General features: G+C 59.5%; 110 protein-coding genes and 3 tRNA genes (1 of these 113 only partly in view). 44 read left to right on the forward strand and 69 right to left on the reverse strand.

Annotated elements, in window-relative coordinates; all coding sequences use genetic code 11:
- On the reverse strand, positions 1-1,765 hold the 5' portion of the coding sequence (locus GM608_RS06730; RefSeq protein ID WP_282802942.1) for a hypothetical protein. It extends 989 nt beyond the left edge of the window; the window shows 1,765 of its 2,754 coding nt (coding positions 1-1,765); it begins with the start codon at positions 1,763-1,765; its stop codon lies beyond the left edge, outside the window.
- A gap of 126 nt (positions 1,766-1,891) precedes the next feature.
- Positions 1,892-2,134 carry a hypothetical protein gene (locus tag GM608_RS06735; RefSeq protein WP_081562777.1) on the reverse strand — a complete coding sequence of 81 codons (243 nt, stop codon included), beginning with the start codon at positions 2,132-2,134 and terminating at the stop codon, positions 1,892-1,894.
- Positions 2,135-2,348: 214 nt separating this feature from the next.
- Between GM608_RS06735 and fliE the strand changes: the two genes are divergently transcribed.
- From fliE to GM608_RS06760, 5 genes are all read left to right on the forward strand, one after another.
- Positions 2,349-2,705 carry a flagellar hook-basal body complex protein FliE gene (fliE, locus tag GM608_RS06740; RefSeq protein WP_043558205.1) on the forward strand — a complete coding sequence of 119 codons (357 nt, stop codon included), beginning with the start codon at positions 2,349-2,351 and terminating at the stop codon, positions 2,703-2,705.
- Positions 2,706-2,734: 29 nt separating this feature from the next.
- Positions 2,735-3,010, forward strand: coding sequence for an EscS/YscS/HrcS family type III secretion system export apparatus protein (locus GM608_RS06745; protein WP_043558202.1), 276 nt, complete (start codon positions 2,735-2,737; stop codon positions 3,008-3,010).
- The gene (locus tag GM608_RS06750) at positions 3,011-3,856 is read left to right on the forward strand and encodes a flagellar biosynthetic protein FliR (protein WP_227449682.1); all 846 of its coding nucleotides are present in this window, start codon (positions 3,011-3,013) and stop codon (positions 3,854-3,856) included.
- 6 nt (positions 3,857-3,862) lie between these two features.
- Positions 3,863-4,969, forward strand: coding sequence for a flagellar biosynthesis protein FlhB (locus tag GM608_RS06755; protein WP_081562778.1), 1,107 nt, complete (start codon positions 3,863-3,865; stop codon positions 4,967-4,969).
- A 113-nt stretch (positions 4,970-5,082) separates the two neighbouring features.
- Entirely contained in the window at positions 5,083-6,840 is a 1,758-nt protein-coding gene (locus GM608_RS06760) for a flagellar hook-basal body complex protein (protein WP_043558197.1), read from the forward strand.
- A gap of 82 nt (positions 6,841-6,922) precedes the next feature.
- Here the strand turns inward: GM608_RS06760 and GM608_RS06765 are convergent, their stop codons facing one another.
- Together GM608_RS06765 and GM608_RS06770 are read right to left on the reverse strand one after the other, a co-directional pair.
- On the reverse strand, positions 6,923-7,633 hold the full coding sequence (locus GM608_RS06765; RefSeq protein ID WP_052348907.1) for a MucR family transcriptional regulator: 711 nt from the start codon (positions 7,631-7,633) through the stop codon (positions 6,923-6,925).
- A 335-nt stretch (positions 7,634-7,968) separates the two neighbouring features.
- Positions 7,969-8,229 carry a hypothetical protein gene (locus GM608_RS06770; protein WP_143539915.1) on the reverse strand — a complete coding sequence of 87 codons (261 nt, stop codon included), beginning with the start codon at positions 8,227-8,229 and terminating at the stop codon, positions 7,969-7,971.
- Positions 8,230-8,562: 333 nt separating this feature from the next.
- Here GM608_RS06770 and GM608_RS06775 point away from each other — a divergent pair, with 333 nt between their 5' ends.
- Entirely contained in the window at positions 8,563-8,985 is a 423-nt protein-coding gene (locus tag GM608_RS06775; RefSeq protein ID WP_043558192.1) for a hypothetical protein, read from the forward strand.
- A 12-nt stretch (positions 8,986-8,997) separates the two neighbouring features.
- Entirely contained in the window at positions 8,998-10,152 is a 1,155-nt protein-coding gene (gene glf / locus GM608_RS06780) for a UDP-galactopyranose mutase (RefSeq protein WP_043558188.1), read from the forward strand.
- A gap of 16 nt (positions 10,153-10,168) precedes the next feature.
- Here glf and GM608_RS06785 read toward each other — a convergent pair whose 3' ends face one another.
- The 9 genes from GM608_RS06785 to GM608_RS06825 all read right to left on the reverse strand — a co-directional run bounded on the left by GM608_RS06785 (position 10,169) and on the right by GM608_RS06825 (position 19,279).
- Entirely contained in the window at positions 10,169-10,522 is a 354-nt protein-coding gene (locus GM608_RS06785; RefSeq protein WP_052348933.1) for a flagellar biosynthesis regulator FlaF, read from the reverse strand.
- Positions 10,523-10,624: 102 nt separating this feature from the next.
- On the reverse strand, positions 10,625-11,350 hold the full coding sequence (locus tag GM608_RS06790; RefSeq protein WP_086431291.1) for a flagellar hook assembly protein FlgD: 726 nt from the start codon (positions 11,348-11,350) through the stop codon (positions 10,625-10,627).
- Positions 11,351-11,377: 27 nt separating this feature from the next.
- Positions 11,378-13,315, reverse strand: coding sequence for a hypothetical protein (locus GM608_RS06795; protein ID WP_333645276.1), 1,938 nt, complete (start codon positions 13,313-13,315; stop codon positions 11,378-11,380).
- Positions 13,316-13,351: 36 nt separating this feature from the next.
- Positions 13,352-14,212 (reverse strand): flagellar motor stator protein MotA, encoded by an 861-nt coding sequence (gene motA / locus GM608_RS06800; protein ID WP_043558177.1) that lies wholly within the window; start codon positions 14,210-14,212, stop codon positions 13,352-13,354.
- Between the two features lie 60 nt (positions 14,213-14,272).
- Positions 14,273-15,475 (reverse strand): flagellar motor protein MotB, encoded by a 1,203-nt coding sequence (locus GM608_RS06805; protein ID WP_143539865.1) that lies wholly within the window; start codon positions 15,473-15,475, stop codon positions 14,273-14,275.
- A gap of 63 nt (positions 15,476-15,538) precedes the next feature.
- Complete coding sequence (locus GM608_RS06810; protein ID WP_227449683.1) at positions 15,539-16,321, reverse strand: hypothetical protein; 783 nt, start codon at positions 16,319-16,321, stop codon at positions 15,539-15,541.
- Between the two features lie 180 nt (positions 16,322-16,501).
- Entirely contained in the window at positions 16,502-16,960 is a 459-nt protein-coding gene (locus GM608_RS06815) for a hypothetical protein (protein ID WP_043558171.1), read from the reverse strand.
- A gap of 19 nt (positions 16,961-16,979) precedes the next feature.
- Positions 16,980-18,365, reverse strand: coding sequence for a flagellar protein export ATPase FliI (fliI, locus tag GM608_RS06820; protein ID WP_052348932.1), 1,386 nt, complete (start codon positions 18,363-18,365; stop codon positions 16,980-16,982).
- A 101-nt stretch (positions 18,366-18,466) separates the two neighbouring features.
- Positions 18,467-19,279: a DUF1217 domain-containing protein gene (locus GM608_RS06825; RefSeq protein WP_227449684.1), complete on the reverse strand. Its 813-nt coding sequence runs from the start codon at positions 19,277-19,279 to the stop codon at positions 18,467-18,469.
- A 217-nt stretch (positions 19,280-19,496) separates the two neighbouring features.
- Here GM608_RS06825 and GM608_RS06830 point away from each other — a divergent pair, with 217 nt between their 5' ends.
- Together GM608_RS06830 and GM608_RS06835 are read left to right on the forward strand one after the other, a co-directional pair.
- The gene (locus tag GM608_RS06830; protein WP_043558168.1) at positions 19,497-20,222 is read left to right on the forward strand and encodes a glycosyltransferase family 25 protein; all 726 of its coding nucleotides are present in this window, start codon (positions 19,497-19,499) and stop codon (positions 20,220-20,222) included.
- 5 nt (positions 20,223-20,227) lie between these two features.
- Positions 20,228-20,716 (forward strand): hypothetical protein, encoded by a 489-nt coding sequence (locus tag GM608_RS06835; protein WP_333645277.1) that lies wholly within the window; start codon positions 20,228-20,230, stop codon positions 20,714-20,716.
- A gap of 30 nt (positions 20,717-20,746) precedes the next feature.
- Here the strand turns inward: GM608_RS06835 and GM608_RS06840 are convergent, their stop codons facing one another.
- The 3 genes from GM608_RS06840 to GM608_RS06850 are packed head-to-tail and all read right to left on the reverse strand — an operon-like array spanning position 20,747 to position 22,769.
- On the reverse strand, positions 20,747-21,226 hold the full coding sequence (locus GM608_RS06840) for a hypothetical protein (protein WP_143539866.1): 480 nt from the start codon (positions 21,224-21,226) through the stop codon (positions 20,747-20,749).
- Positions 21,223-21,609, reverse strand: a complete 387-nt coding sequence (locus GM608_RS06845; protein ID WP_333645278.1) for a rod-binding protein — start codon at positions 21,607-21,609, stop codon at positions 21,223-21,225. Before GM608_RS06845 ends, GM608_RS06840 begins: the two co-directional genes overlap by 4 nt.
- Before the next feature lie 56 nt (positions 21,610-21,665).
- Entirely contained in the window at positions 21,666-22,769 is a 1,104-nt protein-coding gene (locus tag GM608_RS06850; protein ID WP_052348903.1) for a flagellar basal body P-ring protein FlgI, read from the reverse strand.
- Positions 22,770-22,955: 186 nt separating this feature from the next.
- Here GM608_RS06850 and GM608_RS06855 point away from each other — a divergent pair, with 186 nt between their 5' ends.
- On the forward strand, positions 22,956-24,008 hold the full coding sequence (locus GM608_RS06855; protein ID WP_333645280.1) for a lytic transglycosylase: 1,053 nt from the start codon (positions 22,956-22,958) through the stop codon (positions 24,006-24,008).
- 21 nt (positions 24,009-24,029) lie between these two features.
- Here GM608_RS06855 and GM608_RS06860 read toward each other — a convergent pair whose 3' ends face one another.
- Both GM608_RS06860 and GM608_RS06865 read right to left on the reverse strand, forming a co-directional pair.
- Positions 24,030-24,947, reverse strand: coding sequence for a glycosyltransferase family 2 protein (locus tag GM608_RS06860; protein ID WP_333645281.1), 918 nt, complete (start codon positions 24,945-24,947; stop codon positions 24,030-24,032).
- A gap of 3 nt (positions 24,948-24,950) precedes the next feature.
- Positions 24,951-26,582: a tetratricopeptide repeat protein gene (locus GM608_RS06865; RefSeq protein WP_249109663.1), complete on the reverse strand. Its 1,632-nt coding sequence runs from the start codon at positions 26,580-26,582 to the stop codon at positions 24,951-24,953.
- 205 nt (positions 26,583-26,787) lie between these two features.
- Here GM608_RS06865 and flhA point away from each other — a divergent pair, with 205 nt between their 5' ends.
- Both flhA and GM608_RS06875 read left to right on the forward strand, forming a co-directional pair.
- Positions 26,788-28,989, forward strand: a complete 2,202-nt coding sequence (flhA, locus tag GM608_RS06870) for a flagellar biosynthesis protein FlhA (protein WP_081847639.1) — start codon at positions 26,788-26,790, stop codon at positions 28,987-28,989.
- A 44-nt stretch (positions 28,990-29,033) separates the two neighbouring features.
- Positions 29,034-29,846, forward strand: a complete 813-nt coding sequence (locus GM608_RS06875; RefSeq protein WP_043558159.1) for a hypothetical protein — start codon at positions 29,034-29,036, stop codon at positions 29,844-29,846.
- Positions 29,847-29,858: 12 nt separating this feature from the next.
- Here GM608_RS06875 and fliP read toward each other — a convergent pair whose 3' ends face one another.
- The 12 genes from fliP to flgG form a co-directional block, all read right to left on the reverse strand.
- Positions 29,859-30,641, reverse strand: a complete 783-nt coding sequence (gene fliP, locus GM608_RS06880; RefSeq protein WP_052348930.1) for a flagellar type III secretion system pore protein FliP — start codon at positions 30,639-30,641, stop codon at positions 29,859-29,861.
- A gap of 83 nt (positions 30,642-30,724) precedes the next feature.
- Complete coding sequence (locus GM608_RS06885) at positions 30,725-31,123, reverse strand: hypothetical protein (RefSeq protein ID WP_333645283.1); 399 nt, start codon at positions 31,121-31,123, stop codon at positions 30,725-30,727.
- Entirely contained in the window at positions 31,120-31,506 is a 387-nt protein-coding gene (fliN, locus tag GM608_RS06890) for a flagellar motor switch protein FliN (RefSeq protein WP_227431519.1), read from the reverse strand. The genes GM608_RS06885 and fliN overlap by 4 nt, the downstream gene beginning before the upstream one ends.
- Before the next feature lie 2 nt (positions 31,507-31,508).
- The gene (locus GM608_RS06895) at positions 31,509-32,270 is read right to left on the reverse strand and encodes a hypothetical protein (RefSeq protein WP_333645284.1); all 762 of its coding nucleotides are present in this window, start codon (positions 32,268-32,270) and stop codon (positions 31,509-31,511) included.
- Between the two features lie 5 nt (positions 32,271-32,275).
- The gene (locus tag GM608_RS06900; protein ID WP_193599725.1) at positions 32,276-33,364 is read right to left on the reverse strand and encodes a flagellar motor switch protein FliG; all 1,089 of its coding nucleotides are present in this window, start codon (positions 33,362-33,364) and stop codon (positions 32,276-32,278) included.
- Between the two features lie 12 nt (positions 33,365-33,376).
- Entirely contained in the window at positions 33,377-35,011 is a 1,635-nt protein-coding gene (fliF, locus tag GM608_RS06905) for a flagellar basal-body MS-ring/collar protein FliF (protein WP_227449685.1), read from the reverse strand.
- A 177-nt stretch (positions 35,012-35,188) separates the two neighbouring features.
- Positions 35,189-35,557 (reverse strand): hypothetical protein, encoded by a 369-nt coding sequence (locus GM608_RS06910; RefSeq protein ID WP_227431521.1) that lies wholly within the window; start codon positions 35,555-35,557, stop codon positions 35,189-35,191.
- Positions 35,558-35,582: 25 nt separating this feature from the next.
- Positions 35,583-36,086 carry a MotE family protein gene (locus tag GM608_RS06915; protein WP_143539869.1) on the reverse strand — a complete coding sequence of 168 codons (504 nt, stop codon included), beginning with the start codon at positions 36,084-36,086 and terminating at the stop codon, positions 35,583-35,585.
- A gap of 113 nt (positions 36,087-36,199) precedes the next feature.
- The gene (locus GM608_RS06920) at positions 36,200-36,730 is read right to left on the reverse strand and encodes a polymer-forming cytoskeletal protein (protein ID WP_043558150.1); all 531 of its coding nucleotides are present in this window, start codon (positions 36,728-36,730) and stop codon (positions 36,200-36,202) included.
- Positions 36,731-36,856: 126 nt separating this feature from the next.
- Positions 36,857-37,573 carry a flagellar basal body L-ring protein FlgH gene (gene flgH, locus GM608_RS06925; RefSeq protein ID WP_227431522.1) on the reverse strand — a complete coding sequence of 239 codons (717 nt, stop codon included), beginning with the start codon at positions 37,571-37,573 and terminating at the stop codon, positions 36,857-36,859.
- A 26-nt stretch (positions 37,574-37,599) separates the two neighbouring features.
- A complete protein-coding gene (flgA, locus tag GM608_RS06930) occupies positions 37,600-38,667 on the reverse strand; it encodes a flagellar basal body P-ring formation chaperone FlgA (RefSeq protein ID WP_333645285.1) in 1,068 nt (355 codons plus the stop codon).
- An 11-nt stretch (positions 38,668-38,678) separates the two neighbouring features.
- The gene (gene flgG / locus GM608_RS06935) at positions 38,679-39,467 is read right to left on the reverse strand and encodes a flagellar basal-body rod protein FlgG (RefSeq protein WP_043558144.1); all 789 of its coding nucleotides are present in this window, start codon (positions 39,465-39,467) and stop codon (positions 38,679-38,681) included.
- Positions 39,468-39,723: 256 nt separating this feature from the next.
- Here flgG and flgF point away from each other — a divergent pair, with 256 nt between their 5' ends.
- The 8 genes from flgF (at position 39,724) to GM608_RS06975 (ending at position 48,171) form a co-directional block, all read left to right on the forward strand.
- Positions 39,724-40,479, forward strand: coding sequence for a flagellar basal-body rod protein FlgF (gene flgF / locus GM608_RS06940; RefSeq protein ID WP_249085828.1), 756 nt, complete (start codon positions 39,724-39,726; stop codon positions 40,477-40,479).
- 162 nt (positions 40,480-40,641) lie between these two features.
- Entirely contained in the window at positions 40,642-42,189 is a 1,548-nt protein-coding gene (gene flgK, locus GM608_RS06945) for a flagellar hook-associated protein FlgK (RefSeq protein WP_333645286.1), read from the forward strand.
- Between the two features lie 100 nt (positions 42,190-42,289).
- Positions 42,290-43,375 (forward strand): hypothetical protein, encoded by a 1,086-nt coding sequence (locus GM608_RS06950; RefSeq protein WP_043558137.1) that lies wholly within the window; start codon positions 42,290-42,292, stop codon positions 43,373-43,375.
- 225 nt (positions 43,376-43,600) lie between these two features.
- Positions 43,601-44,575, forward strand: a complete 975-nt coding sequence (locus GM608_RS06955; protein WP_043558499.1) for a thiamine pyrophosphate-dependent dehydrogenase E1 component subunit alpha — start codon at positions 43,601-43,603, stop codon at positions 44,573-44,575.
- A 26-nt stretch (positions 44,576-44,601) separates the two neighbouring features.
- Positions 44,602-45,606 (forward strand): alpha-ketoacid dehydrogenase subunit beta, encoded by a 1,005-nt coding sequence (locus GM608_RS06960; RefSeq protein WP_276830571.1) that lies wholly within the window; start codon positions 44,602-44,604, stop codon positions 45,604-45,606.
- Positions 45,607-45,645: 39 nt separating this feature from the next.
- Entirely contained in the window at positions 45,646-46,077 is a 432-nt protein-coding gene (locus GM608_RS06965; protein WP_043558496.1) for a heme-binding protein, read from the forward strand.
- A 210-nt stretch (positions 46,078-46,287) separates the two neighbouring features.
- Positions 46,288-47,166, forward strand: coding sequence for a glycosyltransferase (locus tag GM608_RS06970; RefSeq protein WP_333645287.1), 879 nt, complete (start codon positions 46,288-46,290; stop codon positions 47,164-47,166).
- Between the two features lie 51 nt (positions 47,167-47,217).
- Positions 47,218-48,171 carry a glycosyltransferase gene (locus tag GM608_RS06975; protein ID WP_333645288.1) on the forward strand — a complete coding sequence of 318 codons (954 nt, stop codon included), beginning with the start codon at positions 47,218-47,220 and terminating at the stop codon, positions 48,169-48,171.
- Positions 48,172-48,256: 85 nt separating this feature from the next.
- On the opposite strand, the gene GM608_RS06980 is transcribed toward GM608_RS06975, so the two are convergent.
- From GM608_RS06980 to GM608_RS07000, 5 genes are all read right to left on the reverse strand, one after another.
- Positions 48,257-49,219, reverse strand: a complete 963-nt coding sequence (locus GM608_RS06980) for a flagellin (RefSeq protein WP_043558127.1) — start codon at positions 49,217-49,219, stop codon at positions 48,257-48,259.
- A 130-nt stretch (positions 49,220-49,349) separates the two neighbouring features.
- A complete protein-coding gene (locus tag GM608_RS06985; RefSeq protein WP_043558125.1) occupies positions 49,350-49,913 on the reverse strand; it encodes a hypothetical protein in 564 nt (187 codons plus the stop codon).
- Positions 49,897-51,129, reverse strand: coding sequence for a flagellar motor switch protein FliM (gene fliM, locus GM608_RS06990; protein WP_052348898.1), 1,233 nt, complete (start codon positions 51,127-51,129; stop codon positions 49,897-49,899). Before fliM ends, GM608_RS06985 begins: the two co-directional genes overlap by 17 nt.
- Positions 51,130-51,145: 16 nt before the next feature.
- The gene (locus tag GM608_RS06995) at positions 51,146-51,670 is read right to left on the reverse strand and encodes a flagellar basal body-associated FliL family protein (protein ID WP_081562799.1); all 525 of its coding nucleotides are present in this window, start codon (positions 51,668-51,670) and stop codon (positions 51,146-51,148) included.
- A 17-nt stretch (positions 51,671-51,687) separates the two neighbouring features.
- Positions 51,688-52,539 (reverse strand): response regulator transcription factor, encoded by an 852-nt coding sequence (locus tag GM608_RS07000; protein WP_166651581.1) that lies wholly within the window; start codon positions 52,537-52,539, stop codon positions 51,688-51,690.
- 257 nt (positions 52,540-52,796) lie between these two features.
- On the opposite strand from GM608_RS07000, the gene GM608_RS07005 reads away from it, so the two are divergent.
- The 3 genes from GM608_RS07005 (at position 52,797) to GM608_RS07015 (ending at position 55,557) form a co-directional block, all read left to right on the forward strand.
- Entirely contained in the window at positions 52,797-53,384 is a 588-nt protein-coding gene (locus GM608_RS07005; protein WP_333645290.1) for an NAD(P)H-dependent oxidoreductase, read from the forward strand.
- Between the two features lie 46 nt (positions 53,385-53,430).
- The gene (locus GM608_RS07010; RefSeq protein WP_333645291.1) at positions 53,431-54,387 is read left to right on the forward strand and encodes an AraC family transcriptional regulator; all 957 of its coding nucleotides are present in this window, start codon (positions 53,431-53,433) and stop codon (positions 54,385-54,387) included.
- A gap of 102 nt (positions 54,388-54,489) precedes the next feature.
- Complete coding sequence (locus tag GM608_RS07015) at positions 54,490-55,557, forward strand: NAD(P)-dependent alcohol dehydrogenase (protein WP_249080135.1); 1,068 nt, start codon at positions 54,490-54,492, stop codon at positions 55,555-55,557.
- A gap of 43 nt (positions 55,558-55,600) precedes the next feature.
- Here GM608_RS07015 and GM608_RS07020 read toward each other — a convergent pair whose 3' ends face one another.
- Positions 55,601-58,159, reverse strand: a complete 2,559-nt coding sequence (locus GM608_RS07020) for an excinuclease ABC subunit UvrA (protein WP_333645293.1) — start codon at positions 58,157-58,159, stop codon at positions 55,601-55,603.
- A 161-nt stretch (positions 58,160-58,320) separates the two neighbouring features.
- On the opposite strand from GM608_RS07020, the gene GM608_RS07025 reads away from it, so the two are divergent.
- Together GM608_RS07025 and GM608_RS07030 are read left to right on the forward strand one after the other, a co-directional pair.
- Positions 58,321-59,142, forward strand: coding sequence for a P-loop NTPase fold protein (locus GM608_RS07025; RefSeq protein WP_333645295.1), 822 nt, complete (start codon positions 58,321-58,323; stop codon positions 59,140-59,142).
- Positions 59,143-59,258: 116 nt separating this feature from the next.
- On the forward strand, positions 59,259-60,233 hold the full coding sequence (locus GM608_RS07030; RefSeq protein WP_333645296.1) for a hypothetical protein: 975 nt from the start codon (positions 59,259-59,261) through the stop codon (positions 60,231-60,233).
- 68 nt (positions 60,234-60,301) lie between these two features.
- Here GM608_RS07030 and GM608_RS07035 read toward each other — a convergent pair.
- Positions 60,302-60,387 (reverse strand) — tRNA-Tyr (locus GM608_RS07035).
- Positions 60,388-60,462: 75 nt separating this feature from the next.
- Here GM608_RS07035 and rlmB point away from each other — a divergent pair.
- Positions 60,463-61,266: a 23S rRNA (guanosine(2251)-2'-O)-methyltransferase RlmB gene (gene rlmB, locus GM608_RS07040; protein WP_081562805.1), complete on the forward strand. Its 804-nt coding sequence runs from the start codon at positions 60,463-60,465 to the stop codon at positions 61,264-61,266.
- 72 nt (positions 61,267-61,338) lie between these two features.
- On the opposite strand, the gene GM608_RS07045 is transcribed toward rlmB, so the two are convergent.
- Positions 61,339-62,418 carry an alkene reductase gene (locus GM608_RS07045; protein ID WP_192848401.1) on the reverse strand — a complete coding sequence of 360 codons (1,080 nt, stop codon included), beginning with the start codon at positions 62,416-62,418 and terminating at the stop codon, positions 61,339-61,341.
- Between the two features lie 154 nt (positions 62,419-62,572).
- On the opposite strand from GM608_RS07045, the gene GM608_RS07050 reads away from it, so the two are divergent.
- Positions 62,573-62,899: a helix-turn-helix transcriptional regulator gene (locus GM608_RS07050; RefSeq protein WP_248630663.1), complete on the forward strand. Its 327-nt coding sequence runs from the start codon at positions 62,573-62,575 to the stop codon at positions 62,897-62,899.
- Between the two features lie 23 nt (positions 62,900-62,922).
- Here GM608_RS07050 and GM608_RS07055 read toward each other — a convergent pair whose 3' ends face one another.
- Positions 62,923-63,348: a DUF6476 family protein gene (locus GM608_RS07055; RefSeq protein ID WP_248630664.1), complete on the reverse strand. Its 426-nt coding sequence runs from the start codon at positions 63,346-63,348 to the stop codon at positions 62,923-62,925.
- Between GM608_RS07055 and GM608_RS07060 the strand changes: the two genes are divergently transcribed.
- Both GM608_RS07060 and rpoH read left to right on the forward strand, forming a co-directional pair.
- Positions 63,332-64,333 carry an RluA family pseudouridine synthase gene (locus GM608_RS07060; protein ID WP_333645297.1) on the forward strand — a complete coding sequence of 334 codons (1,002 nt, stop codon included), beginning with the start codon at positions 63,332-63,334 and terminating at the stop codon, positions 64,331-64,333. The genes GM608_RS07055 and GM608_RS07060 overlap by 17 nt on opposite strands.
- A gap of 227 nt (positions 64,334-64,560) precedes the next feature.
- Complete coding sequence (rpoH, locus tag GM608_RS07065) at positions 64,561-65,484, forward strand: RNA polymerase sigma factor RpoH (RefSeq protein ID WP_043558106.1); 924 nt, start codon at positions 64,561-64,563, stop codon at positions 65,482-65,484.
- A gap of 152 nt (positions 65,485-65,636) precedes the next feature.
- Here the strand turns inward: rpoH and GM608_RS07070 are convergent, their stop codons facing one another.
- Both GM608_RS07070 and gap read right to left on the reverse strand, forming a co-directional pair.
- The gene (locus tag GM608_RS07070; protein WP_043558103.1) at positions 65,637-66,830 is read right to left on the reverse strand and encodes a phosphoglycerate kinase; all 1,194 of its coding nucleotides are present in this window, start codon (positions 66,828-66,830) and stop codon (positions 65,637-65,639) included.
- Between the two features lie 2 nt (positions 66,831-66,832).
- Complete coding sequence (gene gap / locus GM608_RS07075; protein WP_103765262.1) at positions 66,833-67,855, reverse strand: type I glyceraldehyde-3-phosphate dehydrogenase; 1,023 nt, start codon at positions 67,853-67,855, stop codon at positions 66,833-66,835.
- Between the two features lie 143 nt (positions 67,856-67,998).
- Between gap and GM608_RS07080 the strand changes: the two genes are divergently transcribed.
- Both GM608_RS07080 and GM608_RS07085 read left to right on the forward strand, forming a co-directional pair.
- A complete protein-coding gene (locus GM608_RS07080; RefSeq protein WP_081562809.1) occupies positions 67,999-68,472 on the forward strand; it encodes a hypothetical protein in 474 nt (157 codons plus the stop codon).
- Positions 68,462-70,012, forward strand: coding sequence for a glycosyltransferase family 2 protein (locus tag GM608_RS07085; RefSeq protein ID WP_333645299.1), 1,551 nt, complete (start codon positions 68,462-68,464; stop codon positions 70,010-70,012). The genes GM608_RS07080 and GM608_RS07085 overlap by 11 nt, the downstream gene beginning before the upstream one ends.
- A gap of 21 nt (positions 70,013-70,033) precedes the next feature.
- Here the strand turns inward: GM608_RS07085 and GM608_RS07090 are convergent, their stop codons facing one another.
- From GM608_RS07090 to hpnH, 6 genes are all read right to left on the reverse strand, one after another.
- Positions 70,034-71,014, reverse strand: a complete 981-nt coding sequence (locus tag GM608_RS07090) for a hypothetical protein (protein ID WP_143539921.1) — start codon at positions 71,012-71,014, stop codon at positions 70,034-70,036.
- Between the two features lie 172 nt (positions 71,015-71,186).
- A complete protein-coding gene (locus GM608_RS07095; protein WP_043558089.1) occupies positions 71,187-71,549 on the reverse strand; it encodes an arsenate reductase in 363 nt (120 codons plus the stop codon).
- A 93-nt stretch (positions 71,550-71,642) separates the two neighbouring features.
- Positions 71,643-71,717: transfer RNA gene (locus GM608_RS07100), tRNA-Thr, on the reverse strand.
- A 56-nt stretch (positions 71,718-71,773) separates the two neighbouring features.
- Positions 71,774-72,187: an RNA polymerase-binding protein DksA gene (gene dksA, locus GM608_RS07105; RefSeq protein ID WP_043558086.1), complete on the reverse strand. Its 414-nt coding sequence runs from the start codon at positions 72,185-72,187 to the stop codon at positions 71,774-71,776.
- Between the two features lie 286 nt (positions 72,188-72,473).
- Complete coding sequence (locus GM608_RS07110; protein ID WP_043558084.1) at positions 72,474-73,766, reverse strand: hemolysin family protein; 1,293 nt, start codon at positions 73,764-73,766, stop codon at positions 72,474-72,476.
- A gap of 75 nt (positions 73,767-73,841) precedes the next feature.
- The gene (hpnH, locus tag GM608_RS07115; protein WP_043558082.1) at positions 73,842-75,041 is read right to left on the reverse strand and encodes an adenosyl-hopene transferase HpnH; all 1,200 of its coding nucleotides are present in this window, start codon (positions 75,039-75,041) and stop codon (positions 73,842-73,844) included.
- 357 nt (positions 75,042-75,398) lie between these two features.
- On the opposite strand from hpnH, the gene GM608_RS07120 reads away from it, so the two are divergent.
- The 4 genes from GM608_RS07120 (at position 75,399) to hpnK (ending at position 79,906) form a co-directional block, all read left to right on the forward strand.
- On the forward strand, positions 75,399-76,055 hold the full coding sequence (locus GM608_RS07120; protein WP_181005180.1) for an ABC transporter substrate-binding protein: 657 nt from the start codon (positions 75,399-75,401) through the stop codon (positions 76,053-76,055).
- Between the two features lie 172 nt (positions 76,056-76,227).
- Complete coding sequence (gene hpnI / locus GM608_RS07125; RefSeq protein ID WP_081562812.1) at positions 76,228-77,403, forward strand: bacteriohopanetetrol glucosamine biosynthesis glycosyltransferase HpnI; 1,176 nt, start codon at positions 76,228-76,230, stop codon at positions 77,401-77,403.
- An 83-nt stretch (positions 77,404-77,486) separates the two neighbouring features.
- Complete coding sequence (hpnJ, locus tag GM608_RS07130) at positions 77,487-78,911, forward strand: hopanoid biosynthesis associated radical SAM protein HpnJ (RefSeq protein ID WP_043558074.1); 1,425 nt, start codon at positions 77,487-77,489, stop codon at positions 78,909-78,911.
- A 158-nt stretch (positions 78,912-79,069) separates the two neighbouring features.
- Positions 79,070-79,906, forward strand: coding sequence for a hopanoid biosynthesis-associated protein HpnK (gene hpnK, locus GM608_RS07135; RefSeq protein WP_043558072.1), 837 nt, complete (start codon positions 79,070-79,072; stop codon positions 79,904-79,906).
- An 81-nt stretch (positions 79,907-79,987) separates the two neighbouring features.
- On the opposite strand, the gene GM608_RS07140 is transcribed toward hpnK, so the two are convergent.
- A complete protein-coding gene (locus GM608_RS07140) occupies positions 79,988-80,974 on the reverse strand; it encodes an adenosine kinase (RefSeq protein ID WP_333645304.1) in 987 nt (328 codons plus the stop codon).
- Positions 80,975-81,225: 251 nt separating this feature from the next.
- Between GM608_RS07140 and GM608_RS07145 the strand changes: the two genes are divergently transcribed.
- Positions 81,226-81,726, forward strand: a complete 501-nt coding sequence (locus GM608_RS07145) for a polymer-forming cytoskeletal protein (protein WP_043558067.1) — start codon at positions 81,226-81,228, stop codon at positions 81,724-81,726.
- Positions 81,727-81,820: 94 nt separating this feature from the next.
- On the opposite strand, the gene GM608_RS07150 is transcribed toward GM608_RS07145, so the two are convergent.
- The 6 genes from GM608_RS07150 to tsaE form a co-directional block, all read right to left on the reverse strand.
- Positions 81,821-82,501, reverse strand: coding sequence for a GcrA family cell cycle regulator (locus GM608_RS07150; RefSeq protein WP_333645305.1), 681 nt, complete (start codon positions 82,499-82,501; stop codon positions 81,821-81,823).
- Between the two features lie 152 nt (positions 82,502-82,653).
- Positions 82,654-83,844 (reverse strand): ribonuclease D, encoded by a 1,191-nt coding sequence (gene rnd, locus GM608_RS07155; RefSeq protein WP_081562814.1) that lies wholly within the window; start codon positions 83,842-83,844, stop codon positions 82,654-82,656.
- A gap of 121 nt (positions 83,845-83,965) precedes the next feature.
- The gene (trxA, locus tag GM608_RS07160) at positions 83,966-84,295 is read right to left on the reverse strand and encodes a thioredoxin TrxA (protein WP_043558061.1); all 330 of its coding nucleotides are present in this window, start codon (positions 84,293-84,295) and stop codon (positions 83,966-83,968) included.
- 243 nt (positions 84,296-84,538) lie between these two features.
- Positions 84,539-88,252, reverse strand: coding sequence for a double-strand break repair helicase AddA (addA, locus tag GM608_RS07165; RefSeq protein ID WP_333645306.1), 3,714 nt, complete (start codon positions 88,250-88,252; stop codon positions 84,539-84,541).
- A gap of 2 nt (positions 88,253-88,254) precedes the next feature.
- A complete protein-coding gene (gene addB / locus GM608_RS07170; protein ID WP_333645307.1) occupies positions 88,255-91,326 on the reverse strand; it encodes a double-strand break repair protein AddB in 3,072 nt (1,023 codons plus the stop codon).
- The gene (gene tsaE / locus GM608_RS07175) at positions 91,326-91,796 is read right to left on the reverse strand and encodes a tRNA (adenosine(37)-N6)-threonylcarbamoyltransferase complex ATPase subunit type 1 TsaE (protein ID WP_043558472.1); all 471 of its coding nucleotides are present in this window, start codon (positions 91,794-91,796) and stop codon (positions 91,326-91,328) included. The genes addB and tsaE overlap by 1 nt, the downstream gene beginning before the upstream one ends.
- Positions 91,797-91,986: 190 nt before the next feature.
- Here tsaE and GM608_RS07180 point away from each other — a divergent pair, with 190 nt between their 5' ends.
- Positions 91,987-93,015, forward strand: a complete 1,029-nt coding sequence (locus tag GM608_RS07180; RefSeq protein WP_043558469.1) for an NAD(P)/FAD-dependent oxidoreductase — start codon at positions 91,987-91,989, stop codon at positions 93,013-93,015.
- Positions 93,016-93,102: 87 nt separating this feature from the next.
- On the opposite strand, the gene GM608_RS07185 is transcribed toward GM608_RS07180, so the two are convergent.
- Together GM608_RS07185 and typA are read right to left on the reverse strand one after the other, a co-directional pair.
- Positions 93,103-93,396: a putative quinol monooxygenase gene (locus tag GM608_RS07185; protein WP_043558466.1), complete on the reverse strand. Its 294-nt coding sequence runs from the start codon at positions 93,394-93,396 to the stop codon at positions 93,103-93,105.
- Positions 93,397-93,531: 135 nt separating this feature from the next.
- Positions 93,532-95,352, reverse strand: a complete 1,821-nt coding sequence (gene typA / locus GM608_RS07190; protein WP_043558056.1) for a translational GTPase TypA — start codon at positions 95,350-95,352, stop codon at positions 93,532-93,534.
- A gap of 153 nt (positions 95,353-95,505) precedes the next feature.
- Here typA and queF point away from each other — a divergent pair, with 153 nt between their 5' ends.
- Positions 95,506-95,994: a preQ(1) synthase gene (gene queF / locus GM608_RS07195; protein ID WP_043558053.1), complete on the forward strand. Its 489-nt coding sequence runs from the start codon at positions 95,506-95,508 to the stop codon at positions 95,992-95,994.
- Between the two features lie 9 nt (positions 95,995-96,003).
- On the opposite strand, the gene GM608_RS07200 is transcribed toward queF, so the two are convergent.
- The 6 genes from GM608_RS07200 to GM608_RS07225 all read right to left on the reverse strand — a co-directional run bounded on the left by GM608_RS07200 (position 96,004) and on the right by GM608_RS07225 (position 102,317).
- Positions 96,004-97,353, reverse strand: coding sequence for an outer membrane beta-barrel protein (locus GM608_RS07200; protein WP_081562818.1), 1,350 nt, complete (start codon positions 97,351-97,353; stop codon positions 96,004-96,006).
- Positions 97,354-97,521: 168 nt separating this feature from the next.
- Positions 97,522-99,054, reverse strand: a complete 1,533-nt coding sequence (locus tag GM608_RS07205) for a carbohydrate porin (protein ID WP_333645309.1) — start codon at positions 99,052-99,054, stop codon at positions 97,522-97,524.
- Positions 99,055-99,305: 251 nt separating this feature from the next.
- Positions 99,306-100,871, reverse strand: coding sequence for a peptide MFS transporter (locus GM608_RS07210; RefSeq protein WP_086431322.1), 1,566 nt, complete (start codon positions 100,869-100,871; stop codon positions 99,306-99,308).
- Between the two features lie 58 nt (positions 100,872-100,929).
- Entirely contained in the window at positions 100,930-101,076 is a 147-nt protein-coding gene (locus tag GM608_RS07215) for a hypothetical protein (protein ID WP_156878828.1), read from the reverse strand.
- Between the two features lie 153 nt (positions 101,077-101,229).
- Positions 101,230-102,159: a DnaJ C-terminal domain-containing protein gene (locus GM608_RS07220; RefSeq protein WP_043558046.1), complete on the reverse strand. Its 930-nt coding sequence runs from the start codon at positions 102,157-102,159 to the stop codon at positions 101,230-101,232.
- On the reverse strand, positions 102,159-102,317 hold the full coding sequence (locus GM608_RS07225) for a hypothetical protein (RefSeq protein WP_166651579.1): 159 nt from the start codon (positions 102,315-102,317) through the stop codon (positions 102,159-102,161). Before GM608_RS07225 ends, GM608_RS07220 begins: the two co-directional genes overlap by 1 nt.
- A gap of 119 nt (positions 102,318-102,436) precedes the next feature.
- On the opposite strand from GM608_RS07225, the gene GM608_RS07230 reads away from it, so the two are divergent.
- The gene (locus GM608_RS07230) at positions 102,437-103,399 is read left to right on the forward strand and encodes a glycosyl transferase (RefSeq protein ID WP_333645310.1); all 963 of its coding nucleotides are present in this window, start codon (positions 102,437-102,439) and stop codon (positions 103,397-103,399) included.
- Here GM608_RS07230 and GM608_RS07235 read toward each other — a convergent pair.
- The 4 genes from GM608_RS07235 to GM608_RS07250 form a co-directional block, all read right to left on the reverse strand.
- Entirely contained in the window at positions 103,396-104,904 is a 1,509-nt protein-coding gene (locus GM608_RS07235) for an efflux transporter outer membrane subunit (protein WP_086442175.1), read from the reverse strand. The two genes, GM608_RS07230 and GM608_RS07235, sit on opposite strands and share 4 nt — an antisense overlap.
- Position 104,905: 1 nt before the next feature.
- Positions 104,906-105,817: an HlyD family secretion protein gene (locus GM608_RS07240; protein WP_043558041.1), complete on the reverse strand. Its 912-nt coding sequence runs from the start codon at positions 105,815-105,817 to the stop codon at positions 104,906-104,908.
- A 14-nt stretch (positions 105,818-105,831) separates the two neighbouring features.
- Positions 105,832-106,026, reverse strand: a complete 195-nt coding sequence (locus GM608_RS07245; protein WP_043558458.1) for a DUF1656 domain-containing protein — start codon at positions 106,024-106,026, stop codon at positions 105,832-105,834.
- A gap of 348 nt (positions 106,027-106,374) precedes the next feature.
- On the reverse strand, positions 106,375-106,818 hold the full coding sequence (locus tag GM608_RS07250) for a hypothetical protein (RefSeq protein ID WP_043558039.1): 444 nt from the start codon (positions 106,816-106,818) through the stop codon (positions 106,375-106,377).
- Between the two features lie 354 nt (positions 106,819-107,172).
- Between GM608_RS07250 and GM608_RS07255 the strand changes: the two genes are divergently transcribed.
- The 5 genes from GM608_RS07255 to GM608_RS07275 all read left to right on the forward strand — a co-directional run bounded on the left by GM608_RS07255 (position 107,173) and on the right by GM608_RS07275 (position 110,444).
- A complete protein-coding gene (locus tag GM608_RS07255) occupies positions 107,173-108,291 on the forward strand; it encodes an extracellular solute-binding protein (protein WP_333645312.1) in 1,119 nt (372 codons plus the stop codon).
- Complete coding sequence (locus tag GM608_RS07260; RefSeq protein WP_043558037.1) at positions 108,288-108,782, forward strand: YcgN family cysteine cluster protein; 495 nt, start codon at positions 108,288-108,290, stop codon at positions 108,780-108,782. The genes GM608_RS07255 and GM608_RS07260 overlap by 4 nt, the downstream gene beginning before the upstream one ends.
- A 7-nt stretch (positions 108,783-108,789) precedes the next feature.
- Positions 108,790-109,461 (forward strand): SprT family zinc-dependent metalloprotease, encoded by a 672-nt coding sequence (locus GM608_RS07265; protein WP_333645313.1) that lies wholly within the window; start codon positions 108,790-108,792, stop codon positions 109,459-109,461.
- A gap of 16 nt (positions 109,462-109,477) precedes the next feature.
- A tRNA-Leu gene (locus GM608_RS07270) sits at positions 109,478-109,564 on the forward strand.
- A 124-nt stretch (positions 109,565-109,688) separates the two neighbouring features.
- On the forward strand, positions 109,689-110,444 hold the full coding sequence (locus tag GM608_RS07275) for a tetratricopeptide repeat protein (protein WP_154981130.1): 756 nt from the start codon (positions 109,689-109,691) through the stop codon (positions 110,442-110,444).
- A gap of 24 nt (positions 110,445-110,468) precedes the next feature.
- On the opposite strand, the gene GM608_RS07280 is transcribed toward GM608_RS07275, so the two are convergent.
- The 3 genes from GM608_RS07280 to rplM form a co-directional block, all read right to left on the reverse strand.
- On the reverse strand, positions 110,469-111,554 hold the full coding sequence (locus GM608_RS07280; RefSeq protein WP_249109640.1) for a branched-chain amino acid aminotransferase: 1,086 nt from the start codon (positions 111,552-111,554) through the stop codon (positions 110,469-110,471).
- Positions 111,555-111,770: 216 nt separating this feature from the next.
- Positions 111,771-112,274: a 30S ribosomal protein S9 gene (gene rpsI, locus GM608_RS07285; RefSeq protein WP_043558030.1), complete on the reverse strand. Its 504-nt coding sequence runs from the start codon at positions 112,272-112,274 to the stop codon at positions 111,771-111,773.
- An 11-nt stretch (positions 112,275-112,285) separates the two neighbouring features.
- Positions 112,286-112,756 carry a 50S ribosomal protein L13 gene (gene rplM / locus GM608_RS07290; RefSeq protein ID WP_043558027.1) on the reverse strand — a complete coding sequence of 157 codons (471 nt, stop codon included), beginning with the start codon at positions 112,754-112,756 and terminating at the stop codon, positions 112,286-112,288.
- Positions 112,757-113,023 lie beyond the last annotated feature (267 nt).

A 113,023-nucleotide genomic window follows, 5' to 3' on the forward strand; every position in this document is an offset into this window, starting at 1 on the left:
CCACAGAGAGGGCCTCCAGCAGGCTGGTGGCCTTCTTCTCATCCCCATCCCGCAGAGCACGCACGGCCTGAATGAAACGGAATTCACTGCCCTCTGGCAGGAAATCCAGCGCCTTGCGGTCCGCTGGCGTGCCACGGCGGGCAATGAGTTCCGCCGCCATGGGCAGCAGAGACGCCCGCAACGGCTCCGGATAATTCAGCAGACGTGGCATGTCCCGGGCCAGCAGCCGGGCCGCCTCGGCGTCATTCCCCCCGGCGGCGGCCTCATACAGGCCCTGCCACAGTTTTGTGGCCCGCATGGCCTGCTCCGGCCATTCCTGCATCAGCTGGGCCGCACCTTTCATCCGGCCTGCAAGCAGGTCAGTCGCCGCCAGAAAAAATCTTACATCCGGCCGGAAAGCTTCTTCCGGGTCATCTTCCAGAGCGACATCCATGATGGCCCGTGCATCGGGGAAGGCACCAACACCCAGAGCAGCCCGGGCTGCGTCCAGCCGTTTACCAAAACGTTCACCAGGAGATGAATCCGCTGCCGCCACAAGAGCCTGACGATAACGCTCCTGCGCCTGTGGAGCGGCAAGATGTTTCAGGCCAAGCCAGTTCAGGTCCACATCACTGGCGTAAACGGCCCGGTCCATATCAGCCAGAGGGCGGTCATCAGCCCGCTGGAGCAGGTCTCCCTGCATGATGGCCCGCATGACCACCTGCGGCGGCTCATGCTGGGCAATCACCACGCCTTCCATGGAAGGCCAGACATCATAATCCCTGCCCTTGCGCAGGGAGAGCAGGCCGCCATCATCCAGTGTCGTGGTCCCCACGACCAGAGACGTGCCTGATGCCGGGTCCTTGATGGAAAAGACACGTCCCGGCCGCCGCATGGGGAACAGGAGGCCATCCCCCCGTAACCGGGGCGTGATCTCCGGCCTGTCCGTATAATCCATGCCCGGCGGTGGCTGATCCCCTAGCACCCATCCATCACTCTGCTGGGAAAGGTAAAGCTGGCGCGTATCAGGCACTGGCAGGCTGATCATTGTCAGGTCAGGCAGGGTTGTCACACCCAGGCGGCTGAACATGCCATCCCCACGCAGGGCAGAGACATCCATGGGCTGACGGGCATCCACCAGAATGATGAAGCGGTCTCCACTCTGATAAGCCGCAATGCCCATCTGCCCGGGCACGGGAATCAGAATCCTGTTGCGGGACGGCGCAGATACAGCCGGTTCGTTTCCCGCTGGCTGGGAAGGCACAGCCAGCCCCGGTTTTGCAGCATCTGCCTCACGCCCCTCCGCCTGTAAAAATTGATGAAGGGACTGATCCCTGTGCTCCGCCCTGTGATCAGCTGAAGGCGCCTCTGGAGGTGTTTTCTGCGGGGGCGCCCCACCCTGGGCAGCACCAACACCAAGCACATGCGCCCCCCACCCCGCAGGAACCCCCTGCAAAAGCGGATCGCCTGCTTTCACATGGTCCTGCACCTGCAGGGGCGGCGGCACGGCAGGGCGCCCCCGCACCTGATGATGCGGAGAAACGGGACGGGGATGGCCATGATGGGGATTCGCCTGGGACTGCCTGTGCTCCGATGCTGGCTGAGAGTGTGACGGACCAGCTCCAGCCGAGGCCTCATCCATGAAGGGTGAAGACGTCCTGGCGGGCCCCTGCGCAGCCAGCGCCGTACCCGACAGCCACATCTGGCTGCCCACCACAGGCCCACCCAGCATGATGAGACCGGCAACACCACAGCCGGCCCTGCGCCAGATTCCATCGCCTGCCATGGCTTTAGAGACAGCCTTATGAACAGCGCATAGCATGGTGCTGCACCCCTTCATGCTCCTTGATCCGTTCCCGCATCCCCTATTTTCACGCAGAGCGGAGACCGCCCCGCATGACATGACCGGCCATCAGGCCAGAAGATTGACGAAGCTGGCCGTGGCAGAGTTTTTACGGACTCCTTTGGCACTGGGCACGACCTGACCCGTAGCATCGAACTGCATGGAGGCCTCCGCCCCATTGCTGCGCTGGGAAGAAACCTGCACACGGCCTGCCTTCTCCGACATGGCAGCTTTACGCATCTCATTGGCCTGCTGGGCTGTCTTGACCCGCATGGCTGAAGCGATTTCGGAAGCCACTGATGCGTCTGACATGATTCTTTTCTCCCTGATATTTCATTCTGCAACACTCAGATGGCCATTCTGATACCGAATACAGAAGGAAAAACAAAGCCATTTGCAGACGTATATATGAAAATAACCTTACATAAACCTTCTGTTAAAAGAAAAAACATGGCGTTATGCCGAAATGGCTATTACAAACAGGCCACCATCATACCCATGACGGAAAGGAGGCCATAACCAGCCCATGTCCCTATCCAGCATTGCCAGTTCCGCAGCACAGAGCTTCGATGCCGGGCAGGCCTATGGCCGGGCACAGCAGCTCAGCCAGACCAGCAGCCCCGCCAGCGCAGGCCCTGCCGACGAAACAGAAAGCACCGATGCCGTTTCCAGCTTCAGCCACGTGCTGGACAACGCCATCCGGGGTGCCATCAACACAGGCAAAGTCGCCGAGAGCCAGACCGCCCAGGCACTTTCCGGCAAAGGCAACATGTCCGATGTCGTCGCCTCTGTCGAAGAAGCCAAACTGACACTCCAGACGGTCACCACCCTGCGGGACCGCTTTGTCAGCGCCTATCAGGATGTCATGCGGATGTCCGTCTGACCGGCACGGCAGGAAACAGGAGGACACCCATGGGTCACGCTGTTGATGTTCAGGAGATCCTGCGTCAGACACTGCTGGTTGCTGTCAAGCTGGGAGCTCCTTCTCTTCTGGCGTCCCTCCTGGCCGGGCTCTGTGTTTCACTGTTCCAGGCCATGACACAGGTCAGTGAGGCCACGCTGTCCTTCGTGCCGAAATTCATCGCCGCCATGGCCACGCTGATCCTGACAGCTTCCTTCATGCATGCCACCATCCATGCCTATGCGGAAATGATCTTCGACCAGCTCATCAAGGCCGGGGGAGTGTGAATGCTGTCCCTCTCCGACTTTTTCGGCTCGCCTGACCTCGCTGCCCCTCACGGATCGCTGGCCGTACTGACGGGCATGTTTGCCATCATTCTCTGCCGTGTCAGTGCGGTTGTCATGCTGGCACCAGGGCTGGGTGAAAGCGGAGCACCAGCACGGGTACGGGCCGGCCTCTGCCTGGTAATCACGCTGGCGCTTCTGCCCGTCCTCCAGCAGCGCCTGGTAGCCGTGTCAGGGGAGGCCCTGCGGATGCCCGCCATGGCTCTCCGACTGATTGCCGGGGAGCTCCTCTGTGGCTTCTTCCTCGGGATGCTGGCCCGACTGCTGACCATGTCGCTTGCCATCGCCGGGCAGATCATTGCCGTCTTCACCGGCATGGCCAGTGTCATCCAGACAGACAGCCAGCTTGGGGCCTCCAGCACAGCCGTCAGCCACATGACAAGCGCTCTGGCGCCCATCATTCTCTTTTCCACCGGTCTGTACGCCCTGCCCCTGCTGGCGCTGTCCGGTTCCTACACGCTTTTCCCGGCGGGGCATGTCACAGCCATGATCGTCGGAGACATGGCCACCGACATGACACGGGCTGTCAGCACCAGCTTTCTCATTGCCATGCAGCTGGCAGCCCCCTATCTGCTGTTGGGCACCCTCTGGCCAGCCATGCTGGGCGTGCTGAACCGCCTCATGCCCTCCATACAGGTCTATTCCCTGGCCATTCCGGCCCAGATTCTGGGAGGCATCCTGCTCCTGGCCCTGCTGATCCAGATTCTGACAGGCACATGGGCCGAAAAGATGCAGCTCCACCTCTCCACCCTGCCAGGTCTCATCGCTCCCGCCAGTCCTCCGGTCTGACCTCCCATGGCGGAAGAGAATGGCAGTGGCGGTGGTGAAAAGTCACAAGCCCCAACAGAAAAGCGCCTCCAGAAAGCCCGTGAGGAAGGCAATGTTGCCCAGTCCAAGGAACTGCTGATCCTTGTGGCCCTGGGGACGTTTCTCCTCGTATTCGCCCTGAGCATTCCGGCCTCGGCACGCCAGTTCATGCATGAGATGAACGGCCTTCTTCTCAATTTCGGCCTTGTCCCCAACGACCCGGCTGCCCTGTATGGTTTCACCCTCCACGCCATCATGGCGGGCCTGCACCTCATCGCCCCGCTCATGGGCACAGGGGCCTGCGCCATCCTGATGGGCGGCGTGCTCCAGACAGGGTTCCTCTTCCGCCCCGCCGCCCTGAAGCCGGATATCAGCCGTCTTTCTCCCCTGAAAGGCATCAAGCGGATTGTCGGCCTCAATAATCTGATCGAGCTGCTCAAGACCATTGCCAAGATCACCGTATTCAGCCTGATTCTCTACAAGGTTGCCCTTCAGACCGTGTCTCTGGCCCCACAGACAGAACGATGGACAACCTGGCAGCTCGTCAACGCCATGAAGTCATGGTTCATCTACGCAGGTTTCATGGTGCTGGCCATACAGTGCATCATCACCGGGCTGGATGAGGTCTGGTCCCGCTATCACCGCTTTTCCAAACTGCGGATGAGCCTTCAGGACATCAAGGATGAGATGAAGCAGAGCGAGGGTGACCCGCAGATGAAAGCCCGCCTCCGGCAGCTCCGGCTGAGCCGCTCCCGCCGCCACATGAAAAAAGCCGTGCAGGAAGCCACGGTCATCGTGGTCAACCCGACCCATTATGCAGTTGCCATACGCTATGACCAGCATGACGGGACGGCTCCGCAGATCGTTGCCAAGGGAACGGACGAACTGGCATTCCGCATCCGTGACATCGCCCGGGAGGCGAAGATTCCTGTCATGTCCAACCCGCCACTGGCACGGGCCCTGCATGCCTTGCCGCTGGACAGTGAAATCCCCGAAGAATTCTGGAAACCTGTCGCCACCATCATTGCCTACGTCGTACGGCTCAAAACCCCTGGTGCCCGTGCAGCACGCCCTGCAGAAGCAGGTCCTTCCTGACTTTAACAGCCTGTTCATGAAATAAGCAGGTTATATTTGCTTTTATAAAAAGCGTTTTCTAGGGTTTGCCTACAAATAGCCTTAATCATCAGGTCACAGACAAGGATAGAATCATGTCCGGTGTGTTCAATGCACTTACGACGGCTGTCAGCGGCATCAATGCCCAGTCAGACGCCTTTACCAACCTGAGCAACAACATCGCCAACAGCCAGACCGTCGGCTACAAGGCCGACACGACATCCTTTGCCGACTTCGTGGCCGGCAACATCACCGGCAATTCCGCCTCGCAGGCGGAATCCAACACTGTCCAGGCCATTACTGTCCAGCATGTCGACAATTCCGGCACAGCCACCAGCAGCACCAATGGTCTGGCCATGGACATTTCCGGCAGTGGGATGTTCGTCACCTCCAAGCCGACAGGCGCCGGGACGGCCAATGCCGGTGTCACCAACTTCTCCGAACAGAAATTCTACACGAGGAATGGCGACTTCCAGCAGGACAAGAAAGGCTATCTGGTCAACACATCAGGCTATTACCTTGATGGCTACATGGCAGATTCCACCGGTACGCTGAACAATACCCTCACACCCATCAATGTCAGCAACATCGGCTTCAAGCCCACGGCCACAACAACCATGACACTGAATGCGGCCGTCGGGAAGCTGCCGGCCGATTCCACAAACTACACGCCGCAGAGCTATACCACCGCTCCCACCACGACATACGACTCCAGCTCCAATCCACACAAGATCGCCGTGCAGTGGCAGGAGAGCGACACCAATCCGCTCATCTGGACCGTCTCTGCCTATGATGCTGATGGCAACGGGACCGTCTCTCCGAACAGCTACCAGGTCGCTTTCGACCATTCCGGCTCCCTGGCCTCCATCACCGACATGCAGACAGGCAAGGCCGTTGGCTCCACCACGGCGGGATCCGCTGCGGAAATCCCCGTCACCGCCCATTACGCCAACAATGAAGAGCAGACCATGACGCTCTCTCTCGGCACGATTGGCGGAACCAGCGGTACGACCATGGTGACATCCAACAATTCGGCTGCAACCAACCAGGCCAACCCCCTCACCCTTTCCGGCACGAAACTCACCATGCCGGCCACCACGCTCGGCACCACCACCGACAGCCGACAGAGCTACATGAGCTCCCCCTTGACGGTAAGCAGCACGGACAAGAACGGCACGGCCACCAACACGCCTGTTGCCGTGAAATGGACACAGACAGCCGCCTCCCCGCCCACATGGTCCGTGCAGGCTGTAAATCCCTATGACGGCTCCGCCTCCTCTGCCGTGCAGATGGACAAAGCCCATTCCGTCATCTTCAACAAGGATGGCACGATGCAGAGCTTTGATGGCCAGCCTGTCAGCAAGGGCAGCCCGGTCACGGCAAATCTGACCATCAATGGCAGCAGCTACAGCCTGGACCTTTCCAACGCTTCTCTGACAACCGGCACTTCCACCGGAGCCGATACCAGTGCCCTGAGCAACGACAGCATCACCTCTGGGACCTACAAGGGTGCGGAGATTGAAAGCGATGGTTCTGTCATGGCGCAGTTCGACAACGGTTACAGCCAGCTGATCGGCAAGGTGGCTCTGACGAATTTCAACAACGTCAACGGGCTTCAGGCCGTCGATGGTCAGGCCTATCTGGCCACGGCACGGTCTGGCACACCCAAGACCGGTTTTGTTGGCGAAAATGGAACGGGCTCACTCGCCGTCGGGTATGTGGAATCCTCCACAACAAACCTGACAGGCGATCTTTCTGCCCTCATCGTGGCGCAGGAAGCCTACAGCGCCAATACAAAAACCGTCACGACGGCAGACAATCTGCTCCAGCAGACCATCGCCATGAAGCAGTAACATCTGCAAGACTTCACACAGGAAAAGGGCGCAGAGGGTTCATCCCCCTGCGCCCTTTCTGCATGGCCCTGGCGTGACATCCTCATGCCTTGATGCGGGAGCGGCCTTTCTTCTTGCGGTCATAATGGCCAAGACCGGTCCTGGAGGCCTCCAGCTTCTTCATGGCCGAATAGCTCTCACAGGCCATGGGATAATCCGGGGACAGCCCCCAATAGACACGATAGCCATCCGGACTCTGGCGATGCTGCCGCTCGATATGGCGCTTCAGCATGCTGAAGGCCCCACCACAATGCAGACAGATGATCTCGTCACTGAAAATGGATTCTTCCGGGGCACAGTAAGGTTCATCACGGCTTGCGATCCACTGGCCGGGCTTTTCTTTCACTTCCGGGGACATGCCCTGCACGAAATGACCGCCAAACCCGTTCACGCCGTGGCCTTCATGCTGTGCAGCCAGAGCGGAAAAACCGGCAAAAGAATGGCTGCCTTCCCGCTTCTCCGACGCCAGCCCTGCCTCCATCTTGCGGGCAATGATGGCAATCTCATCTGCGGCACTGGCCATGTCATGGATGATACCGACATCTGCAAGGCCAGAAAGGACATTCAGCACGGCACCCGCCCGGTCCGGATAATGGTGGGACAGTCCCAGCAAGGTTTCTGTCATCCCACGCAGACGCTCTGCCTGCCCAACAATATCGCTTAATGTCTGGGAAGGAGAAAACTCCTGCTGAAACCGTGACAGCAGGCGCCCAATCCCTTTTTCAATAAACGTACTGGCTGGTTGTGATGTCATATCCCACTCCCTTCTCCGGCCTATTCCTTAACGCCACATTAAATGATTGTTGCAGCCTTGCCTACAAGACCTTTCATAAGGCCATCACATTAATAAGATCAATACGATCCTATTTCAAACAGACAATGCCCATCAATCGGACAGTCATGACCATACTGCCGGAAAAAGCCAAAAAAATGGCCATATGAACATTTTCCGAAAATGGCCTTTAAAAAAATAAGACCTGCCGGAACAATCCCCCGGCAGGTCTCCCCGTAACAGATTGAAAAAAGTAGCCTCCCATGACCATTCACCCCCAAACAGGGATGATGCCACTCACAAAGGCAAATACAAGGTCATCCCCCCATGCCATCCACACTGAAGGCCACCATGCCTGCCAGCCCCAGCCCAGCATCCAGAGCCCGCTCATAAAGGCCCCTGTCCTGCTCATACCCTGCAACACACATGGCCGGAGGGCCGCAGCGTCTCAGCCTTCTGCCCTGCCGGTCAGCTGAATCCACCATGCTCCCTTCAGCAAGCGCACGTATATCGGCAAGAAAATCCTTCATACGTCCCTCGGTTTCCGCAGGACAGGAAGAACCAGCTATACGAGGCATCAGGTAATCCTTCTCCAAAGTTTTGTCATGGCAGACCTTGTCCTCATATCACGTTGCCAAGAACACGGTACATAGGTCGATCATGTCACAGAAATCAGCAAAACCAGCCAGAAGTCTTTGCGTGCAAAGCTAACCGGGAGCGCTCATATACATTACTATCGTTAAATATATATTAAACAGCACTCACAGTAAGCATCACATAACCATCACAAAAGGCCAGAACAAAAATAACACCATGATTTCCCAGCATTTAATACTTTCTAAGCTATCATGACATGAGAAGGTCATAGACTGGCTGCCAGCAAAGTGGCCACATGATGCAGGAACCGTGAGATGACCCGTTTGCACTGTCCATCCATTGCCATCATTCTTCTTGCCCTGGCCGGCGGGGGCATCCTGCCTGCCAGAGCCCAAGGATTCTACGGCGGCAGTGAATACCTGCTCAGCCCGCCCCCTCCTCCGCCGCCGCCCACCGGGGAATTCACCCATCTGCCACCGCCCCCACCGCCGCCGCCATCCTTTTCCGGCACATGGCAGCAGGACCAGTACCGCCAGCAGGGCATACCGGCACCGTGGGCAGCGCCGCTCTGGGGAACGTACCAGACACCCCGTTACTCCCGCCAGAATGGCTGGGACGAACCCGGCTTCATGCCATGGAACACCTACATCCAGACCCAGGCCCCCTATCCCGGCCTGCCCTATCCGCCAGCCCCACCAAGCCGGAGCTGCATAGACCAGAACTGTACTGGCCCCTGAGACCAGCCTGCCATGCATTTCTGTATCGTCGGTGCCGGATTCAGCGGGGCGGTCACGGCCCGTCATCTGGCTGAGCGAGGCCACCGCATCACTGTCATTGATGAACGCCCACACAATGGTGGCAACTGCCATACAGCCCGGGACCCGCAGACGGGCATCATGCTTCACCATTATGGGCCCCATATCTTCCATACCGCACAGGAAACGGTCTGGCAGTATGTGCAGCGCTTCGGACGGTTTGCCCCCTACATCAATCGGGTCAAGGCCATCAGCCAGGGGCGGGTTTACACCCTTCCCATCACCCTGCTGACCATCAACCAGTTTTTCGGCAAGACCATGCAGCCCGCAGAAGCCCGGGAATTCATCCGGCAGCAGGCCGTGCAGGACATGGCTTCACCCCGCAATTTCGAGGAGCAGGCCCTGCACATGATCGGCCCTGCCCTCTATGAGGCCTTCTTCAAAGGTTACACGACCAAACAGTGGGGCCTGCCCCCGGCGAACCTTCCCGCCGCCATCCTGAAGAGACTGCCGGTACGCTTCAATTACGATGACAACTATTTCAGTCATCCCTATCAGGGCATTCCGGTGGAAGGCTATACCACCCTGATCGAAACGATTCTCACCCATCCCCGCATCACCGTACGGCTGAACACATCTTTCGAAACATTCCAGTCCTGCAACAGCATGGACCATACACTCTATACTGGCCCGCTGGACCGCTATTTCAGCTTCTGCCATGGCCGTCTTGGCTATCGCACGCTGAATTTTGAACGAATCGATGCGAAAGGTGACTATCAGGGGACGGCGGTCATCAATTACTGCGACGAATCCATCCCCTATACCCGCATCAGCGAGCACAAGCACTTCGCCCCCTGGGAGGCCGCACGCTTCAGCAGGACAGTCTGCTTCCGTGAATATAGCCGCCTGGCCGGGCCGGAAGATGCCCCCTATTACCCCATAAGGCTGGCAGGCGAGACAGCCATGCTGGACCGCTATGTCCGCACGGCCATGACTGCCCGAAACGTCTCTTTCCTCGGGCGGCTGGGGACCTACCGTTATCTGGACATGGATGTCACCATTGGTGAGGCTCTTGCGGCCTGCCAGATCATGGACGACCATCTCGCCGAGGGCAGGCCACTGCCAGTCTTTTTCACCAATCCGCTCTGAAGGGCGGGAAGGCGTTTCAGCCCTCCTGAATGGCCATTTCCAGCCCGTCCAGCACGTTGCGGGCTGTCTCTATGAGGGGAGCAAGGCTGAGCGTGGGGTCCAGCATGGCCCGTATGCCATACTTCTGGGCCTGATCGGCCATCCGGGCAAAAAGAAGCCTGTCTTCCGTCTCGACCATGCCAGCTTCCACCGCATTGGCACGCTGGATGAGCGACCAGAGACGCTGATTCTTCGCGATGACCTGATTCCGCGTGATGACATCCGTCTCATGGGCCACGCTTTCCAGCATGGCAATCAGCCTGCGGAAACATTCCGCATCCGCTTCCCTGTCCGACAGAGACGAACTGGCCGCCATACGATAAGCATTCATGGCGTTGTTCTGATACATGCTCCCTCACAACCTCCCGTTCCATCCGGCAGGCAGCCAATACGTCGTGGCTGCCTGCCCTGTTCATGCATCATCAGGCGTGGTTCAGCTTGTGGCCTGCACGCTGGAGAGCGGAACCTCAGCCCCACCCATCATGACATTCATGCCCGTGCTGGTCTTCTTCATCCCCGTGACCGTGCCACGCACGGTAAAGGGCACGTCAGCCGTATTGCCCCGACTGTCCACACTCTTCACCGCCACGCTATAGGCCCCATCACTGAGGGTCGTGCCATTGTCGTCCTTGCCATCCCAGTTCCAGGATGTCTGGCCGCCATCCGCCCGCACCACGTCGTGATAGACCACCTGCCCGGCACTGTTGGCCACGGAAATGCCAACCATCTGGCCCGCTCCTGCCTGGAAGGACAGACCAGCCGAACCGGACTGCAGGGGCAGCGTGGACCCGGAAGCACTGACCTGCCGCCCGACCAGCCCCTTGTCCTGCGTCAACTGGGCTGTCTCATTCAGAGAAATGAGGGTGTTGAGGTTGCTGTTTGTCTGGACCTGCTGCTCCACACTGGAGAACTGCGCCAGCTGGGCTGCCATGTTCTCCGTATTCATCGGGCTGCTGGGGTCCTGATGCTTCAGCTGGGCTGTCAGAAGGGTCAGGAAGTTGTTTTCATTCTTTGCCATCGAGGCAAAGGCACCTTCCGTGGTCCCTGCGGATGACCCGCTCTGCCCAGCGCCGGAGAGGGACGCTGCCCCACTGCGGGCGGCGCTGTCTGTCGCCTGCTGCAAGGCCAGAAGATTGTTGGAAGACAGTGAATTCACCATGTGGTTCTCCTTCCGAGATGATGCATGTCAGACTGAAATATTGAGATGGCCCATCCGTGCGGGCCTGACCGTGGCGGGGGTGACGGCGCTCTCCTCTGCCTGAAGAGACGGTTCCTGCCGGGCTGGAGCAGGCACATCATCTCCCGAGCGGGAGCGCTGTTCCTGGGAGCTGCCGCCTTCCCCTCCAGAGAAAAAGGCACCGGCCTGCTGCCCTGAAGACTGATGCCCCCCCTGCCACTGATGCTGCGGCATGTTCTGCTCCTGGCCTCCGGCCATATGGCCGGCATCGGCAGGCAGGACATCAATCTTCATCAGGCTGGCATGAAGGCCTGCCTCATCCAGCTCTCTGGCCAGAACATGATGTGTTTTCTGAAGGGCCTCGGTCGTGCCATCATCCTGCCCCTGCAAGGAAAGGGCCGACAGACCTGCTGCGGAGCGGTCCAGCTGCACATGAACCGGCGTTGAATCCGCTGTCATGACGGTCATGGTCAGCGTCCCAGCCTGCCCGGCAGTCGCCCGCCCTGCCAGCACACCAGCTGCGGAACCACCTGTCTGAAGGGCAGAAAGACCTGTTTCTGCAGCGGCCTGCCGTGCTTCATGCGATGTCACGCCCGCTGTCACGCCACGGGTTTCCGGCTGGATGATGTGCCCCTCGGAGGATGTCACAAGGCCAGCGAAGGACGACAGGCTGCCCTGCACCTCCTGCCCGCCATCCCCACCAGAGCCTCCCGTCACCCCGGCACTCTCATGCCCGGGCATGTCCTGCCCCTCACCGGAAGCGCCCTGGTCGCCATGACCAGCAGAAAACGCCTCCGATTCTCCAGACGAAGCCTTCACCATAAGGCTGAACAGACTGTCTGTTGTCTGGCCCTCAGGCCCGCTGCGCAAATCCCCCTGCCGGGAGGCAGTCACCGTGTTTCCTGCCATGGAAGACGGACCGGACAGGACACCCGCCATGCCGGACTGGAAATTCATCGCCTGCACAGCCGACAGTGCCCTGTCTTTCGGGCCCTGTGTGGCGGCATTCACCATTGTGGGAACCTGTGTAGACTGCCGGGCCAGCAGGGCTGCATCCATCATCCGTCCGGCGGCAGCATGACGGGACGACACGTCATCACGCACCCCGGTATCCTGCCCATGAGAAGACGCCGTATCACCGGACCTGCTGACGAGGCGCATCAGATCCGATGTCGAAACCATGGCAGAACTTCCAGCAGTACCCGCCGCAGCAGAAGCCTGGGAAAGATGCTCCATGGATGAGAAAGAGGAAATGGCTGTGGCACTGGCCGTAGCATGAGCTGACGCCATGGAAGCCTCACCACCAGCCGGAACCGTACCCAGCCCCGCAAGCGCTGCCACTCCGGCATCACTCCGCCCGCCGGTCATCTGCCCAAGGCTGGAAGACGGCATGGCCGTGGCCGTCCCACCACCCGCCGGGCCAGACTGGGGCTGTCCCGCTTCCATCGTGACCATAGACACCTGAGGGGACGCCATGAGCGCTGCCAGAGACAGACTCTGCGTGGCCAGCCCCTCTGGCGCTACCCCATCATGGGACGACTGATCCCCTGTCATCTGCCGGTCAGCATGAGGCGCTGCCTTTGCGGATGTATCGGCCTTCTGCGACCCGTCCGCTCCGTCCCCCCTGTCGGCGGGAGAAGAAGCCGTCTGATCCTCGTGAGCCCCGGCGGCCGGAGCAGATGACCTGCCCTGCGACCTGTCTCCACGATCTGTCCCATCCGTCCCGCCTGTATGAGGGGCGGCCGCCTTGGGCTGGTCCTGATCAGAAGACGGCACATCCGCCCCGTCATGATCGGACGGTGTCTGCCCTGCCAGAACTCCGGCAAAGCCTTTCCCGCCCGATGAAGAGCGCACGGCGCCCCTCCCAGCGGACATGGCCGCCGAAGACCGGCTGCCACCAGCAGAAGGCAGGGGAAGGCTGGAGAGTGAAGGACGGGGCATTACCATGGCGTTCTCACATTCATTCAGGCAGCATCATGTCTGTCAGGTCAGCTCACTCAACATGCTGTCGACTTCTGCAAAGCCGGGCATGAATTCTTCCGGGATGTCCTTGCGGCCAATCTCGATGCACACCTGCGGCGGCTGCCCCTGCAGGTACGCCACCAGCACGGTGCGGATCGTTTCATAATAACGATTGTCCATCTTCACGATGGCCTGCATCCGCGAGGCCAGCGGCCCGACCACACCATAGGCCAGCAGCACCCCGAGAAAGGTTCCCACAAGGGCACCGGCAATCATTTCCCCCAGCACGGCAGGCGGCTTGCTGATGGCAGCCATGGTCTTCACCACACCCAGCACGGCCGCCACAATGCCAAGAGCAGGCAGGGCATCGGAAATGCCGGAAAGTGATTCGGCAACGTGAAGATCCTCATGCAGGTTCTTCTTCAGCTCCCTGCCCATGATCTCGTCCAGCTGGTGGCTTTCATCCAGATTCATGCTGATGAGCCGCAGGTAGTCGCAGATCATGTCACGGGTCTTCTCATCCTGCTTGATGCGTGGAGACGTGGCAAAAATGCTGCTTTCCTGCGGCTCTTCAAAATCGTTTTCCAGAGAGGCGATGCCTTTCATGTTGGCCTGCCGCAGCAGGCGGTACATGAGGGCCAGAAGGTCCATGTAGCTCTGCTGACTGTGCCGGGGGCCTTTCACGACCAGCATCAGGTAGCCGAAAACCGACTTCAGCGCTGCCATGCTGTTGCTCATGACAAACACGCCCACGGCAGCGCCCAGGATGGTCAGCAGCTCAAACGGCATGGATGCCAGAAGCGGGGCCAGTGCCCCGCCCGAAGCCGCAAAGGAACCAAACACGCAGAGCAACGCAAAAATCAGCCCACCGATATACAGCATCCTATTGTTCCCCTCTCAAAACGGCTCTGACATCATGATCCATCATCTCTTCCTGCCTGTTCATCGTGCTGCCCCCTGCGGCGGGGCCTGCTGTGTACCGGCCTGAAAGGATGCCGGCAGCGGATGCAGACGATGGATGAGCAGAACAATCCGCCGGTTCTCCGGTGCCTCCGGGTGGGCGGGGTTGGCCAGACTGCGGTCCGCACGCCCTTCCACGCTCCTGATCCGCCGGTCTGGATAACCCGCCCGGACCAGAAGCTCCCTCACACGGTCGGCCCGCATCTCGGAGAGTGTCCAGTTGGACAGGCCATGTGGATTGACCTGCCGCAGATGGTACGGAACACCATCCGTCTCCCCGATGATGGAGATATCTTCCGGCAGGCTGCCAAGCCAGGAACCAATCTGCCCGAGCAGGGCCATGCCTTCCCTGTTGGGCATGGTCTCGCCATTGTCGAACATCGGCCTGTGGGCCGTATCCTGCACCTCGATGCGGATTTCATCCGCCCCCATCCTGAAGCCGAGATTATCCTTCAGCTCATTCAGTCCGGCCTGATGGGCCAGGCTGGCCTTCAGCCCTTCCACGGTCTGACGGAGATGGGCATCCTCCTGGGCGGCCTGATGCAGACCTGCCGCCACGCCTTCCGTACCAGCTTCATGGCTGCTCTCATGGTCGGCAGAAGCCCCGGTGGACTGAGCAGCAGAGGCTGGTCCCCCGGCACTGCCATCAGCAGCGGCATTGCCCTGGCCAACCTGGCCAACATTCTCTGCCGCCCCACTCTTCGGCCCTCCGAGAGGAATGATCTCGGGACGGCCGACACTGGCTTCATCCTCATCCGGACGGTCCGCCATACCGGGCGGAAGGATGCTGACGCCACTGGCGGTCAGGATACCCTCACTTGCCCGGCCGCCTCTTGAGCCCTGATCCTCTGGGTGAGTCTCCGAGGAATCCGGCTTCGGCGGCGGCTCATGATCGGAATTGTGCACCGTACGCAGGGAGGAAGGTGCCGAAAGGGGCGAGGTTTCCAGCAGCGCCTGGTCTGATGTCGCCTTGCCCGTCCTGTCCGCCATCGGATTGAAGAACAGGGCAATGCCACGCTTCTGCTCATCCGTGGTGATGTTCAGCAGCCACATGAGCAGGAAGAATGCCATCATGGCTGTCATGAAGTCGGCATAAGCGACCTTCCAGGCACCGCCATGATGCCCTGCCTCCACAACCTCTTCCCGCTTGATGATGATGGGTCGGGCATTCTTCCGGTCAGCCATGGCAGCACCACCACGCCCCCGGGCCACCCATCACCGGCAGGCCACCAACAGTCCTGGCCATCATCAACGGCCCCTGTTATGGGCGATGCCCACACGTACGGACGGCATGCCGGAGAAAGACGCCGTGCCGGTGTGGGTCAACTCAATGGACGTATCCAGCCAGACCTCTCCACCAATCTCCCGCCAGCGTTTGCAGAACGTGTAATCTTCACTGAGATAGGTACCGCTCTCGGTATCCACGCTGCCCTCGAACAGGGCAAACCGTCGGCCATCCTCACCCTCGGGGGCATCAATGCGCCTGTATTCCAGCTCGGGATAGGCCTTGATCATGCGGCTGACCGCATGACGGCTGATCATCATGAATCCCGTCCCGGCATAGGCGGTCTGCAACAGCGGGCCACGTTCATAGGTCTCATGCATGGCCGCCGTCTCGCCCACATAACGCAAAGAGGCTGTCTGCTGGCGTTCCCCGGCAAGAATGTTGTGTTTTGTTTCTTCGTCCCAGAACCGCTCACGCAGTGGGTACATCCCGGCCACCACATCTTTCCCTGTTTCAAACAGACGTGTCGGGGCATTGGCGGGGAAGCTGATGTCAGCATCGACAAAAAGGATGTGCGAACAGTCTGACCGGAAATAGAAATTGGAAAGCAGTGTATTGCGTGCCCGTGTCACGAGGGCATCATCACCGACATGCATGACCGTCATGGGGATGCTCTGACCGCTGGAGGCATAACCGATGACGGACAGCATGTAGCCTGTCGTCACCATCCCGCCAAAGCAGGGCGTCGCCAGCATGATCTTGCCTGAAGGCGTGGTCCCCATCTGCATCGTTGCGATTCCCTCCATGAAGTATGCCCATGCGAAAAGGACATGAAAAAATAAGTTTAATCATGGAAATACCGCAGCGAATTGTTGAGTCTCAAGGATTTTATAAGGAATAATATTAAATGATTGCCAAAACCACGCCCATGTAATCCTGATGGAACCAGATGGAAGCCTTTTCGTCATGGGAAGGAAATGTTCTGTTTACAGTTCCAACTCTTCCAACATCTTCTGATGCTGCGCCCGTTCATCAAGAGCCACCTGTTCCTGCTGTCGCAGCCTGTCTGCCTGCTCCAGCCTGTCCTGCCGCAGCAGGCCATCCGTCGCCTCCTGTGCACGCACGCAGTCCATCACCCGGCCACGGGCTGCAGTACTTACCGCCCTGGCATTGTCCAGCGCCTGTTCCAGACGGTCCATCTCTTCCTGTGCGATGGGCAGCCAGTACCGGTATCCGTTCCACAGGGTCAGGTCCTGCGCTTCTTCCTCCCGGGCCTGACTGACAAGAATCCGGTTCTCCTGCATCTGGGCCTTCAGCTCGCTTATGCTGTTCTCAAGGCGTTTTTCCTCGGCCAGACAGTGGGCCAGCTCTGTACGGGCCAAAGTCGTGTTACGCTTCTGGAGGGTAAGCAGAGATGTCAGGGCCTTGAGCCGTGCCGGTTTCATGACGTTCCCTCCTCACACGTCAGGCGGGGTGCGCTTCTACACGCTCACCCTGTGAGAGAAGCTCCCGCAGACCGGCAAAAGAGTCCTCAAGGGAGACACGCTCCGTCTTTTTCTGGATGAGGAATTCTTCCAGCTGCGGGCCAAGCTGTACGGCCAGATCGGCTTCCGGATCATTCCCAGCCTTGTAGGCGCCCAGCCGGACAAGGTCCCGCACCTCATCCCACTGGGACAGAAGACGCCGTGCCCGGACTGTCAGCTCATTTTCACTCTCGCTGTTGCAACCCGGTACGGAACGGGACAATGACCGCAGAACATTGATGGCCGGATACCGGCCCGATTCAGCAATGGAGCGTTCCAGCACCACATGACCATCAAGAATCCCCCGTACCGTGTCCGTCACCGGTTCGTTCTGGTCATCCCCTTCCACGAGAACGGAGAAGAAAGCCGTCATCTGGCCTGCCTGGCCCTGTTCATCCAATGCACCGGGGCCAGCACGCTCCAGCAGGCGAGGCAGAGTTGCAAACACGCTGGGCGGATAACCACGGGTAGCAGGCACCTCTCCGGCTGAAAGACCTATCTCCCGCAGGGCCTGACAGAAGCGGGTCACACTGTCCATCAACAGCAGGACGGACTTGCCCTGATTGCGGAAATGCTCCGCCACGGCCATGGCGCTATAGGCAGCCTCCCGCCGCATGAGGGCGGAACTGTCCGAAGTAGCGACAACAAGCACGGACTTGGCCAACCCCTCCGGCCCCAGGTCATCCTCCATGAACTCCCGGACTTCCCGGCCCCGTTCCCCCACAAGAGAAATGACCGTGACATCGCAGGCCGTCTCCCGGGCCAGCATCCCCATGAGCGTGGATTTGCCCACACCGGAGCCCGCAAAAAGCCCCAGGCGCTGCCCCTGCCGACAGGTCGTGAAGAGGTTCAGGGCCTTGATTCCCAGATCAATCCTTGCCCCCAGCCGGGCCCGTCCGGCGGCTTCCGGCGGGCGGGCATGACGCTGCTGCCGGGCTGCCGATGGCAGAAGAGGCCCTCTACCGTCCAGCGGCTGCCCCATCGGGTCCACAACACGGCCAATCCATGATTCATTGACCGCCAACCCGCCAGACAGACCCTGCCGCCCCTGGCCGTGAAGCTCATGAAAGACCGGACAGCCGGCTCCGATTCCTTCTATGGATTCGTAGGTCATCGCCAGCGCCTGACCATGGCGGAAGGCAATGATTTCCGCCAGAATGTCCCGGCCATCCAGCGTCCTGATGCGTATCTGGTCCCCTACGGCCGTAAAGGATGCCAGACCATCCACCGTCACGCACAAGCCAGAGACATCCACCACATGCCCGGTCAGCTCCCCTATGGGGGCATCCTCCGCAGCGGGGCGGATGGTCCCTGTCAGGGTCTCCATGAGATCCTTCTGCCGGGCAAGCTGGACGGAGAGCATCACATGGCGTTCCCGCACGGCCCGGCACTGGATTTCAATATCCGGCAGGGTGAGGGCTCCGGGCATCAGAAGAGACCGGAGGACGAAGTCCCGCCATCACCGCTACCCCCAAACAGAGCGAGGATGCCGTCTCCACCATCATCCCCACCAAAAAGATCGATCATGCTGGCCGGCTTGTCATCACTGTTATAGCTGGGGTGAATCTGCAACTGCGTCAGGTACCGTTCAGCATAGCGCTGGACATTCTCCGGCTGAGAGAAGGTCTTCATGTCAACCTTGTTGCTGATGATGCGCTTCTGCTGGTCGAAATCCAGAGCTCCGAACTGGTCCGGATCATACCCGCTGACAACCTCTGCCACACGCAGCAGGGTCGGGTCCGCCATGAGGTCATCCACCGTCTTGATCTTGCCGGACTGCATCCTCCGGGTGAAATAGAGCGCATCCCCCACGCCATTCTTCTGCTGGGCATCGCTTGTCTCATACTGGCGCTGCTCGTAGGCACTCACCGTCGATGCCATCATGTCTGAAGTAAAAGGCGTTGCACTGGCCGTGCCATGCCCCGCCCCCATGCTGGCGAAGGCATCAGCAAAGGCCAGCCAGCTGGCATTCCGGGAGGTCTGGGCCAGAGAAGAGGAGGAGGTGGGGTCCTGCGTCAGCAGGGCCTTTTCCACAGCCTGCTGCCCGCTGAGGGAACTGAGATTGTAGGCCTTCAGCACCACCTGATTGGCAGAGTAGTTGCTCATGAGCTGCTTGGCCGTGGTGATGGATGGTGCCTTGTCCTGGAAGTCCGACACCATGCGTTTGGCCGTATTGTCGCCCTTCACGCTGTCAGCTGCTGTCTGGACCTCATTTTTCTGGGCCATAAGAAACTGTGCCACGGGTGAAATGCCACCAAGCCCCATAAGCCGCCTCCTCCATAAAACCATAAGGCTGGCACGACATCTGCCAGCATCTGGCCTCACATTAAAACACGAATGATTAATGCAAGACTAAAATGATCATGTTTTAACCATAACAGATATGGCATGACCTGGAAACATGCCATATCTTCGCAACACGACATGAAACAGGCCTGTCATGACAAGAAGGATATTCATGAAACATTACGTCATCAGCCTCGCCCGAACACCAGACCGGCTTGAGAGGTTCCGGCGGGTCAACCGGCATGGCCCTGACATCACTCATGCGCCCGGCATTGATGGCAAAACGCTGGACAAACAGGATGCCATACAGGCCGGCCTTCTGGCACAGGACTGCCACTTCACGGCCGGAGCCATTGGCTCGGGGCTGACCCATGTTGCCCTGTGGGGAACAGTCGCCCAGAGCGGAGAGCCTGCCAACATCTTTGAAGATGACGCTTTTCTCTGCCAGAATTTTGAACAGAAGAGCCAGCAGATCATCCAGCAGCTGCCGGAAGACTGGGAGATCATCCTGTGGGGACAGAATTCGGATGCCCCTCTCCATTATGAGGTTCTGCCGGGGCAGACAGACTGTTTCGCCTATTTCAACCAGGATGATGTTCGCTGCGGCATTGAGGAATTCCGGCACCAGACGGTCGAGACACTTCCTTTCCGCCTGAAGCAGGCCTTTGGCATCTGTGGTTACGCCCTGTCTCCCCGTGGGGCCGTCTCCCTCATGAAACGCTGCCTGCCCATGACCACACTGCCCATCAATTACCCCTCACTGGGCAACAGGACCCTGATGAGCACCAGTGTCGACCATCTCATGAACCGCCATTATGCCGACATGAAGGCCTATTGCTGTGTGCCACCCCTGGTTCTGACGGACAATCAGACAGCCAAAAGCCTGAACCGGGAGTGACAACCATGGCCCTGACCATCCCCTCACCCTCTGCCATGGCGAGACATGCCTGCACGGCCCTGCTCGGCCTGGCTCTGGCTGGCTGCGTACGACCGGCCACCCCCTATCTGGAGAAAGGCAGCCTGCTCAGCCATGCCGGATTTGTCGCCCACCCGGCCAACACGACCGCCCGTTTTGCCCTCATGAACAGCCTGCCACCTGGTAGCCTGACCTACCGCATGGCCCCGAGCGGGCAGCGCATCTACCTCTATGCTGACCCACTGGCCTGTGGCTGTGTGTATATGGGGGATGAAACCGCCTATGGCACCCTTCAGGCCCACATGCAGGCCATCATGCAGCGCAAACACGCCCATCATCCACCGCAGGACCCGCCCCTGCCCGCCATGACGGCTGAAAATTACCGGGATACAACCTCATGGGACTGGACCGTCTGGAGCCCGGCCGCAGACCCGGACAACAACCAGCCACGCCACATGATCGGCGGATACTGGTAAAAGAGACGCAACGGGCCTTTGGCCCGTTGCTCAGGCCCGGTCATTCAGTGAAAGTGACCCGCAGGACGTATCAGATCCCACCTCGCCCGTCCGGCCATAGCCATGACGGTTGGCCTCCACCGCACTTTCAATGAGCAGCTTCATCACGGCCTCCTGCGTGACAAGAGCCTGCTGCAACAGCTCCCCATTCTGGGCAGCAATTTCAGTAAAACGCCTCTGCACCTGCCGAAAGGCAGGAGAAAGATTCTCCACCCGTACATCATGCTTCCGTGCCCTGGCCACAAGGGCTGTCAGCTCTTCCATGGTCGCTGTCTTTTCAGGCAGAAGTGCTGCAGCAGCTGACACGTCATTATCCTGAAGAAAGCGGTTTTCCTGCGCCATGATGTCCGCGGCCCGGGCAAAACTGCCCATCAGATGGGGCAGGAAAGAGCCGTCCAGTTCATCCTCGTCCCGTCTGGAAAAATGCCCGGCAAGCCGACGTGCGGCTTTGCCAAGCCTCTGCAATGTCACGGTCTGTATCCTCCTGTCCTGTTGCTGGGATGTATGCTGCTGGCCTGGGCGGCCTGCTCCTGCATGGCCTTCATCCGGCCATAAACCTGATGGGCAATCCCTATCCCCCCGCTACGGGCAACCTCCTTGCCCAGTTCCAGCACCTGCATGGAGCGGAACTGCTTCTCGGCATTGCCTCCCCCAAAGGGCGCTGCGGAATTGTCCACCGTATCGAACATGGGCTGAAGCATTTCTCCCAGCGCCATGGCCTCAAAATCCCGGGCCGTTTTACGGACCCTGTTTTCATCCTGCGGAGACATGGGATGGCTCCGGTCTGCCTGCTTTCCGGCAGACGGGGCCGCCACATGCGCAAACGCCGCATGTGAGACTGACGAAATACTCATGAACCGGTATTTTCTCCTGTAAACGACAGACAGTCAGACTGGATTCATCCCTGCGATCAGCGCACTTCCAGCTCAGCCTGCAAGGCACCGTCCGCCTTGATGGCCTGGAGAATACTGATCATGTCTCTGGGGCCAACCCCAAGGGCATTCAGGCCCGTTACAAGATTGGCCAGGGAGGGGCCATCAGAAAGAATGCCCATCCTGTGTTCACGATCGGTCGTGGCATTGATCTGCGTCCTGGGCACGACAGCAGTCTGCCCTGCACCAAAGGCGTTGGGCTGGACAACTTCAGGGCTGTTGGTCACCTGCACGGTCAGGTTCCCCTGGGCAATGGCCACCGTGGTGATACGGACATTATCCCCGATGACGATGGTCCCAGCGGCTTCATCCACGATGACCTTGGCCATCGTGTCCGGCGTGACGGTCAGATCCCCGATCTCATACAGGGCCTCGGAGACGTTGCGCCCGGCCAGGTTGACGGCCACCGTCCTGGGATCATCCACCCGGGCTGTCCCCCGGCCCATGTGCCGGTTGATGACATCGGCAATGCGAACCGCCGTCGTGTAATTCGAATTCTTGAGAGACAGATGGATCACCCCACCAGCCCCCAGCAGAACGGGCACTTCCCGCTCCACCACGGCACCATTGGCGATGTGCCCACTGGTTGGCACATTACGGGTGGCGACGGCCCCCGGCCCTCTGGCCGTGAAGGCGTTCGTCACCAGCGACCCCTGCGCCACGGCATAAACCTCACCATCTGCAGCCTGAAGAGGCGTCACGATCAGCGTGCCGCCTGTCAGGCTCTGGGCATCACCCACGGCAGAAACCGTTACGTCAATCCGGCTGCCACCATGCGAGAACGGCGGCAGACTGGCTGTCACCATGACAGCGGCCGTGTTGTGTGTCTGCAGCTGGATGGCCTTGTCCCGGATATTGACACCAAGACGGTTGAGCATGCCGACCAGGGTTTCACGGGTAAAAAGCGTATTGGTCAGCCGGTCCCCGGTGCCGTTCAGACCGACAACAAGCCCATAACCGACGAGCTGGTTGTCCCGGATTCCTTCATAATCCACAATATCCTTGATACGGACCGCAGAGGCATGGGCTGAGCCACCCGAAAACATGCCAGACAGCACGCATCCGAAGATCGCCAGCATCATACAGCGACAGGCAGGCCGAATCCCATCCAGACTTCGGGACAGCCAGGCGCAACAGCTCTTCAAAAACATCAAGCATAGTCTCCTACGCTCCAACTTAACCTTATATATGGATTATACAAGGAAAATTATTTAATGGTATTCCTTGGTTACCCTGAAAGTCCGCCAAAAGAAAGCCTTGAGAGACCCATGACCTCCATCTTTCAGCATGACAAACCCGGGCGCTGGCTCCACCTCGCCCTCTGGCGGGTCCCGGGGCTTCTTCTGGGCATGTTCCTGACCCCGCCTGCCATGGCCCAGATTTCACTCCCCCCCATGGACCCCACCCAGTCCCGCCTCTGCCGCACTGCCACGGAGCAGGTAGAACGGGCCCTGCGACTGCCGGATGGTTTCCTTTCGGCCATCAGCCGGGTGGAAACAGGCCGCCCGGATGGCAATGGCACCCTCACCCCATGGCCATGGAGCATCAATGTTGCCGGGACAGGTCACTATTATGCCTCACGCCAGGAAGCGGTAGAGGCTGTAAAAGCCTTCCAGCAGCAGGGCATACAGTCCATTGATGTCGGCTGCCTTCAGGTCAATCTCCTCCACCATCCAACAGCCTTCCCCTCTCTGGATACAGCCTTCGACCCCTACAGCAATGCCCGCTATGCTGGCCTGTTTCTCCAGAAAATGAAGGACCAGACCGGCAGCTGGCCACGGGCCGCTGCTGCTTATCATTCACAGACAGGCACCCTGGGCACGACCTACCTGCAACAGGTTCTCCAGCAATGGGCCACACCGCTGGACACTCCTCTGCCACACCCCCCTCTTTCCACATCGCCACATCCCGCTGTGGCGGCTGTCATGACTGGCGATCATTCTGGCGCTGGTCAGAACCACCCGGTGCAGACGACCAGGCCGTACCGGCCCTTCGTCATCAGGCCGGCATCAGCCTCCCCATCAGGGACCGGCATAACCCACGCCACTACAGGGCCCGCCAGTTTTCTGGCCGCTCTCCACCATCAGGAAACAACACGCCCCCTGCCCCCTGTGGCGCAGCCTGCTGCTGCGGCCACACCGGGACAGGCTCCCTCACAGGGGCATCGTCCTTTCCGTCCCTTCCGGGGTTATTTCCGCCCTGCCATGCCCCCACCACCGCACCAGCGAATGAAAAACTCACAGAATGGCCGGAGTCTTGCCGCCTACCGGGCCATGCCCGTCCACGCTGCCAGCAATGTCCCTTACGCCACGGCCTACTGACCATTCCGACAGGAGTGGCCCTCAGCGCCTGATATGACCAAGCAGCTCCACCATCACCTGTGACAGGCTGGCAAAGCCCTCCTGAAGCTGTGCCACCTGCCGGGACAGCTGCCCAAGCTGGGAACGCCCCAGATGATTCCCCTGGATGAAACCGGCCTGCATTTGTCTCAGGCGGTCTCCCCCCTGCATGGCCTTCCGGATGATGCCGTTCTTGTAGGCCAGCACGTAATCATGGGTCACCTCATGCTGGCTGGCATCATTGGCGTCACCAGTCGCAAGACGGTGATGGTATGAACAAAGGCACTCTTCCAGAATCCCGACCTCACCCGCCATCATGACACGCAGGAAGAGATCGTGGTCCTCGACGTAATCCAGCCGCGTTTCCACTCCACCCGCCACCGCCAGGGCCGCCCGGCGGAACAGGAAGGTGATCGGCATGATGACATACATGTGGGAGAGATACAGGCCGTAATCCACCAGCGAGCCACTCTTGCGGCCAAACTGGTCCGTCTTCCTGTCCGTGATGATCCGTCCATCCTCGATACGTTCATACACGTCATAATTGCTGGTCGTGACACCAGCATAGAAACCCGTCCCGTCCCGCTCCAGAAAGGCGACCGTCTCTGCCAGGAAAGAAGGCTCCAGCGTGTCATCATCATCATGGATGAGAATATAAGGCTCGTCGGACACGGCCAAGGCAAGGGCCAGTGCCTTGCTGCGTCCGACAGACCGGGGCAGGTCCACGCAGGAAAGGCGCTCCCCCCATGATGGGCCACACTCTGCAACGCAGGCCCGCAGGGCGGCCATGTCTCCCCCGTCATTGATGATATGGATACGGAAGTCCTGAAAGCTCTGCGCCCTCAGTGTTTCCAGAGCCCGACGCAGAAAAACGGGACGGTTTTTCGTGCGCAGCAGGATGGCTACCTTATAAGATGACATGGCTCAGCCCTCCGCAATCCGCCGTCTCAGGGAGACGGCCACGTCCTTCAGAACAGGGGCAAGAGACAGCTCCTGCGCCCGGAAAATACGCATGGTCGGGTACCACGGGGTGCGGTCACCTTCATCACCCCACCGCCAGCAGGCATCCCATCGACTGACCAGCCAGACTTCCCGGCCCAGTGCCCCCGCCAGATGCAGCGGGGCCGTATCAACGGAAATGACAAGGTCCAGACTTTCCATCAGGGCAGCCGTATCCGCCATGTCCTGCACGTGTCCCATCAGATCATGCACGACCGCTCCCTGCCCCTCCACTGGCTCCAGCTCTCCCCGCCGGTCACCATACTGAAGGCTGAACAGATCAGCCTCCACCGGCCCGAGGGCCTCCGTCATCTCCGCAAAGCTGCTGGAACGCCGCCTGTCTGCAGCCACATCCTGTGCGCTGGACCGAGAATCCCCTGCCCAGACGAGCCCTACACGCAGGCGCCGCCCGGCAGGACTGCGCCCCCCTGCCCGGCCACCCTGTGCCACGGCCTGCTCCACAAGTCGGGCAAAATGCTCCCGCCGCCGCACCGGAACTTCCAGATAGGGACTGAAAGCCGGAATATCAGCCACGTGCCTGAGATGACAGAGATAGGGAAGGTCCGGTATCGGGCAGGAAAAATCATACTCTGCCACACGCTCCGGATGGTCCAGAAGCTCCGTGATAAGGCAGACCTGCACCATGGGGTAGCTTTCCCTCAGCAGCCGGGCCAACGATGGCAGAACGGCCAGCGTGACCCGCCCTGCCCGGCGGACGATCTCCGGCAGGAAGCGAATGAACTGGATCGTATCGCCAAGCCCCTGCTCCTGATAGAAAAGAAGGTGGCGCCCTTCCAGCGGAACATCGTTCGTCAGTCTGGGCAGGTCCTGATAGAACCAGCAGTTCAGGCTCGGAATACGGGGCACACGCCTTACATAGCGGGCAAAGCCCTCCTCATACTCACCGGCTTTCAACAGGGCGATGGCATAGCCGAAGGAAACAGCCTCATGCCGGGAGGACAGCTCCATTCCCCGGCGATAATAGGCCAGGGCATCCCGGGAGCGGTTCAGCCGTCCCAGAGCGCAACCCATGTTGTTGTACAGCGAGACGGAGGGCGGTCCATCCGCAAGCCAGGCCAACAGCACCTGCTCAGCCTGATCCGCCAGCCCCGCCTCCAGCAGGGCCATTGAAAGATGCTCCCCGACAAGCACCCGATGTTCTGGCAGAGTCCGGGCAACATCCATGAAGAGGGCCATGGCCTCTTCCCTTTCGCCCGCCACCATGAGCGCCCCTGCCAGAAAAATCTTCACCTCGCCCCGCATGGAGGCCATGGCGGGTTCCGCCTCCGGCATCAAAAGCAGAGCCTTGCGGAAGACGGCAATCACCACCTCATGCCGGGGGGTGAAACGGACAAGAAAAAGGCCCGCCGCAAGAATGAGCGCCACATCCTGCGTCCCCTGGGCAATCTGTATGGCCAGACCGACAGCCTGGTCTCCCTCACCACGGGCAACAAGCTGCTGGCAGCAGGCTGTCACTTCCTGCGGGGTCAGTGCAGTCTGACCAGCCTCATGACTGCCATCTTCCACCCTGCCATGCTGCTCTGCTCCTGCCATCATGCTGCCTTTCTTCATGCCTTGAACCATCAATGACCTGACAGGTCATGTTCATGGCAAAACAACATGTCCCCATAAACCTTGATGGGCAAGACTTTAATGGCTAAATTGCAAACTCATAGATAACAGGCCTTAATAAACCTTGTTGCCACCTTCCCTACCCGTCACCCAAGCCGGGGAAGGCAGCACATCATCAGTCAGGATGACAATGCCCGCTCCTTCTTCTTCCCCGCAACGGTCAGGTTCTCCCGCCCCCAAGGCGGCTCCCGGTGCAGGGGGAGCTGGCGGACTGGGCGGAAGGCTGGGCACGCTGATACGAAACCCGGCAGACCTCTTCACCCCCAACGGAGCGGCCTCCCGTCTTGCCGCCCGCCTGCCCGGCACCGACATCCTGCTGGCACTGGGCGTGATCCTGCTCATCTCCATCCTCATCGTACCGCTCCCCACGCTGATCCTGGATGTCGGGCTTTCACTGTCCATCACCTCATCCGTGCTGATCCTCATGGTGGCGCTGTTTCTGGAACGGCCTCTGGACTTCACGTCTTTCCCCACATTGCTGCTGCTGACGACCATGTTCCGTCTCTCGCTGGAAGTGGCGACAACACGGCTCATCCTCAGCCATGGCAATGAAGGTGCCTATGCAGCCGGGCATGTTGTCGCCTCCTTTGGCGGCTTTCTCATGGGCAATGATGTGGTGATCGGCGGGATCGTCTTCTGCATCCTGCTGGTGGTGAACTTCATGGTCATCACCAAGGGGTCGGGCCGCATTGCGGAGGTCTCGGCCCGCTTCTTCCTCGATGCCATGCCCGGCAAACAGATGGCCATTGATGCCGACCTCGCCTCAGGGGCCATCAATGAGCGTGGTGCCCGCTCCAAACGCAAGGAACTGGAAGAGGAAAGCTCCTTCTACGGAGCCATGGATGGTGCTGCCAAATTTGTCCGCAATGATGCCATTGCCGGAATCCTCATCACCGCCATCAACATTCTGGGCGGTCTGACCATCGGCGTGCTGCGCCATGGCATGCCCATCAGTGAGGCGGCACAGACCTTCACCACCCTGACCATCGGTGATGGTCTCGTCTCCCAGATTCCCGCCCTGCTGGTCTCGCTGGCCGCCGGTATCGTCGTCACGAAGGGCGGTACGGATGGCTCGGCAGACGTAACACTTTTCCGCCAGCTGGCGGGCAATGCCAAGCCGCTGGCCATTGCGGCCACCCTGTCAGCCCTGTTTGCCGTCATGCCCGGCCTGCCGGCTTTCCCCTTCCTCATGATTGCCGCCGTGGCCGGGATCGGGGCGTGGATCCGCTACAGGACTCCCCGGCAGGATGAAGGTGAGGAAGCCCTCACCCAGCCCGCCGCTCCCACCACGCAACCCATTTCCGACCTTCTGAAAATCGACCTCCTGCGGCTGGAAATCGGTTATGGCCTGCTCCCGCTGGCCAGCGGGGACAATGCCCAGATCACCAAACAGATCAAGGCCCTGCGCCGCAAGATGGCAGCGGACATGGGCTTCATTACGCCATCCGTGCGGATTCAGGACAACATCCAGCTGCCGACGGACCGTTACGTCATCAAGCTCAAGGAAATCGACATTGCCTCGGGTGAGGTCAGGCCCAACCACCTGCTGGCCATATGCCCGTCCCACAAGAATGGGCAGGCCCCCCTGCCGGGTGAGAAGACAACCGAACCCTCCTTCAACCTGCCTGCCATATGGATTGATCCCGACCTGAAGAAACAGGCCACAGACCAGGGATACACAGTGGTGGACCCGGTCACTGTCATCATCACCCACCTGACGGAATCCATCAGCCAGAATCTGGGCGATCTGCTGACCTATGCCGCCACGCAGTCCCTGCTGGATGATCTGCCGCAGGAAGAGCAGAAGCTCGTCAACGACCTCATCCCCTCACAGGTGTCCCTCAGCACGGTCCAGCGTGTTCTCCAGTCCCTGTTGCAGGAGCGCATCTCCATCCGTGACCTGCCCACCATTCTTGAAAGCATACAGGAAGGCCACGCCCTGGCCGCCAAGGGCATCAAGGCCCTGACAGCCCATGTCCGCATCCGCCTCGCCCGACAGATATGCAACAGCTATGTCGGGCCCTCTGGCTGCATTTCCATGATCACCCTCTCTGCAGACTGGGAGAGCAACATCCTCAACAACACGGTCGGACAGGGGGATGACCGCACGCTGGCCATGCCCCCAGCCATGCTGGACCGCTTCGTCACGGCCCTGCGCCGTGCCTTCGACCAGACAGCCACACTGGGGGAAATGCCCGTCATTGTCACGACCTCCGCCACACGGGATTCCGTGCGTATGATCGTGGACCGAATCCGCCCTTCGGTTGCCGTCATGGCACAGGCGGAAATCTATCCCCGGACCCGCATCCGTACCGTCGCCACAGTGAACTGACTGGCCCCGACAGACTGAAACCCCTCCAACACCGGACCTGACCCATGACCAGCTTTTCCTCCACCCAGACATCTCCCCAGCATCACACCGCCACAGGTGCTTCCGGCATGGCTGGCGGAGATGTCGCCCTGCCCGCCAATGCCCTGAGCATACCGGAGATTCTGGCGTGGCATTCCATCCCGCAGGAACTGATCAATGCCATGGCAGGCAGCAGCCTGGCGGCAGGGCTGGAACGTGTGATCAACTTTTCCCCTTTCCCGCTACGGCTGGGCGTGCCCATGGCACTGGGCGGGGCCTCTGGCTCTGGCAAGTCCCTGACACTGGCCAAACTGGCCGCCCGCTATGCCCGACAGGCCCGGCAGTCCGGCGGGAGGATCAGACGGCCGCTCGTCCTGGCCTGCGACAGCACGCCGGGCAGCTACATCAAGCTGGCCTCCATCCTGCGAGGCTGCGACATTGATCTGATGAAAGCCTATGGCGGCATCAACCCCCGCTTCATCGACAGCTACAACCGCATCATTCTGGTAGATCTGCCGGGGCTCTGCGTCTATTCCCCCAAGGCCATGAGCGAAATGAAGGATGTCGTGGCCCGTACGGAGGCCAGCCTGTCTCTCGTCATCCCCGCAGGGATGGACCCGGAGGAAAGCACGGATATTGCTGCCGCCTTCCTGCAATGTGGTGCAAAATCAATGATCGCCAGCCGCATGGAACAGTCCGGACGGATCGGCAGCATCATCACCGCCGCCGCCTGCGGCCTGCCGCTGACCTATGGCAGCTATTCCGGCAGCATCAATGAAGGATTCACCCAGCTGACCCCGACCATTCTGGCCCGCAGACTTCTGGTCCTGCCGGGGTGAAAGGTGGCGGGGCTACCCCCCGCCAAAGCTACGGACCAGCCCGCCCGACACCATCTGGAACCCGTCCACCAGCACGAAGAAAATCAGCTTGAAAGGCAGGGAAATGGTCGGGGGTGGCAGCATCATCATCCCCAGGCTCATCAGCACACTGGACGTGACAAGGTCGATCACCAGAAACGGCAGATAGAGCAGGAAGCCCATCTCGAACCCACGGCTCAGCTCACCGACCATGAAGGCCGGAACAATGACCCGCCATGGTGGAGCCGGAGCAGCTGCTCCATTGGCTGGTGCAGGCTGGGGCTTCAGCCCTGCCAGATGGTAAAAGATGGCCACGTCATTCGGACGGGCATTATGGACCATGAAATCACGGAACGGCTCAGCCGCCGCCTGGAGACCTGCCATCTCCTCCACCCGACCGTCCATCAGGGGTTCAATACCCTGCTGCCATGAGCGCTCCAGCGTCGGCTGCATGACAAACAGGGTCAGGATCAGCGCAAGGGCCACCAGAACCATGTTGGGCGGTGTCCCCTGCGCCCCGATGGCGCTCCGCAACAATGAGAGCGTGATGATGATACGGGTGAAGGCCGTCATCATCACCAGCAGGCTTGGTGCCAGGGACAGAAACGCCACAAGGGCCGTCAGCTGGATCAGACGGCTTGTTGTTCCGGCCTCACCAATTCCACCCCCCTTGCCCATATCCAGCGTGATGGACTGGGCTGTGGCCGGATGGGAAAGTACACACAGCAGCGTTATGCCAGCAGCCAGACAGCACAGCCCCACCGCTCCCAGAACCATGGCGCGCCGCAGGCGTTTCCAGCAGGCTGACATGTCTGCCACCATTCCGGTACCCGAACGGCCTTTCATGATACGATCTGCCCTCATGTCATTTCCTGCCTCTCTTCCGCCACCTGCCCGCACTGTTTCGCCAGCCTGGAGGCAGCACCGGCCCCCAGCCAGCCCACGCACAGGTCGGACGGCCCACCTGTCAGAATGATGGCTGTTGCCTGCCGCCCCTCTGCATCCCTGACAGCCACAGAAAAAAGGGTCCGCTTGCCACCGAGCGGTATGGCGTCCTGCACCTTCAGGGCACGATCTTTCAGACCCTCATCCCGCAACAGGGCTGGCATCCGGTGTTTCAGCCGCCGCAGGCACCAGGGCGTGACAAAGATCAGCCCCACGACCAGCAGAAGAGCCAGAAGCGGATTCATGTGCAGGCCCGTGACAGCCTGCATCATGGCATCCGGGCCGTGCCTCTCTCCCACAGAAGGTGCCATCATGTACTGGCAGAGGAGGACATGATCTCCGTCATCGTCACGGCAATGTTGTCATCCTCAATGATGGTGATCTCGCCACGGGCGATCAGCCTGTCATTGGCGTAAATATCGATGGAAGACCCAAGCTTGCGGTTCAGCGGCACAACGGCACCACGGCCAAGACGGACCAGGTCCCGCACGGGCATCTTCACATCTCCCACCACAGCGGTGATCTTGACCGGGACATCCAGAATCGCTTCCCGCTCCCGTTCCCTGTCCTGCCGACCATCATGCTGGGTGGCGCCCTCCTCCGGCACCTCCGAGGAGAAATCGGCCAGATCGACCTCCGGCGTACTGGTCTGCTGTGTTTCTGGTGCTGTCTCCGGCGTGTTCATATCCTCTGCCATCGTCACTCTCCTTCATGCTGTGCTGTCTGTTCACCCTGGGGCTGGTCGGTAGCGGGATCAGCCTCCGGGGCCGGTGGACGGGTCAGGGCCACCATGGCATCGGCCACCCGCTGGCGGACCGTTTCCGCCCATTTTCCCTGGTCCAGAACAATCCGTGTCCTGTCTGCGGCAATCGTGAGATGCCCGGCCTGCTGCGCCGCCTCCACATGCAGGGAGACGGCCGCCATCCCGGACAGGGCGTGGCGCAGAGAGGCCTCATCCGCCGCAGCGCAGGTCAGACTGACCGGACCACTACAGTGCCGGACCAAGGCCGCCGCATCCTCTGCCAAGTCCCGCCCCAGTGTTGTCCGGGACAGATCGCCCGCCACCAGCTCTTCCACCGTCTGGCACACACCCTGCACGAAGAGATCGGCCATCCGGCTCACGATGTCATGGCGCCGGTTTTCCTCCTCCTCCATGAAAGCAAGCACCTGCTTCACAGAAGCGGCCATCTGGCTGGAAAGCTGCTGCCCGGCTGACATTTCCCCCTGCTCATGGCCCTGCTGCCAGGCCTCCTGCTTCAGTCTTTCCAGCTCATCAGGATGCAGCGTGACAACTGGCTCTGGAGCGGGGCTTTCATCCGCCGCATCCTCGTCAGCCACCGGCTCCGCTCCAGCGGCCAGAGACGAGTCATGAGCGGCAAAATCTTCCAGGCTTTCACTGAAGGCCTGACTTCCAGACCGGGAAGACGCCTGCGCTGCCCTATGCTGCACATCCTGTCCCATTGGCGTCACTCAATGATCTCATCGTCAGAAGAAGAAGGTGAAATATCGATCTCGCCATCATTGGCCATGGTCTTGATGAGCGTGATCAGCTCCATCTGGGCTGCTTCGGCGTCCCGCAGACGCACGGCACCCAGCCCCCGGATTTCATCCTCCAGCAAACCCGCCGCACGTTTGGAAACACAACCGAAGAAGAGCTGCCGGATGCTCTCGTTGCTGCCCTTGAGAGCCAGGGGCAGCCTGCTCTTGGCCTCACCATCACGATTGATGGCTGCCATGACACGCATCATGTCATCCGGTGTCAGACGCTTGATGTCATCGAAGGTGAATTTCAGCTTGTTCACCTTCTCCATGTCTTCCTCACTCCGGCGGCCAAGATGCTCTGTCAGCATGGCTTCGGTCTTGCGGTCGAAATTGTTGTAGACCTCCGCCACGAAAGCATAGCTGTCCCGCTTCGTGGAGCGGCCAAAGGCGGTGATGAACTCCTTGCGCAGGGTTGTCTCCAGGCTCTCAAGCACATCCTTGCTCACCGGGCTCATATGCAGGATGCGCATGATGACATCCGTAGCAAAATCTTCCGGGAAGAGGGACAGGACACGGGCGACATGCGCCGGTGAGATGTAACTGAGAATGACGGCCACTGTCTGTGGCTGCTCGTTGCGCAGATAGTTTGCCAGAGCGGTCTCCGGCATGTTGCCCATTTTTGCCCAGACGCTGCGCCCGGAGGGGCCCCTGATATCCTCCATGATCTTCTCGACCATTTCGGCAGGGAGGGCCTTCTTCAGATAATCTTCCGTTGTTTCGTAACTGCCGACGAAACCCTCTGCACTGGCGAATTTCTGCGAAAATTCATTGCAGACAGCCTCCACCACGGAAGCCTTGACCAACCCCAGGGAAGACATTGCCCGTGAAATGTCACGCACCTCATCCTCCTGGAGTGACCGGAAAATGCGGGCGGAATGTTCCTGCCCTATGGCGAGCATCAGGATGGCGGCCTTCCGGCTGCCACTCATCCCGGCCGTCAGGCCGGACGGAACCATGCCGGATGATGACGCTTCATTGCCTGCTGTCTCAGCGGAGATATCCTGTTCTGCCATGATTGCGTCTCCTCAGCCTTCTGCTGTCTGCTTGGGGGGCTCCGGTTCTGCCAGCCAGTTGCGGACGACAGCGATGGCATCATCAGGATTTTCTTCAACACGCTGCGTCACACGGGCCAGAGCCTCACGGCGCATTTCCCCTTCCACACCGTCCACACTGATGCGATCACTCCGGCCTGCCTCACCACCTTCAGCAGAGCTGCCATCAGCTGCAGCTTCGGCCCCGGCAACAGCCCCTTCTGCCCCGGCCCCTTTGCGGGCACGCCGCAGGATGGGCCCAAGCAGCATGGCCGCCGCCCCCAGAAGAAGAAGAATGGGAACAATCCATTCCGCCAGATAAATGATCATCTCCCGGGTGAAGAAAGGCGTATCCTGATGAGGCATATCTGCCCCACCATCCACACGGAACGGCATGGACACCACATTGACCTCATCCCCGCGGGTCTTGTCATACCCGATGGCCGTCTGCACGAGCTGGGTCAGACGTTTGACCTCAGCTTCATCCAGCGGTTTCCACGAAGGTTTGCCAGCCTGGTCTGTCGTGACGGTCCCATCGACCATGACAGCGAGACTGATGCGAGAGACACGGGGCCGGGTCTGGTTGATGACACGGGTCCGTTTGCCGATCTCATAATTGTTTGTTTCGTCCGTCCGCTCTTCGCTGGAGCCAGTACGATTGTTCTGCCCTGCATTGGCATTGGGCAGATTGTTGCCAACGCTGGTGTTCTGGTTCGCCTCGCTGTTGGCGCTCTTGTCCGTGCTTGTGCTCTGGGAACGCAGGACCTGCTGGTTGGGATCGTAGGATTCATCCGTTTCATGGATGATGTCCGTATTCATTGTCACGGCAGCACGGGCCCGCACATGACCCAGGCCCAGCGTGGGGGTCAGGATATCTTCCACCGCCTGGGCAAGGCGCTGCTCTTCGGAATGACGCTGCTTCTCCAGCGAGGATTCCTGCCCTGCCAGACTGTCTGGGTCCCCCGGACGGGCCAGAACATCGCCCCGTGTGTCGACAATGGAAATCCCATGCGTGCGCAGCCCCGGTACGGCAGCTGATACCAGATTCTGGATGGCCGCAATGGCATCCTCGGACACAGCACCAGAGCGGCCAACATCCAGAATGACACTGGCCTGCGAAGGATTCGTCTCCGTAGAAAACAGGTCCCTATGTGGCAGGACAAGGTGGACCCGCACATTCCGCACACCATGGATCAGACGGATGGAACGCTCCAGCTCACCTTCCAGCGCTCTGGTCTCATCAATGCCCTGTTCAAACTGGGTACTGGTCAGCGTGCCGCTCTTGTCGAACAGTTCATAGCCAACGGCCCCTCCCCCGGGCAGACCAGCCTTGGCCAGCAGAAGACGGGCCTGGGCCACATCATTCCCCGGAACATAAAGGCTGCGACCATCCGGCCCTGTTGTCGTGGGGATGTGAGCCTTGGCCAGATCATCCACCATCTCCGCCGCTTCATTCAGCTCCAGGTCCCCATAGAGCAGCGCCATGGGTTCTGACCGGTTGTGAAAGGCGATCACGCCGAGAGAGAGCAGCAGCAGCACGCCGACAACCCCGAGGGCCACAAGCCGCATGCGGCCCAGACTCTTCAGCCCTTCCATGATATTTGGCAAACGGAGCTTATCAAACTGCATATGAAGGGTATCTACCTGCTGCTTTCACCCCGGACGTCAGACATGCTGGTTCCGGTCATTCACCATACTCTGCCCTGCTCGGAAGAGGACAACCGACCGGCCATCAATTAACCTTGAGAAGAGCATGTGTAAAGCCAATAACAAGGTTAATAATGGCCCTATTTCATAACAATTTCATCATGGTGCATAATACTGGCTGGAGGGAGGAACTTTAGCTTCCGGCATCATGAGGCGGTTGGCATTCTGCTGGGTCGTCAGGCCACGGGGACCTTCATAGACTTCATGGGCCATGTTCGGGGTCAACTCAGGACGGGCCCAGCAATCCACGCCATTCCAGCTCTGGGTGCAGTAAGGCTGTGGAGGCAGAACACGTTCCGGTGGATTGCACCAGTCTTCCCCCTCCTCCAGATAACCGGCCTGGCAGTCCCGCCCTGTCAGCTTGCTGGCAATATAATCCGGGGCACAGGCTGACAGTCCCGCAAGAACAGGCAACAGAACCAGCATGTGCCGCCACGGGACCTGAACGGGAAAAGACCGCCTCATCATTCGTTTCTCTTTCATCCCAGCCCCATTACTGCCGCGAGGGCAACAGGGGCCCGTGCTGGGACATGGTCTCGTAGTGCAGATGTTCCACTGACGTATCAGTCGGCACATCATCCTGCCCGGTCGGAAGAACCACACCAGAGCCCCCCAGTGCCACGGGAACGGACAGAACAGCATGATGGAAATGCCGCACTCCCCCCAGATATTGCGACACCAGATTGACCCGGTCCGGCGACATGTGAGCCATGATGCCAGAGAGCTTGCGGATATTCATGGAAGCTGCGATGGCGATCAGCACGTGCGGGTCCATCACGTTGAAAACCGCTGCGGCCTCACGGGGGCGCATGGCCTCATAAATGCCCACCAGCCGGGCTGCTGCCTCCTGCGGGACAAGCTTGTGATTGTCCACATGGTCCGACAGTACAGCCATGGACTGGTTCAGCAGATGGAAGCGCATTTCCAGCGCCTTGCGGGCAGACCCCAGAATGCGCTGCTGCTCCTGCATCTGCTGGGCCATACCCTCGTCAGGCATGGCCACGTCCTCCGCCACAGCCGCAGGACAGCCAACCTGCACCCCGCAAAACAGGGCAAGCGACAGAAAGACGGCGAACCAGCCGTCATGCTGATGGAAGCATCTCCTGAGCATCAGCCCCCCAGCGGAATGTCGGCATCCTGATCAGCCTCGCTGATGTCCGGCGTCTGGGCCGGCCAATGCAGGTCTGGCTCATCATCTCCAGCCGGGATATTGGCCTGTGGCGTGGCAGAACTGGTGCTGTTCGTTCTGCTGGAACCACTGCCGGAAGCAGAGCCCCCAGCCCCGCCCTTGCGGGACACGGAAATGCGTACATCCCCTTCAAAACAGGCATCTTCGTGAATGGCGCAGCCAGTCGGGCTGCCCATCTCGATCACACAGTCCGAAATACGGGCCCCGGCACCGGCAGAAAGCCGTGGCGTCGTGAAGGTCACCCCGGACACGCTGCCATCAATGACGATGGAGTCCGCCTCCACCTGACCATCTTTCATCACGCCTGTCTCCGTGACACAGAGATGCCCGGCCTGAAGCTCGACATTTTCCACCTCACCGGCGATGGTCAGCGCACCCTCCAGCGTACCGCAGAGATGGTCGATGACCAGGCCGCCAGGAATGAAGCCTTCCGGCTGTTTTGAATCAGACATTCACTACCCCCTCACTTTTACACCGCCACAATGGCCATCGTAGCACAGACACAACAAGGCTATTTTCAAGATAAAATCTTCATAACCTGAAAACATTCAATGTTCAAACCATGCTTCCATGACAACTCAGAATGGAAGAACACTGTCCAGCACTTTCTGCCCATAACGGGGCTGCTGATACTGCGAGAGCTGCCCCCGTCCGCCATAGGAAATCCGGGCCTCCGCAATGCGGTCATGTGTGACGATGTTGTCTTCCGAAATATCCTGCGGCCGCACAACACCACTGACCATGATCTGCCTCAGCTCGCCATTCACCCTGACCTCCTGCCGTGCGACGACGACAAAATTGCCATTGGGCAGAACCTGCGTGATGACACCTGCCAGCGTCAGCGTGACCGTATCGATACGCCTGATGGTCCCGGCCCCGTTATTGGAGCTGGAACTGTTGGTCTGAAGAGCATCAGCACTGGTCAGATGGGAGATGAAGCGGCCCTTGAAGCCGAAAAAACTTGGAATCCCGAAAGCCTCGGCACCACTGCCGGAGGCTGTCGTGTTATTGGTCACGTTGGCCGTATCTGCCACCTGGATTTTCACTGTCAGAAGGTCACCCGCCTGCGCAGCCCGCTGGTCCTTGAAGAACGCCCGACTACCCGGCCGCCAGAGGCTGCCCACTTCAGTCGGCGGAGCCTGAAGGGGCGGGGTTGGCATCGTCACGGGGCGGTAATCCGGGGCCAGGGTGGGGTCGGCCGTCCGTGTCATGCGGGGTGGATGTCCCAGCTCACTGAGCGTACCAGCGCCCATGCAGCCTGCCAGCCCGGTCAGGACCACAACGAGCCCTGCCATGCAGACACTCCTCTGAAGAAGATGGATCATGGATGGCTCCCGTCACCAAGCATCAGGCTGTTGATCCCCAGACGTTTCACTTCCTCCGAATCCGGCGGAATGGCTGTGGAAGAGGCATCAACCCGCACCTCGCCCGAAGCCGTGACCTTGCCGATGAGGACCATCCGGCTTCCCAGATTCAGGGCATGGACGAACTGCCCGCTTCCACCATCCTCCAGCGCCCGGCCTGTGGCTGTCAGCCGGATGCCGGTGCTGTTGTAGCTGAGCAGGACAGGGTCCCCCCGATGCACGAGCACGGCCCGCCGCAGGTCCGTACCCTGCACGGGCTGTCCGGCCCCGACAGTGCGGACAAGTGCCATGCCGATCATCCGCTCCGGCTCTGGCAGAGAACGGGCAAGCGGTGGCACCGTACCTGAAAAAGCGGGGTCGATATGCATGTCGTCCGGCTGGATGATGTGACCGGACGGCAGGGCATGGTCATACACCATCACCGGCTGCACGGGACGGATGCTGCCCCGCAGCGGGAACCTGTCCGCCCCGGCGCCTCCTGCTGCATGAGCAGGCTGTACAGTTGCCGAGAAAAGACCGGTCTTATGATCCCAGTTCAGATTCAGGAGGGTTGCCGGGTCCTGTTCATTCTCACCGGCAACGAGAGGAGTAAAGCTGGTGACATCCACCACGACACTGCCCGTCTCACCATCCTGCGAAATGGCCTTGCGGACAAGAGCGGCATATTCGTCCCGGCCCAGCACATGCCCGGCCCGGGTCAGCGACAGGCTGGTGGATGATGACTGGTCATCCCAGTCCACACCGTACTGGTCCGCCAGTGCAATGAGCTGACTGCCCCCGATGGTGATGGTCTTGCCCGGCGCAGGAGCCGGGCCAAGCAGCCGGTCCTGTCCGGCATCCAGCCCATCAAAAACATCGGACAGATAGACCGATGCACCATGCACCACACCGGAAGGTCGCAGAGTCGCCGCCATGGCCGTACTGGCAGCGGGCTCTCCAGCCAGCACAAACCCGACCGCCAGCCAGAAGCAGGCTGGCAGGAAGCTACGCCCGGTACCCCGGTATCCAATGCCAAGAAGTGCCATGCTGCCCGCCTTCAGCGCAGGTTGGTCAGGGTCTGGAGCATCTCATCAGAGGCGGTGATGCTTTTGCTGTTCATCTCATAGGCACGCTGCGCCGTGATGAGATCCGTGATTTCCGTCACCGCATTGACGGCTGATTCCTCGACAAACCCCTGACGGATGGTCCCGAAACCTGTTGTCTCCGGGTTGCCGATGATCGGGTCACCCGAGGACGTGGTCTCCGTAAACAGGTTCTGCCCCATGGCTGCCAGACCATTCTCGTTCTGGAAGGTCGTCAGCTGGATCTGCCCGGCCACCTGGGAGTTGGGCTGACCGGAGAGCGTGTACTGCACCTGCCCGGTCTGATCGATGGTGATGTTTTCGGCATTGTTCGGGATGGAGATGTTCGGTGTCAGCGGGTACCCGTCTGCCGTCACGATCGTACCATCCTGCGAGAGGGAGAATGTCCCGTCGCGGGTATAGGCATATTCCCCGTTGGGCAGCAGGATGCGAAAATAACCGCGGCCTTCCACGGCGAGGTCCAGCGCATTGCCGGTCTGGGACAGGGTTCCCTGCTCGTTGATGCGGTAAATGGCCGCCGTACGCACACCAAGCCCCACCTGAGCCCCGGCAGGCACACGGTACCCCGTGTCGGAACTCATCGTCCCGACACGACGCAGGTCCTGATAGATGAGGTCCTGGAATTCAGCCCGGCGGCGCTTGTACCCGGTTGTCGTCATGTTGGCGATGTTGTGGGAGATGGTCTCCACATTGGTGGACTGGGCCTGCATGCCCGTTGATGCAACATCCAATGATCTCAGCATAAATGAACATCCTCACGACTTGCCACAACCCACGCTCCCAGAAACGCAAGGCCACCCTGATGATGGCAGGCACCGAAACATTTTGACTGTGCCCTCCCATAAACCGACACGAAAAACATTATCAAGGTTAATTATCAGAATATGATATGAATTGAGCCGTTTGTTAATGTTCAAGCCCTATATTCTCTTCCAATAACCATGAACAAATGACATTATAACAAAACCTACCATGATATAGCCTTGAGGACAGTCTCCCATGGATGTGACCGGTTATCTCGCCCTTTCACGCATTGATGCGCTGACACGGGGGCTTGAGGTTACGGCCAACAATCTGGCCAACAGCAGCACGGATGGCTTCAAGGAACAGCGGGTTCTTTTCTCCGACTATCTGTCCCACCAGAAGGGCGATCAGCTGGCCAATGGCGAGAAGACGCTCTCCTACAACCAGGACAGATCCACCTATCTGGACACGCTACAGGGTGAGCTGCGCCAGACGGGAAATCCGCTGGACCTCGCCATAAACGGGCCGGGCTATTTCATGGTCCGCAGCCAGCAGGGAATCCGGCTGACCCGCAACGGCCAGTTCCACCGCAGTGAAGATGGCACTCTTGTCGATTCCCTGGGCAATGCCCTGCTGGACGACCAGCGCCAGCCCATTACCCTGACCCCTGATGATCAGGTGCTGCCCCTTGGCATCGGCTCTGATGGCATCATCTCGACAGAAAAAGGTGACATCACCCGCCTCGGCCTCTCGACAGTCGATAACCCCAATACACTCCATGCTGAGGGGAACCATCTTTTCAGGCCAGCCAACGAGAATGACCTCCGGGCCGTTCCTGCCCAGGAAATCCGGCAGGGAATGCTGGAATCCAGCAATGTGAACCCCGTGGAGGAAACCACGGCGATGATAAAAACCCAGCGGGAATATGATCTCAACTTCCAGCTGCTCCAGACCGAATTCACCCGCCGTCTGAACGCCATCGACAAGATTGCGACGGAAGTCACAGCCTAGCTGTTTTTGATCCAGATCAAGGACAAATCATCAAATACAGGCTTTCCATTTAACTTCCTGTAAACTCATGACCTTAGGATGGCCTTAGGGTGAGGTCGCCGGACCGTCATCCAGACCTGTCTGGCCTCGGCCAGTCCCTCATTCCGGAGAAAGACTGAAACCATGGATCTTGGCCTGTCCCTCAATATCGCCACGTCCGGCCTCAAGACGATTGAGAACGAACTCTCAACAGCCTCCAACAATGTCACGAACGCATCCACCCCGGGCTATGTGTCAGAGACTGCCAACACATCCTCAACGGTCGTCTCCGGCACTGGAGTCGGTGCGACTTCAGCGGCCAACCAGCTGAACATTTCCCAGCCTCTTCAGGATGCGCTCTACCAGCAGAATGCCCGTGTCTCCGGCCTGACGGCCACCAGCAACTCCCTTGCGGCCGTCTCTGCCGTACAGGGAACGACGACAGGCTCTGATGGAGCCAATACCATCGGCACGCTGACCAACAACCTCCAGAATGTCAGTACGGCCTTCATCAGCCTCTCCAACACACCGCAGAACAGTGCTTCGCAGCAGGGCGTGATCTCGGCTGCGCAGACCCTTGTCAGCAACATCCATACCCTCTCTTCGGTCTATCAGGCCCAGCGCCAGGGCGCACAGGATGCCATCACCAGCACGGTCTCCGGCATCAATACGGACCTGACAACCATTGGCCAGATCTCACAGCAGATCATGCTGGCACGCAGCTCCCACGCTGACACGGCAGACCTCGCCAACAAGCGCCTGGAAGCCATGCAGAGCCTTTCCAGCAAGCTGGGTGTTACCTTTACCGAAAAACCGAATGGCGACATGCTGGTCAGCACGCAGGACGGCACACGCCTGCCAACCCGCCCGGATCAGGCCGGATTGCCCAACGGACAGTTCCAGGCGCCCACGGCAACATGGCCTCTCTCCACGAAGTCCCCTGCCACGCTGACACCAAGCATGTATCACGCCACCGATGGCAGCGATCAGGGTGTTGCCGGTATCATGTTGGCCGGAAAAGACATCACCTCCCACCTGACCGATGGCACGCTGGGTGCCAACCTGACCCTGCGGGACCAGAGCTATCCACAGATGCAGGCGCAGCTCGATTCCTTCTCATACACGCTGATAAACCGCTTCAAGGCGGCCGGAGTGCCCCTCTTCACCAATGGCGGGACGCAGCCCCTCTCCAGCGATCCGACCAAAACAGCACCAGCAGGGCTGGTCGGGCTCTCCTCCAGGATTGCCGTCTCCACGGACTATCAGCAGACTCCGTCCCTGCTGACAGCCAACAGCGATGGTGGACAGACCAGCGCCCTCGCCAATGCCGTACTGAACAAAGCCATGGGCAGCGCCAGCGCCAGCACATCCGGCTCCCTGGCGGCACCCTCCACCTCTCTCGGGCCAGATGGCACACAGGCCACGGGCTATGACGGCACGCAAGGGCTTACACAGCTGGCAACCTCCCTCACCAGCAGCCAGGCCGGGGTGATCAGCCAGAACAGCAGTGACCTCTCCACGGCAACATCCATCAAGACATCCCTCACGACAAAGGTTGCCGATGTCTCTGGTGTGGATGTTAACAGCCAGATGTCCGCCATCGTGTCCCTGAAAAACTCTTACGCAGCCAATGCCAAGGTCGTCTCCATGGTGCAGTCCATGTTCAGCACGCTGCTGGATGCCGTCCACTGACGGACTGCCCCCACATGGCAGCCTGCCCGGCAATGAAACCGGGCAGGCCCTACCCTGACCTGCCCCCCTCACCCTACAGACCATCACAGGAGTGCCACCCATGAGCATGAATGTCAGCCAATATGGCGCCGCCGGTGCAAACCTGATCCTCAACACAGGCATCAGACAGATTGAATCCGAGCAGACAGACATTGCGTGGCAGACCTCACAGGGGACGACATCGTCCAGCATTTCCGGGTTGGGCAGTGACCGGCAGACCATCCTGTCCCTCAGCCCGAAACTGGCCGAGCTGACGGGCTATCAGAGCAACCTGTCTTCGGTACAGAACCGCCTCTCTCTCAGCTCCACAGCCCTCAAGCAGGTCACTGATCTGGCACAGTCCCTCAACTCCCAACTGCTGAGCATGCTCTCCTCTGAGGGCGGAGAAAAAGCATCCACCACAACCGCAGCTGACAGCGCCCGGACAGGGCTGGGCAGCCTGGGAACGATCCTCAACACATCCGATGGCAGCAGCTTCATCTTTGCTGGACAGAACACATCCACAGCGCCCGTCACCTCCCCCTCAACACTGAATGACAGCACGCTGGCCCATACCATCTCCCAGATCGTTTCCGGCCTGAAGGACGGCAACAGCGGGACAGTCTTCAGCCAGGCCACCGCCGCCAGTGCGGACAACAGTGCCAGCATGAGCGTCTTCTCTCAGGCTCTGTCACAACCTGCCGAACAGGCAGGGGCTCTTCAGGCTTCCGCCATCATCGGGCCGGACGGCTCCACCGTCCAGACCGGCCCGGTCGCCACACAGGGCGGGCAGGCCAGCAGCACGTCCACCGGCTCCCCCATCCGGGACCTCATGCGGGACATGATGATCATGACGTCCATGAAGGGAATGGACACGACCACACCCGGCTTCACCAATCTCGTCCGCCAGCTGCATACCTCACTGGGAACAACAGCCAACCAGCTCATCGACATGAACACCAGCGTCGGCGTGACGCAGAACACCCTGACACGCCAGCAGGGCATCTATTCCAGCCTTCAGCTGATGGTGAAAGAACAGCTCTCCAACGGCCTGAACGTCAATCTGGCCGAGGTGGCCACACGCTCCTCGGACCTCAGCCTCCAGCTGAAGGCCTCCTTCTCGCTCATCGCCGACATGAAGAACATGTCTCTGGCGGACTATCTCTGACCGTACCTTCCAGCACGATACCAGCCTGATAACGGGCCGTCTTCCACCGGGAGGCGGCCCGTTCTTTATCCCAGCCTGTACGGAACGCCCCTCCATTTATGGAAAATAAGGCAAGCTTTGCGCAGGATCCTTCTACCGCTGCGCCATGATGAAACCCTAGAAAAAGACTGTAACGCCAGACCAGACGAGGCGTTGAACCGCATCAAGGTCACTATGGAGACAGTCATGCAACATACTGGAAAAACAGACATATCCCATGACATCCTTCTGTCCGCCTACCGGCGCATGAAGACGATCCGTACGTTCGAGAACCGTCTGCATGAGGACTTCAAGGCTGGCATCGTCCCGGGCTTCACCCATCTCTATGCGGGACAGGAATCGGTGGCCGTCGGCATTTGCAGCCATCTGACCGATCAGGACCAGATCGCCAGCACCCATCGTGGCCACGGCCACTGCATCGCCAAAGGTGTCGATGTCATGGCCATGATGAAGGAAATTCACGGGCGGCAGGGCGGCATCTGCAAGGGCAAGGGCGGCTCCATGCACATTGCCGACCTGAGCAAGGGCATGCTGGGGGCCAATGGCATCCTTGGGGCCGGAGCTCCGCTGGCCTGTGGTGCCGCCCTCGCCGACAGGCTGGAGGGCAAGGGCCATGTTGCCGTCGTCTTCGGTGGTGATGGCGGCGTGAATGAAGGCGCCGTGCTAGAGAGCATGAATCTGGCCAGCGTCTGGAAGCTGCCCCTGATGTTCGTCGTGGAGAACAACGGTTATGCCCAGTCCACACCACAGCACAGGACAACCTCTGTCAGCAGCTATGAGGACCGGGCCAGAGGCTTCGGCATGCCTGCCGTCACGGTGGACGGGCTGGATTTCTTTGCCGTCTACCGTGCTGCCGGGGAGCTTATCGCCAGAATGCGGGCCGGAGGCGGACCTGTTCTTCTGGAATGCCGGACCGTCCGTTTCTACGGCCATTTTGAGGGAGATACCCAGCGTTACCGCCCTGCCGGAGACGTGAAGAACGCCTGGGAGGAACGGGACTGCCTGCGCCGCTTCGCCCAGACATCAGGCCTCAGCCCGGCGGAACTGGAAGCAGTGGACCGGGACGTGGAGCAGCTGGTCGATGCTTCCGTGCAGGAAGCCCTCAAGGCCCCGCACCCTGCCCTGAATGAACTCCATGACGGCGTGTACGTCTCCTACTGAACCCATCATCTGAAGGAAAATCTGTCATGACCAGACATGTCTCGCTGAAATCAGCCATCAACGAAGCTCTGGATCAGGAAATGGCCAGAGACCCGAAACTGCTCATCTGCGGGCAGGACACCGCCGGTGGTGTCGATGCTGGGGGAGAAACGGATACATGGGGTGGCGTGCTTGGTGTCACCAGGGGGCTCTATACCCGCTATGGTGACCGGGTGATTGATGCGCCCCCCACCGAGATGGCCTATGTCGGGGCTGCCGTCGGGGCCGCCCTCTCCGGCTTCCCCGTCGTGGCGGAAGTCCCGTTCATCGACTTCATGGGCGTCTGCTTCGACCAGCTGCTGAACCAGGCTGCCAAGATGCGCTACATGTTCGGCGGCACGGCCGAAATCCCGCTTGTCGTCCGCACGATGGTCGGGGCGGGCATCAATGGTGCAGCACAGCACTCCCAGATGCTGACGGCCATGTTCACCCACATTCCGGGCCTGAAGGTCGTCTGCCCCAGCACGCCGCATGATGCCAAGGGGCTGATGATCGAGGCCATCCGGGACCGGGGCCCCGTGATCTTCTGCGAGCCGAAATATCTCTATGAGACGACCGGCCCCGTTGCCGAGGCTCCTTACGCCATTCCCTTCGGGCAGGCCCATCTCGCCAGGGAAGGACATGACGTCTCCATCGTCACCTACGGGCCCATGGTCCCCCGGGCACTGGAGGCCGCCACCCGGCTGGCGGAAACGGGAATCGAAGCCGATGTCATCGACCTGCGAACTCTCTCCCCGCTGGACATTGCCACGGTCCTGAAGTCCGTACAGAAAACAGGTCGGCTTGTAGCGGCTGATGAGGCCCATCCCCGCTGCAACATGGCCACCGACATCGTGGCGCAGGTCACCGGGCAGTGCTTCACCAGCCTGAAAGCCGCTCCGCAGATGGTCAGTGCCCCACACACGCCCGTGCCCTTCTCGCCCGTGCTGGAGAAAGCCTACATCCCCGGTGCGGAGCAGATCATGGCCGCCGTGACCCGGATCATGGCATGAACAGGCATGGGAACAGTCAAAAGCAAGGAGTCCTCAGAAATGACTACCAGACACCATGTCTCACAGGCCACCATCACCTGTGAGGCCGCCAACAGCCTCGTGCAGGCTGTCCTCAAAGAAGGAGCTGCACAGAAGATTCCCGTTTCTGTCGCCATCATGGATGCAGGCGGGCATCTCCAGGCCTTTGCCCGCCATGATGGAACAGCCTTCCTGACGGTCGAGATCGCCATCGACAAAGCATGGACGGCCTGCTCCTTCGGTCAGCCGACCCATGTCTGGAACCAGCTCGTGCAGAACCCCCACATGGCCCCCCTCGCCAGCAGACCCCACCTTGTGGCCGTAGGCGGTGGATGCCCCATTTTTGCCGGGGGGCAGCTGATCGGCGGCATTGGCGTCTCCGGCGGTACCTACGAGCAGGACCGGGACCTGGCTGAAAAGGCCCTGAACAGTCTGGGATTCGAGGTCGCCTGAAAACCACTTCCATCCCTGCCAGACAGGCCATCTCTCCAACCGGAGGGATGGCCTGTCTGCCTGTTGCACGGCCAGGACAGCCCAAACCATCACAACGGCCTCTTTTCTCCCTCATGCATATTGGTTAATAAATAACTTACAAACTTTCTTTAAGAAAATCAGAATGTTCATGGACGTACAATCACTTTCAGCGGATCGGACGGCCCTTTCATGAAGGCCCACCTCACTGTTGCGACGGGCCTGGATGAAAACAACCTCATTCCTGCTCTGGTCACCATACAGTCCACCATCAGCAATGCGCAGGACAAGTCCCGCCTGTCTTTTGCCCTCTTCCATACGGGACTCGATGACCATGTGAAACAGCTGATAAAAGGGCTGCTCAACTCGTATGGCGTCGCTTTCTCCCTCATCAACATGCCCGGCATCCTTTCCGGCTTCACCTACAAAGACACCATCTGCACCCACCGTCTTTATCCCCTGCTCATTCCCCAATATTTCACATCACGAAATTTCGTACTCAGCATCGGGGCAGGTTCACTCATCCGGGGGGACATTCTGTCCCTTCTGTCCGATTTCCCTACCGGAGCAAAGATCGGGGCTGTCCGCTGCATGTATCATGCCCTCATGGACCAGCCCGACTCCGGGCCTGTCAGGTCGGAGGACCATTTCAGCCGCAACCTGCTTCTCTTCAACCGGCAGGCCATCTCCCCGGAGGAAGGGCAGGCCTGCATCCAGCTGCTGGACGAAGAATGGCCGGGACGGGACGAAACCATCCTTAACTACCTCTTCCGCCACGCACTGCACCTGTTCCCGCAGTCATGGAATCTCCAGATGCCGCTCTTCCAGCAGCCGGATGAGGCCTTCATCCCTTCCATACGGACAGCCATTACCTCCGCCCGCAACAACATGAACCTCGGCCAGTTCGCCAGCCATCTCGACCCTGATGACATGACAGCAGCCCTGGAGCAGACCAACATCCACGCCCGGGATTACAGAAAGATCGCCGCCTCCCTCATGCGTCAGATACAGGACAGGATGCCACCTCTCCTCTTCGACCCCATATGGACCGCCTTGCAGAACATTACATGATCCCTGCCACTGTCCGACCCATCCCCTGACGCACGCAAGTTGTCCCACATCATGCAGACCATTCCCATCGTCATGTCGCTGAATCAGGCGTATGTCGTCCCCGCCATCGCCACGATACGGTCCGTTCTCAACTCGATATCCGACAGGAACCGCATAGAATTCGTCATCTTCCACAAGGAGCTCTCACCAGCTGCCATCAGGATCATGACCACTCTGGTGAACGATTCGGGGGGACGGATCACCTTCATCAACGTGCAGGAGCATTTTGCAGGCCATAACCTGAAACAAGAAGAAATGTACCATGCACTGCTCATACCGGGACTGATGGCAGGGCATGATTTTGTCTTTTTCCTTGATGCCGACATGATCGTGACGGGCGATCTGCTGTCTCTCATCCACGCCATGCCCGCAGACAAGAAAATAGGGGCTGTCCGCTGCTTCTTCCGCAACACCATCCTGCCTCCCAACGTACCCCGCCCCCTGCATGATCAGACACTCAGGACTGGCCTGAAGGACACAAGCCGGTATTTCAATGCCGGTCTCATGCTCTTCAACATGAAAGCCATAAGACCAGAGGATGGCAGACGCTGCCTCCAGCTCATCTCCCGCAGATGGAAGGGCCATGCCGAAAGCATCCTCAATGTCGTTTTCCATGATTCCGTGCAGTTTTTTTCAGTCCGCTGGAATTACGCCATGACGCACATCGCCAAGGATGTTGTCCCCTTCCAGCCGGAGATACGGAAAGATGTCGAAGAGAGCAGACTGGACATCCAGGTCCAGCATTTCCTTTTCCTCTCCAAGCCGTGGCTACCCAAGGCCGAGCGCGCCCTCTTCCTGAAGGAAGGAGACTGCCCGGAATTCAGATACCATGTGCAGAATTACAAAAACGCTCTGGCTGCCGTCATGAAGGATATTTCTCATGTGGCACCCCGCCTTCTGTGCGGGGCCTCATGGGAGATGACGGAACGCCATCTGGACCCCGAGGGGAAAGCCCTTCTGGCATAAAAAAACGCCACCGTAAAAATACGGTGGCGTCTGGCACATGGTCGCCCGAAGGCTCCGGCCCAACAACAGGGCCGGATACTTCCCCTTACTGGAACAGGGACAGAATGTTCTGGGACTGACCGTTGGCAATGGAGAGGGACTTGATGCCCAGGGACTGCTTGGTCTGCAGGGATGTCAGCTTGGCAGACTCGGCAGACATGTCAGCATCCGTCAGAGCGCCGGAAGCAGCTGTCAGGGAGTCGGAAGACTTCTGACCATAGGAGCTCATGGAGTCGATGGTCTGCTGGTTGGAACCGAGATCAGACGTGACGTTCGTCATGGCAACGATGGCCTTCTGAACACGCCCGATCATGTCGGCAACAGCCTTCTTCGGATCGCTGGAGCTGTCAGCCAGGGAAGCACCCGTGGCGCTGGCGTTCAGGAAGACGTTGGAGGTCGGGTCAGAACCGGCCACACCATTCGTTGTCAGGCCCAGAACGTCGGTCAGGGTCGCACCCTTGGCACCTGTCGTGGCGGAAACGAGGGCGCCATAGCCGGTCAGTGTCTGTGTATCACCCTGGAGACCCGTAACGAAGGTCAGGCTGCTGGCCGTGATGCCCAAACCATCGGCTGTACCACCTGTCGTACCACCGGCCAGCAGGTTGATCCCCTTGGTCGTGGCGTTACGGGCGATGGTGTCAATGCTCTTCATGTAACCTGTCAGCTCCTTGTCGAGCTGGCCGAGGGAAGAAGAGTTGCCCAGGTTGTTACCGACAGTGGTCACAGCGTTCTGGACGTTCTGAAGGATGTTGATGATGCTGTTGGCAGCAGAATTTGTGGAGCTGACAATCTGGGAAGCGTAGCTCAGGCCATCATTGACAGCGCTCTGGCCGGCAATGTCACCACCGATCTGGGAGGAAATGCCAAAAGCAGCCGGATTGTCGGAAGCATTGGCGACCTTCTTGCCGGTGGAGACGGCATTTTCCGTCTTGGCCAGATCGCCCTGTGTGGTGTTCAGTGTTTCCAGAGCAACCATGGAAGACTGGTTGGTATTGATGGAAAGACTCATGGTCTTCTCTCCTTGCACATCTGTATAGAAACCAACGAACTCATCGTTGACAGATGGATAGAAACACAGAACCCTTACATGTTTCTTACAGAGGACATTTCAAAATGACAGGCATGGGAAAATGCCTGCCTTAACCATCGGCCTCATTCTGCCTCATATAAGGCCTTGGGCTACGCAGGCGGCCCGGAACCGGCATGACAATCTCATCGGAGAAATGCGGGGCAGAATCGCCCTCAGCCGGGGCAGGCCCGGCGGCGGCCCTGCTCTGTTCCAGCGCCTTCTTCTGCATTTCCAGCTGTTCTTCCAGCTGTTGCAGCATGGCCTGTGCCGACTCCACGGCCTGGTTCAACCCGGCCTCCTGCTTTTCCGACCGCTCCAGAACACCAGAAAGCGAATCGGCAGTCTCCTGCGTCATCTTCTGCTGGTCCATCAGGTCCTCTTCAGCATTGCGGGCACGCTCCAGCAGGACAGACAGGCGCCTGTCCCCCTGGGTGACCTCATGCCGGACCCGCTCGAACATATGGTTCATCTGTTCTGTCGAAGCATCAAGCGTGGCCACCATCTCATTCAGTGCCGTATAGGAATCCCGGATGACCCCAAGCCGCCGGACAATGAGACGGGAGCTGACAATCCCGGCTATCAGGACGACCATCAGAAGAATCTCAATGATGAGCTGGCTATTTTTCAGAAGCATGATGTCCCCTCTGCTCTGCTGACTGCTGATCCACCGAAGCAGAACCAAGAGACGCCAGCAGTTCCGGCGTCAGATCTTCCTCCAGCGGGATGAGGCGCTGGTCTATCCGAACAGCCTGCATCCGATGCAGCCGCCCCAGCGTGCCCTCAAAAATTGGCGTTCCGTCACATTCCATCCGCACACGATGCGGCGCTTCGCCCTTGCTGGGCAGATGGAGGACACTACCTTCCTTCAGCTCCAGAATCTGGGAAAGCGGGAAAGACGCCGTCTCAAACACGGTGGAAACGGTCACGCTCGTTTCCATGATTTCGGAAATGAGATGATTCTCCCATATGGAGTCATTGCCGAAATTGTCCCCCATGAACTGCTGGGAGAGTTTCTCTCTTACCGGTTCCAGCGTGGCATAGGGAATGACGATATCCATGTCCCCGCTCCTGTCGCCCATATCAATATGGAAGCGGGCCGCAATGGCCGCATTGGAGGGCCGGGCAATCACCGCCAGGCTGGAGCTGATCTCCAGCCGCTCGAAAGAGAGATCCACCTTGCCCACTGGCGCAAAAGCCTCGGAGAGATCCGCCAGCGTAATGACAATCAACTTCTCTATGAGGGCTCTCTCCAGAGCAGTGTGGGGCCGATTCTCTATGATCTTGGGTCCACCACCGCGCTCTCCGCCCATCAGGATGTCCACGATGGAATAGGACAGCGACGAATCCACAACAACCAGACCATAATTGCGCCACTGCTCTGCCCGGAAGACGGAAAACAGGGAGGAAGACGGCACTTCTCCCATATAGTCCCCAAAACGCAGGGACCGCATGTTCTCCATGGTGATGTCGACATTGTCGTTGGTAAAACCACGCAGGGTCGAAGAAAGGAAACGCACCAGCCGGTCAAACACGTTCTCCAGCATGGGCATACGCTCATAGGCCACAAAACCGGCCTTGATGATGCGCTCCATCCCGCTCTCTTCCCGCATGGCAGAACCGGAAAATGCATTGCCGAGCATGGCATCAATGGCAGACTGGTCCAGCGCATGGCCATCCGCCTCACCATCATCCCCCCCATGCGCAGCGACCCCGGAGGAGGATGTTCCTTCCTCTTCCGGGGCTTCAGTCCGTGCAGCATTGTCTTCTGTATCCGGGCCGGGCTGTTCCGCTCCCTGCCCTTCTGTCAGGTCAGGCTGGTCAGCCTGTGCCTGCTCCTCTTCATCCGCCATTGGGTCCAAATCCACCTTACTGGGTTAGAAGTTCCGTAATGTAAATGTTCGTGACATTCAGCGGGGCAAACGCCACACGCAGGCGCCTCAGCAGGGCCTCACGCAGGCGATAGAAGCCACTGCCATGCAGGTCCTGCGGGCGGCTTTCGTGCAGATAGGTCTGGAAAATGTCCTGCACCTCGGGAATACGCCCCTGAAGAGCTGCCAGTGTCTCAGCTCCCTCCACCTCGACACTGGCTGTCATCTTTACATAGACCGTCCGCCCGGCCCCGTTATCCAGATTGGCCGTGGCAGAGGGAACCGACAGAAGGAGGCGATGTGAGCCCGCCTCCCCGCCTTCCGCTGCGGCAACCTTGGGGGCAGGCTTCCCGCCACCGCCGAATGGTGGAAGATGGGCCTGCCAGGCACCCACGCCCCCACCTATCAGCAGCAGAGGCACGGCAGCCATAATGGCCATTTTCTTCCTGGACATGCCCTTCCTGCCATCAGCCGAAGCGGCTGTACCATCACCTCCGGCGTCTGGACTGGTCTCATCACTCATGACGCTGCGCTCCGTTATCAGTCCTGATGAACCGGCTGTCTGGCGGCTTTCTCCACAGTGCGACGGCTTTCCGCCTCGCCTGCCATGGCTGTCACACCCAGACCCGCCGATACGGGCATGCTGGCCTCACGGATGGCCTGCTGGACAGGGTTGCACTCATCCTCGGCACGGGCACCCAGCGGCAGGAAGGCTTCCTCATTCAGCCGATACCCCATGCCCCAGCTCGTGATGAAGGGCTTCTGGATACCTCTTGCCCGCAGCTTCTGACGGATGCGGCAGACCATGACATCGATGGTCTTGCTGATGGGCTTCTCCCGCCCGGCATACAGGGTGGACAGGATGGCGGCCTTGTTCAGCAGGCTACCCCGACGACGCACCATGAGGGACATGATGTCATATTCACCCTGTGTCAGCGGCAGGAGGTCATCATCCACCAGCACCTCACGGGTGTCTTCCTTCACCGTCAGACGGCCGACCGTGATGATCTGGCTGGTCACGCCATGATCCATGACACGCCGGACAATCGCCTTCAGCCGGGCCAGCAGTTCTACCGGCCCTACCGTGATGGGCACGCAGTCATCAGCACCAGCGGCAAGGGCCTCGGCCACGTTGTGGGCTGTCAGATTCCGGGCAATGACCAGAATCGGCAGGCTGAAGCGGTTGTTGCGAATCGTTCTGATCAGAAGCGGATCCGGGTTGGTCTGCTGGATGACGGCCACATCGGACTGATCATTGCGCAGGGCGCTCAGCACGCCTTCCCTGCCAGAAATGCGCAGAAAGATTCCTCCTTCAGAAACCGCTTCAGAAAGAGTGGAGCAAGGCCGTCCGTCCATATTCTTTGGACTATCACCAACGCAGATCAACCTCATGGAAGTTTTCCTTTTCTTCATCGTTTCGTACTCCTCATTATCAAGACATAATGCTAACGCGACATTAAAATATCCTTCCATCTTTTAAATGCAATCAAAATATTCCTTTAAATTCGTTAAAATGCTGCCACAAAGCCCATGAGATTATGGCAATTCCATGGCCTTTTACAAAGCACTAAAGGCCATTTTCTCCCCTTGACACCAGCGGTTCCGATTAATGAACTGGACATCTTCACAACCCTCATGAAAGTCCCCCAATGACCCACATCCACCTCATCAACGGGGCGAAACCTTTTGCCCACTCTGCCGGAAAACTGAACCAGACCCTCCAGAATCTTGCCGCAACCTGCCTTCAGGAACACGGTTTGTCCGTCAGCCAGACCGTCATTGATGAAGGCTATGATGTCGAAAGCGAGATCCGGGCGATCCAGAAAGCGGACATCGTCATCTACCAGTTTCCGGGATGGTGGATGGGCACGCCGTGGCCTCTGAAAAAATATATGGATGAGGTTTTCACACAGGCACATGGCCTTTTTTACAACAACGATGGCCGCAGCCGGCACGACCCCTCAAAGCGTTATGGCTCTGGCGGCCTGCTACAGGGCAAACGCTTCATGGTATCCACCACGTGGAATGCCCCACTTGAAGCCTTCGAAGACAGGGACCAGTTCTTCGGCGGCGGTGGCATTGATGCCGTGCTTTTCCCGTTCTATCGGGCCCATGCCTTTCTCGGCATGAACCGCCTGCCCACCTTTCTGGCAACGGATGTCATGAAGAACCCGGATGTCCCAGCCATGGAGGCTGCCTACCGGCGGCATATCGAGCAGGTCATCATCATGGCCTGACCGGCTCCACGGATCAGGAACAACCGGCACAGAGAAAGACTGCACCATGCCACAGGACCGACTCGCCGCCCTCCAGGCGGCTGTCAGCCGCCACTGCCCGGAAAAAGTCACCCATACGGCTTTCGACTTCCTGACCCTCTATCGCACCGGGACCGTGACCGATCCCGTTCTGGTCGTTTACGAACCCCGCATCTACATCGTCGTGCAGGGGCAGAAAATCCTTCACCTCCATGACCAGCCCCTGCCCTATGGCGAGGGCGAATATCTGATCTCCACACTGGACCTGCCCGTTTCCGGCCAGATCACCAGGGCCTCGGCGGAAAGACCCTATCTGGCCCTGTGCATCAGCTTCTCCTCCACGGAGATGGAGCAGCTCCTCCGGGAGAGCCAGTCCGCCCTCAGCCGTCAGACCCGGAAACTGGCCCTCCGAAAGGAGAACAGCTCTCCCATATCCGCCATGGGAGTGAGCCGGATCACCGACGACCTGCTGGATGCCCTGCTGCGCCTGGTAGGGCTGCTCGCCCGGAATAGCGACCAGAAATTTCTGGCGCAGCTCTACAAGAAGGAGCTCCTCTATCTCTTTCTTCATGGCCAACAAGGCCATGTCCTTCAGGAAACGGCTCACCTCCAGAGTGACCTCTCCCGCATCAACAGGGCCATCATCCATCTGCGCCACCATTTTCAGGAACGGTTCGAGATCGGCACGCTGGTGAAGATCGCCGGGATGGGCCAGTCCAGCTTCTACAAACGCTTCGGAGAGCTGACAGGCATGACGCCCGTCCAGTACCGCACGAAGCTGCGCCTGCAGGAAGCACGCCGCCTCATGGTGCATGAAGAGATGAGCGCTGCCAGCGCAGGCTTTCAGGTAGGATATGACAGTCCCTCCCAGTTCAGCCGTGAGTACAGGAAAACCTTCGGCCGCCCGCCCCAGGCCGACCTCCAGCACATCCGCCGCATGGGCGTGGATGCCTATACGGCCCAGCATGAAGATGTGTGGTTCTGAAGCAGACCTGCCATCCCTCCTGAAAGATTGAACAGAAGGTTAACGTTCCATAGGCTCGCAGCTGGCCCGTTCAATCGCCGCTCTTCAGGGAAGGATGATCCCATGCGCACCATTGGCTTTGCCTGCACCTCTGCCGAGGCCCCTCTCGCCCCCCTCCATTTTGACCGCCGCAATCCCCGCCCCAATGACGTAGTGATGGAGGTCCTCTATTGCGGGGTCTGTCACTCCGACCTGCACTGGGTGCGCAATGACTGGGGCCATACGCCCTATCCGGCCATTCCCGGCCACGAGATCATCGGCCGCGTGCTGGAGGTCGGCCCGGAGGTGACCCGCCACAAGGCCGGGGACATCGTTGCCGTCGGCTGCATGGTGGACAGCTGCATGACATGTGACCAGTGCCGCAAAGGTGAGGAACAGTATTGCCGGGAGGGCAGGAAATATCCCATCGGCATGAATGGGGTCTATGGTGGCATTGATGCCGTGGACGGAACTCCCAACATGGGCGGCTATTCCAAGCACCTCGTCGCCCGGCAGGAATTCGTCCTGAAAGTGCCAGCAGGGCTGGATGCCTCCAGGGCGGCACCGCTGCTCTGTGCCGGCATCACCACATGGTCCCCCCTGCGGACATGGCGTACCGGGCCCGGATCACGGGTTGCCGTCATCGGCCTTGGCGGGCTGGGCCAGATGGCCGTGAAGCTGGCTTCCGCACTCGGAGCGGAAGTCACCGTCCTTTCACGCAGCGGGAAGAAAAAACAGGAAGCCCTCGCCCTGGGGGCAGACAGCTTCCTCGCCTCTGGCGATGAAAAGGCCATGCAGGAAGCGGCCAGCCGTTTTGACCTCATCATCGACACCATACCGGTGGAGCATGACATCAACCCCTACCTGTCCCTGCTGGATGTGGACGGCACGATCTCCCTTGTCGGGCAGGTCGGCCCCATACCGGCACTCTCAACCCTGCCGCTGGTCTATGGCCGCCGCAACATCACCAGCTCGCTCGCCGGAGGCATCCGTGAAACGCAGGAGCTTCTGGACTTCTGTGCCCGCAAAAACATCCTGCCCGATACGAAGACCATCGCCATGCAGGACATCAACGAGGCCTTCCGCCAGCTGGAACAGGGCGACACGCACTACCGCTTCGTGATCGACATGACCACACTGAAGACCGACTGACCGACCACCCCCGCCGGGACCGAACCCCGGCGGGGCCACCCCGTCACGCTCCGGCCAGCACCTCCCGCAAATATGGCCCTGTCCGGCTTTCAGGGTTCCTGACCACCTCCTCCGGCGGGCCGGAGGCAATGATCCTGCCGCCCTTCTCCCCGCTGCCGGGGCCAATATCGATCACCCAGTCACTCGCCGCCGCCACACGCATGTTATGTTCGGTCACGACCACGCTGTGCCCCTGCTCCACCAATGTCTGGAGCTGGCCCAGCAGCCTGTCCGTATCAGAAGGATGCAGGCCGGTCGTGGGTTCATCCAGAACATACAGCATGGGGGCGGGCCGCCGCTTCTGCAGTTCCGTTGCCAGCTTGAGCCGCTGCGCCTCACCGCCGGACAGTTCCGGTGCAGGCTGGCCAAGACGGAGATAGCCAAGGCCGGACTGCTCCAGCGTTTCCAGCCCGCGGGCCAGTGCCCCTTCTCCAGCAAAGAAGGTGCAGGCCTCCTCCACGGTCATGGCCAGCACGTCGGCAATGTTCTTCTCCCGCAGCGTGATGGCCAGCACCTCATCCCTGTAGCGTGCCCCGTGACAGACCGGACAGGGAGCCTCCACACCAGGCATGAAGAGCAGACCGACCGAGACCGTCCCCAACCCCTCGCAATGCGGGCACCGCCCCTTGGCCACATTGAAGCTGAAGCAGCTTTCATCCAGCTTCGCCCTGCGGGCGGCTTCCGTTGCGGCGAAGAGCCTGCGTATCTGGTCAAAAATGCCCGTATAGGTCGCCAGATTGGAGCGTGACGTCCGCCCGATGGGCTTCTGCGTGATGATGGCCAGACGCCGGACATGCTCCAGCCCTGCCACGATACGCCCTTCCGGCTGGGCCTCCACGGCCTCGTCCGCCAGTGGCGTGGTGTCGTCACCATCCTGCGGTTCGTCCGCTTCCTCGACCTTCTGGCCCAGCGCACGCCCCAGAAGGCTCACCAGAGCCTGACTGACCAGACTGGACTTGCCGGAACCGGAAACACCCGTCACGCTCACCAGAACACCCAGTGGCAGCTTCAGGGACAGGTCCTTCATGTTCCGCCATGTGATGCCCTCAAGCTGGAGCCACCGCTCCACCTGTCGGCCGGGACCACGCTCCAGAGGCGGCGGGGCAAAGAGATAAGGCCTTGTGCGGGAGGCCTCCACCTGCCGCAGGCCATCCGGCGGACCACTGTAAAGAACCTGCCCGCCATGGCTGCCCGCACCGGGACCAATATCCACCAGCCAGTCCGCCCGCCGCATGACGACAGGATCATGCTCCACGACCAGCAGGGAGTTTCCGGCCCGGGGCAGACGGGCCAGCACGTTCAGCAGGGCCTCGATATCCGCCGGATGCAGTCCGGCGGCGGGTTCATCCAGCACGTAGGCCACGCCAAACAGGGCGGAATGGACCTGCGTCCCCAGCCGCAGACGCTGATATTCGCCGGGGGAAAGACTGTCCACGGTCCGGTCCGTCTGAAGATAGCCCAGCCCCAGCTCCAGCAGGATCTCCAGCCGCCGGAGCAGGGCCGTGCCGATTTCCTCAATCACACGCCCCTGTGCATCATCCCGCCGCTCTCCTGCCAGCTGGTCTTTCAGCACGGCATGAAGCCGTTCCAGCGGCAGGTGGAACAGGGCCGCAATATCCTGCCCCGCAAACGTCACGGCCAAGGCTTCAGGCTTCAGACGGGCACCGTGACAGACCGGGCAGCGTGTCGCCTGCATGAAGGTCGCCGCACGGGCACGCATCTTCGCACTCTTGGAGCCGTGAAAACTCTGCATCACATGGCGGCGTGCGCTGGCAAAGGTGCCCTGATAGGTCGCCGGCTCCCCCCGCTTCATGGCCGCCTGACTCTCGGCATAGTTCAGACCCCGGTAGATCGGTTCTGTCGGGGTTTCATCCGTGTACAGAATCCAGTCCCGTGTTTCCCTGGGCAGGTCCTGCCACGGCGTGTCCAGATCGACCCCACGCATCATGAGGATGTCCCGCAGGTTCTGCCCCTGCCACGCACCGGGCCATGCGGCCACGGCCTTTTCCCGCAGGGTCAGCGTCGGGTCGGGCACCATCTTTTCTTCCACGACATCATAGAGCCATCCCGTGCCCTGACAGCGCGAACAGGCCCCCTGCGGCGTATTGGCGGAGAAATCGTCACTCTCCAGCATGGGCGCACCGGCTGGATACGTCCCTGCCCGGGAATAGAGCATACGCAGCAGATTGGAGAGGGTCGTCACGCTGCCCACGGATGACCGGCTGCTCGTGCCCGCCTGCTGCTGAAGGGCGATGACGGGCGGCAGCCCTTCGATGCTGCGGATTTTCGGTGGAGGCAGCTGATGGAACAGCCGCCGTGCATAGGGAGCGACCGTCTCCAGATACCGCCGCTGCGCCTCGGCATAGAGCGTCCCGAACGCCAAAGACGACTTGCCCGACCCGGACACGCCGGTGAACACCACCAGACATCCCCGTGGAACCTCCAAGGAAACATCCTTCAGGTTATGCTCCTGTGCGCCTTCCACACGGATCATGTCGTGCGGCTCCGATCCATGACTTTGCAGGGAACTGACATGATGATCTGATGATGATGTTCCGGCCATGACAGCCTCCCGACCGTTCGTTAGCAGAGTGGCAAGATTAGCATATCTAACACCGGCCTCATGCCTGCAAAATGACGCCCGGCTCCGTGCTTGGACATCTTTTTTCTCCTACCTTCGGCACAAAAAGGTAAAGTTTACACTGTTAAGGAATACCTCACCGAATGACTGACGATTACGAATGGGCTGGTCCGAATGCCAACATAGCCAAGGTGCTTGATAAATACTGTTACGGAGCCAGCAGACCTCCCTTCGCACTTATGCTGGATGGCGCATGGGGCTGCGGCAAAACGTGGTTCATAAAACGCTTTTTTGAAGAAAAGAAAAAAAACCGCATATCAGACAGTGAACTGGGCATGATCTATGTATCCCTTTACGGGATTCAGGACGCCGAAGAAATTACCAAAGCCATCTATGCGGCCATGCATCCCATACTGGGAGGCAAGATAGGAGAGCTTGGAAAAGTCGTTTTCAAAGGACTTCTGAAAAGCACACTGAAGATTGACCTTCATCATCTGGAAAACGGAAAGGCTGACCTGTCAGCTGTTCTGGGGATTCCGGACAATACAGGAAACAAAGACAGGATATTCAGAAACCGCATTCTCGTCTTCGATGACGTGGAACGTGCAAAAATGCCCGTATCCGACATATTGGCCCTTGTTCAGCCTTTGGTGGAATCCCACGAAGACCGTGTCATTCTTGTGGCCAATGAGAAAGACATTGCTGCCGATAATGAGGTAGAGAGAGACCGATATGAACGTGTAAAAGAGAAAACTATCTATCTTTCTTTACACCTGACGCCTGACATAGGAAAAACATTCAAAAAATTCATTACAGAAAATGAAAATGGTATATTTATTTCATTTATTGAAGAAAATAAAGAATATATGTATAATTTAATTATTAAATCTTCCTGTAGCAATTTAAGAATTGTAGATTTTTTCATGACATTTGGAGAATACCTCTTAGAATACACATATGAATAAATTAATAATATAATATAATATACAATAGAAATATTCTTAATATTGTATCTATTCTTTACGGTGTCCTAATAGAAAATTCTATAAATAAAAATACATTTGATAATATTGAACATATAATGCTTTTTGATTTCGATGAAAAATTTGCAAAAGATATATTTTCTGACGAATATTATGAAAATATCAAAGAAAAACACTCAAAAATAAGAGAAAAACCTTATTTTCCTATGATGAAAGATCAACAAAATACAGTTCGCATTATGTATCAATTCATAAAAAATGGCATATTAAATCCTGATGAACGCTCATATCTCTCAAATATCATATCAAATGAAATTCACATTCCAACCTATAAGAAAATACATTCTTATCAGCAATATGATAAAAATGAGTACGACAGATTATTAGAGGAATTTTTAGAAGAATTTCATGAATTAAATGTACAAGATGACTACGAATTAATTAAAATGTGTGATATTTACCTTATGTTGGCACGCCTTAACATTTCACCATTCAATGAAGAACCAATCAGTACACTAAAAAAAAATATAAAGAGATACTTCAAAAAACGCCTCTTTAATCAGGAAAAAGATATAGAAGACTATGCTGACAAAATTTTTCTTAACGAACACAGCCACAGTCTAATGTATATCGAAAGAGGTAGTGAATCTTTTAAGGAGATACTACTTTTCTTCTCAAAAGAAAAGAATCATTTCATCAAAATTAATGTAGAAAATTATGTAAAATATAAAATTAAAAAAGAAAAAGCGTTAGAACTTCTTGGTATGATAAAATATAATAACTACAACTACCTTACAGAAAATCCCTTTCTTAATAAAATAGACCCATCATATTTCTTAGAAATTCTTAATGACCTTATTGGTTATAGTAGAGACATGGCATTTTCAACACTAAACCACCGTTTCAAACAGTCCCAGAATACGTCAAACCCTCTTCATCCCGAAAAAGAATGGTTTGAACAACTACATCAAAAACTAATAGAACTGATAAACCACAAACATACACACCCGCTACACCGAGAAACACTGAAACGTGATGCGCTAACCCTCTATGACCGGATAAAAACAACCTAAAAAAGGTAAATATCCTCATCCATGACAGTATGAGGCCAGTTAACCAAATTTTTCAGGAAAAAACCACCTGGTGGAGGGGGTTGGATTCGAACCAACGTAGGCGTACGCCAGCGGATTTACAGTCCGCCCCCTTTAGCCACTCGGGCACCCCTCCGAACTCAGGATGTGCGTGTGATAATATGCATTTACTGCTATGTCAATGCGAGCCAGAAAGATTATACAAAGACTTATGGCTAGAAAATCATCCTCCCGCCGTGTGGCCCTGCCCGAGGCGCAGAATCTCTCCCGCAACCGCTCCCGCCGCAGCACGACCCGGCACGGTGCCCCCGCCACGGGCAAGGGCTACTGGATCTACGGCCAGCACGCCGTGGAGGCCGCCCTGCTCAACCCTGCACGGGTCATCTACAGCCTTCTGGCGACAAAGGAAGCCGCCGACTCCCTGCCCGAGACGGCCCATCAGCCCCGCATCGTCAGCCGGGAAGAGCTGGATGCCCTCTGCGGGAAAGACGCCGTGCATCAGGGCGTCTGCCTGAATGTCGAACCACTGGAAAATCCCGCCATCGTGGATGTCATCGACCGCCCCGGCCCCATTCTGGTGCTGGATCAGGTCACGGACCCCCGCAACATCGGGGCCATCCTGCGCTCGGCCGCCGCCTTCGGGGCCGCTGCCCTTCTGGTGCAGGACCGCCATACACCTGATGAAACCGGCACCATGGCCAAGGCGGCCTCCGGCGGGCTGGATGTCGTGCCCATCATCCGGGAGACCAACATTTCCCGTGCCCTACAGGGCCTTCAGAAAGCCGGGTTCTGGGTCGTGGGGCTGGATGCAGGCGGCACAAGGCTGGACCGCAACCAGCTCGGCGACCGTCGTGTGGCTCTGGTTCTGGGGGCCGAAGGGGCCGGCCTGCGCCGCCTGACACGGGAGACCTGCGATGAGATTGCCTCCATCCACATGTCCGGCCCGATGGAGAGCCTGAACGTCTCCAACGCCTCCGCCGTTGCCCTGTACGAGCTGACCCGCCCGCTGGACTGATCCCAGACACAAAAACGGGGTGGGACCGGAGAACCCGGTCACCACCCCGCTCTCAAGCGATACTATCGGCCATCACTTGGCGAACGGATAGTCCGTATAGCCCTTGGCCCCCAGTGGGCCATAGCGTGTTTCCATATCATCCTCCTGAAGCGGCAGATCATCCTTCAGGCGGCGTACAAGGTCAGGATTGGAAATATACAGCCGCCCAAAGCTGATGGCATCAGCCTTGCCCTCCGCTACGGCCTTCAGAGCCTCATCCCGTGTATATTCCTGATTCAGCACCAGCGGACGAGTAAAGACCTTACGAATTTCCGGGGACAGCTTGGGCTGGTCAGTCGCCGTGCCATATGTGCTGGTAGGACTGGCTTCACGCAGCTCCAGCCATGCCACCCCCAGATCATTCAGCATCTTTGCCGCCGGGATGAAGACGGCCTCCGGGTTGCTGTCAATCGTACCCTGCACTTCCCCGTTCGGGGAGAGGCGAACGCCGACATGCTCGGCCCCGACTTCCTTGATGACGGCTTCCGTCACCTCACGCAGCAGACGCAGACGGTTCTCGACAGACCCGCCATAGGCGTCCGTCCGGTGATTGGTGCCATCCCGCAGGAACTCATCCAGCAGATAGCCATTGGCGGAATGAATCTGCACGCCATCGAACCCGGCCTTCATCGCATTGCGGGCCGCATGGGCATAGCTTTCCACAATCCCCGGAATCTCATCCAGACGCAGCGCACGGGCTTCCTCATAAGGGGCCTTGCCCTCATAAGTATGAATATGCCCCGGTGCCGTTGAGGGAGACGGTGCCACTGGCTGCTCGCCTGTAACGGAGGAATGAACCATCCGCCCCATGTGCCAGAGCTGGCAGACAATCTTGCCGCCCTTTTCATGCACGGCATCGGTAACGGCCTTCCAGCCCTTCACCTGCTCCTCATTCCAGATGCCCGTGGCATAGGCCCAGCCAAGCCCCTGACGGGAAATGCCCACCGCCTCGGAGATGATCAGACCGGCACTGGCCCGCTGGCCATAATATTCCGCCATGATGGGGGTCGGGACGGCATCCTTGCCTGCCCTTGCCCGTGTGAGCGGTGCCATGACGACACGGTTGGCCGCCTTGATGGCTCCGAAGGAAATGGGATCGAAAAGTGTTGGCATGGTGTTTTCTCCTGAAAAACATGACCAGACAGATGACGGGGACACATGGTGTCACCGCCCGTTCTTCTCAAACGCTAACACTTCCCTTTTGTTCTATCAACATAGAACAATGAAACCTTGACAAACAGCCCCCCGACTCCCGATACACGATCTCATGGCTGCGCTGTATCATCACCCCGCCCCGGAAGACATCACCCTCCTGCCCCTTCTGCGGGCCGTGGCGGACCCTGTCCGTCTGGGCATCATCTGCCACCTGCACGGCCTGAAGGAAGCCAACTGCACGACCCTTCTGCGTGGCAGGCCAAAATCAAGCATGTCGCACCATTTTCAGGTCCTGCGGGAGGCCGGCATCCTGCATACCCGTGTGGAAGGGGTCCAGCACCGCAACACGCTCCGTCTTGACGTGCTGGAGGACCGCTTCCCCGGCCTGATGGCCTCTATCCTGCGGGAATGTCCGGCAGAGTTTCCAGAGAAAGACTGACCCTCCAACGAAGGCCGTCCCCATCAATGAGCGGCAGGCCCCGTCAGGTCCAATTCCGCCACAAGGCGGGCCTGCTCCGGCTGCCAGAGCAGGATGCGGGCATCGCCCTGCCCTGTCTTGAGCGTGACGGCCAGAAGGCCATCAGGGCGGGCCGTGACGGCCATGACCTGCTCATCCGCCTGCCTGGGCAGTTTCAGCAGGGCTGGCCCTGCCAGAGAAGCAGGCCCTGCCGCTGCCCGTGAAAGCCCGGAAGCCGCCGGAGCGGGTGAAGCCGAAGAGTGGTTCATCATCCGATGAATGATGATTCCCACCAGCAGGACCGTCCCCAGAATGATCATCACCCCCATGATGATGACAGCCGCCACCAGAGCCCTGGGCGTGCGTGGCGGGTTCGACTCGCTGTTTTGTCCCGGCTCGACTAGATTGGGGGCCATGTCCGACTCACTCATCTCCGATTCTCTCCCTGCGGATGCGCCCGCTCTCTTCTCATTCACCATCACGCCCGAGCAGACAGGGCAGCGGGCCGACCGTATGCTGGCAGACGCCATCGGTACCCTCTCCCGCTCCCGTGTCAAAGCCCTGATTGAGACGGGCCACCTTACCTGCAACGGCACGCCCCGGCGAGACCCCGCCTTCGCCCTGCGAGAGGGAATGACGCTGGAGCTGCGCCTGCCCCCGCCAGAACCGGCCCGCCCGCAGGCCGAAAGCATCCCGCTGGACATCCTCTTTGAGGACAGGGACCTCATCGTGCTGGACAAACCAGCCGGGCTGGTCGTCCACCCCGCCCCCGGCAATGAAACAGGTACACTCGTCAATGCCCTTCTTGGCCATTGCGGGCCGGACTTTGAAGGGATTGGCGGGGAAAAACGCCCCGGCATCGTCCATCGGCTGGACAAGGACACATCCGGCGTGATGGTCGTTGCAAAAACCCCCCTCGCCCATGAAGCCCTGTCCGAAGCCTTTGCGACCCGTACGATGGAACGGGCCTATCTCGCCCTGGCGTGGGGTCTCCTTCCGCCTTCAGGCGAGTTTGAAGGGGCGATCGGACGGGATAAGCGGGACCGCAAGCGCATGGCCGTCGTCCCTAATGGCGGCAAACACGCCCTGACACGCTTCACGACGAAAGAAACTTTTCATGCGGGGGTATCGCTCGTGGAGTGCCGGCTGGCCACGGGACGGACGCATCAGATCCGTGTCCACCTGTCCCATAATGGCCACCCCCTGCTGGGCGACCCGGTCTATCTGCGTCGTGTCCCGGCAGCGGCCCGCAAACTGCCCGTGAACGTGCGCCATCAGGCTCTCGACTTCCCCCGTCAGGCCCTTCATGCCGCCACTCTGGGTTTTACCCACCCACGAACAAAGGAAGAACTGCTTTTTTCCGCCCCTCTCCCTAATGATCTCCAGACCCTGATTGAAGCTCTCTCGGAAGGGTGAACCACCTGACTTTTTATTAAGTTTGACTCTCGGCAGGAATCAATTAAAGAATAATAGGACGAAAAAAGTCCTATAAAGAATGGACATGTCTCTATTGCCTTATTTGCGATGGAGATACGGCCTGACCGGCGTTAAGATGCAGGCGCTGGTCTCATCGTTCCTGTAAGGGATAGGCTGGTATGATCTGCCCGCCTCTTCCCCAGTCGGGTGCAAGGAGTCGAAGTCGCATGAAGTCTCCCTCAACTCTTCCCGCCATCGGCCCGGAGACCAACCTTTCCCGTTATCTTCAGGAAATCCGGCGGTTCCCCCTTCTCACCTCCGAGCAGGAACTCGCTCTTGCCCGCCGCTGGCGTGACAAACACGACAGCACGGCGGCTCATGAACTGGTAACATCCCACCTGCGCCTTGTTGCCAAGATTGCCATGAGTTACCGGGGCTATGGTCTGCCTGTCAGCGAACTGATCAGCGAGGGCAATATCGGCATGATGCAGGCTGTCCGCCGTTTTGACCCGGAGCGAGGCTTCCGGCTGGCGACCTATGCCATGTGGTGGATCAGGGCAGCCATTCAGGAGTACATCCTGCACAGCTGGTCTCTGGTGAAAATGGGCACGACCGCTGCCCAGAAGAAGCTCTTCTTCAACCTCCGCCGCCTGAAAGGGCAGATGCAGGCTTATGAGGAAGGCGACCTGCAGCCAGAGCAGATTGATCATATTGCCAAAACACTGGGCGTGCCGGAGCAGGATGTCATCTCCATGAACCGCCGCCTTACGGCACCTGACCATAGCCTGAACGCCCCGCTCCGTGCAGATGGCGAGCAGGAATGGCAGGACTGGCTTGTGGACCAGAACGAGAATCAGGAAGATACACTGGCCGAAAGCGAGGACATGAGCGGGCGCAAGGCTCTGCTTGCCGAAGCCATGCAGACGCTCAATGACCGTGAGCGCCACATTCTGACAGAACGCCGCCTGAAGGAAGACCCCTCCACGCTGGAAGAACTCTCCCATCATTACGGTGTCTCCCGTGAGCGCATCCGTCAGATTGAAGCCCGTGCCATGGAAAAATTGCAGAAAGCCATGGCCTCCGCCGTCAAGGAACGCCGCAGGGAACAGGGCTTCTCCGAAGAAGAGGTGGCCGAAAAAGTCAAAGCCTGATCCCCACCTCCTCCTTCAGAACTGCACTGAACAGAACGCAGCGGGGCCATACCCTGGCTGCGTTTTTTCATGCAACAGGAAGAAACAGTAGACACAAAAAAGGCGGCGTCCCGAAGGACACCGCCTCTTCCGTAAAACCAGCGAAACCGATCTTACTTGGCGCGCAGCACCTCAACACCCGGAAGGGTCTTACCCTCCAGCCATTCGAGGAAGGCACCGCCAGCCGTGGAGACATAGCTCATACGGTCAGCCACGCCAGCGTGACGCAGGGCAGAAACGGTGTCACCACCGCCAGCCACTGTCAGCAGCTTGCCTTCTTCGGTCAGCTTGGCAGCGGCACGGGCCACTTCCACGGTTGCCTTGTCGAAAGGCTCGATCTCGAAAGCACCCAGCGGACCGTTCCAGACAAGAGTCTTCAGGTCAGCAAGATGTTTGGAGATCAGCTCGGCTGTCTTCGGGCCAGCATCAAGGATCATGGTGTCTTCCGGCACCTTGTCCACCGGCACAACCTCGGAGGCGGCACCTGCCTTGAACTCACGGGCCACGACGGCATCCACCGGCAGGACCAGCTTGCAGCCTTTTTCCTTGGCGCGGGCGGCAATCTTGCGAGCCGTCTCATGCATGTCGGATTCCTGGAGGGACTTGCCAACCTTCACGCCTTCAGCAGCGAGGAAGGTGTTGGCCATGGCCCCACCAATGAACAGAACATCCACCTTGTCCAGCACGTTGCCGATCAGGTCCAGCTTCGTGGAAATCTTGGACCCGCCAATCACGGCGCCGACAGGGCGCTTCGGGCTTTCCAGCGCAGCGGAAAGAGCCTTCAGCTCAGCTTCCATCAGGCGACCAGCATAGGCCGGCAGCAGATGGGCCACGCCCTCTGTGGAAGCATGGGCACGGTGGGCAGCAGAGAAAGCATCATCCACATAGATATCCCCGTTGGCAGCCAGTGCCTTGGAGAATTCGGGATCGTTCTTCTCTTCCTCAGCGTGGAAACGTGTATTCTCCAGCAGGAGAACCCCGCCATCCTTCAGCGCATCCACAGCCTCTTTGGCCTTGGGGCCCACGCAGTCCGCAGCGAAGGCGACCGGGCGGCCAAGCAGCTCACCCAGACGTTTGCCAACCGGTGCCAGCGACATCTCGGGAACGACCTTGCCCTTGGGCCGGTCGAAGTGGCTGAGAAGGATGACCTTGGCCCCCTTCTCAGTCAGCTCACGGATGGTCGGCAGCACACGCTCGATACGGGTCGTATCGGTAATGGCACCCTCATGCATGGGGACATTCAGGTCAGCGCGGAGAAGTACGCGTTTGCCACGTACCTCCGCCTTATCAAGCGTGCGAAAAGCCATGATCAGAGTTTCCCGAACAGAGATGCCGTGTCGGACATACGGTTGGAGAAGCCCCACTCATTGTCGTACCAGGCACAGATACGGACCAGCTCACCACCATCAACCAGCGCTGTCTGCGTGGCATCAAAGGTGGAGGAGAACGGAACGTGGTTGAAGTCGTGGCTCACCAGCGGCTCCGTGTTGTAGCCGAGGATGCCCTTCAGGCGGCCTTCGGAAGCCTCACGGATGGCCTCGTTGACTTCCTCGACGGAGGACGGCTTGCGCTTCGGCACGAAGTCCAGGGAGACGAGGGAGACGTTCGGCGTCGGCACGCGGATGGCCGTGCCGTCCAGCTTGCCCTTGAGCTGCGGCAGAACCAGACCAACGGCACGGGCAGCACCCGTGGATGTCGGAATGATGTTGACAGCAGCGGCACGGGCACGACGGGGATCCTTGTGCAGCGTGTCGATGGTGCGCTGGTCACCTGTGTAGGAATGGACGGTCACCATGTAACCACGCTCGATGCCGAACTTTTCATCCAGCACGGAAGCAACCGGGGAGAGACAGTTCGTCGTGCAGGAAGCGTTGGAGACGATCTGCATGCCCGGCTTCAGGGCGTCGTTGTTCACGCCGTACACGATCGTGGCGTCGGCATCCTTGCCCGGAGCAGAAACCAGCACATGCTTGGCACCAGCCTTCAGCAGGGCAGAAGCCTTGTCACGGGCCGTGAAGAGGCCTGTGCATTCCATGGCCACATCAACACCCTGGAGCGGAATCTCTTCCGGGTTGCGCTGGGCTGTCACCTTGATCGGACCGATGGTGCGGCCCTGGTGGGTCTTGATGAGCAGATCACCATTGACGACCTCGACCTCAGCCGGCAGACGACCATGAACGGTATCGTACTTCAGAAGGTGAGCGTTGGCCTCCACGGAGCCGAGATCGTTGATCAGAACCGGCTCGACGTCAGTGCGCCCGCTTTCGATGATGCCACGAAGAACCAGACGCCCGATACGTCCGAACCCGTTGATTGCAATTTTAACGGCCATTGGTCGCTTCCTCCGTAATTGGTAGCTAAAGGACTCCTTATCCATAGCACCACTGCCAGAGAGCAACAGAGGGAAAATGAAGTTTTTGAAGCAGCCCTGCTTCCCTCTTGCGTCATGCCCGGCTTCCTGTAACCTGTTGTTTTATGATGGCTCTCTCTGTCCCCCGCTCTCTTCTGCGATTCCGCTCCACTGCCCTGCTTCTGCTGACGGCGTCCCTCTGCGGCTGCAATCCCATCGATCAACGCACGTTCGATGCGCAGGCTGGCAGGCCTCCCAGAACGGCCACCCCGGCCCTGCCTGCTCCCGCCCCGGAAAAACCGGCCTTTCTCCAGATTGCTGGCGGCACGCCAGAACGGGATTACGGGCCAGCGGTGGAGAAAGCCACCAAACTTGCACTGGGCCGCAAGAGCAACATCCTGTTCATCATCCAGGGCATGGCTCCCATGCAGCAGACGCCTGAGGCCGAAAGGCAGTCCCTCCAGCAGCTGACAGAGACGCTCGTCAACCCGGTCGCCAGCCATGTTCTGGCAGCCGGTGCCCGCCCCATCCAGCTGGAGATGAAAGTCGGCTCCAGCCCGACCGTCCAGAACAACATGGTCCGTATTTATGTCCGATAGGCACCCTCGTCTCACATGTGCCGTCCTTCTCAAGCAGGCAGACCATACCCTGCCGGGGTGGCTGGCATGGCACCTGGCCCTCGGGATTGAGCATATCGCCATCATTGATGCTGGCGCTTTTGATAATGTGCGGCAGATTGTCCAGAGTCTCCAGCAGGACTGGCCCCTCTCATGGCACCCGGTGGAGCTCCGGGAAGAGCTGAGCCCGGAAGGACGGCGCCTTGAGCTGACCCGGCAGGCCATCACCCACCTCCGGCAGATCACCCAGAACATGCCTCGGGACGTCCAGGAGGAAGCGGAGGGCGACACCATTCCCGTGGAGGACTGGATCATCATTCTGGATGCGGATGAATATCTGTCTCCTACCCGCGAACTGGCACGCCTGTTCCCCCCATCCACGGATGAAATCGCTGCCATGGCCATACATTGGCGGATTTATGGCAGCGCCGGGCATGTTCAGCCTCCTCCGGGGCATGTGGTGGCCAACCATCTCTGGCACGCCATGCCCTCTTTTGCCGATCACCGGTTCGTCCGGCTCATGGCCCGGCTGGACCAGCTGCCCACCCCAGCCAGACTGACCGATGCGCATATGCTGGGCCTGCTGCCAGAGCAGATCATCCGGGCGGATGGAGAGCCCTACCAGCCCGACAGGGAAACCCTTCCAGAAAAACCCTGGGCCGGTGGCTGCATCCAGCATTACATCTGCGCACTGGCCCATGGTGAGGACGAACTGCCTCCACCCATGCGGGCCCACTACAACCGCAACGAGCAGGTCACCCCTCCACAGGAACGTGACCTCCGGGCCATGCGCGTGCTCTCCAACCGGATGCGGGAAAGCGCACTGAAGGCGGGGCTCTCCCGTTTGCAGAAGCTCGTGGAGCCGCAGCTTGAAGAAGCACGTCTGCACTATCAGGAAGATGCCACAGCACTGGGCATCCGGGACCTTGTGCAGCACGGAACCTTCCAGTACGAGCGGATACGCCCCTCCACCCAGAGTGGCCTGCTGCTGAACAACCAGTTTTCAGCCCGCTATGAAGCCGGACAGACCGTCCTTCTCCGCTTCCCTGAGGGCAGACTCCTGACGGGGGACCAGTCGGACCACCACGAACCACTCATCGGATTCTGGCTGAAGAGCACTCCGCATCTTCTCACTCTCCATGAGCAGGACAGGTCATCCTTCACACTTGGAGATGCACCCTGCCCGTTTGGCATGGCCAGCCTGCGCATCACCTTCAACACACAGAGGCAGGCCATCTACCTGCCACACGAAACAGGCCATGCCAACATGCCGCTGGAGCTGATACCGACCAGCACAGCGCCTGCCTGCCTCTTCACACCGCTACCCCCCGTTGATGAGCCGGAGGGCCTGAGCGTGCACGGGCTGCTCACATGGCTTGCCGGGCACCCCAGCCTTCCACCACATGACCTGGCACGGGCACTGCTTCTGCTATCTCCGGATTCTGCTCAACATTTGCACAATCTGGCTCCCATGCTGGGGGAATTTCTTCCATTACGGCCCCGGCCTGAATTCCTGCCCTGAGGCCCCACAGGAAAGGGGGGCTCAGCCCCCCTGAAAAAGATGGTGCAGGCCCCACAGGCTGGCTGCAACCAGCCCCCCGCCGAGACACAGCCCTGCCAGAAACAGAAAAAGTGGTGATGGGGAACTGGTCTCCCCGGGACGCTCTGCCAGGGCAGCAAGACTGGCCCGCAAGGCTGCCAGCTCTTCCTGATGTGCCCGCTCTTCATCCTGATGCTGCCGCACCACGCTGCTCTGCTGCCTTATGAAGGTCGCCGCCTCCACAGTCGTCCGGAAAAAACAGTCGACCATATGCGGCAGAATGGCAGAAGGCAGCCCATCATCTGCTGCGGCGTCATAGACCAGAACACGATAGGCCGGACAGTGCAGCAGCGCCTTCATGAACATGGCGGACTCCGTCTCCACCGCCTGTGCACCGGCAATGACCAGAAAAACGATATCCTCTTCCACCCCATGCAGAGACTGGCCTGCTGCCCCATCACCCTGCACGGCACGGAATGTCACGTTCCGTTCTGTCCAGAAACCACCAAGGGCCTGCTCCATGCTCTTCAGCCGGTCCACCCCGACACCAATACCCAGCAGCAGCATCCGCGCCCCTTCACGGGTTGGAAAGCTGCGCCGCTGGGGCGGCGTCCCTCGCAGAAACTGCAACAGCTCTTCCCGCTGCCTGTCGGCCTTCTCTTCTGCATCCCGCCCGACGGCCAGAACCTCAAAACGGGGCATGACCTGTCCCTGATGCAGATGCGCCCTCAACAGGCCGCAGACACGCACACGTTCTCCCGCATGAAGCCCGTCTCCCTCCAGCAGGGAAGGGGAGATGTCCAGCAGAATGGCCGTGCCCGTCTTTTCATCCAGCAGGGGCGTACTTTCCCGACGGCGCCAATGGTCCGGCCGCACCTCCCCAATCACCCCTCTGACAGTAACGGGCATCTGCCAGTCTTCAAAACGGGCGCATATCTCCGAAAGGCGGCGTCGGAACAGGAGCTGTACCTGCTCGGGCGCCATGACAGGAAAACCCTTTTCCGGCCTCACCGAAGGAGCCACAGAGGACCGCCGTGAAAACACCTCCATAACTGCACCTCCTTCTCAAAAATAAAGGCCCCGAAACTGGAGCCTTCTCTATCATCTCATGAACGGAACGGCGAAGAGCCTTCCCTGCATGCCTGAAAAACCATGGTCAGGCTGTCGGAGCGAACAGCCCTTCATAAAGCTCGGGCCGGAATCCCACCGTAACGGTCTTTCCGCTCTCAAGCACGGGGCGACGCACCAGGGTTGGATGCTCCAGCATCAGCGCCACGGCACGGGCTTGTGTCAGGTCCTGCTTCTGTGCCTCATCAAGACGGCGAAATGTCAGGCTGGACCGATTGAGCAGCTTCTCCCACCCTACAGCTTCAACCCAACCTTCCAGCAGGGCAGCTGTCAGCCCGTCCTTGCGAACATCATGATAGCGGACGGGAATCCCCCGGTCCTCGAGCCACTTCATGGCCTTCTTCACCGTAGAACAGGTCTTGATCCCGTACAGGACAACCGTATCAACCATAATGACCGTGCCTCTCCAGCAAGGAAACAGAAGACATCATATTATCAGGAAAAAACAGGAGACAGATAAGAGGCTTCATCAAAAACTGAAGAATGGTGCTGCTGGCGAGGATTGAACTCGCGACCTCTCCCTTACCAAGGGAGTGCTCTACCACTGAGCTACAGCAGCACTGCTGTCCCATGGCGGGTTAACTAACCTGTTCGCCCCCGCCATGCAACCCCTAATCAGTCGTCCCGATAAATCTTTTCGTGCCGCTCGTGCCGTTCCTGCGCCTCCAGCGACAGGGTGGCAATCGGACGGGCCTCCAGACGCTGGAGCCCTATCGGCTCACCCGTTTCCTCACAGTAACCGTAAGAACCATCCTCAATCCGGGCCAGAGCCATGTCGATCTTGATGATGAGTTTGCGGGCACGGTCCCGGGTCCGCAGCTCGAAAGCCCGGTCCGTCTCCACGGTGGCACGGTCTGTCAGATCAGCCTCACGTATCCCACCCTCGGAAAGGCTGGCCAGAGTTTCCCCCGCCTCCTTGAGAAGGTCCATCCGCCAATGCAGCAGCTTCTGCCGGAAATAGGCAAGCTGCCGTTCATTCATGAACTCTTCATCATCGGAAGGGCGATAGTCAGGTGAAAGCGTGATCATGCAGAACTCCCTCTCGCAGAGCTTCCCTCACCTCACCGCTCCAAAGCGAGACGGGCAGAGAAGTCGGATGCCCGGGTTATATCGACCCCACCAGATAACGCCAAGACAGAGAACCGCTTTTTTTTAAATGGATACTCCCTGTCACCCCCAGAATATTGGCAGATTCCTCCTTCCCCTATTTTATGAAATATAATTCACAAGAGATATTCATTGTGAATTTACAAAAATTATACTTGTAATTTAATCCATATTAACTGATTTTCCCCAGCATATTAAGGGGGATTTTTCAGTTCTTCGCCAAGGCCCAACGGCTGGCCCGGACCCGCAGAACACGCCGCCGCTCCATTTCCAGCACCTCAAAAAGCCAGCCAGAGAAAACCACCTTGTCCCCCTTGGCAGGCACCCGACGCAACAGGGCCATGAGAGCCCCTCCCAGAGTATGATAACGGCCATCATCCGGTGGTACGGCGATATCCAGACGGACACAGACATCATCAATCGGCATGGTGCCATCAAGGATATATTCCTCCTTGCCACCGGATTCAGAATTTTTCTGTGCGGCCACGTCCAGCGCCTCATCACCAATAATGGCCTCGAACACATCAGAGGGGGTCACGATCCCTTCGAAAGAGCCATACTCATCAAAGACAAACACGATCCCGAGGGAAATCCCCTTGAGGCGCTCGATCATCCCCTGTGCGGTCAGACTGTCCGGAATGGCAGGCGGGGTCCGCAATACAGCGTCCACGGACAGGGGCAGACCCAGCAGAAGCCTGTCCATCACATCCTTGGCCAGCATGACGCCGACAGGATGGTCCACATCACCATCACAGACCACAATGCGCCCGTAAGATGACTGGCGCAGTTTCCTGGCCAGTGTTTCCTCATCAGCATTGCGATCGACCCAGAACAGCTCGTTGCGGGGAGTCATGATGGCCCGGACGGGGCGATCCGCCAGACGGAGCAGACGCTCGATGATGGCCCGCTCCTCCGTTTCCAGTATTCCGGCCTGCATCCCCTCCTGGAGGACAGCCTTCAGCTCTTCCTCCGTCACCGTCACACGGGGCATGGAGCCAAGGCCGATCAGCCGCAGGACCATGTCCGTCGTTTTGCTCAGCAGCCAGACGACCGGCCTCGTACACCAGGCCAGCACCACCAGGGTGGATGAAAGATGGATGGCAATGGTTTCCGGGCGCCGCAGGGCTATCTGCTTCGGCACAAGCTCACCAAAGACGAGCATGGCAAAAGTGATCGCCGCCACGACACTGATGATGGCCAGCTCCCCCGCAAAAGGCTGTGGAATGGCCAAATGTTCAAAAAAATGCTGAACTCCCTCCTCCAGCTGGCTGCCCCCGAAGGCACCTTCCAGAATGGAGACAAGGGTCATGCCGATCTGCACTGTCGGCAGGAAATTCTGAGGGTTTTCAGCCAGCTTCAACGCCCGCTCCGCACCGGCAACCTTTTTCTGTGCCAGATTGGAGAGCCGGGCCCGCTTGGCCGAAATAAGCGCAAGCTCCCCCGTGGCGAAAACGCCATTAAGGAAAATCAGAAGAACAATTGTCAGGACAGGAATCATCATGAGGCCATCCTGCCCTGATCTGCCCCATGCCACAAGGACAGACGGGACAGTCAGGGCAGGAAGACAGGGCGTGCCTTACTTGGCAGCCGGAGCAGCCGGGCCTTCCATACGGCCATTGATGCGGACACGCGGCCCACGGGCCGGCTTCTTGCCGCTTTTGGCTTCTTCGCCTTCGATACGTTCGAGCTGGCGGGCCACTTCATCATCGTAGCCATAAGAGGCCGGACGCTGGTTGGCCAGAGAGATTTCCGGAGCCATCGGCTTTTCCGTCTCCGGCCCCTGAAGAGCCACCTTGATGAAGTGCAGCGGGCGGCGGACCGCGTCCATCACGGCCGTGGACTCGTACCCGGAATGGACCATGCAGTCGGCGCATTTTTCATAAGCACCTGTGCCGTACTGGTCCCAGGCCGTGTCGTCCATCAGCTCCTTGAAGGTCTTGGCATAGCCTTCACCCAGCAGGTAGCAGGGGCGCTGCCAGCCAAACACGGTACGCAGCGGCTTGCCCCACGGCGTGCAGTGATAGGTCTCGTTCCCGGCCAGGAAGTTCAGGAACAGCGGGGACTGCGTGAACCGCCATTTGTGGCCCTTGCCAAGGCGGAAGATGTCACGGAACAGCGTCTTGGTCTTCTGGCGGTTCAGGAAGTGTTCCTGATCCGGCGCACGCTCATAGGCGTAACCCGGAGCCGTCATCACGCCATCCACGCCCAGCTTCATGACCTCATCAAAAAAGGCAGCCACACGCTCGGGCTTCACACCATCAAAAAGGGTGCAGTTGATGGAAACACGGAAGCCCTTGGACTTGGCAAGCTTGATGGCCTTGACCGCACGCTCGTACACGCCTTCCTGACAGACGGACGAATCGTGCATCTGCTGGTCACCGTCCAGATGGACATCCCATGAGAAGAAAGGAGACGGCTTGTAGTCGTCGATCTTCTTCTCCAGCAGAAGGGCGTTGGTGCAGAGATAGACATACTTCTTGCGGGCCACCAGACCTTCAATGATCTGCGGCATCTCCTTGTGCAGCAGCGGCTCGCCACCGGCCACGGCGATCACAGGGGCGCCCGCCTCGGTATCAGCATCCATGCACTCCTGATAGCTCATGCGCTGATTGAGGATCTTTGCGGGGTAATCAATCTTGCCACAACCTGCGCAAGCCAGATTGCAGCGGAACAGCGGCTCAAGCATCAGCACCAGCGGATAGCGCTTGCGTCCTGTCAGGTGCTGCTTGAGAACGTACCGTCCAACTCGGACAGCCTGCATCAATGGTACGGCCATTATAATCCTCTGATCATTCTCTCCATCGGGGCTGCATCACGGTATCAGGACACCCGTGCCCAGCCATGGAACATCCCTCCATGACCGGGACCCACCACGAAACCTGCCGGTTCCTTCGCAGAAGCAGCCGGGAATTGCAAGCACAAGAGAAGCTCCCTTCCCTGGTTGTCACAGGCTCCCGGCACCACATGCACCCGCTATAACGCCGACAGACTCGTTCATTCAATGATAATGCGCTATACTGCCGCCCCGACTGTAGCAGATTCACCACAGTGACGCGGCATCCTACAGGGACCCCGTGCCAAGAGTCTCATGGCCTCTTGCATGGACAGGAACATAGGAGGAAAGAACATGCACATGAAACGTTGTCTTATGTTTTCCATCAGCATGATGGCCTTGCTGGCAGGCGTCCCCGCCGCCATCGCCCCTATCTCCGCCCATGCGGCCGGGCGCACCCCCGCCGCCGCCCCGGCAGGGGCAGCCACACCACAGGCCCCGATCAGTGGCCTCTACAAAGCACTTGAGCAGTCCGAACAGTCCGGGGCTGGCATCGGCAAGCGCAGCGCCATGATCGCCCCGCTGGTTGACCAGGCCTTCGACATGGATGCCATCCTCAAGCGTTCGGTCGGCCTGCATTATGACCAGCTCTCCGCTGATGAACGCAGTGCCCTCATCAATGCTTTCAAGCGGTTCACCGTGGCCCGCTATGCCTCCACGTTCAAGCCTGGGACGAATGCCGTTTTCACTGTCAGCCAGACTACGGAAGAAGATGGACGCACCATCGTCCACACGACCATCGGCAACAGGAATGACTCTGCCGAATCAGCCACACCCATTGACTATGTGATGGTCAAAGGCCCGAATGGCTGGCGCATCGTGGACATCCTGCTGGATGGCCATATCAGCCAGGTTGCCGCCCAGCGTTCCGACTTCAAGACCATTTTCAGCCAGAGTGGCGCCAATGGCCTGGCTCGTACGCTGACAAAGAAAGCGGATGATTTTCTACAAGACTAAAACCGGATTGCATGGCTTTTTCCTTTCCAGCTCTCTCTGACAACGTATCAGGCCATCAGAAACGTCATGACATGGCTGGCAGAGCTGTTCTGCCAGCCAGGCAGACGACCATGATACCCCTCTGCGGAGCTCTTCCACACCAGTTCCATCATTCCTGCGGACACTCCTGCTGATGCCCTCACTGCTTGCGATCGCCTCTGCCGTAAGCGGCATCTTTTCACTGGCTGGGCATCTCCAGGGGGCCATCGGCACCGGGCTGCTGCACCGTTTCCGCCGGACAGCCCATATTCCCGATGAAACATTGAGCCCCCTGCACCATGATGGCACCCTGCCAGCCGTAACCATCATGAAACCCCTTCACGGGGACGAGCCGCTGCTGGAAGAGGCTCTGGAAAGTTTCTTCAGGCAGGATTATCCGGCGCCCCATCAGATCGTCTTCGGCCTTCAGGATGAACACGACCCGGCACTGGCCGTCGTCCGGCGCCTCCAGAAGCGCTACCCCGAACGGGACATATCTGTCGTCATCGACCAGACAGAGCACGGCCCCAACCGCAAGGTGGGCAATCTCATCAACATGTTTCCTGCCTGTAAACATGATGTCCTGATCATTTCTGATTCCGACATCCATGTCAGCGCAGACTACACGGCCAGCATCGTACGGGCACTCCAGCAAGACGGCGTGCAGCTTGCCACAACCCTCTATGCAGGCCTGCCCGCCAGCAATACGCTCGTCCGCAAGCTGGGGGCATGTGGCATAAATACAAACTTCCTGCCCGGTGTCATGATGTCCCGCCTCATGGGGCGGCAGGACTGCCTGGGGGCCACCATGGCCCTGCGGCGCAAGCATCTGGAAGACATCGGCGGACTGGAAGCTCTTGTCCAGCATGTGGCTGATGACGCCGTGCTGGGGCAGCTCATCCGCCACAATGGCGGCAGAATTGCCCTGGCATCCACCATCTGCCAGACAACCGTTGCCGAAACGGGCCTGGGGGCCCTCTTCCAGCATGAACTGCGCTGGGGACGGACTGTCCGCAGTGTGGAGCCTGTCGGTTATGGTCTTTCCGCCCTCCAGCTGCCACTCTTCTGGGGCAGTCTCTGTGTCCTTTTTGCACCAGCCCGGTTTTTTTCCTGGGCACTGCTGGGCGGGGGGCTGCTCTGCCGCAGTGCCATGACGTGCCACATCGGACGGCTGACAAACTGCGCCATGCCCGGCCTTTTCCCCCATCTCATCTTCCGGGACTGGCTGTCGGCCGCTGTCATGGTTGGCAGCGCCCGTGGCACGCAGGTGACCTGGCGGGGACAGTCGCTGCACATCTCCCGTGGCAAAAAACTTCCGAAGTCCCTATAACAAGCTCAATTAACCTTGTGTGCCCCTTTTCCCGTCAACGAAACCGGCGTTGACAGGCCCGACATTATCAGGAGTGTCCGTTCATGTTGAGAACACTGTTTCTGCAGCCCCCATCTTTTGATGGCTTTGATGGCGGTGCTGGCTCACGCTACCAGGCAAAGCGGGAAATCCGCTCCTTCTGGTACCCCACGTGGCTGGCCCAGCCTGCAGCAATGGTGCCTGGCTCACGCCTGATCGACGCTCCCCCGGCCAAGATGGGCATGGGCCCCATCCTTGAGGATGTGAAGAATCGTGATCTGGTGATCATGCACACCTCCACGCCGTCCTTCCCGTCTGACGTCCGTGTGGCCAAGATGCTGAAGGAAACCAACCCGAAGCTGAAGATCGGCATGGTCGGAGCCAAGGTGGCTGTCCAGCCTGACGAAAGCCTTGCACAGGGCAGCCCGATCGACTTCGTGGCCCGCAATGAATTCGACTTCACCATCAAGGAAATTGCCGAAGGCAAGCCCCTTGCCGAGGTGGATGGCATCACATGGCGCAATGAGAATGGTGAGATCATCACCAACAAGGACCGCGCCATGATTGAAGACATGGACAGCCTGCCTTTCGTGACGGAAGTGTACAAGCGTGACCTGAGAATTGAAGATTACTTCATCGGTTACCTGAAACACCCGTACATCTCCATTTACACGGGCCGTGGGTGCAAGTCCCGCTGCACCTTCTGCCTCTGGCCGCAGACAGTGGGCGGGCATCGCTACCGCACACGCAGCCCGGAGCATGTGGCAGCCGAGATCAGGCTTGCCATGAAATATTTCCCGCAGGTGAAGGAATTCTTCTTTGATGATGACACCTTCACCGATGACCTGCCCCGTGCCGAGGCCATCGCCCGGGAGCTTGGCAAGCTGGGCGTGACGTGGTCCTGCAATGCCAAGGCCAATGTGCCTTACGACACGCTGAAGGTGCTGCGGGACAATGGGCTGCGCCTGCTTCTTGTCGGGTATGAAAGCGGCAACCAGCAGATCCTGCACAACATCAAGAAGGGCATGCGCATCGAAACGGCTCGTGAATTCACGAAAAACTGCCACAAGCTGGGCATCAAGATTCACGGAACATTCATCGTTGGCCTGCCGGGTGAGACAAAAGAAACCATCCGTGAGACCATCGAATATGCCAAGGAGATTGACCCGCACACCATGCAGGTGTCTCTGGCAGCTCCCTATCCGGGGACCTTCCTGCACAAGCAGGCCTCTGAAAATGGCTGGCTGAATGAAGACGAGGCTGAGCTGATTGATGAGAACGGCGTGCAGATCGCCCCGCTGCATTACCCGCATCTCTCCCATACGGAAATCTTCAAGAGCGTGGAAACCTTCTACAAGGAGTTCTACTTCCGCCCCTCCAAAATTTTCGCCATCGTCAAGGAAATGATTACGGACCCACAGATGCTCAAACGCCGCCTGCGTGAGGGTGTGGAATTCTTCCAGTTCCTCCGTCAGCGTCACTCCTCCTGACACTGGCCTGAAGCGACTGAACAGGGAAAAGGCGGCCTCACCAGAGGCCGCCTTTTTCATGACATGCCCTGACATTCACATAAGAGCCTGATTGAGGCATCATGCGGGCCCACTGCCACACAGGGCCACCCTCTCACCTTCCTCCCACGAGCCAGACCATGACAGTTTCCTCCCCCCGCCGCGTCATTTTCTCTGCTGATGATTTCGGCATGAGCGTGGAAGTCAATGAAGCAATCGAGGAAGCCCACCGCAATGGTCTCCTCAGCACAGCCAGCCTCATGGTGGCCGCCCCTGCCTTTGAGGATGCCCTGCGACGGGCAAAAAGACTGCCCAACCTGCGGTTGGGGCTTCATCTGGTCGTCATTGAAGGGGATTCCCTGCTGCACCTCCCCATCATTACGGACCAGAAGGGCTGGTTTGGCAGCAATCAGCTACAGCTGGGCCTCCAGTATTTTTTCTCGCCCACCACACGTGCTGCCCTGAAAAAGGAAATCCATGCCCAGTTTGAGCAGTTCGCCCGTACAGGCCTGCAACTGGATCATGCCAATGCCCACAAACACATGCACCTGCACCCAACCATCGGGCAGATGATGATCCAGACGGGCAGAACCTACGGACTGCGAGCCATCCGCACTCCCATGGAACCTGCCGGCCCACTGGGAGAAACGCCCAGCCTTGGCGACCAGGCCCTGGAGCAGTGGACCCGTGTCCTGCGCCACCAGATTCGCCGCGCTGGCATGAAAACCAATGATTCCTGCTTTGGCCTGCGCTGGTCCGGCCATATGACACCAGAACGCATCCACAGACTGATCCCACAACTGCCATCTGGTATCAGTGAAATCTATTTTCATCCGGCAAAAGGCCAGAACAGCCAGATGGCAAGCCTCATGCCCGGCTATCAGCCCGAACAGGAACTCGCCACACTCACGAGCCCTGCGACAAGAGAGCTGCTCGCTGCCCACAACATACAGACCACCACATGGGGTGCTCTCTGACCCTCCCCATCCACAACCTGCAAAAAAGGCCAGCCCTCGAACCGCAGGGCTGGCCCTTTCTCTATCCCGGCTGCATGAGCCTCAGGCTTTCAGGGCGAAGCCTTCATCAGGGCGGCCTCCAAGACGGGCAATGACATGGCCTGCGGCCTCATTCCCCAGCGTGGCGCACTCCACCAGAGACCGCTTCCGGCCATATCCAGCCAGAAAGCCAGCAGCGAAAGCATCCCCGGCCCCCGTCGTATCAACAACCTTCACAGGCTTTGTCGGAACATCATGCCGTGTAGCACCAGCCTGCACGACAGCCCCTTTCTCACCCCGTGTCACGACACCCAGCGCCACATCCCCGGAGAGAGCCTTCAGGGCCTTATCAAAATCTTCCGTCTCGTAAAGGGCCAGGATTTCCCCTTCATTGGCAAACAGGATATCAACCGATTCCGACACAAAAGAACGGAACGCCGCCTGATGACGCTGGATGCAGAACGCATCTGAGAGTGTCAGGGCCACTTTGCGCCCCGCCTCATGGGCCAGACGGGCAGCCTGATAGAACGCCTCCTGCGCCTGCGGACGATCGAACAGATACCCCTCCAGATAGGTGATGGCCGAGCCAGACACGACATCGGCCATCACATCCTGCGGGGTGAACTCCACACAGGCGCCCAGATAGGTGAACATGGTACGCTGACCATCCGGCGTAATCAGCACAATGCAACGGGCCGTCGGGATTCCCTCTTCACCAGCGAGCGGAACAGACGGAAAGGCAATGCCCTGCGCCTTCATGTCAGACGTGAACTCTTCACCAGCCCTGTCAGCAGCTACCTTGCCCAGATAGGCCGTTTTCGTTCCCATACGGGCAGCCACAACGGCACTGTTGGCAGCCGAGCCCCCACCGGCCACCTGCTCGACACGAATACGCTGTTCGATCCGTGCCATCGTGGGGGCATCAATCAGGGTCATGCTGCCCGGAGTGGCACCAAACTCGGCCAGCATCTCGCTGCTGACGGTGGCCAGCACATCCACAATGGCATTGCCAATGCAGAGAAGGTCATATCTGGGAGCAGTGGAAGACATAAATGGCGACTTTCTTTCGTTTTCAGGCGATCAGCCTGATACCATAACGCCCGTGGCGGGCATATCAATGCCTCTTTGCCACCCGGCATTGACAGGTTATGAAAAAGCCCCCTTTACTGGTCCCGCCACCTGGCCAGAAACATCTTCTGGCTCTATCCGGGTCGTACACCTGCTGGAACGGTGTTCCGGTATCATGTTTCAACCGCTCTGCCGTGATGCAGCCCACTCCAACCACCCGACCAAAGGAAATCATGTCTCTTCCCACGCCTCCCTCCCCCATGCCCGGTTCTGCGCCCCGCCAACGGGCTTCCTCCAGCCGCTTCAGTGGTCAGGACAAAGGCGGCTACACCGATAATGCCCGTACGCTGGTTGTCCATAATGGCATCACCATCCGTGGTACTGTCGAAAACATCGAACGCCTCATCATTGAAGGCACGCTTGAGGTAGACCACCTCACTGTCAAGGAGCTCGCCGTCGCCCCAGACGGCTGCTTCCGTGGCAAGGTCGAGGCAGGAAGTGCAGAAGTCTCCGGTACGCTGGAGGGCGAACTGACCGTTCGCAACACGCTCACCATCCGGGCCAGCGGACGCCTGCTTGGTGATGCGGAATGCCGTCGCCTGCAGGTGGAAGAAGGCGGGCAGATCACCGGCAAGCTGGGCATGATCACCGCACCACTGCCTGGCACGAAAGACCATCCCCACAACCACCCCCATGAAACGGCCGAGGCCCCAGCAGGCAAGCTCAAGGGCTGACCTGCCCCCTCATCATCTGGAAACGGAAAAGGCTGCCATTCCTGCACGGGATGGCAGCCTTTTTCATGACAGCCCGCAAGCCGCAGTCACGCTCTCAGTGACGACGATCCCGAATCTTCACATAAGCAATGGCGGCATGTTCCGCACAATAAGGCTTGCCGGGCAGTGGTGTGGCACCGCAGAAATGGAAATCTGGCGTGCCGGGATCTCCGAGAGGCCACTGGCATGTCGGCCCCTGCCGCAAGGTGCGATCGATCGTATCACGCACACGCCGCGGCGGAGCCACCTTACGCTGGGCGACCGGCGCTGCCGGACGTGCCGCTGGCTCGGCTGCTTTGGGATTTTCAGCAGGAGCCGCTGCAGCTGCTTTCGGAGCTGATGCCTTGGCGGGCTTTTCGGCTCCGGCCGGTCTGTCCGCCTTGACACTGGCTGGTTTTGCCGGCTCCTCCGCAGCAGCAGGAGACACTTTCACCACCTTGGGAGCCGCAGCCTTTTTCTTCTCCACAGGCTTGGCAGGCGCTGCGGAGGCGGCCTTCTCCTCCACAGCCTCAGATGTGGCCTCGGCCTTGCGGGTCCGGGTACGTGCCGGTTTGGCAGGGCCCTCCGCCGCGGCCTTGTTGCGGATGGGAGACGGACGAGGCGGCAACCCAAGGCGATGAGCCTTGCCAACGACCGCATTCTTCGTAATAGAAAGCTGACGGCCAATCTCAGCCGTTGAGAGACCCTGCTCCCAAAGCTCCTTGAGCCGCGCGATCAGCTCATCTGTCCATTCCATAGCCATCCACGTTTTCTCCACTCGTTCCCACAGCACACAGCCATGGCGGTCTCCCACCATGCTTAGCAGAAACCGGGCCAACCCAAAACCGGCCCCATCTCCTCACCTGCCGTGTGGCTCATCCACCAGCGCAGTTTCCGGGCAACAGGGCTTCATCCCCTGTCCACGACCTGCAACTGGCCTTTACTGACAAACAGAACCTTCTCCCCCCGGAGCAGGGCCTGCGCCTCATGCCCGAACAGTTCGGCCCGCCATCCTTTGAGAACCGGCAGGTCCGTCTCCCCCTGCGCCAGGCGCTCCAGCTCATCCGAGGAGGCAATCAGCCGGGCTGCCACGCGCCCTTCCTCACTCCGGGCCGTAAGAAGAACCTTGAGCAGAGCCAGCACACCGGAAGGCGCACGGGGCCGCTCCGCCTTGCGTTTGTGCGGCAGTTCCGGCCGCTCGCTCTCCGGGCACTGCTCCCCCCGCTGTACGGCAGCCAGCAGATCACGCCCCAGATCACTTCTGGCAAAATCAGCCGTGACACCACGGATCCGTGCCAACGTCCCGCTATCATGCGGACGGGCCACGGCAATCTCCAGCAGGCTTTCATCACGAATGATTCGCTGGCGGGGCATATCCGCCTGCTGGGCCGCTTCTTCCCGCCATGCAGCCACCTCACGCAGGACGGCCAGTACCTTCCTGTTGCCTGTGCGGGGTTTCAGCTTCATCCAGAGCCCTCTGGGATCCGGCCGGAAGAGGCTGACTTCCCCCAAAGCCGCAAGCTCATCCTTCACCCAGGGTAGGCGGCCCTGTTCCTCCAGCTGGCCCAACAGCTTTTCATAAATGACCCGCAGATGGGTCACATCCGCACTGGCGTAGGCGATCTGCGCCTTTGAAAGAGGCCGGGCTGCCCAGTCGCTGAAACGGTGTGACTTGTCGATGCCCTGGCCTGTCATGGCAGACACGAGATTGTCATACCCGACCTGCTCACCAAACCCGGCCACCATGGCCGCTACCTGCGTATCAAACACATTGACGGGCAGCTGGTCGAATAAATGGAGGAAAATCTCAAGGTCCTGCCGGGCAGCATGAAAAACCTTCACGCACGCAGGCTCTGCCAGAAGAGCCGCCAAGGGAGACAGGTCAATGCCCGGCACACAGGCATCAATCAGGGCAACATCCTCACAACCACCAAGCTGGACAAGGCACAGGCGGGGCCAGTAGGTTCTTTCCCGTACAAACTCCGTATCCACCGTCACGAACGGTTCGTGACGCAGCTTCTCACAGAGGGATGCTACCCCAGCCGAGGTAGTGATCATGACAGGGGCAGGAAAATCAGGCTTTTTTGACATGGCGGCCATTCTACACCGTCTGCCGGAAACTGACCATCTCCCTCATGCGCTCCCCCTTTATGAAAACGGCCCGGCAGCAGGGTAACCCCTGCCATCCGGGCCTCATGCCATCCGCCATGGCAAAACGGCATCAATCGATATGGGCCTCCAGCCATGCCTTGAGCTGGCTCTTCGGCAGGGCGCCCATCTGCTGGGCAACCGGCTTGCCTGCCTTGAAGAGGATCATCGTCGGAATGCTGCGCACACCGAAGGTCGTCGGGGTCTCCGGGTTGGAGTCGATATCCACCTTTGCCACCGTGACACGGCCCTTGTAATCCCTGCCGATCTCATCCAGCGCCGGGGCAATCATACGGCAGGGGCCGCACCATTCTGCCCAGAAATCCACCAGAACAAATCCCTCAGCCTTCAGGACATCCGCCTCAAAGCTCTGATCCGTCACAGCTACTGTATGCTCGCTCATGATATGATCCTTCCCCACACAAACACGATCTCACCTGTAGTGTCTCTGCCATAGATCAGACGCAGTGACCAGCAGCACACCCCACCATGACCGGGGCCTCATACGCCCTCATGCAATCATGACTTCTCCGGTACTGTTACCTTCGCAGATGGACCATCTACTTGAGAAACAGGTATTGCCGTGCAGCGTAATATGTTTTCTCTATGATAAACAGAGGGTAACAGACATCATGCCATGCCCCGGTCATCGGGGGAGGTTTTCCTGTGCATCCAGCAGAGACTCCGGCAGCTCCGTCACGGCAGGCCCATCCACCCAGACAATGAAACACCGCACGGGACAATGGGGATACAGCCCCTGCATGACACGCCGGTAGCTGGCCATCTGCCCCAGATAGGCCGATGGTACACGCTCCGGCCGGGATGGGGGGCGGCCCGTCTTGTAATCGCAGAGCCAGACCGTCTGTCCATCAAAGCGGAAGCGGTCCACCTGCCCCAGCACGACCCGTCCCGACCCGTCCCCCGGGCGGCCCAGCGTACCGGACACACCCTGCTCGGCCCGGCTCCCCGGCCCGAAAAGCGGCGCAAGAACATCCATCTCCACGACAGAAACCACATGCCCTGCCAGACTGGTCACGTCCTCCTCCGCCAACCCCGGCATGGTATGCCGCAGCCATGCTTCGGCCTTCAGCCGCCGCTCTGATGCGGGCAGGTCCGGCAGGAACTGGAGCAGCCTGTGAACCAGCGTCCCCCGCTCCATGGCATCCTGACGGCGACGGGCCGGCTGTGGAATGACCAGCCCCTCCCGCATGATCTCCAAAGGGGACCGGGCCGCAGGCAATGGCCCATAGGCCGCCGCTTCCGGTCGGCTTGGGGCCAGCGGACGGGCCAGGGCATCCTCATGGGGGGCAGGGGTCACCTGCCAGTCCGGTGCCTGTCCCATCCAAGCAGGCAGAGCAGGCCGGACCGGCGCCGCATCGGGACGTATCCCCGCTACTGCCGAAGCCATGACGGGCATCTCCAGCACAAGACTTTCCCCCTCCCAGTCTCCTGCGAAAGGTTCATCCTTCACCGTCAATCCCACCCGGAAGAGACTCTCCAGATCATCATGCCCATCCCCGGACGAACCGACAGCCTCCTCTCCCAGTTGCTCTTTCAGACGGTTCATGCCAGCCAGACAATGATCATACCAACAGCTCTGACTGCTGTTCTTCTTTGGCTTCCAGCCACAGATGAGCAGCGCATCACTGGCACGTGTCAGAGCCACGTAGAGCAGACGGTTCTTCTCCTCCTTCTGGCGGGCCTGCTGGTGTGCCAGAAGCTCCCGTGTCCGCTCCGTCCCCATCTTGACCTGTGGTATCCAGAGCGGCCCATGTAACGCATCATCCGCAAGGCCACCCTCCGGCATATCGGCATCCAGCTCTGTCCAGAGCAGAGGGTCAGGCCGGCCAGCCGTCCCTGTCATATCAGGCAGAATGACCAGACGGGCCTGCAACCCCTTGGACCGATGGACCGTCATGATGCGCACGGCATCAATCTCGGCCTCCACCTCACGCTTGCTCTCCACCGTACTGGCACGCAGCCAGTGCAGGAAACCCTGGAGGGATGGCGGATGCTGAGTTTCATATGTCAGGGCGACCGTCAACAGTTCATCCACCGGTTCGGCAGCTTCAGCACCAAGACGGGCCAGAAGGCGGGTCCGTCCCCCCTGCACACCCAGCGCCTGCATGAGAATCTCGTAGGGTGAATCATAATCCACACGTTTGTATAGGGCCTGCAACCGCTCCCATGCCGCCCGCCATTCCGGCCGCTCCTCATGCCGCCGGGCCAGAAGACTCCAGAGCGGCATCCCGCCCCGCCCCAGCTCACGCCGCTGCCCATCCGCCGTGGCCAGGGCCATGAGAGACTCATCACTCAACCCACCAAGGGGGGATGTCAGCACGCTGGCCAGACTGAGATCATCCTGCGGCAGAAGCAGCGCATCACAGAGAGTCATCAGGTCCTGCACGGCTGGCTGCTCCACCAGCCCGCTGCTGATGAAGCTGGCCACCGGCACATCCCGTGCCTTCAGAGCCCGAATCAGCGCCCGCAGGAAGGCGGAGCGCTTGGGCACCAGAATCATCACCTCTCCGGCCTTCAGCGGGGCCGTGTCCGACTGGAGCGGACGGCCGATCTGCGCCCGTATATGCGTGGCCAGCGCATCGGCCAGACGCTGCTGGGTGCTACGCTGATCCTCGTTCTTCTCCGGCGCACGCCATGGATCAGGCACTTCTCCGACTGTACCATCCACAGGTACCAGAGGCCACAGCTCCACACGCCCCCCACCGCCGGACCGGGCCGAACGGTGGATGAGCCTGCCATCTTCCCCCGGCTCCCGCAGGCCGTCCCGTGCAGCCTCTCCCGCAAAAACGGCATCAACAAATTTCAGAACCGGCGAGAGGGACCGGAACGATACATTGAGCTGAGGTTCCTCCCAGAGAAGACCGGCATTCTTCACACGGCGAGCGAATTCCTGCCGCCATTTGTGGAACTGTTCCGGCTCTGCGCCCTGGAAACTGTAGATGGACTGCTTGAAATCCCCCACCGCAAAGATGGTCCGGGGACGGGGCATGTCCTCCCGCACGCCGGAACCAGAGAAAAAATCTGTCGTCAGGGCCCCGGCAATTTCCCATTGCAGGCCGGAATTGTCCTGCACCTCATCCAGCAGAAGATGGTCTATACCGCCATCCAGCTTGTACAGCACCCATGCTGCCCCCGGCTCCCGCAGGACAGCCCTCGTCCGGGCGATCAGATCATTATAATCGACCGTGCCACGGTTTCTTTTCTCATCGGCAAAACGCCCCATGACCGGCAGGGCAAGGGACAGAAAAGCCGTGTTGATCTCCAGAAGCCGCTGGGTACGGATGCGCTCCTGCATCTCCTGCTGGCGTCTGGCTTCATCCAGAAGACGCTGTACCAAATCAGGGGCCGCCTTGCGGGCCTTGGCCCCCAGATGGCGGCTCATGTCCATGACCCCGCCTTTCTGCGTGAACAGGAGCGACAGCAGGAAGGCATCATCCCGCTCGGCAGGATTGTCACACTCCAGCCATCTCAGGAACGTTTCGAACTTTTCCCTTTTGGAAGGCGCCAGCTGCGGCAAAGCTGCCTGAATGTCCGCCCGCCATGCCGCTTCATCTTCCAGCTGGCAGGCTTCGACCTTCAGAACCTCTGAAAACTCGCTCCCTACATCAAGAAGCCCCTGATAGGCCTCTTGCACCCGCTCCGGCCACATCTCCCAAAGCCGCAACAGGGGCTGAAGCAGACCTGACTGAGCATTGAACTGCCCAAGCAGGCCCATCAGCCTGTCAAAACCGGTCAGGCCTGCCAGAACCTGCACAGGGTCCTGATTCTGCGCCAGACTGTCCTCCAGCGCACGGCGAAGGGCCATCTGTCCGTCCGCCTCTTCCATCAGGACGAAATGCGGGTCCAGCTCTGCCTCCAGTGGGAAGCGCCGCAGAAGGGACTGGCAGAAGGCATGAATGGTTTCAATCTGCAAACCGCCCGGCGCATCCAGCACTTTCAGGAACAGCCCACGGGCACACTCCCGCGTAGCAGCCGTGTTGGGCACATCCAGTGCAGTCAGTGCCTCTCCCAGTCTTTCATCTGAAAGAGACACCCAGCGACCGAGATGGCTTTGCAGACGATGCGCCATCTCAGCAGCAGCGGCTTTCGTATAGGTCAGGCACAGGATGCGGGAAGGCTCCGACCCGTCCAGAAGGACAGGCTGCCCATCCTCACCAATCTGTTCCAGTGGCAGCATGAGACGTAACAGCCGGTCAATCAGCAGCTTTGTCTTCCCCGACCCTGCCGAGGCCGACACAAAGACGGAAGCCATGGGATTCGAGGCCTTTTTCTGTGCCGTATTGGCCTCTTTCAGGGCCCGCTGATGGTTATCCTGTCCCTGTGATGCAAGCTGGATCATTCTTAATCGTCTCCTGCCAGACGCCATTCCGCCACACGGGCAAGCTGGGTGTAATCGCTGTAACGGTGCTCTTTCCCTGCCCATGGCTGAGACCGGTAAGGCCGGGATGGATCGTCATAATCCGTCAGAAGAGTCCGCAGCTGCTCAAGAGCCGGGCCAACCAGATCACCCAGCGTCACTTTTGCCTTCACGGAGGGAATAACCACTTCCTTGCCGGGTTCCTCTCCGCCGCTCAGTTTCCAATAGGCCAACGCGTCCGTTTCCACGGCAGGCAGGCCTTCGAAAGCACCCTCTTTCAGGAAGGCAGCCTCCAGCACCAGCTGGGATGACCAGCCTGCGATCACCTCGTTGCTTTCAGGGGGTGTTCCTGTCTTGTAATCAAGGATGCGCCCCGTGGTGTCCTCCTGCCCCGGCGTATTCCACAGATCAATCCGGTCGGCCCGTCCTGTAATATGGAAGTCACCACCCGGCAGGCCCCGTAGCGTATAGGCCAGAGAGACCTCTGTATGAGACGTACAGTTCAGCCGCCCCACATGACGCCAGTGCTCCTGCGCCAGTACCCAGTCGGCAATACGATGCAGGCGAGGCCGCCACCAGCTGGCAAGAGCCGGATTCACCAGGGCCTCATCAAGGGCATCATCAAAATGACGGTGCAGAATCTGTGCCGCATGGGCCGGCCATGTACCGGGATGCTCCCTGATCATGCGCTCCAGAGCCGTATGGACGATCTTCCCGTAATCGGCGTGTTCCGCCCCTTCTTCCAGCGGGGCCAGAACCTTCAGCCCCAGCACATGACGGGCATAGATGGTGTAAGGGTCCAGCTTGAGCGTATCCAGCTGGGTAATGCTCAGCCGCCGGGGGCGCAGAGACAGGGGAGGCCGTGGCTTGGGGGGAGCTACGGGCTTTGCCTCCCCGGCAGGCATGTCCAGCATGGTCTGCCACGCCAGTGCCGGGTGAACGGGAAGCGTGATCTGCCTCCCTTCCAGAAACGCTGAAAGGCGCATCAGCCACCGGGCCGGGACGGCGGGTGACCCTTCCCGCCGCTGGGCATTGGACAGGATGACCTGCTCCGACGACAGGGCAGCAGATACAAAGTCATGCGCCTGTGCACCAATCCGCCGCTCCGGTGACGGCAGGCCGACACGCTGGCGCATCGGGCGGCTCATCCACGGGCCGGATTCCGCTGCGGGAGGCCAGCTGCCTTCATTCAGCCCTCCCAGAATGACGGTATCAAAAGCCAGCAGGCGGGCTTCCAGCACGCCATAGATGGAGATTCGGGGATGGGCGAGTTCCACACCCCCCTGGTAGCCCCGCAGCCCTGTCAAAGTCTTGCCCGCCATGCTGGCCGTCAGAAACCCCTCCAGTGCCCTCAGGGGCTGGGGTGGCAAGTCCCCCGTATGGCTCATCAGCTCCACAAAATGCCGGGACAGGGCCCCGCCATCTTCCCCCAGCCAGAGGCGGGACCCAGGGCGGGGCTGGTCAGCCTCGTACCCCTCACCCTCCACCGCTGCGAGCTGTTCGGCTGTCTCCAGAAGGGCAGCCAGAAGCTCTGGCACACGGGCGGTTGACTCCAGCCCCAGCAGGGGCCTGAACGCTTCTTCCATCCTGTCCAGAAATATTGCGAGGCGTTCCGGGCTGTCTGGTGCATCGGCCTGATAGCCATTATCCGTCTGCTGCGCCTCCTGCAAAGCCTCAAGAGCATGGCGCAGTCCATCCAGCCCCGGCTGGGGAGCCGGCCCCCGTAGCAGCCGCCTTTCCAGAAGGCGGGCACTGGCCCGGGCACGGCCGGGACTCCCCCCCAGAGCTGCCAGCGGATGCTTGAGAACGGACAGCAATGCCACCGGGCTGAACCGGGCCGTCACGGCCTGGGCGATCAGCCGCAGGAATACGGCCGCAGGGGTACGGACCAGCGGCTCTCCTGCACTATCATCCGCATGGATACCAAAACGCAGAAGCTCCGCCCGGACACGGTCGGCCAAACCACGATCCGGCGTCACAAGAGCACCGGAACGCCCCGGCTGGCTGGCCACGTCCCGCAGGATCAGGGCAATGGCCTGCGCTTCCTGCTGCGAATCCGCTGCTGGCAGCAGACTGATGCCAGAAGGACGGACATCACCCACCGGCTGCCCCCAGCAGGCAATGCCTGCCTCTGGCAACATGACATGCTGGAAAAGATTTTCCCGCTCCGGCCGCAGCGGATATCCCCATATGGCAATATCCGCCCGATTTATCCCGGCCCGGGACAGGAATTCACGAAACAGGGCCTGTGGATGGGTGGGAGGAAGCTGGTTCCACCACTCATCCTCCATGCCGCAATCCAGCCCCTGAAAGACCACCATGCCTCGTGGCAGGGCCGCCACAGCCTCCAGCGCCGTGGCCACCCCGGCAGACCCATCCACAAAGCCTACGGCCCAGAGCGGATAATCCGGCGGCATATCCGCCCAGAGGCGGGCCTGCGCCTCAATCAGGGCGACCTGACGGGCCATGATGTTGCTACGCTCTTCCTCCCGTAGAATGGCAGGCCATGCTTCCGTGACGATCCGAAGGAACTCCAGCGTCTTCTGCCAGTGTCCGGCAAAATCATCAGCCACGGCTTTCGGCAGGGCTTCATATAAGTCCACACCATTCCGCTCGGCATCATCCATCAGCTCTGCCAGAGCCTGCGCCAGCGGCCAGACCCGGTCGATCGTACCGCCGTCCCGGCCTGATACGGTCGTGAAAAAAGGTGCCGCCAGAATCAGCCGGGCCAGAATGGCCAGCCGGAAAACCGGTCCCACAGAAGGCGGAACAGTCTCATCAACCGTCATGGGAAACAGGCTCTGCTGCTCCACATCTCCCAGAGCCACGATGGCAGGCAGCAGGGCCGGACGGCCATCCAGAACCCGCAGGAAGGCTTCCATCAAGGCACGGGCCACACGGCGGCCAGGCACCAGAATCGTGCCATTGTCACCACCGCTGCGCCCGTCCGGGCCAGCCTCCACCCCCACACGCTCCAGCCAGTTCTGCACGACCGTATCCAGAAACGGACAGGATGCCGGAATGGTTGCAATATTGAGCGGATGTGCCTGTCCCATCAGCCTCTCCTCCCTTCAGAAAAAGAGGACAGGGCCTTCAACCGTTCCTCCGGCCAGCCATGCAGGGTCACGATGCGGGCCTCCTCGCCGGTCCCCTGCGCAAATGTCAGATGCAGGGCTCCGGCTGGCAGCATATCCTCAGCACGATCGGGCCACTCCACCAGCATGATGCTTTCACAGGCATCATCCCATGAGAGTTCATAAAGTTCATCCGGCCCGGAAAGTCGCCAGAGGTCATAATGGAACACCGTTCCGGCTTTCGTCTCGTAAGGCTGGACAAGCGCAAAGGTCGGGCTGGGGACCTCCAGAGCCTCATCACCAGCCATATGGCGGATCAGTGCCCGGGCAAACGTACTTTTGCCGGCTCCCATCTCACCCTGAAGGGCCAAACAGTCCCCCTGTCGCACCATGTCCGCAAGATGCCGTGCCAGAAGCACTGTCTGCTGCTGAGAAGAAAGATGCACGTCCATCAGACACAACGCCCCGTATCGCTACCCGTAACAGGCGCCAGCATTGCTGAAGCCTCCCCCGGACACAAGAGGGAGCCCCACAACCCCCGGCCGTTTCTCTCAGCAGAACCAGCCAATGGGGCCTGTTCCGGGCTCACATGGCCAAACAAACCTCTACTCGAGCGGCAAAAAAATGCTTATGAATACCAGCATGACACATGCAGCTTCTTCCCACACGACAGATGTCGCCATCATTGGCGCAGGCCCCACGGCACTTTTTGCCGCCTTTGAATGCCGGATGTTACGCTTGGACTGCATCCTGACGGATGTTCTGGACAGTGTGGGCGGGCAATGTGCGGCCCTGTACCCGGAAAAACCGATCTACGACATTCCGGCCCATCCCTCCATCACCGGAGGTGACCTGATTGCCGCCCTTGAAGAGCAGATCGCTCCCTTCAACGTGCCCCGCCTTCTCGGCAGCCGGGTCAGCCATCTGGAAGGTGGGCCGGGGGCCTTCACCCTGAAGAATGAGCGTGGCGATACTATCCATGCCAAGGCCATCATCATCGCTGCCGGTGCTGGTGCCTTCGGGCCAAACCGCCCTCCGCTGGACGGGCTGGACGCTTATGAGCGCAGCGGGGCCGTGCAGTATTATGTGAAAAAACGGGCCGACTTCACCGGCAAACGCATCGTTGTGGCCGGGGGCGGAGATTCTGCGCTGGACTGGGCCCTCTCCCTCTCCGACATTGCCGAAAAGGTCTATCTCGTCCACCGGCGGGACCGCTTCCGTGGGGCACCGGAGACACTGGCGCAGATCGAGGCCAAGATCACCGCCGGGGCCATCGAAAAAGCCGTTCCCTACCAGCTGCACGGCCTGAAGGGCGAAAACGGCCAGCTGACCCATGTGGACCTCATCGCCATGGATGACACGGTCCGCTCTCTGGAAGCGGACGTGCTGCTGCCTTTCTACGGTCTCTCAACCGACCTTGGCCCGGTGGCCGCATGGGGGCTGGAGACACAGCGCAGCACCATCCCTGTGAATCCCGCCACCATGCAGACCAGTCTGGAAGGCATCTTCGCCATTGGCGACGTGGCCCAGTATCCCGGCAAGATGAAGCTGATCCTTCAGGGCTTCTCGGAGGGAGCCGTGGCCGCCCATGCGGCCCACCATGTCGCCCATCCTGACAAGGCCCTGCGCTTTGAACATTCCACAAGCCGGGGCCAGCCGGGCACGCCCTGATACGGCTCCCCCACCCACCGCCCATGAAAAAAGCAGGTGCCCTATGACGGGACACCTGCTTTTTTTCGTCTGCCGGATGGTCCCCGTTCAGGCAACGCCCTTCAGGAACACGACCCTGGAGGCACCACCTTCAACAAGGGTTTCGATGGCCTTGTTGAACACACGGCCATGCTCGGTCCCCATATGGGCCTTGAAGGCCGCCTCATCCCGGTAGCTTTCCTCGACATGGAACAGGTCCGGCTCATCTTCCAGCGTGTACACCACGAACCGCACGCAACCCGGCTCGGCCCGCACGTTCTCGGCCAGAGCCGTCAGCAGGCTGGCCACCTTCTCCCGGTGGCCGGGCAGGGCTTTCATGGTCGCATAGAGACTCTTGGTCATGACATTTTCCCTTCTTCCCTTGTGAAGCCCCGCCATCATGCCACAGAGGGGCAGACATCTGATACAGCCTGACATGGAAAAAGGCCGGAGCAGACGCCCCGGCCTTTTTCATGACCCAAAACGGAAGTCCGGGCCTCAGCCCTTCGCACCACGGGCGGCACGCTTGCGCTCGTGCGGGTCCAGATAACGCTTGCGCAGACGGATGGCAGACGGCGTGACCTCCACCAGCTCGTCATCCTCGATGTAGGCAATGGCCTGCTCGAGGCTCATCTTGCGGGGCGGAACCAGCACGACGGCATCATCCTTGCCGGAGGCACGCATGTTCGTGAGCTTCTTCTCACGCACGGCGTTCACTTCCAGATCATTCTCACGGGAATGCTCACCGAGGATCATGCCGGTGTAGATCTTCTCACCCGCATCCACGAAGAGCGTCCCACGATCCTGAAGGGAGAAAAGCGCATACGGAGTCGTCGCACCATCCTCGGCAGAGATCAGGGAGCCGTTGCGGCGGCCTTCAATCGCACCAGCATGCGGCTGGTAGGAGTGGAAGAGACGGTTCATCAGACCGGACCCGCGGGTATCGGTCAGGAACTCGCCGTGATAGCCGATCAGACCACGGGAGGGGATCATGAAGGTCAGGCGGACCTTGTCACCGCCGGACTGACGCATGTCCTGCATCACGCCCTTGCGCAGGGACATCTTCTCCACGACCACGCCGGAATAAGGCTCGTCCACATCGATGACGACTTCCTCGAACGGCTCTTCCTGCTCACCCGTTTCCGGATTCTCACGGAACAGCACACGGGGACGGCCGATGGTCAGCTCGAAACCCTCACGACGCATGTTCTCGATCAGCACGCCCAGCTGCAGCTCACCACGACCGGCAACCTCGAAAGCCTCGCTTTCCGGGCTGTCCGTCACCTTGATGGCCACGTTGCCTTCCGTCTCCTTGAAGAGACGGTCACGGATCTGGCGGGACGTCACCTTCTTGCCCTCACGGCCACCCAGCGGACCATCATTGATGCGGAAGGTCATGGAAAGGGTCGGCGGGTCGATCGGTGTGGAGGGCAGCGGCTCCTCGATGGACGGCTCGGCCAGCGTGTCGGGAATGGTGGCCTCGGAGAGACCGGCAATGGCCACGATGTCGCCCGCTTCGGCTTCCTCGACGGGCACACGGTCCAGACCACGGAAGGACAGAAGCTTGGTGATGCGGCCTGTCTCGACCACGCTGCCATCAGCCCGCAGGGCACGGATGGGCATGTTCACCTTCGCACGGCCCTGCTCGATGCGGCCTGTCAGGATACGGCCAAGGAAGTTGTCGCTCTCCAGAATGGTGGAGACCATGGCGAACGGCTTGTCCTTGTCCAGGCCCGGGCTGGGCACATGCTTCAGGACGAGGTCGAACAGCGGGTGCAGGTTCTCACGGGGGCCTTCCAGCTCCGTATCCGCCCAGCCCTGGCGGCCGGACGCATACAGCATCGGGAAGTCCAGCTGCTCGTCATTGGCACCGAGGGCGGCGAAGAGGTCAAACACCTCGTCATGCACCTCGTCCGGGCGGGCGTCGCCACGGTCCACCTTGTTGACGACAACCATCGGACGCAGACCACGGGCCAGGGCCTTGCCCAGCACGAACTTGGTCTGCGGCAGGGCACCTTCGGCGGCATCCACCAGAATCACGGCCCCATCGACCATGCTCAGGATGCGCTCCACCTCACCACCGAAGTCGGCATGGCCCGGGGTGTCGATGATGTTGATACGGGTGTTCTTCCACACGACGGAAGTACATTTGGCCAGGATGGTGATCCCGCGCTCACGCTCGAGATCATTGCTGTCCATCGCACGCTCGGTGACGGCCTGATTCTCACGGAAGGTGCCGGACTGCTGGAGCAGCTGATCCACGAGTGTTGTTTTCCCATGATCGACATGGGCAATAATGGCAATGTTACGGATGTCCATGGACGATCTTTCAGGAAGTGACAGATTGGGACAGAATGGTGCCCTTACTGCACCGAAACTGATTTTTTTGCAAATCCGAACCGTGTATCAAGCCATGCAGCATCGTATTTCATGCCTTCATCTTTCTCATTCCAGCAGAAAAGGAGCCGTTTCATGACCACCCATCCCCCCAAAGGCCCCACCGCCCCCGGCACGGAAAGCCTCAGCCAGCTTGGCCGACAGACCGTACAGCCGGAGTCGCCTGAAACCGCCGAGCTGGAGCGTGTCCCGGCTCCCCATAAAGGGCGGCGTTATGTTGTCCGTTTCACCGCTCCGGAATTCACCTCCCTTTGCCCGGTGACGGGACAGCCGGACTTTGCCCATATCGTCATCGACTACATCCCACGGGACTGGATCGTGGAGAGCAAGTCCCTCAAGCTCTACCTCACCAGTTTCCGCAATCACGGAGCCTTCCATGAAGACTGCTCGGTAACCATCGCCACACGCCTTGTCGAACTGCTGGACCCGGAATGGCTGCGCATCGGGGCCTACTGGTACCCTCGTGGCGGGATGCCGATCGACGTCTTCTGGCAGACAGGCCCCGCCCCGGACGATGTCTGGATTCCCGCACAGGATGTGCCCGGATACCGGGGGCGTGGCTGAAATTCCCCCTCAGAAACCGAGCGTCACGTCTCCGCCAATCAGAATACGGTTCTGATGCCGGAAATCCGCAAAAGGCCGGGTGTTGTTCAACGAACGGTCAAACCGGATTTCCGGACGGATCTGAAGCAGCTTGACATGATGGCCGATATTCGGCCGCCACACGGCATTGAAGGACAGGTCGCCATACGTCGTTGCCGGGGCGCTGTAGGTCCGGGCGGGCAGGCCGAGCAGTGACCGGCCATAGCCTGTGTCCTCCGGGTACTGCACGACAAACTGGCCCGTGCTGTCCCGATAGACTTCCGCCCGGGCATTGAAGGTCAGGGTGGATGTTGCCGCATAGGCTCCCCAGATGACGCCGCTCCATGTATTGGCATCCAGCCCCTCATCATGAACCTGCGTGGCCTCGGCTGTCAGGCTCCATTTGGGGTTGATCTGCCATGTGGCGTTGAGGTCGTTCCAGAAACGCTGCGCCTCATGCGCCCGGTGGCTGCCCAGCGCACGGCGGGGGTCTTCCGGCCCGACACGCAGCAGATAGGTCAGGGACAGGGCACCTCCTGCCAGCTGGCTGGCATTGAAGCCCACATAACCGGCCGGTTCGCCATTGTTGTTGCCCCGGCCAAATGATTTCTGGTTCCCGGCATCCATCCCGAACAGAACAGCGTAATGCGAATTCAGGTGCCACTGCCCATAGAAGCCGACATGCTCGAACGGATTGGAATACTGCGCCGTATAGGACATGGTGTAGAAGGCCCGCCCTGCCGGATTCAGCACCTCCACCCCCATGGGGGAGGACAGGATGCCCAGCTGCATGTCCAGCCCGTCTTTCGTCAGCCACGGCATATGCAGGGCGATGTTGGCCTGAATGGGGGTAAGCTGGTAGCGGTGATGATCCAGCCAGCGGTCTGAAATCCCCGTGATGACGTAAGCTCTGGCATCAGAACCATAAAGCATCTGGATGTTCGCCCCCAGCCCGTAACCGTCACCAATCGGGTCAACGGGTTTGGTGATGGTCAGGGCGACCTGATTGAGCATCCCCGTATCACTGTGGGACTGGAGAAGCTGACCGAAATTCATGCCATTTCCAGGATGGCCGGTATTGGCCATGGCCCCGCCCTCAATCTGGAGACCGACATCAATGTCGGAAAACCAGCTCTTCCCGGCCGGTGCGGCAGGCTGGACGGCACTGGGGGCCGCCACCGGGGCAGGTGATGGAGCTGCCGGGACGGAAGAAGAGGACGTGCCGGCCAGCGTGGCCTGAACGGGCCCCCCCTGCTCGCTGGGAGCGGCCTGTGCGCCTTCCAGCCATGACACAGCTCCACCGCACACCCCGACCACCAGAAGATACTGCCAATACCGCATTGAGCCACCCCACCTATTGTTCCGGTATCGTAAGTATATCCACCTTCTGAAAAGCGGGACAATATCCAGAACAGACAGAATGGGATGAAAAGTGATATTCTGCTGCCAAAAATAAAAAAAGGCCGTCCCAAAGACGACCTTTTGTGACCTGCAGCAGGCGGGATGACCTCAGAAAGAAATGGCTGATTCCAGATCAATCAGCATGGCATCCTTGTACCGTTTCAGAGCACCGGGACTCCAGAGATACTGCAAGCCGGGCCGCAGCAGCAGCCAGCGTGTGGGCCAGTATCCATAATTGAGTTCGATGGCTTCTTCCGAATGCGGAGCATACAGCCCGGCACCCCGGCCCGTGTGCTGGAGATGTTCGATCCAGTGTGTGACCTTCGGATTGGCCCAGAGGGCCTTCATGCCAAAACTGATTGTATCATTGGGGCGGCTGGCGAACGTTCCCTTCCGGGTAATACCCGCCGTCACAAAATAGGGCGCAATGGCCGTGCGGGGATCGCCCCATGTGAAGGAGGCAAAAAACGCCGTTCCCCGGTGCGGGTCCGCTCCATCCCGCTGCAACATGCGGTCAAACTGGAACCACCCACCAAACCGGCCCCTCACCTTGGAGACGGGCGCATCCTGCGCCGCAGAAGCCGGAATGTAATATGTTCCCATCTGGCCATAGACGTTCTTGACCTCGGACGTGTCCCAATAGCCGCCGATCTTCACGTTCGTCTGTAACGGGCCGCTATAATCATCCGTCCCGCCCCGATGCCAGCCCAGCTGGAACGGCAGATAGGTACCTGTCGCCCCGTGCAGGTTCATCTTCCAGCCATTCCGCACGCCGGTGATCGTCGGGTCCACACTGTAGGCCCCGAACTGCACCAGATAATGGTCATTCCCCGCCGGATAGAGCTTGATCCACGCACCGGGATGGGCCGTCGGATAGAAGCCGTAACCCGAATTCATGGCAATGGACTGCGGCATCCCGCAGATGCCGTTGTTCTGGAACTGGCAGTACAGGTTGGCCCCCCAATAGGTGGAAGACTGCTCGAAGTCATTCTCCGTGTTGATCTCACCAACCTCGGTATGTACGTACTTGTTCCAGTGCATTTCCCAGCTGAGGCGGCCAAGGCGCATGGTCTCACCGGCCCCGTAAATTTCCATCGGGCTGTCAACAGCCGGCAACGTGTTTCCCAGCCCAGCCCCCTGACGGGCCAGTGTCAGGAAGTGCAATGTGCCCGCATTGAAGGCAATGCCCAGCAGCTTCTTCAGGTTGAAATCCAGAGACAGGGCCTCTTCATCCGCATAGCGGACTGCACGGGATTTCCCCCCGAACGGATTCCCTGCGGTGTCCTGAAAGTAACGCCCGCCGATCGTCACGCCATGATCGGCCAGCCAGCTCCGTGCGCCCCAGGGGTCACCAAAAAACCCATCCTGATTGGCAAAATCGTGCCAGCTGTTGGGGAAAAGCCCCTTCTGCTTCTCTGGTGAAGCCTGCTCGCTGGCCCCGCGGGAGAAGACGTCACCCGGGATCGGGAGAGGCACGGACCCGAAAGCACGCTGCTCATCCCTTGCAGGCGCACCGTAATTCCGCTCCTTCAACAGCTCATCCCTCTGGGCCGTCGTGATCTCCCCACCTGCTGCCGCTTTCTCCTTCACGGCAGCCGGCCCGGCAGCATCCTGCGCAAAAACGGCATGGGCTCCCAGCATCCAAGCGACACCTACTGCTGCTGTACCAGCCTTTTGCCACATTCCACGCATAGATTAGCCTTCATAGCCGTTGATCAGGACAGGAACCTGAAGGCCAGATGCGCCATGGCAGCCTTCAGCACGACAATGCCAGACAGGCCACAAGCGGCACTGCGGCAAAGGATGACACGTCCCTTTATATAAATTTTATCGCTGACTTCCAGTGGTGAAATCTGTCTATACCAGATCAGTCGTCATCCACCTCTTCAAGTTCATGTGACCGTTGCCGGTTTATTTACCGTCCAGCTACGATGCTGTTGCCCGAGGCGGCGGGTCAGCGGCAGAAGCAGGGCCAGCACAACACACAGCCCCACACACCCCAGAAACAGTTCCCGGAACAGGGCAGCATAACCCGCCAGGCTGCCCCCACCATCGGCCGGAACACTGGCGAGATCAGCCACCAGGCTCCCCAGATACATGCCGACCCCCCAGAGCAGGAACAGGGCCCCCATCAGCACTGCGCTGACACGGGCCGGGGCATAACGGGCCACAATGGCCAACCCAAGACCGATGGTCAGCAGCTCCCCGAGGGACATGGTGCCATACCCGGCCACCATGACCCACGGCGAAACAAGCCCCGTGCTATGGCCAGCGGCCAACCACCAGATGCAAAAAGCCAGAGCGACCAAGCCATAACCGAGCAGTATCTTGATGGCGGGTGAAGCATCCTGCCCCCTACCCGCATGACGACGGTACAGCCATGCCAGCAGCGGGCTGAACAACATGACAGCGATCGGATTGAGCGCCTGGAACTGGCCTGCCGACATGGTGAACAGCCGCCATGACCCCAGCTGGTACACGCCAGAGACATCCCGCATGGCAAACAGTGTCAGGGAGGTCTGCATCTGCTGGTAGAAGATCTGGTAGGCCATTGTCTGAGCACAGAGGATGTAGGTCAGCAGCAGACCGGGCCGTTCACCGTCCTTCGCCCGCACATAAAGCCAGACCCAGAGCAGAAGAAGCCCCACCCCTGCCAGAATGATGCAGAGCTGGACCAGCGCCGGGCTATACAGCACCCATGTGCAAAATCCCCAGACCACCAGCAGGGCCAGCAGGATTCCAGCGCCCAGCGCCCCTTTCAGCACGGGAGTGGAAAGACGCTCCACCAGAGGAACAGGCATGGAGGATGGCCCATGCCGCCGGACTGCCTCAACCGCCCGTGCGGCAAGAAACCGCCGCATACGCCCGGCCCGCATTGCATAATAGCCAAGCCCGACCAGCAGCCCCCCGGCACAGGCCAGAAAGGCCACAGCCGCCCCATAGCGCTGCTGGAGCCACGGCATCAGCAGCATGGAGACGGTCGACCCAACATTGATGGCCATATAGTAGAGTGTGAAAGCGGCATCCAGTGCCGTGCCATCCCCGGCGTAAATGCGCCGAACGAGCGTCCCCGCATTGGGTTTGAACAACCCGTTGGAGAGGGCAATCAGTGTCAGGGCCGGAAGGAAAACAGCCTGACTGCCAAGAGACATGGCCAGAAGACCATATCCGGCTGTCAGCCCGAAGGCCCCCACAAGCATGGTGGGTCTTGTCCCGAGGCACTGATCCCCCAGAAGCCCCCCCAAAACAGGAAGACTGTAGATGAAAAATCCCAGTCCCCCCTGCATGAGGTTAACGTCATGATCCCGCATGTGCAGCTGGGTGACCATGAAAACGGTCAGGACAGCCTGCATGCCGTAATAACCGAAACGCTCCCACAGCTCGATGGCCATGACGACAGCAAAAGCCTGCCGCCGTGCGACAAAAAAGGACGCCGCAGAATGTTGCTGATCGGTCATGAGGGCACGCTACTCCGTTACGGGAAGGACACTGGCTCCCTCCTCACTAGCGCAAAAATCAGCCCCCTGCGAGGTGGAACCCATCCACATGGGCAATCCCCACCAGGCCCAGCACACACAGGGCCACCACAAACACGATGGCCACCAATGCTCCCAGAACGCTGGACTGTCTGACACGCAGCCAGAAAGACATCCCCCAGACCATGGCTAACCCGTCCTTTCCCCGCCACTCCCAACCCCTTGCAGGGCCATCACCAACACACCAGAGGCAGGCCCTTCACATCCCAAAGCGGGACAGAGGGCCTGCCTTCCTTTTTCACCACCCTGCCACACACCACACTCCAGCAGGGACTGGCCCTCAGCTCTCCGTTTTCTCCTCGGCTTCACGCCGCACGAGGGCTTCCAGCTCCGGCGAAATGGTCCCCAGCACAACACGCAGGGTCACCAGCAGATTTCCCGCCTCATGCCGTTTATCCGCCGCAATACCACGACCAGTCAAACGCAGGACCGTGCCACTGTCAGAATGTGGCTTGACCTTCAGCGCCACCGTTCCACCCGGGGTACGGACATGCACCTTGCCACCCAGAATGGCCGTATGGAGGTCAACATCCTGCGTGACACGCAAATTCCGCCCCTCACGCCTGTAATAGGGGTCTTCCGCCACATGAATCTTCAGCAGCACATCCCCGGCAGGGCCGGGCCGACCATCCATGCCGGGCTGCCCCGGCTGACCTTTCCCCCGCAGACGAAGCGTCTTGCCATCCTCGATGCCCGCAGGAATGGTGACGGACACCTCACGCCCTCCACCAAGGCTGACATCACGCCGGGTACCAAGAGCACATTCCTCCATGCTGATACGCAGCTCGCCATGCAGGTCCTCGCCCCGCCGGGGACGGGCAGACCGGAAACCACCGCCCCCGCCACCAAAGGCACCGAAAATGTCCCCCAGATCCTCCGGATTGAAACCACCGCCCGAGAAACCGCCAAATCCGCCAAAGCCACCACCTGGGCCACCGGCCCCGGCACCGCCACCAAAACCGCCCCCGCCAAAGGGACCCCTCATCTGGCCATCCGCATCGATCTCGCCACGATCGAACTGGGCGCGCTTCTCCTCGTCACCGACAATCTCGTACGCCTTGCCAATCTCCTTGAAGCGCTCCTCCGCCTTGGTATCACCGGGGTTGCGGTCGGGGTGATACTGCTTGACCAGCCGACGGTAGGCGCTGCGGATTTCTTTCTCCGACGCTGTACTGCTTACGCCAAGAACCTTATATGGGTCAGTCGCCATTACTGTCCTGTATCCTCCAGATCCGTATCATCCAGCAGGTCGATCAGCACGGCCAGAACCCTGCTTCTGGAATAGCCAGCAGCTTCCGCCTCCCTGATGAGGGTCTGCACCCGGGGGCGCAGGAAATCGGCGGCTGACTGTACTGGTGTGCCTGTCATGGAAAAAACCTTTCTTTCCCAAAGAAGTGGTGTGCCTGTAAGGTAAGGTCAATAGAGAATGAATTTTTGCCCGTGCATTTCCCGACACTTTCCCAGACCTTGCCGAAAGACAGTTCTTCATGCTGCATGCTGACAGCCCCTCCCCTGCCAACCTTTCCCGCCGCCTCATCATTACAGGCAGCGACAGCCGTTATTTTCCCCTGCTTCAGGAGCTGGTCGCTTCCATCCGCCGCTTCCCGGAGCTGACCGGGCTGCCGGTCGCCTGCATTGATGGCGGGCTGAAGCGGAAACAGGTCACATGGCTGGAGCAGAATGGCATCACTGTCCGTACCCCGAGAGCCTTTCCTCATGTCTCACGATGGGCCATGCGCAGGCGTCCCAATCTGGCCATCGAACTCTCCAAGATGTGGCTGGACCAGCTCTTCCCGGAGCATGACACACTGGTATGGATCGATGCAGATGCCTGGGTGCAGGACTGTCAGGCCGTGGAGCTTCTCTTCCAGGCCGCCGAGCAGACGCCGCACGCTCTGGCCATCACGCCGGAACTCTTCCTGCACAAGCCGCTGTTCCGGCTGCGCTGGCTGCCCTTCGGCCTCGTGCAGCTCCGCACCATCCTGTACAAGAATTCCCGTCTGGCCCGGCTGCCCCGGGCGATATGCCGTCATATCGGCGTGCGCCCCACCCTCAATGCCGGTGTTTTCGCCCTCTCCCGCACGGCTCCGCACTGGCCCCGGCTCCGCCACTGGCAGGAAGAAGCCCTGCGGCACGGCAAGATATTCAGCTCCGGCCAGCTCGCCATGGCCCTGACAAGCTATCACGATGGCTACGCCACCGCCCTGATGCCTGCCGGATGCAATTATCTGGGACCGTGGCAGATCGACTCACGAACGGGCCTGCTCTGCGAGGTCACTTTTCCGCACCGCCCTGTCGGCATCGTCCATCTCGCCGGGCACGACGCCATGCGGCTGGACCCGACCGTGACGCTGGACGTGCCCGACCGGGCAGGAGGAACACAGGCCCTCAATCTGCGGTTCGGCACGATGCAGGCTTACCGGGACACCCGCCAGCCAGATATGACCTAACGGCTAAAGGCCCGCAGGATCATGTCCTTGCTCTCATGCTGTTCCACCTTCAGGGTGGTGTTGGAAAGTTCCCGCCCCTGCCAACCGGCACCGAAAGCAATGTAGAGCGAGATGGCATCATCCATGCGCTTGCCGGTAGCCGACACGGCGGCCACCCGGCGGGACAGGTAGGTCTGCTGGGAGTTGAGAACATCCAGATAGCCCGTCAGCCCGGCGGCATAGAGCTTGCGGGCACGGGACAGGGCCAGACCGGCCTGCGTGGCGGCCTCCCGTTCTTCCCGCACCAGCTCGTTGTCCTGATGCCAGTCATCGAGGCTGTCTTCCACTTCCCGAAAAGCATTCAGAACGGTCTGACGATATTGCAGGCGACTGGCCTCCGCCTCACTTCTGGCCTGGGCGATCTGGGCGCTGTATTTACCCCCATGCAGGATGGGCAGGGAGGCCATCATCATGACATTCCAGCTCATCCCTCCAATCTGGAACGCCTGATAGGCGGCAGAGGCATTGGGATTGAAGGTCAGCGGGATGCTGAAATTGGGATACAGATTGGAAATCGTGATTCCGATGCGGGAGACGCTCGCCGCATAGCGCCGCTCGGCCGAACGGATGTCGGGCCGGTTGGTCAGCACGGTGGAAGGCAGCATGGCCGGGAACGGGGGCAGGGTCGGGATGGGCCGCCGCTCTTCAAGATCAGGCTGTTCCTTACCGGGCATCTCACCCATCAGCACGTTGATGGCATGGATGAGCTGCTCCTGCCGCGCCCGCAGGGGGGGCAGACGAGCCAGCTCGGCATGTTCCTCCGTCCGGGACTGGGCAATGGCCAGCGTATTGCCGACGCCATTATTGAAGAGCCTCTCCACCAGCTGGGTACTGTCCCGAGCCGTGCGGATGGAATCCTCTGTCACGCTCATGCGGGTCTGGATGGTCCGCAGCTCAACATAGTCTGTCACCAGCTGGCTCAGCAGAGAGAGCAGCAGCCCCCGCCGCTCCTCGATGCTGACTTCCACCAGCCTCTTACGCTCCTGCACCTGCCGGGAGATATGGCCAAAAACATCAATCTCCCAGCTTGCCCGGGCACCATAGGTCAGCACAGACGCATGGGGGTGATTGTTCGGGTTGCCCGGGCGCAGGGGCCAGTTGTCAACATTGATGGAGTAGCGGTTGTCTCCCCCACCCGCATTGGCATCCAGCTGGGGATACCAGTTGGCCTGTGCCTGCCGCCGGACAGACTGCTCAGCCAGAACATGCTGGGTGGCCACCTGAAGGTCGTAATTCCCTCTGATGGTCTGCTCCACCAGTCTGTCCAGAACAGGATCGTGAAACTGCGCCCACCAGTCCCGGAGGTTGGCTTCCGTCTCGGCAATTTCCTCCTTGGTGGCGGGGTGGGGCTCACTGGCAAAATGGCCCGGCACTTTCATCCTGTCCGGCCTGTATTCCGGTCCGACCATGCAGGACGTCAGGAAAAGACAGCTGCTGACAACAAGGGGAACAAACCGCATCTTCATCTCACAGGTGATCCTGCAGCCATGTCGTCAACAGCCCCCTGCCTCCGGCTTTTGCCTTCCCCACCGCCACGGTGGCTGTCATGCCTGCAGACAGAATGACCTCTGGCGGCATCTCATCAATTTCAATACGCACGGGAATACGCTGAGCCAGCCTTACCCATGTGAAGATCGGATTCACATCTGGCAGGCCGAGCCTGTCCGACATGCCGTTTGCATCATTGATGCCTCGGCCAATACTGACGACATGCCCCCGCAGGACATGACGATATCCCATGAGCTTGATACGGGCCTCATCACCAACATGCACACCATGCATCTTGGTTTCTTCAAAATAACCATAGACCCAATAGCTGTTCGCATCGATCACGGCCATGCGGGACTGTCCAGCCGTCACATAATCACCGACACGCAGATTGAGATTGGTCACGTAGCCATCCACGGCAGAATAGACCGTGGAACGCTGAAGATTGAGCAGGGCCGTATCGAGGGCAGACCGGGCTTCTTCCAGCCGTGCCCGGCGTACTTCCATCTCGGAGTCGAACACATCCTGTTCCTCACGGGACACGACGCCACCAAGCCCGCGCCGCCTCTTCGCATTCATGACGCTCAGCTTGTAATCTTCCGTCACACCCGCCAGACGGGCCCGTGCCTCATCGATCCTGAGCCTGAAACGCAGTGGATCCACCGTGAAAAGCGGATCCCCCTTATGAACGAACTGGTTGTCCACAACCGGAACAGATACGACCGTTCCCGACACTTCAGGCGTGGCCGTAACGACGTAAACACGGACACGACCATCACGTGTCCAGGGATCAAGGACATAAAGGTCCCACACGACATACCCCAGACCAATAGCCAGAGCGATGATGATCAGTGTCAGCAATGGACGTACAAGACGCCGAAACCAGTTCATACCCCCGCTCCACCTCAGACGAAAATAACCAGAAGACAGAGAACACAGACATACAGGGCAATCTCGAACAGGGCGACATGCCAGAACCAGCCCAATGCTCCGAGACGCCACAACACATAGCGCAGGGCCAGAGTCACCAGCACTGCGCAGACAGCATAAACAGCTATTGGAGAAACGAACACTCCGCAGAGGCTGACTTCCGAAAGCATCATGCGCCGCAATCCCCGAAAGAACGGGACCGTGCGGGTGATGTGTCTGATGCTTTGCTCACGTTGTTCCCTATCGCACCTGCAAAAGGCCCGGTGTCCGTCCAGACGGGCCGGACTCTGCTTCCTCCCGAAGGTACCATGCCGGGTATCCATCCAGAGGACGACACGGCACCACCGCCAGGCCATCTTCCCGTTTCAACCACAGAGGCAGAAGCAGCTCTTACCACTTCTTAACGTCAATTACAGGCGTCTGACCAGACGGAACCCACCTGGAAACAGAAAGCCCATAGCAGAAGCGGCCCCTGAAGGCCGCTTCTTTTGTCTCATATGCCTATGGAACCGACAAAATCACTTTTTCCGGCGTGTGAAGACACCTTTGGCCATACGCCATGCCTGCCCACCCGCATAACGGCCCACCGGACCACTGGCGAGACCAAGCAGGGACGTCAGCGCAAAGCTCTGCTTCAGCTCATGCATCTTCCTGTCCCGCTCCATGCGGGCGCGGGCCTCTGCCAGGCCGGAATGACCGGCACGCACCGCCAGAAGCAGGAAAATGATGAAAAACAGCAGGTCTATCCCCAGTACACAGGTAGCAGACAGCAGAAGACCCAGATGGCAGACCTGCCTGAAAAAGGCCCAGAACACTCCGTGCAGGGTAATGGCTGCAAAGCCGAGAAACACGAGAGCCACGACAAGGAAGCACAGCCGGATACCGTGCCGTTTTGCACATTCCCTGAAAATTTTTCCCTGGGCAGCGAGCACTGCCTGACCAAGTTCCAGTAGACCATTCATGATACGACTGCTGCCCCTTCCAGATTCATGAAAAACACCAAGGCCCTTGCCAGAGGGAGGACAGAACACACCCCTCCACCGACCATTCCCTCACCTATAGCACTGCACGGGAAAAAGCCAAAGCACCCCATGAAGCGGCGCTACCCATCCCTCATTAAAGGTTGAATGGAAAATATTTCCCTATTCTATCAAGAAAAAAAGGCATAAAGATGTTCTGGTTCTTTTTTCCTCTCCCCTCTGTAACGAAGTTTCAAGAATCATCATGTAATATCCTTTCATCTCAACCACTTCCATGCATTTATCCTGTCCATTGAATCCCACCGCCACCTCAAGTCCGTACGGTGCCGCTACGTCATGAAAACAGTCCGCCCCCGGAGCTGCCAGAAACACCCCTCACTGCCCCACACGGGGCACCGTCTGTTCCGTTCCATCATGCGGGCGGTTTGTCCTGTCAGGCAGTTCCTGGACAAAATTCATCCATCCATCGGGCGTTTGCCTGCACTCTGTCTGGCCCTCACAGCCATGGCTGGCGCAGCCCCTGTCTCCGCCATGGCGGATGCGACCAGCACACAGACCGACCCTGCCCCACAGGACAGGACCTATTACTGGGCCATTCCAGAGCATGATCTCATCGGCCCGATACTGCGTGATTCCACCTCCATGAATCTTGCTTTCCTGAGCCGTGAAGGACGTGGACTGGACGAAATAGAACAGCAGGCCCTTGCCTATCCACAGACCGTACAGGCCATCATGCTGAACAGCACGGAATCGGCCATCGCCTGTGCACGAGCCTGGTTGCAGCCCCTCCATGCCCTGGGCCGTTGTGGTCGGCCGGCCGGTTTTTTCCGCAATGTCCTCTTCTGGGATACATCCCGCATCACCACCCCACCACATTGGCCAACATTGTGGGATGTTGCCCGCTATCCCGGACAGCGAGCCTTCTTCCAGGGCCCCCGCATGACGCTGGAGATTGCCCTGCTGGCTGATGGCGTCCCCCCCAACCAGGTCTACGCCCAGCTTTCCACCCCGGCAGGGATCGACCGGGCCTTCCACAAGCTCAACCAGCTGCGGCCCTATATAATCTGGTGGCGCTCTCCCTCCGAGGCCTACCATATCCTCCAGAAACAGGCCGTGCTGATGGGAATCACCCCCGGCGCCATCATTCTCTCTCCCAAGGCAAGAAACACACTGGTGCGACCTTATCAGGCAGAGATGGGCAACGTTCTGTACAGTCCCGCCATGTGGGCAATTCCGGCGACACTGCCCACTGAGCAGGCCAACGAAATCCGCACCCTCCTGCTGAAGAACCCTCCACACCTGCCCTATCCTCCTTCCCCCATTCCTGCCGAATCACTTGAAATCAGCGACGGTTTCTGGGCAACACATGAACTGCTGCTGAGTGAGCGCTTTAACGCATGGCTCACCCACACTCCTCTTTCCAGGCCCCTGACGACAGAACAGACCACACGATGACAGATCACCTTCCCTTCTGGCGGACCACTTCCCTTCAGGACATGACAGCCAGCCAATGGGAATCTCTCTGTGACGGCTGTGGCCGCTGTTGCCTGAACAAGCTGCGGGACGAAGACACCGATGAGATCATCTGGACGGACGTTTCCTGCCGTCTCCTTGATACCCAGACATGCCGCTGCACCGACTATGAGCGACGCCAGAAAAAAATTCCGGACTGCATCTCCCTGACCCCGGCCCTGCTGGACGACATCGACTGGCTGCCCCCGAGCTGCGCCTATCGCCTCCTGCGGGACGGGTTCGACCTGCCGGAATGGCATCCCCTTCGCAGTGGAACGGACGACACCGTGCTGAAGGCCGGCGCCTCGGCCAGTGGCCGCTGCATCAGCGAACGCCGGGCCGGCCTGCTGGAAAACCACATCGCCGACTGGCCCGGTACCTGGCCGGAGGGCGCCCCACCCTGCGTTGCGCTCCGTCAGAATGGTAACAGCTGACACTCCCGTGCTTCTTCCACCCGTTCTCTGGCGTATGTCCTCCCGGGCCCGGCGGATCATTCTCCGTCTGGACCTCCGCCGACGGGCCATTGTCATCACCCTCCCTGCTGGAGCCACCCGCCAACAGGGGCTGCGCTTCCTCCAGAGCCAGTCACAATGGCTGGCACAGGCCATGGCAGACCTCCCTCCTCCGGCAGTCGATCAGGGCCAGATATGGCTGGAGGGGCAGGCCATTCCCATCCTCCCCACCATAATACTGGATGGCCGTACACGCCTGACAGACAAAGGGCTGCATGTGGGCCACCCTCCCGAAGAACATGCCCGCCATCTGCTCTCCTTTCTGAAGCGCCGTGCCGAAAGCCTGTTCCCGCCCCTCTTCCGGCAACAGAGCCTCCGTATGGACGCCTCACCAGCAAAATTCAGCCTGCGGGATGTCAAAAGCCGCTGGGGCAGCTGCACAAGGCAAGGGCGCATCATGCTCAGCTGGCGGCTCATCATGGCTCCGCCGGACATCTACACCTACGTGATGGTGCATGAGCTCGCCCATCTGCGCCATTTCAACCATGGGCCGGCCTTCTGGGCGCTTGTGGACCAATACGCCCCGGGCGGACAGCCGGGGCGCAAAAAAGCTGAAAAATGGCTTTCACAGAATGGTGCTCATCTGCTGGCCATGATATAAAACGCCCGCTTCCTCTGCGCGCTTGGCGGAATGGTAGACGCACGAGACTTAAAATCTCGAGTTCGGTCAGAACGTGCGGGTTCAAGTCCCGCAGCGCGCACCAGAGGTGCCTTTTCTGCGCGGTACCATTGCCTTTCCATGCAGCCCGGCTCTATCTTCATCTTCCTGCAAAAGATTATCAGTTTGATCCCAAGGCCTGGCACCCGTCCAGCAAAGTAAGGAACGCCATGGTGTTCGCCCGATTCCGTCGCTTTTTCAGCCGTTCTTCCGCCCATCCGCAAGAGCCCGACCTGCCGGACAATCTTGCAGAAATCTACCAGAAGGCACGGAACGGCCATGTACTGGAGCAGGTTCTCTGGGGGAAAGCCCTGCTGGACAGCGAGTATGTCCCCCGGGATGTGGACAAAGCACGGGAGTGGTTCACCATTGCGGCTTCTGCCAGTTATGGCCCGGCCCACAACATGCTGGGCCGCTGTTCACAGTTCGGCTGGGGGTGCCCGCTGGATCTGACAGAAGCTGTCCGCCATTACAGCCGGGCTGCGCAGCTGGATGACCTGTGGGGCATCTACAATCTCGGCATCTGCCACATGCGGGGCCTGGGAGTGCAGGCAGACCGGCGAACCGCCTTCCTTCTCTTCCGTCGGGCAGCTCTGCGAGGCCATGCGAAATCCATGAACCTGCTGGCCCGTTTCATTGAGGAGGGATGGGAGACCCCCGCCAATCCCCTTGCCGCTCTGGAATGGTATCAGCGCTCTGCTGACGGAGGCGATTACCGGGGGCAGCATAATTATGCTACCGCCTTGATGGGTATGGGGCAGCCGGAAGATGCTCTGCGCTACTGGCGCATGGCCGTAAAGGACGCCACGCCAGATATTCTTCAGGCCATGCAGCGGGAGCTGGAAAGGCCCGGAGCCCCACAGGACCCGGACCTCATGGAAACACTCAGGCAGCGGCTGAAAACAGCTCTGCCGGGCGATGACTGACAACACCCGGCCTGCGCTCTTCCCTCACAGGGAAACGGTATGAACCCAGCCGAACGGGTCCGCTTCCTCGCCACGCTGGAGGGCGCACAGGGCATTGCGCAGCTTCATGGTGACCGGCCCAGCCGTTTTTCCATCACCAAATGCCACGGAGCCAGCATCCCGGCGGAATTCGCCAATCGGTGAAATGACTGCCGCCGTGCCGCAGGCAAAGGCCTCCGTGATCTCACCAGCAGCGGCAGCCCTGAAGACATCATCTATGGCCAGAGGCTCCTCAACCATGGTCAGGCCCATCCTGCGGCCCAGCTTGAGGATGCTGTCCCTCGTGATGCCTCGCAGAATCGTCCCACCAAGCGGTGGTGTGACCACACTGCCATCCTTGCGGACGAACATGACGTTCATGCCGCCCATTTCATCAATGAAGCGACGTTCCTTCGCATCAAGGAACAGCACCTGGCTACAGCCATGGTCCGCCGCCTCCTGCTGGGGCAGCAGACTGGCTGCGTAATTGCCCCCACATTTGGCCTCACCCGTGCCACCGGGAGCCGCCCGTGTATACTGCTCCGACACCCAGACCGGGATGCTGCCATTACCACTGAAATACCCCCCTACAGGGCTGGCCAGCACGACGAACAGATATTCATTGGCCCGTTTCACGCCAAGAAACACTTCATTGGAGATCATGAACGGCCGCAGATAGAGGCTCTGCTCCGGATTGGTGGGCACCCAGTCATGGTCCACCTTCAGCAGGGCCTTGATGGACCCGAGGAAGAGCTCCTCCGGCAGCTCGGCCATGGAAAGGCGGCGGGCTGACGCCGCAAACCGGGCAGCATTGGCCTCCGGCCGGAACAGCGTGACAGCCCCCCCCTTGCCCCGATAGGCTTTCAGCCCCTCGAAAATCTCCTGCCCATAATGCAGGACGGTCGATGCCGGGTCGATCTGCAAAGGCTGACGAGGAATAATTCTGGCGTCATGCCAGCCCTTTTCATCCGTATACCGGATGATGGCCATATGGTCCGTAAAGACACGCCCGAACTTTGGGTCCACCATCAGGGCCTGCCGCTGCTCGGCTGATGTAGGGGTCTCTGTCCGTTCAATGCTGAACTCTGCCATGATGCTTCCTGCCTTCCCGGTCGGTTCAAAGATGTCACATTTCGGAATTTATGTGCTGTTCCGTCAAGAGACTAATATATGGAATACTATGTCTTTCAAGACCATATTTTTGAAACTTTATTTCATGAATGCCAGACATGCACCATAAAAAAAAACCCCCACCCGGCAGGGTGAGGGTTTTTCCGGCGCAGGCCAGTTTTCCGTATGGCTGAAAGATCAGCGCTTGGAGAACTGGAAGGAACGGCGGGCCTTGGCCTTACCGTACTTCTTACGCTCGACGACACGGCTGTCACGCGTCAGGAAGCCAGCCATCTTCAGCACACCACGCAGCTCCGGCTCATAGTGGGTCAGGGCACGGGAGATACCGTGACGGACCGCACCAGCCTGACCGGAAAGACCACCGCCAGTGACCGTGCAATACACGTCAAACTGGTTGTAACGATCTGTCAGCAGGAAGGGCTGGGTGATCAGCATGCGCAGCACGGGGCGTGCGAAATAGTTCGTGACCGGGCGGCCGTTGACGGTGATCTCACCCTTGCCAGGCTTGATCCACACACGGGCGACGGCGTCCTTACGGCGGCCCGTTGCGTAGGAACGGCCCTGCGCATCACGCTTGGCTTCATAGACGGGAGCTGCATTGGCAACAGCAGGAGCCGCATTGGCCAGGTCCTGCAAAGTGCCGGTAAGCTCGGCGGCGGGGCGCTCTTGAGTTTCTGACATGATGACAGGCCTTACTGACGTTTCAGGGTATTCTTGCGGTTCAGGGAAGCAACGTCCAGCTTGACGGGCTTCTGACCCTCATGCGGGTGCTCCGTGCCGGCATAGACGTACAGGTGCTTCATCTGGGCGCGCTGGAGCGGACCACGGGTGATCATGCGCTCGACAGCCTTCTCCACGACCTGACCGGGGTTCTTGCCCTCGAGACGCTGCGTGATGGTGCGCTCCTTGATGCCACCCGGATGGCCGGTGTGGTAATGGAAGAGCTTCTGGCCGACCTTGTTGCCTGTCAGGGCGATCTTCTCGGCGTTGATGACGACAACCGCATCACCGCAATCAACATGCGGGGTGTACTGCGGCTTGTGCTTGCCGCGCAGACGGTTGGCAATGATGGTGGCGAGACGGCCCAGAACCAGCCCTTCGGCATCGATCAGGATCCAGTTTCTCGTCACCTCCGCGGGTTTCAGCGAAAGTGTGGTCTTCATGACGTATCATTTCCAGTTTGAGATGCCACGGACAATGCGGCATCAGGAAAAGGACTGCCCCGACGATGCCGGCTCCGTAAGAGGCCAGACACCCTGAAAGCCGGAAACAGATTCAGGATGTGGGCGTTATTGCGGGAGACGGGAAAAAGGTCAAGCCCTTTAATTCTGGACCATTGCGCCACAAGCGGCAGAGAACAGCCATTTTTTATGATGTGGTATTAAAATACCGCAAAATAATCCCTTCTTTCTGCCTCCTTCCGGCAGCAG

The sequence above is a fragment of the Bombella sp. ESL0380 genome, from assembly GCF_009725805.1.
Classification (GTDB): domain Bacteria; phylum Pseudomonadota; class Alphaproteobacteria; order Acetobacterales; family Acetobacteraceae; genus Bombella; species Bombella apis.

What these genes read in the sequence shown, in the direction of transcription:
- GM608_RS06735 (WP_081562777.1), bottom strand. Translation starts at nt 2,134, where the DNA reads ATGTCAGACGCATCAGTGGCTTCCGAAATCGCTTCAGCCATGCGGGTC.
- fliE (WP_043558205.1), top strand. Translation starts at nt 2,349, where the DNA reads ATGTCCCTATCCAGCATTGCCAGTTCCGCAGCACAGAGCTTCGATGCC.
- GM608_RS06745 (WP_043558202.1), top strand. Translation starts at nt 2,735, where the DNA reads ATGGGTCACGCTGTTGATGTTCAGGAGATCCTGCGTCAGACACTGCTG.
- GM608_RS06750 (WP_227449682.1), top strand. Translation starts at nt 3,011, where the DNA reads ATGCTGTCCCTCTCCGACTTTTTCGGCTCGCCTGACCTCGCTGCCCCT.
- GM608_RS06755 (WP_081562778.1), top strand. Translation starts at nt 3,863, where the DNA reads ATGGCGGAAGAGAATGGCAGTGGCGGTGGTGAAAAGTCACAAGCCCCA.
- GM608_RS06760 (WP_043558197.1), top strand. Translation starts at nt 5,083, where the DNA reads ATGTCCGGTGTGTTCAATGCACTTACGACGGCTGTCAGCGGCATCAAT.
- GM608_RS06765 (WP_052348907.1), bottom strand. Translation starts at nt 7,633, where the DNA reads ATGACATCACAACCAGCCAGTACGTTTATTGAAAAAGGGATTGGGCGC.
- GM608_RS06770 (WP_143539915.1), bottom strand. Translation starts at nt 8,229, where the DNA reads ATGCCTCGTATAGCTGGTTCTTCCTGTCCTGCGGAAACCGAGGGACGT.
- GM608_RS06775 (WP_043558192.1), top strand. Translation starts at nt 8,563, where the DNA reads ATGACCCGTTTGCACTGTCCATCCATTGCCATCATTCTTCTTGCCCTG.
- glf (WP_043558188.1), top strand. Translation starts at nt 8,998, where the DNA reads ATGCATTTCTGTATCGTCGGTGCCGGATTCAGCGGGGCGGTCACGGCC.
- GM608_RS06785 (WP_052348933.1), bottom strand. Translation starts at nt 10,522, where the DNA reads ATGAATGCTTATCGTATGGCGGCCAGTTCGTCTCTGTCGGACAGGGAA.
- GM608_RS06790 (WP_086431291.1), bottom strand. Translation starts at nt 11,350, where the DNA reads ATGGTGAATTCACTGTCTTCCAACAATCTTCTGGCCTTGCAGCAGGCG.
- GM608_RS06795 (WP_333645276.1), bottom strand. Translation starts at nt 13,315, where the DNA reads ATGGTAATGCCCCGTCCTTCACTCTCCAGCCTTCCCCTGCCTTCTGCT.
- motA (WP_043558177.1), bottom strand. Translation starts at nt 14,212, where the DNA reads ATGCTGTATATCGGTGGGCTGATTTTTGCGTTGCTCTGCGTGTTTGGT.
- GM608_RS06805 (WP_143539865.1), bottom strand. Translation starts at nt 15,475, where the DNA reads ATGGCTGACCGGAAGAATGCCCGACCCATCATCATCAAGCGGGAAGAG.
- GM608_RS06810 (WP_227449683.1), bottom strand. Translation starts at nt 16,321, where the DNA reads ATGGAGGGAATCGCAACGATGCAGATGGGGACCACGCCTTCAGGCAAG.
- GM608_RS06815 (WP_043558171.1), bottom strand. Translation starts at nt 16,960, where the DNA reads ATGAAACCGGCACGGCTCAAGGCCCTGACATCTCTGCTTACCCTCCAG.
- fliI (WP_052348932.1), bottom strand. Translation starts at nt 18,365, where the DNA reads ATGGAGACCCTGACAGGGACCATCCGCCCCGCTGCGGAGGATGCCCCC.
- GM608_RS06830 (WP_043558168.1), top strand. Translation starts at nt 19,497, where the DNA reads ATGAAACATTACGTCATCAGCCTCGCCCGAACACCAGACCGGCTTGAG.
- GM608_RS06835 (WP_333645277.1), top strand. Translation starts at nt 20,228, where the DNA reads ATGGCCCTGACCATCCCCTCACCCTCTGCCATGGCGAGACATGCCTGC.
- GM608_RS06845 (WP_333645278.1), bottom strand. Translation starts at nt 21,609, where the DNA reads ATGAGTATTTCGTCAGTCTCACATGCGGCGTTTGCGCATGTGGCGGCC.
- GM608_RS06850 (WP_052348903.1), bottom strand. Translation starts at nt 22,769, where the DNA reads ATGATGCTGGCGATCTTCGGATGCGTGCTGTCTGGCATGTTTTCGGGT.
- GM608_RS06855 (WP_333645280.1), top strand. Translation starts at nt 22,956, where the DNA reads ATGACCTCCATCTTTCAGCATGACAAACCCGGGCGCTGGCTCCACCTC.
- GM608_RS06860 (WP_333645281.1), bottom strand. Translation starts at nt 24,947, where the DNA reads ATGTCATCTTATAAGGTAGCCATCCTGCTGCGCACGAAAAACCGTCCC.
- GM608_RS06865 (WP_249109663.1), bottom strand. Translation starts at nt 26,582, where the DNA reads ATGATGGCAGGAGCAGAGCAGCATGGCAGGGTGGAAGATGGCAGTCAT.
- flhA (WP_081847639.1), top strand. Translation starts at nt 26,788, where the DNA reads ATGCCCGCTCCTTCTTCTTCCCCGCAACGGTCAGGTTCTCCCGCCCCC.
- GM608_RS06875 (WP_043558159.1), top strand. Translation starts at nt 29,034, where the DNA reads ATGACCAGCTTTTCCTCCACCCAGACATCTCCCCAGCATCACACCGCC.
- fliP (WP_052348930.1), bottom strand. Translation starts at nt 30,641, where the DNA reads ATGGTTCTGGGAGCGGTGGGGCTGTGCTGTCTGGCTGCTGGCATAACG.
- GM608_RS06885 (WP_333645283.1), bottom strand. Translation starts at nt 31,123, where the DNA reads ATGATGGCACCTTCTGTGGGAGAGAGGCACGGCCCGGATGCCATGATG.
- fliN (WP_227431519.1), bottom strand. Translation starts at nt 31,506, where the DNA reads ATGGCAGAGGATATGAACACGCCGGAGACAGCACCAGAAACACAGCAG.
- GM608_RS06895 (WP_333645284.1), bottom strand. Translation starts at nt 32,270, where the DNA reads ATGGGACAGGATGTGCAGCATAGGGCAGCGCAGGCGTCTTCCCGGTCT.
- GM608_RS06900 (WP_193599725.1), bottom strand. Translation starts at nt 33,364, where the DNA reads ATGGCAGAACAGGATATCTCCGCTGAGACAGCAGGCAATGAAGCGTCA.
- fliF (WP_227449685.1), bottom strand. Translation starts at nt 35,011, where the DNA reads ATGCAGTTTGATAAGCTCCGTTTGCCAAATATCATGGAAGGGCTGAAG.
- GM608_RS06910 (WP_227431521.1), bottom strand. Translation starts at nt 35,557, where the DNA reads ATGATGAGGCGGTCTTTTCCCGTTCAGGTCCCGTGGCGGCACATGCTG.
- GM608_RS06915 (WP_143539869.1), bottom strand. Translation starts at nt 36,086, where the DNA reads ATGCCTGACGAGGGTATGGCCCAGCAGATGCAGGAGCAGCAGCGCATT.
- GM608_RS06920 (WP_043558150.1), bottom strand. Translation starts at nt 36,730, where the DNA reads ATGTCTGATTCAAAACAGCCGGAAGGCTTCATTCCTGGCGGCCTGGTC.
- flgH (WP_227431522.1), bottom strand. Translation starts at nt 37,573, where the DNA reads ATGGCAGGGCTCGTTGTGGTCCTGACCGGGCTGGCAGGCTGCATGGGC.
- flgA (WP_333645285.1), bottom strand. Translation starts at nt 38,667, where the DNA reads ATGGCACTTCTTGGCATTGGATACCGGGGTACCGGGCGTAGCTTCCTG.
- flgG (WP_043558144.1), bottom strand. Translation starts at nt 39,467, where the DNA reads ATGCTGAGATCATTGGATGTTGCATCAACGGGCATGCAGGCCCAGTCC.
- flgF (WP_249085828.1), top strand. Translation starts at nt 39,724, where the DNA reads ATGGATGTGACCGGTTATCTCGCCCTTTCACGCATTGATGCGCTGACA.
- flgK (WP_333645286.1), top strand. Translation starts at nt 40,642, where the DNA reads ATGGATCTTGGCCTGTCCCTCAATATCGCCACGTCCGGCCTCAAGACG.
- GM608_RS06950 (WP_043558137.1), top strand. Translation starts at nt 42,290, where the DNA reads ATGAGCATGAATGTCAGCCAATATGGCGCCGCCGGTGCAAACCTGATC.
- GM608_RS06955 (WP_043558499.1), top strand. Translation starts at nt 43,601, where the DNA reads ATGCAACATACTGGAAAAACAGACATATCCCATGACATCCTTCTGTCC.
- GM608_RS06960 (WP_276830571.1), top strand. Translation starts at nt 44,602, where the DNA reads ATGACCAGACATGTCTCGCTGAAATCAGCCATCAACGAAGCTCTGGAT.
- GM608_RS06965 (WP_043558496.1), top strand. Translation starts at nt 45,646, where the DNA reads ATGACTACCAGACACCATGTCTCACAGGCCACCATCACCTGTGAGGCC.
- GM608_RS06970 (WP_333645287.1), top strand. Translation starts at nt 46,288, where the DNA reads ATGAAGGCCCACCTCACTGTTGCGACGGGCCTGGATGAAAACAACCTC.
- GM608_RS06975 (WP_333645288.1), top strand. Translation starts at nt 47,218, where the DNA reads ATGCAGACCATTCCCATCGTCATGTCGCTGAATCAGGCGTATGTCGTC.
- GM608_RS06980 (WP_043558127.1), bottom strand. Translation starts at nt 49,219, where the DNA reads ATGAGTCTTTCCATCAATACCAACCAGTCTTCCATGGTTGCTCTGGAA.
- GM608_RS06985 (WP_043558125.1), bottom strand. Translation starts at nt 49,913, where the DNA reads ATGCTTCTGAAAAATAGCCAGCTCATCATTGAGATTCTTCTGATGGTC.
- fliM (WP_052348898.1), bottom strand. Translation starts at nt 51,129, where the DNA reads ATGGCGGATGAAGAGGAGCAGGCACAGGCTGACCAGCCTGACCTGACA.
- GM608_RS06995 (WP_081562799.1), bottom strand. Translation starts at nt 51,670, where the DNA reads ATGAGTGATGAGACCAGTCCAGACGCCGGAGGTGATGGTACAGCCGCT.
- GM608_RS07000 (WP_166651581.1), bottom strand. Translation starts at nt 52,539, where the DNA reads ATGAGGTTGATCTGCGTTGGTGATAGTCCAAAGAATATGGACGGACGG.
- GM608_RS07005 (WP_333645290.1), top strand. Translation starts at nt 52,797, where the DNA reads ATGACCCACATCCACCTCATCAACGGGGCGAAACCTTTTGCCCACTCT.
- GM608_RS07010 (WP_333645291.1), top strand. Translation starts at nt 53,431, where the DNA reads ATGCCACAGGACCGACTCGCCGCCCTCCAGGCGGCTGTCAGCCGCCAC.
- GM608_RS07015 (WP_249080135.1), top strand. Translation starts at nt 54,490, where the DNA reads ATGCGCACCATTGGCTTTGCCTGCACCTCTGCCGAGGCCCCTCTCGCC.
- GM608_RS07020 (WP_333645293.1), bottom strand. Translation starts at nt 58,159, where the DNA reads ATGGCCGGAACATCATCATCAGATCATCATGTCAGTTCCCTGCAAAGT.
- GM608_RS07025 (WP_333645295.1), top strand. Translation starts at nt 58,321, where the DNA reads ATGACTGACGATTACGAATGGGCTGGTCCGAATGCCAACATAGCCAAG.
- GM608_RS07030 (WP_333645296.1), top strand. Translation starts at nt 59,259, where the DNA reads ATGCTTTTTGATTTCGATGAAAAATTTGCAAAAGATATATTTTCTGAC.
- rlmB (WP_081562805.1), top strand. Translation starts at nt 60,463, where the DNA reads ATGGCTAGAAAATCATCCTCCCGCCGTGTGGCCCTGCCCGAGGCGCAG.
- GM608_RS07045 (WP_192848401.1), bottom strand. Translation starts at nt 62,418, where the DNA reads ATGCCAACACTTTTCGATCCCATTTCCTTCGGAGCCATCAAGGCGGCC.
- GM608_RS07050 (WP_248630663.1), top strand. Translation starts at nt 62,573, where the DNA reads ATGGCTGCGCTGTATCATCACCCCGCCCCGGAAGACATCACCCTCCTG.
- GM608_RS07060 (WP_333645297.1), top strand. Translation starts at nt 63,332, where the DNA reads ATGTCCGACTCACTCATCTCCGATTCTCTCCCTGCGGATGCGCCCGCT.
- GM608_RS07055 (WP_248630664.1), bottom strand. Translation starts at nt 63,348, where the DNA reads ATGAGTGAGTCGGACATGGCCCCCAATCTAGTCGAGCCGGGACAAAAC.
- rpoH (WP_043558106.1), top strand. Translation starts at nt 64,561, where the DNA reads ATGAAGTCTCCCTCAACTCTTCCCGCCATCGGCCCGGAGACCAACCTT.
- GM608_RS07070 (WP_043558103.1), bottom strand. Translation starts at nt 66,830, where the DNA reads ATGGCTTTTCGCACGCTTGATAAGGCGGAGGTACGTGGCAAACGCGTA.
- gap (WP_103765262.1), bottom strand. Translation starts at nt 67,855, where the DNA reads ATGGCCGTTAAAATTGCAATCAACGGGTTCGGACGTATCGGGCGTCTG.
- GM608_RS07080 (WP_081562809.1), top strand. Translation starts at nt 67,999, where the DNA reads ATGATGGCTCTCTCTGTCCCCCGCTCTCTTCTGCGATTCCGCTCCACT.
- GM608_RS07085 (WP_333645299.1), top strand. Translation starts at nt 68,462, where the DNA reads ATGTCCGATAGGCACCCTCGTCTCACATGTGCCGTCCTTCTCAAGCAG.
- GM608_RS07090 (WP_143539921.1), bottom strand. Translation starts at nt 71,014, where the DNA reads ATGGCGCCCGAGCAGGTACAGCTCCTGTTCCGACGCCGCCTTTCGGAG.
- GM608_RS07095 (WP_043558089.1), bottom strand. Translation starts at nt 71,549, where the DNA reads ATGGTTGATACGGTTGTCCTGTACGGGATCAAGACCTGTTCTACGGTG.
- dksA (WP_043558086.1), bottom strand. Translation starts at nt 72,187, where the DNA reads ATGATCACGCTTTCACCTGACTATCGCCCTTCCGATGATGAAGAGTTC.
- GM608_RS07110 (WP_043558084.1), bottom strand. Translation starts at nt 73,766, where the DNA reads ATGATGATTCCTGTCCTGACAATTGTTCTTCTGATTTTCCTTAATGGC.
- hpnH (WP_043558082.1), bottom strand. Translation starts at nt 75,041, where the DNA reads ATGGCCGTACCATTGATGCAGGCTGTCCGAGTTGGACGGTACGTTCTC.
- GM608_RS07120 (WP_181005180.1), top strand. Translation starts at nt 75,399, where the DNA reads ATGAAACGTTGTCTTATGTTTTCCATCAGCATGATGGCCTTGCTGGCA.
- hpnI (WP_081562812.1), top strand. Translation starts at nt 76,228, where the DNA reads ATGCCCTCACTGCTTGCGATCGCCTCTGCCGTAAGCGGCATCTTTTCA.
- hpnJ (WP_043558074.1), top strand. Translation starts at nt 77,487, where the DNA reads ATGTTGAGAACACTGTTTCTGCAGCCCCCATCTTTTGATGGCTTTGAT.
- hpnK (WP_043558072.1), top strand. Translation starts at nt 79,070, where the DNA reads ATGACAGTTTCCTCCCCCCGCCGCGTCATTTTCTCTGCTGATGATTTC.
- GM608_RS07140 (WP_333645304.1), bottom strand. Translation starts at nt 80,974, where the DNA reads ATGTCTTCCACTGCTCCCAGATATGACCTTCTCTGCATTGGCAATGCC.
- GM608_RS07145 (WP_043558067.1), top strand. Translation starts at nt 81,226, where the DNA reads ATGTCTCTTCCCACGCCTCCCTCCCCCATGCCCGGTTCTGCGCCCCGC.
- GM608_RS07150 (WP_333645305.1), bottom strand. Translation starts at nt 82,501, where the DNA reads ATGGAATGGACAGATGAGCTGATCGCGCGGCTCAAGGAGCTTTGGGAG.
- rnd (WP_081562814.1), bottom strand. Translation starts at nt 83,844, where the DNA reads ATGGCCGCCATGTCAAAAAAGCCTGATTTTCCTGCCCCTGTCATGATC.
- trxA (WP_043558061.1), bottom strand. Translation starts at nt 84,295, where the DNA reads ATGAGCGAGCATACAGTAGCTGTGACGGATCAGAGCTTTGAGGCGGAT.
- addA (WP_333645306.1), bottom strand. Translation starts at nt 88,252, where the DNA reads ATGATCCAGCTTGCATCACAGGGACAGGATAACCATCAGCGGGCCCTG.
- addB (WP_333645307.1), bottom strand. Translation starts at nt 91,326, where the DNA reads ATGGGACAGGCACATCCGCTCAATATTGCAACCATTCCGGCATCCTGT.
- tsaE (WP_043558472.1), bottom strand. Translation starts at nt 91,796, where the DNA reads ATGGACGTGCATCTTTCTTCTCAGCAGCAGACAGTGCTTCTGGCACGG.
- GM608_RS07180 (WP_043558469.1), top strand. Translation starts at nt 91,987, where the DNA reads ATGACACATGCAGCTTCTTCCCACACGACAGATGTCGCCATCATTGGC.
- GM608_RS07185 (WP_043558466.1), bottom strand. Translation starts at nt 93,396, where the DNA reads ATGACCAAGAGTCTCTATGCGACCATGAAAGCCCTGCCCGGCCACCGG.
- typA (WP_043558056.1), bottom strand. Translation starts at nt 95,352, where the DNA reads ATGGACATCCGTAACATTGCCATTATTGCCCATGTCGATCATGGGAAA.
- queF (WP_043558053.1), top strand. Translation starts at nt 95,506, where the DNA reads ATGACCACCCATCCCCCCAAAGGCCCCACCGCCCCCGGCACGGAAAGC.
- GM608_RS07200 (WP_081562818.1), bottom strand. Translation starts at nt 97,353, where the DNA reads ATGCGGTATTGGCAGTATCTTCTGGTGGTCGGGGTGTGCGGTGGAGCT.
- GM608_RS07205 (WP_333645309.1), bottom strand. Translation starts at nt 99,054, where the DNA reads ATGCTGGGAGCCCATGCCGTTTTTGCGCAGGATGCTGCCGGGCCGGCT.
- GM608_RS07210 (WP_086431322.1), bottom strand. Translation starts at nt 100,871, where the DNA reads ATGACCGATCAGCAACATTCTGCGGCGTCCTTTTTTGTCGCACGGCGG.
- GM608_RS07215 (WP_156878828.1), bottom strand. Translation starts at nt 101,076, where the DNA reads ATGGTCTGGGGGATGTCTTTCTGGCTGCGTGTCAGACAGTCCAGCGTT.
- GM608_RS07220 (WP_043558046.1), bottom strand. Translation starts at nt 102,159, where the DNA reads ATGGCGACTGACCCATATAAGGTTCTTGGCGTAAGCAGTACAGCGTCG.
- GM608_RS07225 (WP_166651579.1), bottom strand. Translation starts at nt 102,317, where the DNA reads ATGACAGGCACACCAGTACAGTCAGCCGCCGATTTCCTGCGCCCCCGG.
- GM608_RS07230 (WP_333645310.1), top strand. Translation starts at nt 102,437, where the DNA reads ATGCTGCATGCTGACAGCCCCTCCCCTGCCAACCTTTCCCGCCGCCTC.
- GM608_RS07235 (WP_086442175.1), bottom strand. Translation starts at nt 104,904, where the DNA reads ATGAAGATGCGGTTTGTTCCCCTTGTTGTCAGCAGCTGTCTTTTCCTG.
- GM608_RS07240 (WP_043558041.1), bottom strand. Translation starts at nt 105,817, where the DNA reads ATGAACTGGTTTCGGCGTCTTGTACGTCCATTGCTGACACTGATCATC.
- GM608_RS07245 (WP_043558458.1), bottom strand. Translation starts at nt 106,026, where the DNA reads ATGCTTTCGGAAGTCAGCCTCTGCGGAGTGTTCGTTTCTCCAATAGCT.
- GM608_RS07250 (WP_043558039.1), bottom strand. Translation starts at nt 106,818, where the DNA reads ATGAATGGTCTACTGGAACTTGGTCAGGCAGTGCTCGCTGCCCAGGGA.
- GM608_RS07255 (WP_333645312.1), top strand. Translation starts at nt 107,173, where the DNA reads ATGAAAACAGTCCGCCCCCGGAGCTGCCAGAAACACCCCTCACTGCCC.
- GM608_RS07260 (WP_043558037.1), top strand. Translation starts at nt 108,288, where the DNA reads ATGACAGATCACCTTCCCTTCTGGCGGACCACTTCCCTTCAGGACATG.
- GM608_RS07275 (WP_154981130.1), top strand. Translation starts at nt 109,689, where the DNA reads ATGGTGTTCGCCCGATTCCGTCGCTTTTTCAGCCGTTCTTCCGCCCAT.
- GM608_RS07280 (WP_249109640.1), bottom strand. Translation starts at nt 111,554, where the DNA reads ATGGCAGAGTTCAGCATTGAACGGACAGAGACCCCTACATCAGCCGAG.
- rpsI (WP_043558030.1), bottom strand. Translation starts at nt 112,274, where the DNA reads ATGTCAGAAACTCAAGAGCGCCCCGCCGCCGAGCTTACCGGCACTTTG.
- rplM (WP_043558027.1), bottom strand. Translation starts at nt 112,756, where the DNA reads ATGAAGACCACACTTTCGCTGAAACCCGCGGAGGTGACGAGAAACTGG.